We start from the raw sequence: 115,343 nt of genomic DNA, 5'->3' as shown, positions 1-115,343 counted from the left end.
TTATTATCATAAAAATCTGTTGGTGTTTGTTTGTATCAATAATCCATAATATTTAAATTTGGTTTATCTTTATCTGATTCAGTCTGACACCCAGAACTAGCAGCACCTCACCAAAAATCTTTTTTAAATTTAAACATATAAATCCTTTTTATATAAAAGATAAGCTCCATAAATATTAGCATCATTAAAAAACATCGCTGGTTTAATCTTTATATTTAAATTAATATTAGATATAATCATATATTTTTTAAACTTCTTATTTAATAGGTTGATAAATAATTGATTTTGACTAACAGCTCCACCAATTACAAACACTTCTGGATCAATAATAGCTGTGATGTTAATCATTAGTTTACAAAGACCATTAATTGTTTTATTTATAACTTTTTTAGCAACTTTATCTTCTTTATATTTATTAAAAATTTCTTTAGCTGTTATTTTTTTATTTGTTAAAGTAAAATAGTTAGTTTCAATAGCTTTTGCTGAATAACTTTCTGAAACATTAATATACTGATTATTTTGAATTTTAACTAGACTACATCCAAATTCTCCAGCAAATAAATTACTTCCTTTATATAACATTTTATTTATAATAATTGCTCCACCAATTCCAGTTCCAATCACTAAAAAAACAGCGTTTTTATTATTTTTAACAACTCCCATTTCAGATTCACAAATAGCAGCGCAATTAGCATCATTTTCAATAAAAATAGGTATGTTAAATTCTTTTAAATCTTTTTTATAATTTATTAAATAATAATCTTTAATAGCTGAAGAACCTGAAATCTCTCCACTAATTGAATTAATAATTCCACAACTAGAAATACAAATTGCTTTTAGATTATTATTTTTAAATTGATTGATCTTTTTTTTAATTTCAAATAATAGAGATTGACCATTTATAAAATTAGAATAAATTATTTGATCTTTTATTATAAATTGATCTGTTTTACTATCAATTAAAGCAATTTTAGTAGACATTCCACCAACATCAAAAACTAATACCATACTAAATAATCTCAACTTTACTAATTAATTGATATAACTGATCAACATTATTAGCTTTATTTAAGTCTTTTCTAAAATCATCATCAACTAATTTTCTAGCAATACTACTTAAAATTTTTAAATGATCATTTGCACTATCATTTTCTTGAATAGCTAAAGCAATAGCAATTGTAACTAAACTATTATCAATAGAATCCCATTCAACACCATTTTTAAATTTAAAAACAAATATTCCAGGTTTTGTAATTTCTTTAATTTTTGCATGAGGAATAGCAATTCCATCATTAAATCCTGTTGAACCTTCTTTCTCTCTTTTTTTTAAACCTTTAAGAGCTTTATTTTTATCTGTTGTAAAACCTAGTAGATAAAATTTTAAAGCAATAATTTCAAAAGCTTGTTTTTTAGAATTAACATCAACATCAATAAAAACATGATTTATGTTAAATATTTCTTTATTCATATTTTTTATCCTTTATTCAAATAATTTAAATGAATAAGTACCTATTTCATATGGTCTTAATCAATCAGTTTTAAGATCTTTATTTTTTATTTCTTCTAACATATTTAACTTATTAAAACTTACTAATTGATTATTTATTAATAAACTGAATTGTTGGTTTGTTTTTGAATTGTTAAAACATCTAATGATAACAAAGTCATCATTTTCAGCAAGTTTTATTGTTTTAATAATGATATTTTTATTTAAGTTTTTAATAAGTGAGTAAATTGGTATTTTATTAGTATTTATTTTGTCATTTATAAATAAAAATCTGTCAAAACGTTTTTTTAAATTATTAAATTTTTGATTTTGATAATAACAAGTTGGAGTTATTAAATTATTTGCTAATTGAGCTATATTAGTAGAGCTATTTATATCAAATCAATATAAATTAAATTCAAGATTTTTATACAATAATCTAGCATCATCAGTTTTTATACTAAACTCACTAGTACCACTAGCTCTATTTGGTCTTCATAATAAATTATTTCTTCCTAATACATCAATACTTCTAAATAAAGTTAAATGAATTTCTTTTTTATTAATAATTTCATACTCATTAGTACCAAGTGTAACAAATCCTGTTTTTGATCTATTAGATTTTAAATAAACATAACTTTCATTAGTTTCAATTCCAACAGGTTTTTCTACTCAATTTTCTTTTTTTCAAACTAATAAGTCTTTAGTTAGTTCTACTGGTCTTTTTATTTCACAATAGCATTGATCAGCATAAGAATAATTATTTATTTGATCACAATTTGAAATTATTCTTCATCTTATTTGTGTTGATTTATTTAAAGTATTAATTTTTATTTTAATAATTGAATCATTTGTAAATAATAAACTAATATCAAATTCTTGATTTATATATTTTGTTTTTGTTGTATCATATGGTATTTGATAAGTATTTTTTAATTGAATTAAAACATTGTTATTAGAACTGTATTCTACTTTAACAATTTTTACATCTATTAGTTTTGAAATTATTTGATTTGTTTCAGTTAGTGGTGAATAATCATAAGAATCCCCAAAATCATGTTGAGCATAAATCATAAATTGATTATGATATTTTTTATTAGTAATTTTATCTAAAAAAGCAATAGTATTATCATCATTAATTCATATATCAAATCTATTAGTTTTTATATTATTAAAACTAGAATTTATTGGTTTTTTATCAGATTGAACTATATCTAAAATCTCAAATTTGAAAGGGTCTATTTTTAAATTATTGACAACAATTTTTGAACTATAAAAGCCTTTAGTTTTACTACTTATTTCTCCTTGTTTTTCTAAATTAACAATCATTCCATCATTATGATATTGTTGATCTAATAAAATAAAATCAACAGCTTTTTTATTATGATAAATTTTAAAATTATTAAATGAAGTAAAAATATTTAGTTCTTTAAAAATATTGTTTTTATAAAATGAATTAGAGTTAAATACTAAAACTTGATTTTCTTTTAAATTAATATTTAAAGATAAATTTTTAATAAGTTTAGTAATTTGAGATTCAATTAAATAATTAGCTTGTAGTAATCTATTATAAATATTTAAATTAGTTTCATCTGAATTACAACACCCTATTGAATCATGAGCTTGACTAGTTAAAATTAGTTTTAATGCATTATTAATGATTTGTTTTTCGTATTTGTTAGTTAGATATTTGTAATATATAGCTAATGGTTCTAAAACGTTATATAAATTATGTTCAACTGTTTTTAATAATTGTTTAATATCATATCTTTGTGAAGCTATTGTTTTATGAATTCTTGCTTTAGATGGTGATTTTAATTCACCTTTTATAGTTTTTAAATTGCTATTATCTATATTTTTAAAATAAGTATCATAATCAGTTAATATTCAATTATCATTAGATAATTTGTTAACTTGTTTAAAAAATTCTGGAGTTAGTTCTACAATCGGAGCTTGATCTCCACCAAGTGGTAATAATAAATTATTATTCGAATTTTTAGTTACTTTTTTTAATTGATTTAAGATTGGAGTGATATTTTTTAAAAACTCTACAGCTTCTTTTTTTAAATTATCTTTTGTTAATTTAGTATAAGCAAATTTGGAACCAAGTACTCAATAACCATAATAAAAATTATAAGATGTGATTTTAGTTTTATCTATTCCTTGTCAATAATGTAAAGTTCCAGCTTTTTTTAATTGACTATTTTTTATACCCCTTCAATAAATAAAATTATTTAAATTAAAGCTTTTATAAATTTGAGGCATTTGGTTATTATGTCCAAAAGAATCGGGAACATAAGCTGTTTTTAAATAATCTGCATTATATTTTTTAGATAAATTAATACCAATTAATAAATTTCTAATTATTGATTCAGAAGTTGTGTTAAAAAAATCTGGTTGTGTATATCATGGTCCAACTATAAGCTTTTTTTGTTCACACAGTTTTTTAATTTGTGCTTCATTTTCTGGATAATATATTAAATAATCATCAATAATTGAAACTTGACCATCATAAGTAAATGACTTATATTCATCATTTGAACTTAATATTTTAGTTATTTGATTTAAATTTGAACATAATAATACATCACTATCTTGTTTTGTAAAATATCATTCTTTATCTCAGTGTGTGTGACAAACAACATATATGTTTCATGACATAATAAAGTTTCCTATTTTTTCTTACTAAACATTTGTTTTAATCTGTTAAAGAAATTTTTAGTATTCATTCATTTTAAAATAAAGTATTTTTTAATTTGTTTTCAAGCATTTGAATAAAATTCTTTAACTTCATTTATATAATTAGTTCATCATTTTTTAACTACTTTTTTAATTAAAGCAAACATCATTTTAGGACTTTTAATTGCTTGTTTAAAGTTTTTATGTGCTTGAATACGTTTTATTTTTTTATCTTTTAATTCTTTTTCTAATTGTTCTAATTCTTCTCCTTTAATTTTTGGTTTTGTAAACCCTATGATTAAAGCAGTTGTTAAAATACCTAGTAAAATAGGAATAATTCATCCCATTGGTCAACCTAGTATTCCATCTAATTGAATATATCCTAAAAATACACCTATAGGTGAGCCTAAACCAGCTGCAAATTTAGCATTAGTTAAAGTTACACCAACTCCAGCAACAGCAGCACCAATTACATTTGCAAAAATTACTCTAATTGGATCTGTTGCAGCAAATGGTATTGCTCCTTCTGTAATACCAACAATACCTTGAGCAAAAGCTGCTTTTCCCATAACGCGTTCATTTTGTGTAAATTTCTTTTTAAATAATAAAGTTGCTAAAAACATTCCTAAAGGTGGAACTGAAATAGCTGCTTGAGCTGCTGTTCCAGGAACAAAGTTTGCATCTCAAAAAGTTTGTCCATTTGATAACACTTGAGCTAGTGATTGATAAAACACAACAGTACCAAATACTAATGCAGTTTTATTAAATGGTCCTCCTAAATCAAAAGCAATCATCATTGAAACAACTAAAGCAATCACAAATGAAGTTCCAGCAAATTTATCTTGTAAAGCAGATAAACCATTAAATAATCCTAAAACTAAATTAGCAATAGGTGCTCCAATAACAAATTTAACAAAAGTACTAATTATAAATACTGAAATAATAGGAATAATCATTAATGGAACAACAGGTTTTAAAATTTTTCATCAACGTAAAGACTTTAACAATTTAACAAGATATCCAGCTAATAATCCAACAATAATTGCTCCTAAAAAACCAGCACCTGGCTCAATAGAAGAATTTTCTGAAACTGGAACATTTATTCCTAACATTTTATTATCATTAATAATTCAACCACCAATTAAAGCAGGAGCTATACCTGGTTTATCAGCAATCGAATATGCAATAAATGCAGAAAATAATGGTATTACTAGTTTAAATCCTAAAGAACCTACATTCATTAAAAATTGTGGAAAAGGTCTCTCATATAATACTCAAGCTTGAGTATAGTCTCCAACCTGATCTGAATAAATAGTTTGAAATGCAGATAAATTAGCTATAGCCATTAATATTCCTGCTGCAATAATTAATGGTAATACTCATGAAATACCTGTCATTAAATGGTTTAATATACCTTTTTTCTTAGTAGCTCCAATTGTAAAAACACCAACTTTGGTTCCTTTTTTACCTTGTTCTACTGCTTGCTGTCAAGCTGTTCTAATTAATAATTCAGGATTTTTAATCGCATCATTAACACCTGTTATATAAATTTTTTTACCATTAAATCTATAAGTATCAATCTTAACATCAGCTGCAATTATAACAAGATCAGCTTGTTGTAGTTGTTGATCTGATATAACATTTTCAGCACCAATTGTTCCTTGTGTTTCAACATGAACATTAATATTAAGTGCTTTTGCAGCTTTACTAATACTATCAGCTGCCATATAAGTATGAGCAACACCAGCAGCACAAGCAGTAATAGCGACTATATTTTTTAATCCTTCTAATTGATCTTTTTCATTAAAATCAATAATTTTTTGATCAGTTGACATACTAATTCTCCTTTCTAGTTATTTAAATCGTGTTCAATATAAAAAGCTACGTTTTTTGCATCTTTAAAACTTAAAATATTAGCATTAAATGATACTAAATAAACAATTTTATTTATTTTTAAATTTGTATCAGTTTTTGAAGATAACATAGAGTCTAATTTTAGTGAATCTATAATAGATACTTTGTTTATACTAGTATCAAATCATTTAGGTTTATTTGTTTTATTAATAGAAATAGATTTATCTTTATTTCTAAAAGTAACAGTTTGTAAACCATTTAATTTAGATAATCATTGATCTTTATTTTTAGAAACTAAAGAATTGAAATTAATATCAGCTAAACTAATAGTAAGATAATATGGTTTTCATTTTTCTTTAATAAAATCTTTTGTTATTTGTTTTGAAAAAATATCGTCTTTTAGATTAGTTTTATCAGAACTAATAGTTTCAAAATTAATTATTTTATTTGAAACAACAGATGATATTTTTTCTGTTAATTTATCTATAATAAGTTTTGAATTTTCTTCAATTTTCTTATTTAATTTATTTTCTCTGTTTTCTTTGATTTTTTGTAAAGAGTTTATGTCTATATTAGAAAGACCACTGGCTTTAATTACTACAACATTATCAGAATTTGTTTGTTTTAAAGATTCATTTTTATAAATATCTAAAACATCTGAAATTTGTTTAACTGTCATTGGTGCTGTTCTTCATGATGAACAAGAAACTGTTATTGTTATAGGTATAGTTATCATACTTAAAACACTTAATGTAGTTAAGACTTTTTTCACTTAAAGCACAACCTTTCTTTATTTTTTTTTATTTATTACCAATACGCTTGGTTAATCCAATATTATCAACTCGCAATACTTTTTTTTTTTTTTTTTACAAGCAATTTAGTACAAACTTGTAATAAGATAATAAAAAAGGTTCTTAAATATTTAAGAACCTTACTAATTATTATCTGGTTGATATAAAGCTATGTATGGTAGGTTTCTATAATCTTCATTACAATCAAAACTATACCCAACAATATAATAATCATCAATATTAAAACAATTTCAATCAGGAGTAAAATCAACAGTATGAAAATCTTTTTTATCAAAAACCTATGGCAGTGTCAAATAAATACCTAAGATAAACACTAGTGATAAGGAATCTATAATAGTTTTAAAAACTCTTCTTCAAAATCCAGCTATTTTCATTTTTATCCTTCTATTTTTTTATTTTTTACTATTACATTAATAAGTATTTTTTTTAAATATTAATAAAAAGTATTTAAGTAAAAATTAAAATATTTTAAATAAATTTAAGGATTCAAGCTAACAGTTGTAAGTTTATCTTCTTTTAGTTTTTCTATTAATCCATCAATTATTCTAGGTTCTTTATTATTTTTAGTTAAATAATCATTACTTAAAGAATTAAATAAAATAACTCCATTAGTTTGAACACGTACTGGTAAACTAACTTTTTGTCCTTGATATTCAAATAAGGGAATTGAAATATATCTACTTCCTAAGACATCTTCAACTTCTGTATTTAAAATTCCAATAACATTAAAAGAAGAATCAATAACCATAGAACCAGACACACCTTGTTTTAAGGTAATTTGACCAAAAGGAACATTTGTATATAATGTTGAAAATTGATCAGCAATAGTTAAATTCATACTATGCTCATTATCAATAAATGGCTTTTCATATTTTTTATAGTTTTCATTTAGAGAATTATATTCTTTATTTTTTTGTTCATTATATTTTAGTCAAATATCTTCTAAAACTTTTCTTTGTGTTGAAATTATTCCACCTTCTAATTTAAGACCTCTAAATTGAGTTTTTCTAATAAATGGATTTCAATGCTTAGGATAACCTGCATAAAATTGAGTTTGTAAAGGACTAAATTTAGAATTTTTAAACTTAATATATCAATCTTTTTCTTGATCTTTTTCAATAACTTTAGCTAAACTCGGCAAAAGTTTTTCTAATTTATTTTTTTGAATTTTTAAGCGTAAAGTTACAAAGTCAGCACCAGAATTATTTGTTTTTGATAAATAGTCATTATCATTAAAATACTTATTTTTTTTATTTATATCTTTAAAGAAAATGTGATCAGTACTATATCTAGGTATATAATAAGGAGCTTTTAAGTATTGTGAATAAATTTCAAATGCTTCAATAGATTTATCTTTATCAATATCACTTTCAATTAAGCCGTTTTTATTATCTATTTTTTCTGTTCTATTAGCTTTTAAATAAATTTTCATTTTTCTATTATCTTCACTACTTGTTGTATCTTTTCCATCATAAAATCCAACAGGAAATTGTTTTCATTTATTATCTTCTAACTTATTATTAAAAATACTTTTATCAAAAGTTTTTCTTAAACTAAATACATGAATATTTGTAGCTAATAAAAGTTCATAGTTATTTTTATCTTTTTTATTATCAATTCTATCTATTATTCAAGCAGTTCCTGAAGCATTAGCAAAGTTTAATCTTTCAATTTCTTGTAAAGTTTTTTCATCTTGATCAATAACTCATTGTTTTACATTAATTTCTAATTGAAAACTACGTTTGTGAATGTATTTAAAATAATCTTCATTAGTTTTTAAAAAGTTATTTTTATCTTTAGTAGTTTTATAATAGTATTTTTTATTTTTTGTTTTGATCAATAGCTCAAAACTTCCTTTAATATCATCGTGCTTAGATTTTAAATTAATAATATCTTTTATTTTAAAAAGTTTTTCTAATGAATTAAAACTTGCATAAGATAATAATTGACTTAAATTAGATGGTAAAGACCCAAAAGGATTTGTTTTAACTAGAGTTTTAAAATCAAAATCTGTAGCAGTTAAACCTTTAATTTCTTCATCTTTTAATTGTTCTAGTTTTTGTTGTTTTATTGAATAAGAAAGTGGAATGTGTGGATTATAAAATTTAGTTCTACTAATTTTATCTTCTCCAATGTTTCCATATTTTCCTAATTTTGAAGTAAGTTCTCAGTAGTTTTTTGATATTCTTTATGATCATAAAGAGTAAAATCAATATTATTATTTTTTACAAAGTTATTAAATTCTTTTTGACCAGTTATATAATCTTTAGTTTGCTTATGAATTTGATATGGTGTTAGGTCTTTTAATTTATTAATATCTAAAAAATGTGAATTAAATAGTTGAATTTCATCATTTTTATCTATTTTATTATTTGAATCACTTTGATTCTGATTTTGATTTGTTTGATCATTTTGATTTTGATCATTATTTGAATTATCATTGTTATTAGGTTTTTGATCAATTTTATTTGAATCGTTTTATAGCAAGAAATAGTAAGAACGCTTGGTATAAGAATGATATTTGATACAAAAAGAAATTTAAGTTTATTTGTTAGTTTATTCATATAAGAATTCTCCAACATAATTTTAGTATTAGTCTATAGGAATTCTTTTTTAAAAGATGAATTAAATTTAATAAAATAAAAACCTTAATAAAACTATTAAGGTTAATTACAATTTAATATCATAAGTTATAGTAGAATTTGCTAATTTATTAGTCATTCTTTTTTAAGTACTCTAAAAGATCACTAACATGTTCAATATGATCAACATTTCTAAATTCTTTTAATAAATTTAATTGGTTATCTAAAACAAATGTTGAACGTTCATATTTAACAAATGGTTCATCATCTAAAACAATTGTTTCACTTGTTAAGTTAAATTCATTTACTAAATCTTTGTTTAAATCAGAAAGTAATAAAAAGCTTAAATTTTGTTCACAACAAAATTCATCATTTTTATTAGGTTCATCTTGACTAACTCCAACTACATTAAATCCTAATTGCTTAAATTCATCTAAATGTTTTTGATATTCTATAACTTCTAAAGTGCACAAAGAGGTTTTAGCTTTAGGATAAAAAAATAGCACTAAACCTTTAGATCCTACCAAGCTGTTTAATTCTACTAAGTTATTTTTATGATCTTTTAATTGATAATTTTTCATAACTTCCTCCTTGAAATCATATGAATATTGTAGACCTTTTTTAAAAAAGCTAATCTAAAGTTTTTTGTCATCATTTATTAATTTTTTAATATTTTAAATTATGAATTATAAATTAATAAATGAACTACACTAAATTTACTTTAAATTTTTTATAATTATGTTATTAAGAAACCTAGAACCCCTTATTCTGCACTAAAATTGAGAAAATAGGGTTTGTGAGAGAATAAATTTTATTTAAATATTTGTTAAATTAAAAATCCATTTTATTCAAGCAAGAACTGAATTAGATCTTCTCTCCACTAGATTTTTACTACACACGTTATTTTCCAGCATAATGCTAATAATTTTTTCCTTGGTTGGGAATTGTTGGTTAGTATAAGTTTGGATAAACAATTCGTTAAATATCTTATGTTCTAGAATTAAACTTACCAATTTTAATTGACGTTGTTTGTAATTAAGTTTTATTATCTTTTTAGCTATATTAGTCAAAAACACTTGTTTGGTATTTTTATTCTTATCTCACAATTTTAAATATTTACCAGCATTAAAATAATAGTCAGCTTGCCTATCTGTAAAATTCATAATTTGCGCAATTTGCTTTTTAGTTTTAGTTTTTCTTGATAAAAATTCTAATATATCTATAATTCTTCAAAAAGAATCTGCCTGAATAAAAACAGTATCCGATTCATATTGGTTATCTGTGTAAATAACTTTAGTTTCTAAAAACTTTATAAATATCATCAAGTGTTATTTTAGTATTGTATAAAGAGTAGCTTTTTTGTTTAATTAGTTTAATCAAAGATAAATTATTAATATCTTCAAATTTATATTCAAATAATCTAAAAATTTGATTAAAGTAATTTATAAAGACTAATCTAATAGGTTTTTCAACTTTATTAGATCATAGTCTAAATGGATAGTACAATTGTCTAATATTAAAGTCTGGATCACTTGATAATTTTGCTTCTAAAATAACAAGTGATTTTTTGTTTTCTAAACCGGCATCTATTTCGCATTGAGAATTATTAACTTCAATTTTCATACTTTTGTTATCTATTTTATCTATAAAAAAATCAAAGTTTTTTGTTCACATTCTACCAAAGAATGTCATTGTATTATCGTTTTCGACTAAAAAATTATCTAATGTTCTAGTTAGAATTAAGCTCATAATAGCACTTGATTCAGAAGAAATATTATTAATGTTAATTGACTGATAATTATGTTCAATTATGATTTTTTCTATATTATTTTTATTATTTTCACCAAGCTGACCAATATATTCATATAGTTTAAAACTAGATAGTATATATTTCTTTTTACTAATAGGTAAAATATTAATATTGTGTTGTTTGAAAATTTCAGGTAGTTTTAAAGAACTATCGAATTTAGCCATTAATCTTGGTTCATTAAATTCCTTAATAGTTTCAGTTTTTATTATATAAAAACCTTTTTTATTTATTTCATCTAGAATTTTGTATTTATCAAAAAGTTTGTTTCAAGCTTCATTTATATTCATACTAATAATTTCTTACTAATATTTCGTTAATTTCTCCTCTTTTATCAGATTTGCTATTAATTACTCTTTTAGCCTTGATAATAGTAATTGTATAATTCTTATATAAATCTTTTATAAATGGATGATCTGAATTAGACAATAAAAACTTAACACCCTTTTTATTCAATGCATCACAGATTTGCTTTAATTTGATTTGTTGATTTTCATCAAAACCGCTTTGTGTATAACCTGTAAATGAAGAAGAGCTACTTAAAGGCATATAAGGAGGATCTAAATAAACAAAATCCCCCTTTTTAAGATTTTTAAGAACTTCTTCGTAACTTTTGTTAATAATTTGAATATTATTATCATTGAAATATCTTGACATTTCTAATATATTGTTCAAATCAAATATATTAGGCTTTTTGTATCTACCATATGGGGTATTAAATTGACCTGCTTTGTTTAATCTAAACAATCCGTTATAGCAAGTCTTGTTTAGGTAAATTATTCTTGCTGCTCTAAAAACGTTATCTAATTGATGAAAATCATTATTTCTATCTAATGATCTTAAGTCATAAAAATACTTTTCTGAATTTAGTGATTTTAATTCTCTTAATTTAGATATTAATTCCTTAGAGTTATTTTTAATAGTGTTATAAACATTAATCAATTCTTTATTTAAATCGTTTACTATAGCTTTTTTTGGCTGAACAAAAAATAATACAGCTCCGCCACCTAGAAAAGGTTCAACATACGTATTGATTTTCTCTGGTATTAGAGAAATAATTTCATTCAATAATTGTCTTTTTCCTCCAACTCATTTTAATATTGGAGTTAAATTGTATTTTGCTTTTTTAATTATTCGACCCCACAGTTTAGTATTTTTTCAACTTATATTTTATATTTATTTTCTTTAAATAGTTAATAATAAAAACATAAGCTTAAATTTGGTTTTGTTGAGTTACAAGTAACTGCTTATCATTTTTTATAATATGTATAAAAAGGTAAGATTAGACATCTAATTTATTTTATCTTTCTAGAAAATGTAGAAAATAAAATAATATAAGGATTCAATAGATTTTATATATTTGGAATGTCTTTAATAGTTTTTGTTACTATCTTATTCAATAGTTTATTATTTTAGTTAATTAAAGAAATAAAAGCAAGAGATTAGGAGGATAAGACAAAGTTAGTAATTAAGTCAAAAAATAAAAACATAATGTCTTACTTTCGGTAATCCCTTTCTTAAAAATTCTCCACTTTTTAAAATTTTTGCGCTATCTTTAATCGTAATTTTGATTCCTTTTAAATTTAAGTAAATACTATAAAAACCGACACATAATAGTTTTAAAAATTTTTTGTTAAAATTAACTTATTGTATTAGATAATTTATAGCACTATGTTATTATAGTTTTAAGAAAGAGTGAAATATATGTTCAGAAAAATATTTAAAATACTAATTTCTTTAGTTTTAGCAGCTATTGTAATCTTAATTGGAATCATTATTTTAGGTTTTGCAGCAGATAAAACAGATCTAAATTTCTTACAAAGAGCAACCAATGTTTTAAAAACTCATACAGCAGTACAGTTATTAAAACTAGAACTTCCAAATCTTCAACAAAAAATTGGAGTATTACTTGTTATTTACATAGGACCACTAATTTTTATAACTGGTTTTATTTGAAACTTTTTTAAATTATTATTTGGTATATTTAAAAAATAAATAAGATAGAATAATTTAATGAGTAACAAAAAAATAATTATTAATTGAATTTCTTATTTTAAAAGTATTAAATATATTGTTTTAACAGCTGTTTTGTCAAGCTTATTAACAGTTATAGCCTTAACTACTTCTATGATTCAAATCGCAGGAACTGGTTTGTTTCAAGTTGCAGATGGGTTGTTTTTAAGTTTGACTTTTTTTATTCCTGGTCCTATGATGCTAGTTGTTGGTTGTGTTTATGCAATGATTTTTGATTTAGTTTCAGGAGCAGCTTTTTATGTTCCTATTTCAATTATTATTCATATTTTAATGTTTGTTTCAATTAAATTACTAATTTATAAATTACCATTTTATTTAAATATAATGATTGCTGAACTCTTTATATTTTTATATGTTTTATATGCTTATGTAATTAATTATTATTCTAATTCTAGTGATACTAGTCAAGCTAATGTTAAAGCATTAATATCTTTAATAACTGATTTTATTCAATATTTAGTATCAGTAATTTCTGCAATAGTTTTATATAATGTGTTTAATACTCAAAGTTTTTTAAACTTATTTAAAAAATTAGATATTGATATTTATAAAAATAAATAAGCTTTTTGCAATTTTATATTTGATTTATATGTAGTGATAAAATAAAACCGTAAATGCCAATCATAAATAGTATGACATTTTATTATATATATTTGTTTGATTAAGGAGAATAATATGAAAATAGGATTACCTAAAGAAATTAAACAAAATGAAAATCGTGTTGGTATTACTCCTGTGGGAGTTGTTGAATTAGTTAGAAATAATCATGAAGTTTTAGTTGAATCAGGAGCTGGATTAGGTAGTGGTTTTAGTGATCTTGAATATGAAAAAGCAGGAGCGAAAATCACTAAAAATGTAGAAGATGTTTGAAAACAAGAAATGATTGTTAAAGTTAAAGAACCTTTAAAATCAGAATACAAATATTTTTATGAAAACCAAATTATTTTTACTTATTTTCACTTAGCTGGTTTAAAAGATTTAACAGAAGAATTAATCAAAAATAAAGTCATTGCTATTGCTTATGAAACTGTTCAAACACCAGACAAAGCCTTACCTTTATTACGTCCAATGAGTGAAGTTGCTGGAAGAATGGCAGTTATTATTGCTTCAAATTTATTATTAAAAAATACAGATAAAGATGCTTTAGGAGTACTTGTTAGTGGAACTCCTGGAACTCCAAAAGCTAATATTACTATTATTGGTGGAGGAGTTGCTGGGTCTTCAGCTCTTAGATTAGCAATAGCTATGGAAGCTAATGTTACTATAATTGAATTTAATGAAAATAGAATTAGACAACTATATGAAACATATGGACACAAAGCAAACATATTAAAATCAAATTATGCAAATATTGCAAAAGCTGTTAAAGAAAGTGATGTAGTTATTTCAACTGTATTAATTCCTGGTAAGTTAGCACCCAAATTAGTAACAACAGAAATGGTAAAAACAATGAAACCAAATAGTGTTATTATTGATGTTGCTATTGATCAAGGTGGAAGTGTTGAAACTGTTAATCATATAAGTTCACATGCTGATCCTACTTTTATAAGACACAATGTTATTCATTACTCAGTTCCAAACATTCCTGGAGCAGTTCCAAGAACTTCAACAATTGCTTTGACTAATGCTACACTTACTTATGTAGTAGAAATTGCATCAAAAGGGTGAAAAAAAGCTATTCAAGACAATAGTGCATTAAAATTAGGTGTACAAACTGTTAATGGTAAATTAGTTTATAAAAATGTTGCTGATTCATTAAATATTCAATATACAGAAATAGATAATGCAATATAATAAAAAGATAAAAATCTAGCAACCCCCCTCGCTAGATTTTTTATATCTATTTTTAAATCTTAATTAAATTCATTAAAAATTATAAATATATTATTTTTTTAATTTAAAAAATAGATTTTTAGAGTTTGATTTTTTTATTATAGATTCTATTATGTTATTAGTGTATTGTATTTATGTAATGCTTTTATCAATTAATAAATTAGATATTTATATTTACTATATACTTTATTAAAAAAATGTTAAAATAAATGTTTCCTAGGTTATAATATTATGAAAACTAAAAAGGAGATAAGAATGAAAAAATATTTTTGCAATTTAAAAACAAGTATTAGTCAAAACAAAAAACAATACTTAATTAGGTTAGGTTGTTTACTAATTGGATTGTATTTGTTTTCATTGTCAATTGCTTTATATGTGCCAACAGCAGTAGGAGCAAGTCAAGTAGATTTTACAAACTTTAGTATATTAGCATTGTTTAAAGATTGAGCAAAAGTTAATGAAAAAACTGTTGAAGGATTAGTTGCTGCAACTAATTACAAACTAGCTTTAATGTCATTATATGGATTTTTATTACTAGTTTCAGTTGTGTTTCTAGTGTTATCAATTATTAGAGAATACAAAATAACAAAAGATAAAAAGCTATGATTACAATTAATACCACTAATTGTTTTAGATGTAATTATTAATGTTGGATTATCATATGTAATTGATGGTCAAATTGAAATGTTAAAAGTAATTGGATATTTAGATTGATTGTTTAATCAATCAACTGCTTACCAATTTAGAACAATATTTTTCACAATTGCATTTGTTTTATATATTGTTGGACTAACATTTTGAATTCACTCAGGTTGATTATTAGGATCATATAACTCAATCAACACAAACTTTATGAGATTAACTAAATTACCATTTAATGTTTCAAGAGTGTTAATGGATGTATTAATTATTATTCCTGGAGTTATTATGCTTTTAGTAAATCCTATATCTTGAGATATTAAAGCTAAATTCTTACTAAACTATGTAAATATTGGTACTATAGGATTCTTATTCTTAGCAGGACCAATGTTAGGAAAAACATTAGGATTACTTAATAAAATTACAAAAATATATCAATAATATCAAAACAAGCCACGGCTTGTTTTTTGTTTTAAGAATTACTTATAATATAATTAATTTTAATAAAAGGAGTTTTTTGTAATGCTAGACATTAATTATATTGAACAGAATTTAGATGAAGTAATTCAAAGATTAAATAAACGTAATCAGCAAGATTATAGTGAAGATTTAAAATATGCAGTAGAAAAAAATCTTAAAAGAAAACAAATATTAGTTAAATTTGAAGCATTAAAATCTAGAAAAAATCAGTTATCAAAAGAAATTGGAATATTAATTAAAGATAAAAAAAATGAACAAGCTGACAAAGCAAAAGCTGAAGTTGTTAGTTTAAATGAACAAATTATCAAAATAGATGATGAGTTAAGAACTGTTAATGATCAAATCTTAGAAAAACTATCATATATTCCTAATTTGCCACACAAAGATATTTATTTTGGTAAAAGCGATGAAGATAATGTTGAAATTAGAAAATCAAACCATTCCAATTTATTAAAACATTCTACTCCACATTGACAAATAGCTACAAAATTAGGTCTAGTAGATTTTGAAAAGGGAGTTAAATTGAGTGGGTCAAGATTTTTAATTTATACTGGATTAGGTTCAAAATTAGTTAGATCCATTGCTGATGTTTTATTAAAAAGACATGAAAAACATGGCTATAAGGAAATTTTTTGTCCTTTAATTGTAAATAAAAGTGTTATGTTAGGAACAGGTCAATTACCAAAATTTAGTGAAGATATGTATCAAGTTGGAGAACAATATTTAATTCCAACAAGTGAAGTTCCTTTAACTAATTTGCATGCTAATGAAATTTTGACTTATGATGTTTTACCTTTAAAATATACTTCTTTTACTCAATGTTTTAGACAAGAAGCAGGAAGCGCTGGAAGAGATACTAAAGGAATGATTAGATTACATCAATTTAATAAAGTTGAGTTAGTAAAGATTGTTCATCCAGAAGAATCAATGAATGAATTAGAAATGCTAATTAAGGATGCTGAAGATGTTTTAAATATGTTTGATTTACCTTATAGAGTTGTTGAATTATGTAGTGGAGATATTGGTTTTAGTTCTGCTAAAACCTATGATTTAGAAGTTTGATTTCCAGAACAAAATAAATATCGTGAAATATCTTCATGTTCAAATTGTACTGATTTTCAAGCTAGAAATATGCAAACAAGATTTAAAGATAAAGATTCAAAAATTAAATTAGTTCACACATTAAATGGAAGTGGAGTTGCAGTTGATAGACTGATTGCAGCTATTTTAGAAAATTATTGAGATGGTGAAAAATTAATTTTACCAACATTATTAAGACCGTATTTTAATAACCAAGAATTTATTAAATAATTATTTGGTTAATTAGTTTATAAAATTTATTATTTTTTGATTTACTATAATTATTTATTTTGTAATTAAAATTACATAGAAAAAGAGAAATTTATTATGCCAATCATTAAGTTTAGTGGTTTAGAAAAAGATCAAGTTAAACAATTCTCAAAAAATATTGAAAAAATTGCAGATTTAGTAAAAGCAGATTCAAAAAATATTTTTGTTATTTGAGAAAATTCTGAAATTTTTATAACAGAATCAAATACTAATCCAATTTATGTAACAGTTGAGTGAATGTCAAGACCAGATAAAGAACAACTTCTAGCTGATTTTATTATTGATTATTTTAAAAATTATTCTCAAAAAGTATGAGTGTTTTTTACTGATGTAAATTCTAAGTTATATGCACACGGAAAAAGATTGGGTTAAAATGAAAATTGGTAATGTAGAAATTCAAGGTAAAGTAGTTCAAGGACCAATGGCTGGAGTTAGTAATGAAGCTTTTAGAATAATTTCAAAACAACATGGAGCTAGTTTAGTTTATGCTGAAATGGTTTCAGTTGCAGGAATGGTTCATGATAATAAAAAAACACTTGATATGTTAAATGTTAATAAAATTGAACATCCAATAAGTATGCAAATTTTTGGAAATAATGTTGAAGAATTTATAACAGCTACTAAGTGAATTGAAAATAATGTAAATTGCGACATTATTGATTTAAATTTAGGTTGTCCAGCTCCTAAAGTTGCTATACGTTCTCAAAGTGGATCAGCTTTATTAAAAACCCCTGAATTAATTTATGAGATTGTAAAAAATGTTGTTAAAAATACTACTAAGCCAGTTACTGCAAAAATTAGGTTAGGATGAGATAAAAATAGTGTTAATGCTGTTGAAGTTGCTAAACTAATTCAAAAAGCAGGAGCAAGTGCAATTGCAGTCCACGCTAGAACTAGAAGTGATTTTTATACTGGTCATGCCGATTGAGAAAAAATCAAAGAAGTAAAACAAGCTGTTAGTATTCCAGTAATTGGAAATGGTGATGTTATCGATGCTAAATCTGCTAAAAAAATGTTAGATGAAACTGGTTGTGATGCTGTAATGATATCAAGAGCTTGTCAAGGAAATCCTTGAATTTTTGAACAAATTAATCATTATTTAAAAACAGGAAAAGAATTGGAAAAGCCTAATTTTGATGAATGAAAAACAACAGTTTTAGAACATTTAAAATTGTTAGTAGATCTTAAAACTGAGCCAATTGCTATTAAAGAATTTAGAAAACATTTAACTTGATATTTAGATGTTTTAAATAATAAACAACTAACTAAGATTCTAAAAGAAAAAGCGAATAAGATAGAAACCGTTAAGGATGTAGAAAATATTATTAAGGAGTATAGAGAAGAATAAATATGTTAGATGATAGAAAATTTAGTGAACAAGAATTAGTTAGAAGAAATAAATATAAAAATTTAGTTGATCAAAATAAAGATCCTTATAAAATAACAAACTGAAAAAGAAACACTACATTATTAAAGTTAAATGAAAAATATAAAGATTATAGTAAAGAAGAGTTATTAAATTTAACTCAAGAACTAGTTATTGTAGCTGGAAGAATTAAGTTATATAGAGAAGCTGGAAAAAAAGCTGCATTTGTTAATATTGATGATCAAGATTCAAGTATTCAATTATATGTAAGATTAGATGAAATAGGTCAAGAAGCTTTTGAAGATTTTAGGGATTTAGATCTTGGAGATATTATTGGAGTAAAAGGGATCATGATGAGAACAGATCATGGTGAATTATCAATTAGATGTAAAGAGGTTGTCTTACTATCTAAAGCTTTAAGACCTTTACCTGATAAACATGCTGGAATTCAAGATATAGAAGAAAAATATCGTAGAAGATATGTTGACCTAATTATGAATCATGACGTTAGAAAAACATTTCAAGCTAGAACTAAAATTATAAGAACAATGCAAAATTTTTTAGATAATAGAGGTTATATGGAAGTTGAGACTCCTATTTTGCATTCATTAAAAGGTGGAGCTTCTGCTAAACCGTTTGTTACTCATTATAATGTTTTAAATACTGATGTTTATTTAAGAATAGCAACAGAATTACATTTAAAACGTTTAATTGTTGGTGGTTTTGAAGGAGTTTATGAAATAGGACGTATTTTTAGAAATGAAGGTATGAGCACAAGACACAACCCTGAATTTACAAGTATTGAGTTATATGTTGCTTATGAAGATATGTTCTTTTTAATGGACTTAACTGAAGAAATTTTTAGAGTATGTAATTCAGCGGTAAATTCAAGTAGTGTAATAGAATATAACAACGTTAAAATTGATTTATCAAAACCTTTTAAAAGATTACATATGGTTGATGGAATTAAACAAGTTACGGGTGTTGATTTTTGACAAGAAATGACTGTGGAACAAGCCTTAGAACTAGCTAAAAAACATAATGTTTATGTTGAAAAACACCAAGAATCTGTTGGACATATAATTAACTTATTTTATGAAGAATTTGTTGAATCAACTATTATTGAACCCACATTCGTTTATGGGCATCCAAAAGAAATTTCTCCATTAGCAAAATCAAATCCAAATGATCCAAGATTTACTGATAGATTTGAATTATTTATTATTGGTAGAGAATATGCTAATGCTTTTAGTGAATTAAATGATCCAATTGATCAGTATGAGAGATTTAAGGCTCAACTAGAAGAAGAATCTAAAGGAAATGACGAAGCAAATGATATGGATATTGATTTTGTTGAAGCTTTAGAACATGCGATGCCACCAACTGCGGGTATTGGTATTGGAATTGATAGATTAGTTATGCTTTTAACTAATTCTGACTCTATTAAAGACGTTTTGTTATTTCCACAAATGAAACCAAAAGAATAAAAAAAGTAGAACTAAGAAAAGAAAAGTTCTACTTTTTTATTAAAAATTAAACAAAACTAATAAGCTCTTTATAATAAAAACCAACCTAAGAACTAAAAAAGGTTGGTTTTATATTAGTCAATTAAATTTTTTAATTGGTCAGGAGTAGCAAAACCTATATGTTTGTTTTTCTGATTTCCATTCTCAAAAGTTATTAGTGTAGGAATTGACATTATTTTAAATTCTTCAGCAACTTGACGATTTAAATCAACATCTACATCTAAAAATTTAACACCGTCTACCTTTTTAGCAAAATCATGAAGAATTGGTGCTAACATTTTACAAGGTCCACATCAAGTAGCGTTAAAGTCTACTAAAACTTTTCCTTCTTTAATTTCTTTGTCAAATTGTTCTTTTGAAGTGATTTTAATTATATCTGCCATTATAAACTCTCCTAGTCTACATTTAAAATTTTATCACAAATATATCTAGCAACACCATCTTTATCATTTGAATAATCTGTGATATCGTCTGCTATTTCTTTTAATTCAATAATTCCATTTTTCATTGCAACTCCAGTTGTACAAGCTTTTAGCAATGAAAAATCGTTTGGTCCATCACCAAATCCGTATGAGTGAGTAGTTGTTTCATCTAAATTTAGATATTGCATTACTTTATTAACCCCACAACCTTTGTCAACACCTTTAACTGAAATATCAAACACTCTATTGTTATAACTATCTACTTTATAATCATCTGAATAATGATTCATTAAGTATTTATATTCATTAAGATTTTCTTCTGGTGTAGCTTTACTATTTGTAACAATATAAAAATGAGTTATAGGTTCATCAATTTGATCTGGTGAATCTACTGAAATGTATTTTAATCCCATGACTTGATGAGCTCAATATTTACTATTTCTACCTTCTGCAAAAACATAACAACAATTTGGAGAATAAAAAATTAATTTAGCAAAAAACTTATTATGATATCTATTAAATATTTCTTTGATGAATTCTTTTGGTAATGTTTGATCAAAAATAAGCTTATCAGTTTTATAATCATAAATTTGAGCACCATTACTTGCTACTATAATTCCTTTAAATTTATCAATTCCTAATAAATTAGCCTTTTGCTTTAAGTCTTTAATTGTTCTAGCAGTTATTGGGATTAAGTATATTCCTTTTTTGTATAATTTTTCAACAACTTCAATAGTTTTTGGTGAAAATATGTAATCATCATACAATAATGTACCATCTAAGTCTGAAAAAATAATAATATTTTTTTTATTCATCATATTCCTTTCATATTTTTTATAATTATACCTATAAAATGCTAAATTAATATTCTATAGTATTTTAGCTTTAATTCAAGTATATATTAAAAAAGAACCACTAGGGTTCTTATAAACTGGCAGCTTGCTATTTTCTCACATAAGTAATATCTTCACCGTAATAGAGCTTAACTTCTGTGTTCGGCATGGGAACAGGTGTGACCTCTATGCTATAACCACCAGATTATTTTTTGATTGTTCTTTGAAAACTGATTATTAGTTTGAAATGTAAGTTAAAATTGCTTTTTTCTAAAATTCTCTCGATCTATTAGTAATGGTTAGCTTAATGCCTCACAGCACTTACACATCCATCCTATCAACCATGTGGTCTACATGGGATCTTACATCTTATGAATGGGAAAATTCATCTTAAAGGAGGCTTCTCGCTTAGATGCCTTCAGCGATTATCCTTTCTGCACATAGCTACCCTGCTATGCCACTGGCGTGACAACAGGAGCACCAGAGGTGCATCCATTCCGGTCCTCTCGTACTAGGAACAGCTCTTTTCAATTTTCCAACGCCCACAACAGATAGGGACCAAACTGTCTCACGACGTTCTGAACCCAGCTCGCGTACCGCTTTAATGGGCGAACAGCCCAACCCTTGGAACCGACTACAGCTCCAGGATGCGATGAGCCGACATCGAGGTGCCAAACCTCCCCGTCGATGTGAACTCTTGGGGGAGATAAGCCTGTTATCCCCGGGGTAACTTTTATCCGTTGAGCGACGGCCCTTCCACACGGGACCGCCGGATCACTAAGTCCTACTTTCGTATCTGTTCGACTTGTAAGTCTCGCAGTTAAGCATCCTTCTACCTTTGCGCTCTATGTATGATTTCCAACCATACTGAGGATACCTTTGAGCGCCTCCGTTACTTTTTGGGAGGCGACCGCCCCAGTCAAACTACCCACCAGACACTGTCCTTAATCCAGATAATGGATTCAAGTTAGAAATCCAATATAACGAGGGTGGTATTCCAAGGTTGACTCCACTAGAACTAGCGTCCTAGTCTCACAGTCTCCCACCTATCCTCTACACGTTATACCAAATTTCAATATCAAGTTATAGTAAAGCTCCACGGGGTCTTTCCGTCTAGTTGCGGGTAACCGGCATCTTCACCGGTACTAAAATTTCACCGAGTCTGCAGCCGAGACAGCGAAGGGATCATTACACCTTTCGTGCGGGTCAGAATTTACCTGACAAGGAATTTCGCTACCTTAGGACCGTTATAGTTACGGCCGCCGTTCACCGGGGCTTCAATTCAAAGCTTTGCTTGCGCTGACTTCTCCTTTTAACCTTCCGGCACTGGGCAGGTGTCACCCCCTATACATCGTCTTGCGACTTAGCAGAGAGCTGTGTTTTTGTTAAACAGTTGCCCCTCCCTCTTTACTGCGGCTCATCATAAATGAGCACTCCTTCTTCCGAAGTTACGGAGTTATTTTGCAGAGTTCCTTAGCTACAGTTATCTCGCTTGCCTTAGGATTTTCTCCTTGACCACGTGTGTTCGTTCTAGGTACAGGCAGTTAATTATTAAGTTAGAAGCTTTTCTTGGAAGCGTGGAGTCATATACTTCGTTACTAGGCGAACCGTTCACTCCCCTATTTTCACACTTCAATGTTAACACAATGCGGATTTGCCAACATTGCCATCTTTGTGCTTAGCCCGGGATATCCAGCACCCGGGATATATTATCCTTCTTCGTCACTCCATCACTAATTAACTGGTACAGGAATATCAACCTGTTGTCCATCGACTACGCTTGTCAGCCTCGCCTTAGGTCCTGACTAACCCTGGGTGGACGAACCTTGCCCAGGAAACCTTGGTCAAACGGCATGGAAGATTCTCACTTCCAAACGTTACTCATGCCGGCATAATCACTTCTAAACACTCCACCAGTCTTCACAGTCTGACTTCATCATATTTAGAACGCTCCCCTACCACTGTATTTACATACAATCCGTAGCTTCGGTGGTAAACTTAAGCCCCGGTACATTTTCGGCGCAGAATCACTCGACTAGTGAGCTGTTACGCACTCTTTAAATGATGGCTGCTTCTAAGCCAACATCCTAGCTGTCTGTGCAGTTCCACATCCTTACACACTTAGTTTACACTTAGGGACCTTAGCTGACGATCTGGGCTGTTTCCCTCACGAGCATGGACCTTATCACCCATGTTCTGACTGCTGTGCACAAATTATGGCATTCGGAGTTTAATTCTAATCAGTACCGCTAGGTGCAGCCATCATAGATTCAGTGCTCTACCTCCATAACAATTCACACAACGCTATCCTTAAAGATATATCGGGGAGAACTAGCTATCTCCAGGTTCGATTGGAATTTCACCGCTAGCCACAAGTCATCCAAAGTCTTTTCAACGAATACTGGTTCGGTCCTCCATTAGGTTTTACCCTAACTTCAACCTGCTCATGGCTAGATCACCTGGTTTCGTGTCTACTACTACATACTAAACGCCCTATTAAGGCTCGCTTTCACTACGGCTCCGTTTATATCAACTTAACCTTGCATGCAATAGTAACTCGCCGGCTCTTTCTACAAAAAGCACAGTATTACCCATTAACGGGCTCTACCTTCTTGTAAGCATATGGTTTCAGGGACTATTTCACTCCCCTTTCGGGGTGCTTTTCACCTTTCCCTCACGGTACTGGTTCACTATCGGTAAAATGGTAGTATTTAGGCTTACCAAGTGGTCTTGGCAGATTCCGACAAAATTTCACGTGTTTCGCCGTACTCAGGATACTTTATTGAGATCATTATATTTCATATACGGGGCTATCACCCTCTATGGCGCTACTTCCCAGTAGCTTCTATTATACAATGATTTTCTAACTCGAACAAAAGTCCTACAACCCCACCCCATAGGATGGTTTGGCCTGTTCCGTTTTCGCTCGCCGCTACTAGCAGAATCATTATTATTTTCTTTTCCTCTAGGTACTAAGATGTTTCAGTTCCCTAGGTTCCCATCATATAAGCTATGTATTCACTTATAGATAACATGAGATAAATCATGTTAGGTTTCCCCATTCGGAAATTCCGGGATCAAAGCTTACTTCCAGCTCCCCCAGACTTATCGCAGGTAGTCACGTCCTTCTTCGGCTCCATTTTCCAAGGCATTCACCATATGCTCTTACTATTTTTTAGAAAATCTTTCTAGCAATTTGTAACTCAATTAATTTTAGTTAATTGTTTTTGATGTCATTACGAATTTAATTTCGTAATAATTATCTAATTATAAATATTGTTATAATCAGAAAATTGCATTTCATCTAATATTCAGTTTTCAAAGAACAATCTGTATTTTCAGAGATGTTTTACGATCTCTGAAAACTAAATAGAATTAAATAGTCAGTAATATAAATATCTCCATAGAAAGGAGGTGATCCATCCGCACGTTCCCGTACGGATACCTTGTTACGACTTCACCCCAATCGCTAGTCCTACCTTGGGAAGCGCTCTCCAAATGGTTAATCTACCTACTTCTGGTATTACCAACTCTCATGGTGTGACGGGCGGTGTGTACAAGACCCGAGAACGTATTCACCGCGACATAGCTGATTCGCGATTACTAGTGATTCCGGCTTCATGAAGTCGAGTTGCAGACTTCAATCCGAACTGAGACTGGTTTTTTGAGATTAGCTCCCCTTCACAGGATTGCAACTCTTTGTACCAGCCATTGTAGCACGTGTGTAGCCCAGGACATAAGGGGCATGATGATTTGACGTCATCCCCACCTTCCTCTAGCTTACACTAGCAGTCTCGTTAGAGTTCTCAACTTAATGTTAGTAACTAACGACAAGGGTTGCGTTCGTTGCGGGACTTAACCCAACACCTCACGGCACGAACTGACGACAACCATGCACCACCTGTCTCAATGTTAACCTCTACTATATCTCTATAGCTTTGCACTGGATGTCAAGCCCTGGTAAGGTTCTTCGTGTTGCTTCGAATTAAACCACATGCTCCACCACTTGTGCGGGTCCCCGTCAATTCCTTTGAGTTTCACTCTTGCGAGCATACTACTCAGGCGGAGTACTTAATGCGTTAGCTGCAGCGCTGAGTTACCCCAACACTTAGTACTCATCGTTTACGGCGTGGACTACTAGGGTATCTAATCCTATTTGCTCCCCACGCTTTCGTGCCTCAGCGTCAATAACAAGCCAGTAAGCCGCTTTCGCCACAGGTGTTCTTCCATATATCTACGCATTTCACCGCTACACATGGAATTCCGCTTACCTCTCTTGCATTCTAGTAAAACAGTTTTCAAGGCGAACCGGAGTTGAGCTCCGGACTTTAACCTCAAACTTGCAAAACCGCCTACGCACCCTATACGCCCAATAAATCCGGATAACGCTTGCCACCTATGTATTACCGCGGCTGCTGGCACATAGTTAGCCGTGGCTTTCTGGTAAGGTACTGTCAAGATAAAGTCATTTCCTACTTTATTTTTTCTTCCCTTACAACAGAGCTTTACAACCCGAAGGCCGTCATCACTCACGCGGCATTGCTTCATCAGACTTTCGTCCATTGTGAAAAATTCCCTACTGCTGCCTCCCGTAGGAGTCTGGGCCGTATCTCAGTCCCAATGTGGCCGATCAACCTCTCAGTTCGGCTACGTATCATCGCCTAGGTGGGCTATTATCTCACCTACTAGCTAATACGCCGCATCCCCATCTCATAGTGAACCAAACGGTTCTTTTGATCTTTTCTCATGCGATAATAAGATCTACATGCGGTATTATCTTTCGTTTCCAAAAGTTATCCCCCGCTATAAGGTAGGTTAGATACGTGTTACTCACCCGTTCGCCACTGAGGTGCAAGCACCCCCGTTCGACTTGCATGTATTAGGCATGCCGCCAGCGTTTATCCTGAGCCAGGATCAAACTCTCATTTTAAAATTTTAAATAAAAGTGATTCTGACTATTTTTATTGTTATAAGTTTTTTATTACTCAAATAAATCTTTTGACAAGATTTGTACAATAATTATTCTATTTAGTTTTCAAAGATCGTGATTGCTAAGATATTTATATCTTAGTCATACAATATAGAGTATATAATTATTTAAATTTTTTTTCAATATATTAATTACTCTTTTTTTAACTTTTTTATTTCTTAAAATAACATTTTAAAATTTCAAATAAAAAACCAGAAAAATCTGGTTAAATTCAAAATTGGTGGGGGATAAGGGACTTGAACCCTTACGTCAAAGACGCTAGATCCTAAGTCTAGTGCGTCTGCCAATTCCGCCAATCCCCCATGGTGACTCGTCGGGGATTCGAACCCCGGACCCACTGGTTAAAAGCCAGTTGCTCTACCGGCTGAGCTAACGAGTCACAATTGCCTATATAATAATAGCATTCTTAATTTTTAATTTCAATTAAACTAATTAATAATTTTTTTATTTATATTTTTAAAAAACGTCTTTTAAATATATAAATATTTTAATTTTAATAATAATAAGAAATTTTTAAAAAATCTAACTTTTTTATTTTGTATTTTTCTAAAACACTAATGAGGAAAAGAAAATGAAAAATATTAAGATATTTATGATTGATTTTTATAACTTTTTAATATTAAAGCACTATTTTTTGTTATTTTTATTGTTAAGTATTTGTATGAGTGTTAATTTTATTTTAACTTTAAGCCCTAATTATTTAATTCTAGCAATTTTCTTTTTAAGTTTAACTATTATTTAAATTATAAAAATATTTTGAAAATACTTTTAATTTTTATTTCTATTAATTTAGTGTTTTTAGTATATATGTTTTGGTTTAAACAAACTGATTTAACCTATTTAAATAACAAAACTATTACAAGTGGTGTTATTGATAAAAAAACCAATTATGCTATTTTAATATATAAAAATATTAAGTTTTATATTAATGACTATAACAATAAGTTTTTATTAGATCAAATAATAGAAATATCTGGTGTGTTTAACAAATTAGAAAGTAACACTAGTTTTTATCAATTTGACTTTTTTAATTATTTAAATAAACAGTTTATCAATTTTGAAATGATTAATTATAAAGTAGAAAAAATTAGTAATGGAATTAGAAGTAATTTCTTTTTAACTAATTATTTTTACACAAATAAACTAGCTAGTATGTTTTTATTTGAATCAATAGATAAATCCACTAAGTTTGGTGAGTTAATAAAAGATTTAAACTTAGGTTTTTTAATAGTTATTAGTAGTTATAACATTCATTTTTTTACTAAGTTTTTTTATAAACTAAACACTAAATTTAAATGAACAGCAATAATTACTTACTTATTTTATTTAATAGTTTTTTTGTTATCTTATTTAGCAAATTTTTCTTATGCTAGTTTAAGAATAGTTATTTTTTTTATTATTAGTTTGTATTTTAAAATAACTAGAAAACCTACTTCATTAATTTTTAAAAGATTTTTAACTCTTTTAATTTGTTTTGTTTTAACTCCTAGTTTTTTAACTTCAAATAGTGTTATTTTTGTAATTATTAGTTTCATGTTTTATTATGAAAAAATTTTTAGAAATAATTTTTTAGATTTATTGTTAAGATCTTTACTTTTTACTTTTTATTTCATACCTTTACAAATCTTTTATTTTTATAGTTTTAGTGTCGTTATTCAAAGTTTATTAATCATTTTAAGACCGTTGTTTAGTTTTTTATATTTTAGTATTTTTATTTGAATTTGGTTTGATCATAATTTTTTAACTAATATATTAATTAAGATTTTTGAGTTTATTAAAAAGATTAATATTAATTTTAATATAGGGTATGTTAATGTTATTTTTTTGATTTTAGCTTATTTAAGTATTTTAATAATAATTAAATATAACTTTAAATCAATATGAAGTTGAATAAGTTTAATTTTTATTTTGTTATTAAGTTATTTAATTAGTTGGTTAATTAAACCAAGTGTGTTTTTAGTAATGTTAAATGTTGGTAATGGTAATTGTTTTGTTTTTCATGATAAATTTAAAAATACAACTATTATAAATGATTGTGGAGTTGGAAAAGGTTTTTCTAAAAATATTGGTTATGAGTTTTTAAAATATTTTGGTATTAATCATGTTGATTTAATTATAATTTCACACAATCATGCTGATCATTATAATGCAATTGAAGCTATTAGAAAAAATATTAAAGTTTATGAAACAATTACTTATAATAACTTTTTACCTTTTAAAAGTATTAAAAATGTAAATATGTACTTTTTTTGAAATAACTTAAAAAATGAAAACGATAAATCTTTAGTTTATTTGTTTGAATATAGAAATATTAGAATTTTATTTACAGGAGATGTTGAAAAAGAAGCTGAAAAACTGTTAGTTGATAATGATTATTTTAAATACGTAATTAATTTAAAACCAATAGATATTTTACAAGTACCACACCATGGTTCTAACACTAGCTCAACTGATCAATTTATCAGTTTAATAAAACCAAAATATGGATTAATATCAGGTAATAAAAGAACTTATAATTTTCCAAGAATTCAAACACTAGAAACTTTATATAAACACAATGTTAAATATTTTATAAGTCAAATTAATAATAATGCTTTTTATAATTTTTTAACTAATAGTTTTTGGTTTAAAAAATAAAAAACCTGAATAATCAGGTTTTTATTAATAATCTAAATTTCAAAGTTTGATAGTTTTAGTTTGTTTAGTAAATAAAACAGTTTTTTTATACTCTCTTTTTAGTGATTTTTTTAAGTCTTTAATGCTTGTTAATTTAGTTTTTTGATCTTGTAATTTTTGATTTAGTGTTTTAGATTTTTGATTACTATCTTTAGTTTTTTGTTTTAAATTACTTATAATTTGTCTTTGGTCTTGTAGTTTTTTTTCTAATTCTAGTTTTGAGTTTAAATAATTAGTTTTAGCTATTTTTAAATAGTTTTGAGCTCGACTATTAATTTGATTAACTAATATTTTTCTATTATCTTTAAATTCTTTTATGTATTTTTTATGCAAACTAATTACTTCTTTATATTTTTGATTAACTAAAATTTTATTATTATAATCAATATTAATTTTTAAATTTTTTAAAAAGATAACTTTTTTAGAAATATATTTATCAGGTATTTTATCTAAACTTATTTTACTTTTAACATAACTATTAAAAGCATTAGCTTGTCAATAATTCATATTTAAATCTTTTTTAAAAAGTTTTAAAGTAGCTTTGTAAGTTGCAAAACAACAATGTTGGCACTTATTAATCAATAAATCAATTCATTTAGGATTTTTATTTTCTAAAAATTTTACTCTTAATGTATTTGAAATACTTTCAACAATTAAAGTAAAAATAATTAAACCAAACACTAAAGCACCAAATTCTGAATATAATGCTTCTTCAAAATATCCTTTTAATAATTTACCTAAACTTCCAGCTCCAACAATTCCTAAAGTAGCTACTTCTTTAAAGTTAATTTCAAAACGATAAATGATATATGAAATTATTTCATTTTGAGTTTGAGCAAATACACCATATCTAAACACTTGAAATTTGTTTAATCCTAAAGCTTTTAATTGGTTAACGATTTTAAAATTTATTGTTTCATAAATTTCTCTATTATATTTTGTTAGCATTCCAATTGTTCCAATAGATAAAGCTAGTGATCCAGCAAAAGAACCTATACCTACTGCAAAAACAAAAATATATGCATACATATAAGTTGGAATTGCTCTAATTAAAGTAGTTAAACATAAAATTGGTTTTGCAATAACTGGATGAACTATTTTTGATGAACTTAACAATCCTAATATGTAAGCAAAAACAGCCCCAATTACAGTACCTAAAATGGCAATTGTTAATGTTTCTCAAAGAATATGTATAACTGAATATGATTGTGCAGTTTTGTTTGTTACACTAAGAGGGTTAGCATAGTATAATGATTCTCAATTAATATTTAAAATATCTAAAATTCTTTGATTTGTATTTTTTATTGATGAACTACTTGATAGTGAAAAATTAATATCTTTAATTAAAAAAATAAATAAGAATAAAATAATTGTAAAAAACATAGTTCTTTTAATATATGTTTTTGGCATTTTTTTTAACACTAATTCAGGTGTTAAAGTTTCTTTAAATTTTTCAGTCTCTGTTTTTATTGTATTTTCAACTTGTTTTTTTATTTGCTCTTTATGAATTAAACATTCATTTGCAAGTTTAGTTTGACTAATTTTATCAATTCTAACTAAATGATCTACAAAATCAACTTTTACAAATAAGTTCTTTTTATTTTCTTTAAATAATTTTTTATATTTTTCTTTATCGTTTGTTACACTAAGTCTATATTGTTTTTTAAACTCAGAAATTAGTTCTTTTTTTTGTTGTTTTAAATCTTGAATTTCTTTTTCATCAGAGGTTTTAGCTATTTTTTCATTGATTTGCTTTGTAAGAATGTAAGCAATATAAAATTGAATATCACTTAACTTATCAATGTTTTTATATGGTTTTTTAATTTTATTTATTAGTTTTCTTTCTAATAAAAAGTCTTTTTCTTCAATTATGTAGTTTCTAATTAAAAATATGAATAATTCAATTAGTAAAATAGTTATTGCAAATATTGTTAATAAGAAACCAGCCTTATTATATTCTGAAGAATCAAGTGTTGCTCTAATTAAATCTCCATAACTATCTAACCCTGTTACAATTGCAATAACTGAAAAATAACGAATATTAGTTTCTAAAGTATATAGAGAAATTGATAATAAATTAGTTGAAATTTGTGGAATTACAGCTTTTTTAAATGATTGAAATTTATTTGCTCCAGTAGCTTGCATTGTAGTGAATACTTTTGTATCAATTTGTTCTATTTTTTCATAAAATAATTTACCAGCTACTGAAAACGAAAAGAATATAATACCAATTACAGATGATCCATAACCAGTTAAAAAATAACCAGTTATAATCATAGCCATCGCAAAACTTGGTATAGTTCTAAATATTGCTAAAAACCCTCTAGAAATGTTATTAACATATCTATTTGAAATAATACTTCTTGAAGCTAATACTGAAAAAGGCAAGCATAAAATTATTCCTAAAAAAGTACCAATAAATGACAGTTTAATAGTTTGTCATAAATTATAAAAACTAGTTTCTAAAAAGGTGTTTGGTAATCCATGTTTTTGATTTCAATTATTAAGATCTCATTTAAAAAAATCTTTAAAAAGATTAATTAACTTATCAAAATTATCAAAAAACTCACTTCATCTTTCATCAGCTAAAACAAACCCTAAAACTACAAATATTATTACTCCAATAGTAAAACAAGTTGTAAAAATTCGTTTTGGTGGTTTTGTATATTGGTTTTCTATTTTAAATAAATTTCTATCCTTAATTATCTTTTTATTAAACATTATCTATTCTCCATAGATTTTTTTCATTGCCTGAGCATTCAATTTACTTGGAACATCATCAAAAACAATTTCTCCATTATTTAATCCAATAACTCTTGTTGCATATTTTTTAGCAAGATCAACATGATGAATATTGATTATTACAGTAATTCCATCTTTTTTATTAATGTTTTTAAAATCTTTCATTACTTGATTTGCAAGAATTGGATCTAAAGCAGAAACTGGCTCATCTGCAATTATTAAAAAAGGTTGTTGAGCTAAAGTTCTAGCTAATGCCACACGTTGTTGTTGGCCACCACTTAAATTATCAGCTCTTATGTATGCATAATCTAATAGATTTAACTTATTTAAAGAATTTAAAGCAATTAGTTTATCTTCTCTTTTAAAAAAACCAATAATCTTGTTAATTCCCTTTTGACTACTTACTCTAGCATTTAAGACATTTTGTAAAACCGTTTTATTTGCAATATTGTTATATTCTTGAGACATTAAACCAATTTTTTGTCTAAGCTTTTGGAGTTTTTTTCCTCTAGTTTTAGTTATTTCATAATGATCTTTTGTCTTATCAAAATCAATGATAATTTCACCTGAAGAAATATCGTTTATTTTATTAATAGTTTTTAAAAGTGTTGTCTTTCCAGCTCCAGATAATCCAATAACTGCAACTAATTCACCTTTATTAATTTCTAAATTTATATTTTTTAAAACTTGTTTTCCATTAGGTCAAACTTTATTTACATTATTAAATAGTATCATTATTTACCAATTTCTATCAACTAATATTTTTTACCATTTTCTTTATAGAATCAATTTTTTCATTAAATTTTGAAATTTCTTTATCTATTGTTTTTTCAGGACGAACGTATGTTACATGATTGTAAATTTTAAATATTTTTTTAGCTTCTTCATTTTTGTTAATTAGATCAACGAATGATTCTCTTACATCTTCTAAAAGTTTTTCATCTCTAAGAACAGATTTTTTTGATTTAGAATAAGAAATACCATCATTATAAATTGACTGAGAAGCACCTATAACCATTGAGTTTTTAAATAAACTCATTTCATTTTTACGTTCTTCTTTTACTTCATTTTCGGTTTTACCATCTGTTTGGCGATCTCTAAAACGAATATCAGAAAAACCAAAAGTAATTGCATATGGACTATTTTCTGGTTTTGCTTCTTTATTTCCAATAGTTGTAGCAGATTCAGTATATGATAAAGCTTTTACAATTCTTCTTTCAGTATCTTTTTTAGTCAACATTTGAAGTATTTCAGATTCAGTTAGGTCAACAAATTCTTTAAGTCATAAAATTGGGTATAAAAATCCAGAACTTGAAGTCTTAGATTTTCCAATACCAATTTTAACTTTAGGATCAAGTATAAGCATTTTAAGAACTTTTTTATATTTTTTAACATTATCAGCTTGGTTATTGGCTTGGTTATTGGCTTGGTTATTATTTTTTAAAAGTTCGTCAATAACATCGTGGTATGATTTTCCTTTTCATTGACTATTTGAATCGGTTTCATTCAATTTTAGATTTTTTAAAATTGGAATATTTGCAAAAACATATGATCTATAATAAATTGTTGGATTTTGAGAGTCATACATTTTTTTTGAATATCCATCCTTTTCATCACTAGGTTTGGCTTTTGAAACTTCCTCTTTATAATTTTTAATTAGCTTAAAAGATACCTCATCATTTATATGTGCTGTAGCTTTATTATTATCAAATTTGTTATTGCCCTTGAAATCATAAAGTGTAGTTTCTGGAGTTACTCCTAATCTTCCAGCGGTTAGTAAAACTCCTAGCTTATCATATGTTTCATCAGATTGTTTGTCACCTCTATAAGCTGAATAAGTATTTACAGGCAGAAACGCAATATCTTCATTTCCATTAGCTAAAGATTGACCAGCGATTTCATAATTTTGACTAGTTGTTATTTTAACTCTTTTATCAAATTTAGTTCCTCTTTTTTCAGCTTTTTTCTTTAACTCTTCAGCTAATAATTTTCCTAGTGGTGCTATTGTTGCTTCAACTTCAGTTTGGTTTTGCGAAGGAATAAATACAACTCTTAATTCATTTTCTCTTTTACCACAAGCAACCGTAACTACAGTAGCACTAGAAGCTATTAAGCTAACTCCCATTAATGATAGTAATTTTTTCATAATTTATTATTCTCTTTCCATTTTTATTTTTACAAACTAAATATAAATATTTAGAAAGTTAGATATTTATTATATAACTTAATTATATAAGAAATCAAATAAGCAATATAGTTAATAAAAACCTTTTATAAAACCTATTAAAAATATAAAAAATATTTCACAATTTAAAAACTATTTCATAAGTAAATAAGTAAAAAAGCACTATTTTTTCATATTTTGTGCTTAAACTTTTGAGAATAAAAACAAACGCAATTATAAAATTGCATTTGTTTTTTTAATTAGAATAATAAGTTTTTTGGAGTTCTTGGGAATGGAATAACATCTCTAATGTTTGATGCTCCAGTAATATACATAACTAATCTTTCAAATCCTAAACCAAATCCAGCTGATTTATAATATCCATATAATCTTAAATTGTTATATCATTCTAATTGGTCAATATCAATATTTACTTCTTTACATCTTTTGATTAGTTTTTCATAATTATCTTCACGTTGACTTCCACCAACTAATTCACCAATTCCAGGAACTAACAAATCAACAGCGGCAACAGTTTTATTATCATCATTTTGTTTCATGTAAAACGCTTTAATTTCTTTTGGATAATTAGTTACAAAAGTTGGAGCTTTATTTACTTGTTCACAAATATATCTTTCATGCTCAGTTCCTAAATCTAATCCAAATTCAATATCTGAAACTTCGAATTTGTGACCATTAGCAACTGCTTGTTTTAAAATTTCAATTGCTTCAGTATAAGTTGTAACTTTAAATTCTGAATTTCTAACACTATTTAATTTGTCAATTAACCCATTTTCTAAGTGTTCATTACAAAATTCTAATTCTCTTCTATTGTGTTTAAAAATGTAATTAATGATATATTTAACCATATCTTGAATTAGTTGAATATTATCTTTTAAATCAGCAAAAGCAACTTCTGGTTCAATCATTCAAAATTCAGCAGCATGTTTTACAGTATTTGAGTTTTCAGCTCTAAAAGTAGGACCAAATGTATAAACTTTTTTAAAAGCTTGAGCAAACGCTTCTGCATGTAATTGGCCTGAAACTGTTAAACTTGCTTTTTTAGCAAAAAAGTCTTTTTCATAATCTGCATCTTCTCTAGTTGTTACTAAAAAAGCTTCCCCAGCTCCTTCAGCATCATTTGAAGTAATAATTGGAGAATGTATGTAAACAAAACCTTTGTTATTAAAAAACTTATGAATAGCATAAGCAGCAGCAGATCTTATTTTAAAAATAGCATTAAAAGTTTTTGTTTTTGCTCTTAAGTGAGCTATTTCTCTTAAATATTCAGTTGTGTGTTCTTTTTTTTGTAGTGGATAATCTTCAATTGCTTGATCAATAAGTTCGATAACATCAGCTTGTAGTTCGAATTTTTGTTGTTTTTCTGGGGTTAAAACAACTCTTCCAACAACTTTAACAATTGAACTAACTCTTGCTTGAAGTGCTTGTTCATATCCTTTAGTTTTAGTTTTATAAACTACTTGTAAATCAGTAAAAGTTGTTCCGTCATTTAAAATCATAAATGAAACAAATTTACCTTGTCTATTAGATCTAACCCTACCAATTATTTCAACTTCTTTATCAAGTAATTCAGAGTGTTGTTCAAATATTTGTCTGATTTCCATAATATCTCCTAATTTAAAATATATTTTTCTATAAATTTACCTACACCACCATTTATATTTGTATCAGTGATATATTTTGCTTTTTGTTTAATTTGATCAACTGCATTTTCTACAGCTACACAATTTGGGATTTCTTCAAACATTGTCATATCATTCATATTATCACCAAATACTACAACATCATTAATATCAATATTTAAGATTTCAGCCATTTTTTTAATAGCTTTTCCTTTAGTTGCTGTAATATTTGTAAATTCATAAATCGGAATAGTTTCAATATGATTTCTCATACTTGTTAAATGATCATCTAATTTTTCAGCTTTAAATCAATCTTCTAGAATTTTGTTTTTTTCTAGTGGAACAAAAATCATAATCTGAACTGGATCAATAAAATCAAAATTACCATCAGTAGAACATATTGTTTTATTAAATCTATCAAATCAATTTCTTTTATTCATACTTTCAACTTCAAAAGGAATGTTGTTTCAATAAACATCACTAGCTGTTGCTGTAAATATAACTGTACAAATATTTAATTCAGTTAATTTTTTAACCATTTTATTAACAATAGCATTATCAATTTTATTTACATAAACTGGTTCAAAACTACTGATTTTTGAAATTAAAGCTCCATTAGCTAAAACAGCTAAATCAACATGTTGACCTATATTAAATAAATCTGCTCTAGGTTTTGCTGATTTATAAGGTTGACCTGTTGCAATTGTTACATGAATATTGTTTTTAATAGCTTTTTCTAATACTGGTTTATCAATATCATTTGCTAATTTTCCATGATGTAAAACAGTTCCATCTAGATCTGTAACAATCAGCTTAATATTTTTTAACATTTACTACTCCTTAATATTTATAAAAAAATGTTGAAATTTCTTTTTTTTCATTAAAATTATTTAGAATGATTTTATCAGTAATTCCCATTTTTTCTAAAGCTCTATTTGTTTTATTATTATCTTTTATAATCTTGTTTTCAAATTGTAAAATTCTATAAATAGTTTGATAATAATGCTCTTTTAAACTTAAGCAATGTTTAGAAGTTTCATAAATTAAAATTTCATCATTTAAGTTAAATTTTTTTCTATTTATAAACATTCTTATTGAATCATTATGACTAGTAATTTTATCTTCAATTGAATGAATAAATAAAATTGGAATTTTAGCTGGACTAATATTTTGCTTTTCAAATTTATTAAATAAATTCATTTCATTTCAATCAGATAAAGTTAAATCTTTTTGTTTTTTTAAAATTCGTTTAATTAAGTAAATATCATATTTTTTTAAAAAAAATCTTTTAATTGTTAATTTTTGTAATTTACTTATTAAAGAACTAATAGTTGCATAACTACTATCACTAATAATAAATTTAACTTTACTTTCTTCTAAGAATTTTTGTTTTGTTAAAGTTAGATAATTAATTACAAAAGCACCCATACTTAAACCAACTAAACCAATAATTTGTATATTTTCAGTTTTATTTAAAAAATTAATAGCAGCAACTAAATCTTTACTTTCTAATAATCCCATTGTTACAAATTGGGTCTCTTCTGAATCACCATGATTTCTAAAATCATAAACTAACACATTATATCCAAGTTCTATAAATTCTTTTGATCAGTATAAACTTCAATATTTATCACCAGAAAATCAATGGCTTACAATAATTCATTTTTTAGAATTATGATCAGTAATATATTTAAGTGCTGAAATTGTTATATTATCACTAGTTTTAAATTTAACTGGAATTAGATTATCATTGATTTTAAACTCTAATTCTTTGTGTTTAAAAAATAATCTCATTACTTTATTTCTTTTATTAATTTCAGGATTCATATAAATATGTTTTTTAGAATGAGATCTTTTAAAATCTACTGAAGTTTCTAATAATTTATGAAATTTAAGAAATGAAATATTTATCGATCGAAATATTTTATTACCCGTTTTTTTAATAAGAGCTCTTTTTTGTTTATGTGTCATAATAATCTTTCTTTTTAAAGTTATTATAATTTGTTTTTTAAAAGAATTTTTTCATATGCTAATTTAGCAATCATAGCTGCATTATCAGTACAATAACTCATTTTAGGAACAAATGTATTTTTAATATTATATTTTTGACCTAATTTTAAAACTATTTTTCTAATTTCACTATTAGCACTTACTCCACCAGCAACAGTTAGAGTTTTTGGGTAAAATTCTTTTATTGCTTTTTCTAGTTTTTTTTCAATGATATTTGTTGCTGTATATTGAAAACTAGCTGCAAAATCTTCTAAATTAATTTCTTGATTTTTTTGTTTTAGATTATGAATTAAATTTATACAAGCAGTTTTTAATCCAGAATAAGAAAAATCATAACTATTATCATCTTTTAAAACAGGTAATGAATAAAAATCTTTATTTCCTTTTAAAGCTAATTTATCTAAAATAGATCCTCCTGGATAAGAAAGCCCTAAAACTCTAGCAACTTTGTCATAGCACTCACCAATAGCATCATCTCTAGTTGATCCAATAATTTTAAAATCATTTGCAGAATTAATAATTTCAATTTGAGTATGACCACCAGATACTACCATTGCTAAAACTGGATATATAAATTCATTTTCAATACTAGCTCCAAAAATATGTCCTTGAATATGATCTAAAGCTAAAATTGGTTTGTTTATATATAAACTAATAGTTTCAGCTACAAGTTTTCCAACAATCAAAGATCCAATTAATCCTGGGGATTTTGTATAAGCTATATAATCAATTTCTTGAATATCTAAATTAGCTTGACTTAAAGCTGCTTTTAGAACTCAATTAAAATTTTGAACATGTAATCTAGCTGCTAATTCAGGAACAACTCCACCAAATATTTGATGATCTTTTATTTGTGAAGAAATTATATTAGTTAGAATTTTGTTATTATCAATAATTGAAATAGAAAATTCATCACAACTTGATTCAATAGCTAAGATTTTCATTTCTCTCCTTTAGTTTATTAAAACTACTTAAAATATATAAGAATAAATAATAAAAAAAAGAATACCCATATTAGTATTAAAAATGGTTGAGTAGTCTTATAAAGTTATATTATTTTTTCTTTACTTTGTTATTAATACTGTCTCTAACTTGACCAGTAGTTCTATGAATAATTACTGATCCCTGACGTTTTTTAGTTAGTTCATTAGCATAAGCAATGGCTTCTTTTTGTGTGTCAAATAATTTAGTAGGGCGTGTGTTTCCAACACCCTTTACTTGTCATTTACCATCATATGGTGTGATATGATAAACTGTTGCTTGTTGTTTTTCAGCCATAGTTCTCCTTTGTTAATAAATTATTAAATATATATATTTTATTTTACTATACAGTTTTTTTAAATGGCTCAATTTTAAATGCAAATTATATGACAATAATTATAAAATTAAAGATATTCATTTTAATGATTATTAAATACAAGTTTTTAAGCAGTAAACTTGTGAATTTAAATAATATAATTTAATTGAGAAAAGAGATGATTTTATGTTAATAAATGATACAGTAGTTGCCCCTGCTACAAATATTTCAACTCAAGCTATTGCTTTAATTAGAGTTAGTGGTTCTGAAGCTTTTTTAATAGTTAACAAACTAATTAAAGATAAAAAGCTAGAAGAGAAAAGAGGACTATTTTTAAGAAAATTGTATTTTGAAGACGAATTAATTGATGAAGTAGTTTTATCTTGTTTTGTTGCTCCTAACTCTTTTACTGGTGAAAATGTTGTTGAAATTGCTTGTCATGGTGGAATTTTAAATACTAATAAAATCATCAATATTTTAATTCAATCAGGAGCTAGAATGGCTTTAAGAGGAGAATTTAGTCAACGCTCTTTTTTAAATGGAAAAATTGATTTAATTCAAGCTGAGGGTATTAATAATTTAATTCATGCAAAAAACGATTTAGCTTTAAAAATTGGTGTTGCTAATATGAGTGGATCTAATAATAAAGCAATTATTGAATTAAAAGATAATTTATTAGATATTATTAGTCGTATTCAAGTTTCAATTGATTATCCTGATTATGATGATGTTGAAGGCTCAAGTATAGAAGATTTAACTAATTTATTAGAAATTATTAATGATCAAATTAATAAACTTTTAATGAGATCTAAAATGGCTTTCAAAAACTCTGAAGGAATCAAAACTGCTATTGTTGGTCAAACTAATGTTGGCAAATCATCAATTTTAAATGCTTTAATTAATGAAGACAAAGCAATTGTTACAGATATCCCAGGAACTACTAGAGATATAGTTGAAGGACAAATTAATTTAGAAAATGTTAGTTTAAATTTAATTGATACTGCTGGAATTAGAAAAACTAGTGATGTTGTTGAAAATTTAGGAATTTTAAAATCTAAAAACTTAATTAATGAAGCTGATTTAGTTTTATTTGTTGTTAATAAAGAAAATATCAATGATTTAGATAATCAAGAAATTTTTGAACTTTTAAAAAACAAAACTTATATTTTAATTGTAAATAAAGCTGAAAAGCTAAGCAAAACTGAAAAACAAAACTTAGAAAAAAAATATGAAAATATTGTATTTACTAGCGCTATAAATCACAATATAGACCAGTTAGTTTTAAGAATCAATCAAATGTATTTAAATGAAGAAATTAATAAAAACGATGAATTAATTTTAATTGGATTAAATCAAATTACTTTAGTTGAACAAATCAAAAATAAACTTTCAACTGCTTTGAGCGTAATTAAATCAGGAATGCCAATTGATATAGTTAATGTTGATTTATATGATGCTTGAAACTTGTTAAACGAACTAATTGGTGTTGAGTATGAAGACGAAATTATTGACAATATTTTTAGAAAATATTGTTTAGGAAAATAAAAAAAATCAACCTATTTAGGTTGATTAATATTATTTTATGGATTGAAAAATTAAGCACTCATTAAGCGTGACTTTTCTCTAGCAGCTTTATTATCTTTAAAAATTCCCTTTTTTAAACCTTTATCTACTAAACTTACTGCATGATTAACTAATTCAGCTTTATTTGCTTCATCATTAGATTTTGCATTTAAAGCTTTTTTAATAGCTGTTTTAATTTCTGATTTAAAAGCTTTATTTGCTAATCTAGATTTTTCATTAGTTAAAACACGTTTTTTTTGAGATTTAATATTTGCCATTTTTTTCAACTCCTTTTATAAAAAATAATTATAATACAAAAATAAGTATAACAAAATTTACCTAAATTTAAAAAAAATATTAATGGTTCTTTTTATTTTTTTTAATAACTTATTAATTTTATTATTACATATAATATAAAAAAAATGAACTTATAAAAATTCATTTTATAGTTAAAACTATTAATCAAATTGATTAGATTACAAATATTTAAGATTAATTATATTTAATATTTATATAGTTTTTATTTAAGCTTAAATATAATACTAATTTGTATTTTAAAAAATAGTAAGCTAATTTAATTTTCTATACTTTATGTTTTTATAAAATTTAATCTTTAAAATAATATAATTTTATTAATGTAAAAGGAGAATTATGTATAAATCAAAGCTAACTATTAAACAAACTCAACAAGCTATTCAAGATATTAAATTTAGTTTAACTAAACAATTAAAACAAAATTTAAATTTAACAAGAGTTTCAGCTCCACTTTTTGTAACTTCAGAATCTAAAATTAATGATGGTTTAAATGGTGAAATTCCAGTTGGATTTACTCCAAAGCAATGAACTGAAGATTTAGAAATAGTTCACTCACTTGCAAAATGAAAAAGATATGCATTAGATAAATATAATTTTAATATTGGTGAAGGAATTTGAGCTGATATGAATGCTATTAGAAAAGATGATATTGTAGATTATAAGCATTCTTTATATGTTGATCAGTGAGATTGAGAACTAATTATAAGTAATGATCAAAGAAATTTTGAGTTTTTAAAACAAGTAGTTATTAAAATTTATGATTCAATTAGATATGTTGAACATAAAATAAATTTTAAATACCCAGAATTAGTAGACAAATTACCAAAACAACTAACATTTATAGATTCACTAGATTTATATAATAAATATCCTCATTTAACTGCTGAACAAAGAGAAGATGAAATTGTAAAAGAATTTAAAGCAGTATTTATTTATAAAATTGGACATAATTTACCAGATAATTTTCCACATTCTAAAAGAGCTTTTGATTATGATGACTGAAATTTAAACGGTGATTTAATTTTTTATGATAAAGTTAATGACAAAGCTTTAGAAATTAGTTCAATGGGAATTAGAGTTAATGCTAAAAGCTTAAGTGAACAAATTAAAATATTAAATAAAACAAATTTGGATTTAGGTTTATATCACAATCAAGTACTTAATAATAAATTACCTTTAACTATTGGTGGAGGAATTGGTCAAAGTAGGTTAAGTATGTTTTTATTAGAAAAAGCACATATTGGTGAAGTACAAGTAAGTGTGTGAGAAAAACAATATAAAGAAGACTTAAAAAAACAAGGAATAACTTTATTGTAAAAAGTTATAAAACTTGTTTTTTTGTTATGTATTAATAAAAGAAAGGAGAATTAAAAAATGTCAATATCTTTGATAAAAAAGAACTATGAAAATGAAATCAAAAAATTAGTTAAGTATTTAGATCCAATTTGAAATGTAGAAACAGTTTGTCAAAAACTTAAGTTTTTAGAAAACAATATGTTTAAAACAACGCCATTTTTTAACCCTAATCAATTAAAAATACTATTTAAATTAATGTTAATAAATAATGATTTTAAAGATAAAATTACAAGTGAAATTCTTAACATTATTCTTAGTAAAGAAGTTTTAGAATGAAAGTTTTTAGACGATTTAATTAAGTTTTACACTTTAGTTTTAACTTATGATGATGTTTGACAAGAAGATAAAATTTCACAATTTGCTATAGAAAATAATATTATTGATATAGAACAATTTTTCACAGATTATTTAACTAAAAATAATTTAAAGAGCATAGATTATCAACAAAAATATATTAAACAAAATTTAAATGATTTAAAAAAACAAAAACAATTTTTAAAAGAACTTGAAAATATAGACGACTCTGATTATATAAATATTGATCTTAATACACTAACTATAATTAGCAAAGTGAATGCTTCAGATATTAATTTTATGTATAAGGACTATGTTATAAAGGAGTTTATAAATATATTAAAAAATTAGTAGTTAATTTATTTGTATATAGATTTTACAAACAACTTAGTTTATTAAAAAATGAGTTGTTTTTTATTATTTAAAAAGTTACTTGAATAAACTAGTTATTAATAAAATAAAATATTTATGAGTTAAATTTATAAATTTTAAAAAACGTATTTAGAAAGGAGAAAAAAGTGAAAAACAATTTTAAGTTATTTATCATTACATTTGTGTGCATAACGTTTTTTATCTGATATTATGTCAATATTGATGACATAGTTTTATATAGTATAACAACAAACAAAAATGATGAACCAATAAGAATTACTATGGGTTCATCTAATTGGGTTGAAGAATGAAATAAAATTTTAAGTACTAATTTTTATTCAACAACTCCTATAAATGTTTGAAAAGAAAGAATCAATATAACTGGTCTAAAATTTTACGGTTTTATTGAACATAACTCAATTTCAAGTTATTTAATAACTCTGTCAAAAGTTGGGCTTGGATCTTTATGTTTTTTCTTATTAACATTTTTTTGTAAAAGAACTATTTTCAATCCTTTTAGAAGCGTTTTTAGATATTTAAAAAATAGAAACAACTACATTACTTTAGAAATGAATCAAACATTAAATTTTCTTAATAAATTATTAGATAAAAATGTAAAAAAGCGTAAAAAGAAAAAAGTATTGAAGTCTATTAATGATTTTAAAAGAATTTCTTACAAGCCAGTTTATTTAACAAGATTAATAGACGATCTTAGAAATTCCTTTTTAACAGACAAATTAAAAGATGAATGATCTTATTATGAAAAATTAATTTCTTTAGTTATTGGATATATAAAAGAAATTAAAAAAAAAGAAATAGAAGCAATAAAAAATCATAATAAACCAGATGAACTATTTCCTGTAGTTAGAAGAGCTATAGAATATTATTCAACAAAATCATCTTATTATAATTATTATCGTATAAACGCAAGTCAAAAAAATCGAGATTCTATAGAAATAATAATTACTTGTAACACTAATTTTTATATAACTTCACTTTTTGCTATTAATTTTTCATTTTTTATAATTTCATTTTTTATAATTGGGTTTGCTATTAATTTTATATGATTTAAAAAAATAGATTTTCAAATATTTTCTAGTTTAAGAATTATTTTACCATTTATTTTGACTGCCTTTTTACTTTCTATAATCATAACCTCTTTATATGTTTCAAAACAAACTAAAAGTTCTAATAATAGTATTGAAAATAAGAAGTATAAAAAAAACGAATCTAACTTTGATCGAAAGAACTATTTATATATAATTCTATATTTTCTAATTTTACTTATATTTTTGGGTCTAATTTTTTCTTATGGAAAATTATTATCTGCCGTCAATCCAGATTTTACAAAACAAAATGATCCATTATTAACAAGACAAATAGATATGATTATGTATAATATCCTTTTTTTATGCCTAATGATATATTGATTTTGTTCATTTGATGATCTACTTAGAAAAGAAAATAAAATAACTATTTTACTATGTATTAAAAATGTAATACCACAGTTTTTTTGTTTTATTTTCTTTATGATAATTAGTCTTTGTTTTAAATATAGTTGACAAAAAGGGTTGATAAGTAACTATAGTAGATTGCTTTTATTAATACTTATTCTTGAATGAGTATTTTTAATTTTGTTTGAACCAGTAATATATAATATATTTTATTTTTCCTATTATAAATGTTGTGTAGGATTTAAATTTATAAAGGAAAAAATAAAAAAATAAAATTATTTATAGTAAAACGAAGTGTTTATTGTAAAACCATAACCAAAAAATGGTATAAATCTTTCAAAATAAAAGTCTTTATTTAGATTCTAAAAAAGCAACTAAATAAGTTGTTTTTTTATTTTGCTATGTATTTATGCTACTTTTTATATAAAAATATCTATTAAATTATTAAAAATAATTTAATTTAGTTTTTGTGTTAGATTCTAAGTCTTTAAATATTGTAAAATACAAGAGAAAGCAGAAAAAGATCAATTTTGAAAGGGCGTATATGAAAACTGTAGAAAAATGATCGCAAAATAATAGAATGCTTTATGGAACCATTCTATGAGCTTTTATTGGTTTTGGTTATTTATTATTTATTGCTAACTGAGCTTTTGCAATTGGTTTAGCTGGTGGAGGAATTAAAGATGGTGTTCATTCACCAGGGTTTTTATCTTATTTTCAAATTGAAAATACAGCTTCATTTCAATTAATAGATAAAGCTGCTAACTGAGCAATTACTTTTGGTAGAGGTATTGGTTCAGTTGTTGTTGCCTTTTTGTTAGTAAAATTTGCACATAAAAAAGCAACTCTAATTGCTTGTATAATGACCTTATTTGGTTTACCAGCAATTTTTATGCCAGGTGCAAAATATGGTTATGTATTGTTTTTAATTTTAAGAACAGTTATGGCTATTGGTGGAACAATGTTAACTATATTATTTCAACCAGTTGCTGCTAACTTCTTTACTAAAAAAACAAAGCCTATTTATTCTCAAATAGCAATCGCATTTTTCCCACTAGGTTCAATTATTTCTCTTGTACCATTTGTTATTGCTGGAAATAGTGCAAGTGTTGATATGTTAAGAAGTAACTGAAGAACAATCTTTTTAGTTATGTCATTACTTTATCTAATTCCACTAATTGCAGTATTTTTATTAGGAACTAATTTTGATGTTAAAAAAGATTCAAATGAACCTAAAGTTAATGGATTTAAAGTATTAAAAGATTATTTAAAAACCAAAGCTACTTATGCTTGATTATTAGTTTTTGGTGGTTGATTAATTGTTGCTGTGTTTCCAACTTCACTAAGTTTAGTGTTATTTCCTTGAATTTCTGGTTTACAAAATGAGTCAATGGGAACTCAAATAAGAATTTGACAAATATTATTTTTATTTGCAGGAACTATTGGTCCAGTGGTAATTGGGTTATGATCAAGATTTAATTTAAAAAGAAGATGATATATAGCAACACTTATAGGATTTGGAATTATATTATTTATAATCTCAATTGTTGTTTATAAATATGGATTATCTCCTAGTTATAATAAAGAAACTAAATCTTTAGAAGGTAATTATAAAGGTTGACTAGTATTATTTTATATTTTAGGATTTTTAACTGGATTTTGTACTTGAGGAATAGAGGCAGTTATTTTAAACTTACCTCATGAATATAAAGATGCAGATCCTAAAACTATTGGTTGAATGTTTAGTTTAATTTGAGGATTTGGATACATGTTCTTTACATTATCTCTAATCATCATTACTTCAATTCCTTTAATTAAATCAATTAACCAATCCACAACAGCAATTATTCAATTAGTACTAATAGTTATATTAGGGTTAATGTCATTTATTGGATTATTGATGTTAAAAGAACCAAAAGATGATGCAAAAACTTTTCCAAGTTTTAAATCTAAAGAAAAGCAAGTAAAATAGTTAAAAAATTCCTTTGATCTTATGATCTTAGGAATTTTTTATTTTCTTTATTTTTTTCTTTAATTTTATTAACAAAATAAATTGTAATATCTTTAATAATTTATAAAAAAAGTAATCCAGTTACTTTTTTATATTTTATTTAGTTTAACAATTAGTAAATATTTTTTATAAAAGCTTAATGTTTCAAAAATAGCTTTATTTATTAAAAAAAGACTCTTATTTTATCAAAATTTAAGCCTATATTACAAAATTTTGTTTGCTAAATAAATTCATAAATTAATAAAATATATAATTATTTATAGGTAATAATTATTTAAAAAATTTTTTAAAAGCCTATTTATATATGTATTGATTAGCTATTTTAAATAGCAATCTATAATCAATAGAAAGAAATAAAGAGATATGAAAATATCAAAAAAACCATCAAGTAAATATCTACTTGTAGCTAGAATACTTTTAGGACTATTTTTCGTTGCTTTTATTACTATTTTTGTTTTAAAACTAATTAATGTAAATAAGACAAACGGAAAAATTGGTGCTGATTTTATGACAGTTTTAACTGGTTTTGGAGTAACATTAGCTAAACCAGTTAAATGAGGAGCTGGGTTAGATGAGTTTTGTAATATTGCTTTAATTACTTGAATACCATTAATACTAATAGTTTCTCTGATTTTTTACATTTTGTATTACAAGAACTTAGTAAAAACTATTCAAGTTGAAGATTCAACAACTAAATTAGATATCACAATTCAAACTGAAGGTGATGTTATTGTTGAAACAGAAACTGAAAAACCTGATAAAAAAGAAGAAATTATGGTTGTTGAATCAGAACCAATAGCTGAATCTAAAACAATGTTTGAATCAAAAACAATCCTTGAACCAGAACCAATAGCTGAATCTAAAACAATGTTTGAATCAAAAACAATCCTTGAACCAGAACCAATGGATGAATCAAAACCAATGTTTGAATCAGAACAAATGGATGAAACAAAGCCAATGATTGAATCAGAACAAATGGATGAAACAAAGCCAATGATTGAATCAGAACCAATAGCTGAATCAAAACCGGTTGCTGAAGCAAAACCAGTAATTGAAACTAAATTAGTTATGCTTCCTACTCCTGTTGAAATTAAAAAAACAACAGAAAAATCAAAACCTAATAAAAAACGTAAAAAGAAAAAAACTTATCCACAAGTTACAAAAGGTATGTTACTAGAAGAACTTTATGAAGATCTTGAGTTTGTAGAGATGACTAAAGTTTCAATTAAAACAATTTTTGATAAAGCTTTTATTGTAGCAAGTAAAAACTTAGCTGCAGGAGATCATATTGTTCTTGCTAAATTTGGTAAATTTGAAACAATAGAAAAAGAAGCTGAAATGAAAATTAATCCTTTAACTCAAGAACAAATTGAAGTTCCTGCACATAAAATTGTTAAATTTAAATTATCTAAATCTATTAAAGAAAAAATGAATAAATAAGGACAAAATGGCAAGTATATAACTGCCATTTTTTGTTTGTTTTTATTTTGATATATAATTATTGTATTGAAAGGTATTTATGTTTAACAAAAAACAAGATAATTTTAAAAAATCTTTAGATTATAAAAAACAAGATTATGTAATTAAAATAGCTAATACAAATCTTAATGAGTTAAATAGTTTTTTAGATACAAAAATAGGTTTAAATAGTAAAACTAGAAAAGATAATATTTCAAAATTTGGAACTAACCAAATTGTTGTTCAAAAATTTTCAATATTTAAAAAAATATTAGAGAGTTTAGTTGAACCTTTTAATTTGTTGTTGTGATTTATTGGAATTTTAGAATTTATTATTTATTTTTTATTTCAAAAAAACTGAATTACTTTAATCTCTGCTTTAATAATAATTTTTATGATTTTTTTAGCTTCTATTGTGGATTTTATTCAAGAATATAAAGCTTATAAACTTAATTTAAAACTAACTAAAATAATAGAAAATGATGTTTTTATAGTTAATCATGAAATAAATGATTTTAATTCATTAAATTATCAAAGTATTAAAGCTGATATTATAAAAGAAAAACAATCACAACTAACAATAGGAGATGTTGTTTATTTAACAAAAGGAGATATTGTTCCTAGTGATTGTAAAGTAATTTGAGCTGAAAATCTTTATTTAGATGAATCAACTTTAACTGGTGAATCTAAAGCTATTAAAAAGCAAATTAATAACAATAATATTTCTTTTTTAGAATTACAAAATATTTTATATAAAGAAACTTTAGTAGTTTCTGGAAATTGTTTAGCTGTTGTAATTAATATTAATAAAGATAATTATTCTAATTCATTATTAGATTTAATAAAAGCTGATTTTATTACTGATTATGAAAAAGGAATTAATAAAGTTACTAAGATTTTAATTTATTTAATCTCTATTCTAGTATTTATTATTACTTTTATTTCTTTATTAAAAAGTGGAATTAGTAATTGAACTTCAAGTTTAGTATTTGGTTTGTCAATAGCTGTTTCACTAACTCCTGAAGCTTTACCTGCTATTATTTCATCTAATTTAAAACTAGCTTCAAAAAGATTATCTAAAAATAAAGTTGTTATTAAAAAACTATCGGTTATGCAAAATATTGGATCAGTTAATGTTTTAACAACTGATAAAACTGGAACTTTAACATTAGATAAAATTAATATTTGCACTTATTTAGATATTAATAATCATAAAAATAAATTATTAAAAGATTACTTTTTTTATAATGCTTATTTTCAAAATAACTTATTTGATAGTATTGATAAAGCTATTGTTGATGAATTTAAAACCAATTTAAATAATGTCAATTTTATTGATCAATTAAGTTTTGATCATAACTTTAGAATATCTTCAGCTTTAATTAAACTTAATCAATCTAATTTATTAATTACTAAAGGTAGTTTAGAAGAAATTTTAGAAATTACTAGTTTTATTAATATAAACAATCAAATTATTAGTTTAGATGAACAATATAAAAACAAAATTACAAATCAAGTTAATAGTTATACTAAAAAAGGTTATAAAGTTTTAATTTTAAGTTATAAACACTCTGATGTTATTGATAATAAAGATTTAATTTATTTAGGAATGATAGTGTTTAATGATCTTATTAGAGATAATGTTAGACAAGTTATTAAAACTTTTAAAGATTACAATATTGATATTAAAGTACTAAGTGGAGATAGTTTATATACTTGTAAAAATGTATGTAAACAAGTTGGAATTGATACTAATAGTAGTTTAATAGGAAAAGATCTTAATAAATTAAATGAAAATAAACTAAAAAATATTAGTCAGTCAGTAAATATATTTTATAAATTATCTCCTCTAGATAAAGCTAAAATAATAGATAGTTTGATGAACAATAACGTTGTAGCTTTTTTAGGTGATGGAGTTAATGATGCTATTGGTTTAAAAAAAGCTGATGTAGGAATTTCAGTAAATAATGCTTCTAGTTTAGCAAAACAATCTGCTGATGTTATTTTATTAGAAAAAGATTTAAATGCTTTAGAACATGCTTTTATTATTGGAAGAAAAACTTTTAGTAATGCGATTAAATACATTAAAATCACAGTTGCTTCTAATTTTGGAATTTTGTTAACTTTACTATTATCTACAATTTTTTTTAAATTTGAAGTAATGTCACCAATCCAGTTACTTATTCAAAATTTAATTTTTGATTTTGCAAATTTAATTTTTGTATTTGATAATGTTGATGAATCAACTATTAAAAAGCCACAAAAATGAAATATTAAATCAATTGTTCCTTTTGCTATATTTAATGGATTAACTCAAACTATAATTAGTTTTATTAACTTTATAATTTTATATTTTAGTTTTAAAATAAATGGATCAGATAAACATTCAATAGAGTTATTTCAAACTTGTTATTTTATTGAGTGTATATTAACTCATATTATGATTATTTTAGTTTTAAGAACACAAAAAGTATCGTTTTTTAAATCACTAGCTTCTAGTCAAATGCTAATTGGTATGTTATTTTTTAGTACTGTTCCATTTTTAATCGCTTTTATTAGTAGTAACTTTTCTAATAGCTTAGGCTTTAGTGTAATGGTTGGTAATTTAAATAATACTAATTTATCTTGATGGTTTTTAGTTTTATTATCTTTAGAAATACTAGCTTGAATTATTGGTGAATTAATTAAAAAATTATATTTAAAGATTTTTAAAAATTGATTATAATAGCTATTATATTTTTTAATTTTATGATATTTTTAAAGTTAAAAGAAAGGTTTAATATATGAAAAACAAGTCTAGATTTTTTGAGTTTCTAACTTTGTTTATGATGTCTGTTGGGACGATTGTTGGATCTGGTATTTATGTTAAAAATAGAGATATTTTAATTGAAACACATAATCCAATCATTGCTATTGTATTATGAACTGCAGTTGGAATTTCTTGTATAGCTGTAGTTTATTTATTTTTAGAAATATCTTCTTCTACAGAAAATGGAACTATTGGTTCTTGATCAAGAGCTTTTTTTGGACATAAAGTTGGTTCTTTTTTTGCTAATTTTCAAACAATGTTTTATGCTCCGGTTAACCAAGCAATTTTTACTTCAGCTTTATTAGCTTATTTTTTAAATATTTTTGATCTTAAGTTATATGGCTATCAATATTTATTAATTTTTTTATTAGTTGGTGCTGTTATTATCTTATTAACTAATATATTAAATGTATTTAGTATTAAAGGTTCTAAGGCGATTCAAATTTTTGGAACAGGGTTTAAATTTTTTCCACTAATTATTGCACTTATTGCTGGATTTATTTTAGCTGATCATTTTGGTGCTTTGCAAAATAATGGGGTTAATGTTAGAGGAATAACTGATTCATCAAAGCAATGATCTCGTACTGATTTTGATCCATTGCTATTTTTTAGAGGTTTTGGTGGAATTTTATTTGCTTTTGATGGTTTTATTTATATTTGTAATTCCAAAAAAAGAGCAAAACACGCTGATGTTGTACCAATTGCTTTAGTTTCAGCTATGGCATTTGCTGCAGTGTTTTATTTAATAATGTCACTTTCTTTAATTTTAGGATCTCCAGATGGTTCTATTGAACAATTATTAGAAAGAGTATTTAATAATGGTCAACCATTAAAAAATCAAGTAAATCACACTGTTAAAGTGATAGTTGCAATTATTTCAATGATTATTTGTTTTTTAGGTTTAAATGCTTATTCTTATATTGGAATGGCTGGTTTAGAATCAGATGTTATTGATAAGTTAAGTTATGTAAAATCTGTTGATGATAAACACCGTTTTAAAAAAATTGGTTTAATTCAAGGTGTAATTTCATATGCAATTTTTGCAATTTTTATTATTGTTGGTGCAAGTTCAAGTATTAGTTTAAATAAACAAATTAATGTTATTGAAGCAACTGATTCAGCTTCAGGAATGTTGTATTTAATTCAAATTATGTCTTCAACTTGTTCTTGTTTATCATTTGCTATGATGGCTAGTTTGATAGTAGCTGCTCTCATTAATAGAAAAACTAACAAAGTTGAAGTTAAAAAAATTAAAGGATTTGTACCATTAGCAATTTTTGGATTGATTACTTTTATTTTCTTTTCATTAATGGGATTGTTTACTTTTATAGTTCCTTTAGATGTTATTAGAAGTGGGCATAGCTGATGAAAAGCTCAACATTCTCAAGGACCATTATTCTTATTGCTAATGGTTTTGGGTCTAATATTTGTTGCTATTCTTTGATATAATCAGAACAAAAGACTTATAGGAGGTCTTTGTTTAAAAAATGATAGCTTACAACAAAAAACAAGAACAAGATAATAATTTTGAACTAGAAAAACAAACAAAATATAGTAAAGTTCAAATGCTAAGACAATATTTTTTACTATCTACTAACAAAATCGCACTTTTAGCAACATTACTTGCTTTACAAATATTACTAACTTTATTTTCTAAATATGCAATGGGTGCTTTAGTACTTTTTGCAAGTGCACCTTATTTAAAATTAGAAATTAATTATTGAGTATCAGCTATTGTTTTAATATCAACTAATTTATTTTGAGGCTTAATATTTACAGTTGCTTCTGTTTGAATGAGATTATTATTAGGAAGCGAACCTGTTGGATTATTATCATTAATGTTAGTTGATGGATCAGCAATTATAGGCTTTGCAACAGTTTTTTTTATTGTTAAAAAAGTGTTTATTCATTCAAATAAATTAGAAGTTTTTATAAAATTTGAGATATTATTTGTTATTTTATCTTCAATATTTGCAACACTATTTGGTAGTTTGGTTGCATATGTAAGCAATGCTACATTTATATTTGAATTATATGGACAAAAACCAAATCCTGCTATATTGGGTATAACCTTTTTATTTACTATTATAAAGTTAGTAATTAATCATGCAATATTTTGTTTGATATATAAAAGAGTAAAAGTGTTAGTAAAAAAATTAGCTAGAGCCTAGTGGCTCTTTTTTATTTATTAACAAAATATTTAGTTGTAATAACTGCTTATAATGTGTTATTATTTCTATTAATAGACTTGAACTTATAAGTATATATAAAAATAAAGAAAGGGAAATATGAAAAATAAAGGAAAATTATTAGAATTTTTAACTTTATTTGCAATGACAATAGGTTCTGTTGTTGGTGCTGGAGTTTATTTTAAAAATAAAGAAATTCTACTTGATACAAGAAACCCTATAATTGCCATTATTTTATGAATTATAGTTGGAACTGTTTGTGTATCAATGGTTTATTTGTTTTTAGAAATAGCATCATCTACTAGAAATGGTGGAAGTGGAACTATTGGAGTTTGAACTAAACTTTTTATTAATAGAAAAGTTGGATCATTTTTTGCAATTTTAAACGCCTTTTTTTATTTACCAGTAATGCAATCAATGTTTGTTTCATTTTTTATAACATTCATTTTGATGATGTTTAGTACTGCACAATTAAAAGGGATTCACTTTTTATTAATATTTTTATCAACTGGAATCGTAATTATAATTATTAATGCCTTAATTAATATTTTTAACTTATCAATATCTAGAAAATATCAAGCATTTGGAACTATTTTCAAATTTATACCTTTAGTTATAGCTCTTATTGCTGGTGTAGTTTTATTTGATAAAAATGGTGCTTTTTTAAGTGGTGGATTTGATACAACTACTCCAACTGGAGAAATAAAAAGAGAAGAATGATCAACAACCAACTTTAATCCATTGCTATTTTTTAGAGGTTTTGGTGGAATTTTATTTGCTTTTGATGGTTTTATTTTTATATGTAATTCACAAAGAAAAGCAAAACACAAAGATGTAGTTCCTAAAGCTTTAATTTTAGGAATGATTTTTGTTTCAGTATTTTATACTTTAATAGCAATTTCTTTATTAATGGGTTCACCAGATGGATCAATTGTTAAACTTTTAGAAAGATTGTTTAATGGTGGAAAAGTTGTTAAAGCCACTGATAGTAGTGTTGTTTCAAGAATTGCTAATATTTTAACATCAGTAATTATTATAGTAATATGTTCAATTGGATCTAATAATTTATCTTATGTATCATTTGTTGTTATTGAATCAGATATTATTGATGAATTATATTTACCATCACAAAAAGATATTTCATTGAAAAAAATAGGAATTATTCAAGCGTGTCTTGCTATTACTGTTTTTTCAACATTTATTCTTGTTGGAACTTTAGCTACAGTTGGATTAACAAATACAGCAACAGTTGAACAAGCAATTAGTTCAACTAATGGAGTAATTTATCCAATTCAAATAGTTGCAACTTCTAATGCTTGTTTATCATTTGTAATGATTGTTACATTAATTATTGGGGCGTTATTTAATAGAAAAACTAATAAAGTTGAAGTTGAAAAGAAAAAAGGATTTATAGTTTTAGGATTAATTGCAGCATCATGTCTAGTTTTATTTGTAACAATGAGCTTCTTTACTATTGTTGTTCCACTAGAAGTGCTAACTAAAAATACTAGTTGATTTAAAGCTAATTTCTATCAAGGTCCATTATTTGTTCTTTTAACTTTATTAGAACTTGTCTCAGTTTCTGTTTTTTGATTCATTCAAGAAAAAAGAAGAAAAAAATATGACTTAGAGAACTCAGAAGTACAAGTTAGTAAAAAACCTACAGCTTAATGTAGGTTTTATTTTTGTAAAATTTAGGTTTTATAATATATTTAGTGCAAAATATAATCTATTTTTTTAAAATTTATATGTATATTAAAAAAGGTGATATTATGAAACAAAAAACAATTAATCTTCCAAATATTTTAACAACAATTAGAATTGCTTTAGTACCAGTTATTATAATTTTATTATTAGTTAATCATTATATAAATGGGAGTGTATTTAATAATTTTAGTAAATTTGCTTGATTTTTTTCAGGAGCTATTTTCATCATCGCTTCTTTGACTGATTTTTTAGATGGATGAATTGCTAGAAAGTATAATTTAGTAACTAATTTTGGTAAGTTTTTTGATCCAATTGCAGATAAACTATTAGTAAATGCTACTTTAATTTTATTTTCTAGTTTAGGAGTTTTGCCAATTTGAATGACAGTAGTCTTAATTTTAAGAGATACTTTTATTGACTTTATTAGAATGATTTTAAGTTCAAAAGGAATTACTCTAGCTGCTGGAATTGGTGGTAAATTAAAAACCACTTTTCAAATGATTGGATTATCATTATTATTTTTTGTTAATTTAAAAGTATTTAGTTGAGTTGAGTTAGATTGACAAAATCAATTAGTTTTACTTCCAATGTATGTTGCAACATTTTTTAGTATTTATAGTGGAGTTATTTACTTTTTAAGTGCAAAGCATAATTTATTTTAATGTTTAGTAATTGAGATATATTTTTAAATTATAAGAACTTTACTATAAATCAAGAAATAAAAAATAAGCTTAATCTTTATTATCAAATTTTAATAGAAGAAAACCAAAAATATAACTTAACAAGAATTACTGAACTAAATGAAGTTTTTGAAAAGCATTTTTTAGATTCTTTATTATTTGTTGAGCAATTTCAAATAATAGATCAAAAAATAGCTGATATCGGAACTGGTCCTGGATTTCCTGGGGTTGTTTTAAAAATCTTTTTTCCAAATATTAAATTAACTTTAATTGAATCTAATAATAAAAAGGTTAATTTTTTAAAATACTTAGTTAAAAGACTAAATTTAAATAATGTTGAGATTTTGAATAAAAGAGCTGAAGAATTAACAAATGATTATAAAGAACAATTTGATATAGTAATTTCTCGAGCTGTTGCCTATTTAGATATTATTTTAGAATTAGGTGTGCAATTAGTTAAAGTTAATGGCTCATTTATTTTATTAAAAGGACCTAAAGCTTATCAAGAAATTAAAGATTTAAAAAATAAAGATCAAAAAATGAACTTAAAATTAATTAATATTCAAGAATTAGAAGATACTGGGTTTGGAACTAGAATTAATTTGTTTTATAAAAAAATAGATCACACCAATAATTTATATCCAAGAAAATATCAACAAATTTTAAAAGAGAGTAAATAATATGAACTATGAAGAGCTTGAAATTGGAGATATTATAGAACTAAAAAAATCACATCCAAGTAAAACAATAAGATGAGAGTTAATTAGAATTGGAGCTAAATATAAATTTAGAAGTTGTGATCAATTTGATTTGTTCATTGAGCTAAGCCGACAAACTTTAAAGATACAATTAAAAAAAATTATTAAAAAAAACTGTTAAATAAATTAAATCATTATTAAAAAATAGAAAGGTAAATAATATGGGATTACAAGTTGGGATTGTAGGCTTACCAAATGTTGGAAAATCTACATTATTTAATGCAATTACTAAATCAAAAGCTGAAGCTGCAAATTATCCTTTTGCAACTATTGAGCCAAATGTAGGGATTGTTGAAGTTCCAGATTATAGATTAGATGAACTATTTAAAATCTTTAATTCTAAAAAAAGAGTAGCTACAACTATTGAATTTGTTGATATTGCAGGACTTATTGCTGGAGCTAGTCAAGGAGAAGGATTAGGCAATGCTTTTTTGGCAAATATTAGACAAACTGATGCTATTTGCCAAGTTATTAGATGTTTTGACGATAAAGAGATTATGCATGTAGAAAATAGTGTTGACCCAATTAGAGATATTGAAATTATTAATTTAGAATTAATGTTAGCAGATCAAACAGCAGTTAAAAAGCGCTTAGATAAAATTTTACCTAAATTTAAATCAGGTGATAAATTAGCTAAAATTGAATATGATTTTTTAAATTATTTATTAGATACTTTAAATAAAGGATCTTTATTAAATAGTTTAGATTTAGGTGAAGAACAAGCAGATCTTTTAAAAAGTTATCAATTACTAACTTCTAAACCAATTATTTATATATGTAATGTTAGTGATACTGAATTATTAGAAGATAATGATTATGTTAAAAAAGTTAAACAATTTGCTAGTAAATCAAATTCTCAAGTAGTTAAGATTTGTGCAAAAATAGAGGAAGATCTATCTGAGGCTTCAAAAGAAGAAAAAAGTGAATTTTTAAAAGAATTAGGAATTAAAGAATCTGGTTTAGATCAATTAATTAGAGCTGCTTATGATACTTTGGGATTACAAACATTTTTTACAGCAGGAGTTCAAGAAGTAAGAAGTTGACAATTTAAAAAAGGTTGAACTGCTCCTAAATGTGCTGGAGTGATTCATACTGACTTTTTTAAAGGATTTATTAAAGCAGATATTTATTCAATTAATGACTTGTTGTTATTAGGTAGTGAAAAAGCAATTAAAGAAGCTGGGAAAATGCGCTTAGAAGGAAAGACATACATAATGCAAGACGGAGATGTATGCTTTTTTAAATTTAATGTCTAGAAAAGAAAAACATCAATTAAGTTATCAAGGTAATCTGATAACTTATTATATATATTTTAAAAATCAAAAAAATACAATTTTAAGATTAATTGATAATCAAATAGTAATTAGTGCTCCAATTAATACACCTGTATATTTAATAGAACAATTTATTTATAAACATATATCTAGACTTGTAAAAATTCAAAATAATTATGAATTTTTAAGAGTTTATGATTTTTATACCAATAAGCCTTGAATTAAGATTTTTGAAAAATCGGTTGATATAGAGTTAGTTGATCAAAATATTCATACTAAAAAGATCAATAATAAAATCATTATTAAAAATTATTATGATAATGAAATTCAGTTAGAAAAAATTTATAATTTTTTAGCTAAAGAATATAAAAATTGATTTATTAATCAGACTTTAATATGAGCTGAAAAAATGAATCTTAGTTTTGAAAACATTAGTGTTAAAGTGATGAAAGCAAAATGAGGGTTGTGCTATTCAAAAAAAAGACATATAATTTATAATACTAAGCTCTTACATTTTAATTCTGAAATTATTGACTATGTAATAGTTCACGAATTAACTCATATTTTATATCCTAATCATTCAAAAGATTTTTGAAGACATATGGCTAATTATTTACCAAATTATAGAGAACTACAAAAAAGTTTAAATTCTAAGGGAATTTAATTATTTGATGTATATTATTAACATTTTTTAAATACATATTAAAACTAAAAAATAGAAAGAGTTATTATGCATATTAAAGTTGAAAATACAGAAGTTAATAATCTTAATAGTAATATTAAAAGAAAAAAAAGATTAAAGATGATTTCTTCTTTTAGTATTCTTCTTTTAATTATGCTTATTTTAATGCTAGTTTCTTGAATATTATATTGATCAAAAACTAAAACAGAGTTAGTTAAAACAATTAGTTTTGATGATTGAAAATATGATTCTGTCTTAAAACCAATATATGATAGTTGAACTAGTAAACATGCTGACTTAGATGCAGGTAATTCTCAAACTTGAATTGATTTTATGAATTCAAATTTATCACTTGGCTGAATTTATAATAATCAAGGTTGAGCAAAAGAAGATTATCTTATTCAACATAGCGGAGATGCTGTTTTTAAAGGATTAGCAACAATTCAACCAATTGGTTTAATTGATGTAATTTATGCTCCAATTAAAGGATTTGTTTTAAAATCAAATATTATAATTTTTACAATTTCAATTGGTGCTTTTTTATACATTTTGGTTTCAACAAAAGCTTTAGAAGGCTTTTCACAAGCTATTATTGCTAAATTAAAAGGAAAAGAAGCTTTTGCTATAATTCCTTTAATGTTGTTCTTTTCAATTTTTGGTTCAGTTGAAGGATTTGCTGAAGAAACATTAGGATTTTATATGATTTTTATTCCTATTATGTTAATGGCAGGATTTGATGTTTTTACAGGTGTTTTAATTTTAATGGTTGGTGCTGGAACCGGAGTAATTGGATCAACAGTTAATCCATTTGCAATACCAATTGCAGTTTCTGCTATTAATAGTGGTATTGATAGCTCTACAGTTAAATTAACAATTGGAGATGGATTAATTTGAAGAATAATTTGTTGATTATTATTAACTAGCTTTTCTACTACTTTTACGCTTTTATATGCTTTAAAAGTTAAAAAAAATCCTTCTAAATCTGTGACTTTTTCAACGCTAGAAGGAGATAAAGAATTTTTCTTAGCACATGTAAGCAAAACTATTAAATTAGATTGAAAAAAGAAAGTTTCTTTAGTTATTTTTGCAATTAGTTTTTTAGTAATGATTTTTTATTTAGTTGGATGAGATTCAATTTTTAATAGTACTAAAATGGCAGAACAAGCTGTTTGAATTAAAAGAAATATTCCTTATTTAACTGCTTTTATTCCAGGGTGAGGAAATGGTGATCTAGATAATGTTGCTGCATTTTTCTTGTTATCTTCAATTATATTAGCTATTGTTAATTCAATTGGTGAAGCTGCATTTATTAAAAAATGATTTGAGGGAGCTTCAGATATTTTATCAGTAGCATTTATAATAGCAACAGCTGCTGGAGTTGGTTATATTTTAGTTCAAACTAATCTACAATCTTTATTTGTTAAAGGCATTTTGAGTTCAATTGGTGAAATTAATAATCAAATAGCTAAGGTTATTATTTTGTTTATAGTATTTATTCCATTAGCATTTTTAATTCCATCTTCATCTGGATTTGCAACAACTATTTTTCCACTTTTAGCTAAATCTTTAGTTGATAGCAAAACTAATCAATTACAAGCTTATGCTTCTTCTGGATCGATTATGGCATTTACTTTTGCGATAGGTTTAGTTAATTTGATTACTCCAACTTCAGGAGTTGTAATGGGAGCTTGTTCATTATCTAGAATGAGCTATGCTAAATATTTAAAAGCAATGTTACCAATAATTTCATACTTATTTATTTTATGTTTTATTCTTTTATTGATTGGTGGAGCACTACCAAACTCAATATCTTAAAAAAGACTTACAAAAAAATGTAAGTCTTTTTTATTGTTAAATTGAATTTGTTATAATTTTTATTTATAATTTTTATAAATAAGAACTTTAAATTTAGAAAGATATTTTATGAAACTGAATGCTTTTAAATACTCACAATTTGCTTTTTATACTATTTTGAAGAAAAAAAGTTCAACACTTTTACCTGCTTTTACTTTAATTAGTTCATTAATTATTGGAATTATTTTAAAGTTTGTAGTTAATAATAAATACGTAGAGTTATTAAGTTTTTTATATGTTTTTATTTTAATTACTTTAACTGTTGTTTTTAGTTGTATTAAAGCTTTAAATATTTTTAAAGATTTTGAACAAGAAGGATTAGAAATAATTAGTTTATCAAAACCATTAACTAGAGAATCTTTAATTATTGGTAAATTATTATGCTTGACTTTTTTTGGATTAATTTGATCTTTAACTTTATTAATTAGTGGTTTTTTATCTTTATATGCAGTTTATTCATTTTTATATTTATTTTTAATTAGTTTATTATTAGGATTTGTTGGGTTAATTACTTATTTATTATTTAGTTTATTTACAGTCTTATTAAGTTATAAATTAGCTCAAAAAATATCTATGATTATTCCATTTGTTTTATTTATTCCTTTAAGTTTAACTGGGATGATTTTATCTATTAATGTTAAATCTAATGTTGATCAAGCTAGTTTTTATATTAACAAAGAATATAAAAATCATCATTCAGGAAACGAAGCAAATGTTGAACCTTATTATTTAAACAATCATAAAGATGAATTATTTTTAATACCAAATGGAGTTAATAATAAAGAGTTTAGTATAGAACAAGTTAAATACTTAGAAGATGTAGTTGATTATTCAAATAGTTCTTCAAATATTTGACAAATTTATTCTTGATTATCAATTCCATATCAATTAGTTGATGTGTTTAATTTTAAAAATAAAAATTTATTTGCTTCATTATCAGATAAAAGTAATTCTAATTTAGATAAATATATTTATTATAATAATTTAGATGATATTTCTTATAAATATAAATTAGAAAAAAAACCTAATCTTAAAAAATACAAAACAAGTAAAAACAGCACTTATAAATATATAGTTCCAGGAATTTTAAAATCTCATTCTATTCATAGTCAAAAAAATGATAATACTTCAGGTCATGAAGAAATAGTTGATTTTGATATTATTTATGCAGCTGAAGGTGCTGATAATAAAGATAAAGAATTTTTAGAAGATAAAAATCAATTACATACTGATAATAAAACTAATTTAGTTGGAAGATTAAGATGAATTTATGTTTATGAAGCTTTAAGTGATCCTGTATTTAATCAAATAGCAAAAGAATTTGTTACTAGCTTTAATAAACAAATTAAAAAAACTAGTGATCTAAAACAAATTCATAAACAATTAATGGAATATTTATCTAAATACTTAAATAATAAAGAATCTAAAATTTATAGTTATAATAACAATAACATTACTATTTTTGATGAGTATGCTATTAAAAGACATAATAAATTACAATCACAAAATGAACGAATTTTATATTTTGCAATTAGTCTTTTAAACTATATTTACTTTAATCATACTGACTCATTAATTTATCAAGGGATGTTAAAAAACCCTGATGGTGATAATTTTGGAGATTTTCAAGTTAAATTAGATATTAATAGTTATAAATATAATATTGGTGGATATAGTAGCTATCAAACTCAATATGAAAAAAAGGATAAAGATACTAAAACTGTTTTAAGATTTAATCTGACTAAAAGTAATAATAACTACTTATTTGAATCAGCAAATGAATTATTTAGTATTAGTAGATCAAAAAGAGTAGTTAATAAGAATGTGTTATTTGTTTTATGAGTTATAGTTATTGGAATTGAATTATTAGTTGTGCTTGAGTTATATAGAAAAAAAGATTATAAGTAGAATTTAAAAAGGAGTTGTATGAAAAAGTTATTAATTGGTTTTTCAAGCATATTTACTTTTTTAACAGTTTCTTGTTCTACTAGTAAGCACACTAAAGTTGATGCAACTGTAAACAAGAATGAAAATAAGTTATATAAAAATAAATATATTAATGAATTATTGAATTTGTATTTCACTGATTCCAAATTAAAAAATTCTTATATTAACGATCAAGAGAATATTTCTGATTCTAAATTTAGTGAATTAAAGTATGGGTTAACTTTTTATCCAATATTTATTCATAGAAGTTTAGATTATCATGTTGGTCAACATTATCGAGTAGTAATTCAAAAGGCAAAAAATTCACTAGAACAAACTTTAAAAAATGATTGATATTGGGTTTTAGATAACATTACTCAATTTAAATACAATTTTAATCCCTATGGAGATTTATATAATAAATTTAATAAGGATGAACAACTTTTTAATCAAGTTGAAAAGGATTTGGGTTCACTAATCTCTGGTGTTAAAAATAAAAATGTTCAAAAAATTATAAAACTTTCCTTAAATAAATCTGTTAACGAAAGCATAAAAGATATTTATTCAAAAAAAGAAGCTTTGTACTTAGTATTTGATAATAATAAAGCTATTAAAATATGAAAGTATGAAAATAACAATAAAACTGAGTTTTTAATAACAACTGATTTATTTATTTTTAAAGATTCCATTGATTTAGAAAAGCAAATTAAAGAGTTAGAAGCCACTATTTTTGATAAAAGAAAAACTGAATATGATAATGCTTTAAAAAATAAAAAAGATAAAGAAGAAGTCAAAAAAGTTAATGATAACAGTAATGATGCTAAGTTCATTGAATTTCATGCAACTAACCAATATAATGAGCGTTTAAAAGAGTCATTAGATGAAGTTAATAAAAATGGTTGAAAAATAGCTAGATTTAGTATGAGAGGTATTTATGAGCAGGAATAAAAAAACTCTTATTAAGATCTCGATTGGATTCACAATCTTACCTTTTTTGATTTTACCCGCTTTGTTTTTTATAAATAATAATCCTAAGAATTTAAATCTAGTTATACCATCTGGATTTGATGTTTATGATAATTTGAATAATGATAAAGAAACTAAAACTAAGAAATTATTAATGGCACTTATTGATGAAACTTTTAAGAATTCTAAGATTGAACAACAGGAATTTGTAAAAAAACAACAAGAACATAAAGAAATACTAGCATCTAAAGCTAAAGAGTTAACTTCTAAATATTTAAAAAATCAAAATTCAGAAAACTTAAAAGAAATAAAAGATTTTTATTCTGAAAATTGGTTATTTGTTTTTAAAAATCTTGATAAATTTGAAGTAAAATTTGTTGATTTTTGAAAATTAGAAGCCAACAACAAAAAGCAACTTCATTCTAAAGAATTTTTAAAAGCCATTGATAAAAAAGAAAAACCAAAGACTAACTATCTTTTTTCTGATAGTAATTTAGATTTAGTACAAACGGGAAAAGAAAATGAAGACTTGACAAATCTTAGTGTTATTTATTTAAAAAAAGATAAATTTATTATTAGAACTCTCGTTAAAAATGATAGTAAAAAATTAGAGATTGACAAGTTCATTTTGTTTTATGAGTCTCCAGTTACTAGAATTAATATAGATACAATTTCAGATGCAATACACCTTGGAGTTTTTCACAATCAACAAGATGCTTTCATTTCAATTTTTGAAAAGCATATAGTTAATGAGTATGGATATCCTTGAGATGGTATTTTATTGTGAAAGGAAAAATAATATGTTAAGGTTTAAAAAAACTTTGTCGTTAATTTTACTATCCATTTTTTCAACTTTTAGCTTAACCACCATTTCTTGCTCTAATAATAAAAGTCAAAGTATTAATAGATTTTCTATTAAAAAAGACGAAAAAAAAGATAGTTGAGATCGTTTTGTTCAACGTGAATATGTTAATCAAATTTTAGATGTTATATTTGATAGTGATAAAGAAAAAATTAAAGAATATAAAGAGAACCAATTTAATATAAATGAAAAAGAAATGTTAAATAATTTAGATAAATATCTAACCTATGCTAACAATATAAACTCAGGATATGGTAGTGATGGTGGTTCATTTAACGATAATGAACCATATCCTGTTAGAAATTTTGCTACTAACTTAAACTCTATTTTTAGTCAAAATTGATTATGAACTTTATTTAACTTAGATAAGTTTAATTTCGTCTTACATAATATTTTTAATGGATTTAAAGCAAATGTAACTAGACTAGGAGAAGAAGCAGAAAAGAATGCAGTAGACTTTGGACTATTTAGAAAAATATATTCGAATAATATTTCTCAATTTGTTTTAGAAAAAAGAAAATCTTCTTATCTAGAACTTGTTTATTATAATTTTTATTTATTAACAGAAGATTGGCATATTTTAGAAATAAAACTAGAAAAAACACCTAAAAAACCTACTGTTGTAGAGCTTCTTGCTTATATAAATATCTATCCTAAGTTAACTAAGAGCAAATTAGATAGAGATGTATTTATTTTAGATGAATATGTTAATGCAGTAATTAGTGTTTCTAGAGATAGAACTTCTCCAGCATTGAACAAATTTAATGCTAAATTTGGTGGTTCACCATTAAGATATGTAATGTTTGAAGTAAATAGTAAATACCTAAACAAATAGCTAGATAAGAGGCTATTTTTTATTATTTATTGTTATTTTATTTATAATTTTTATAATTAATAATATACAAATTTAACAAAAGGACACTGCCATAGGTTTATATGAAAATATCAATATTTAAACACTCTCAATTTGCTTTTTTTTACAATTTTATATAAAAAAAGTTCATATCTTTTACTTATATTTACTCTAGTATTTTCAATTATTATAGGATTGATATTTAAATTTGCTATTGATGAAAAATATTTAAGATTATCAAGTTATTTATATATATTTTTATTACTAATTATTACTGTTATTTTTAGTGCAATTAAATCGTTAAATATCTTTAAGGATTTAGATCAAAAAGGATTAGAAATTATTAGTTTTTCAAAACCAATTTCAAGAAATAGTTTAATATTAGGAAAATTATTGTGCTTAAGTTTTTATGGATTAATTTGATCAAGTATTTTATTAATTAGTTTTTTAGTTAGTTTATATGCTAATTATTCATTTATAAATTTAATACTAACTAGTTTATTATTATGATTTGTAGGATTAATTACTTATTTATTAATTAGTTTAATAACAACTATTTTAAGTTATAAGTTAACACAAAAAATAGCATTAACTATTCCTCTAGTTTTATTTATATTTTTATCAATTATAGGAATGGTTTTATCAAGTAATACAACTTCAAATTTAAATAAAGTAGGATATTATTTAAATCAAAAATATCCATATCATCATTCAAATAATCGGAAGCTTGTTTTATTAATAATGAAGATGAATTATTAGTGATTCCAAATGGTAGTGAAGATAAAGAGTTTAATGATGAACAAGTCAAATATTTAAAAAAAGCTTTAGAATTTTCGAATAACTCTTCAACTTTATGAACAACTTATTCTTGATTTTCTATACCTTATCAATTGATTAATGTCTTTAATTTTAGAAATAGAAATATCTTTAATCAGTTTAGTAATTCTAGTTCTAATTTAAATAATTTTATTTATAATGATTTAGATGATATTTCTTATAAATATAAATTAGTTAAAAATTCTAATTACAACAAATATAGTGTTTTAAAAAATGATAAGTTAGTTCAAATGTATGTAATACCTGGGTTATTACAATCTCGTACAATACTTTCAAGCAATAATATTAATAATAAAAAGATTAACTCTAGATCTAGAGATATTATTTATGTTAGAAAAATGCTAATGACATTAACACTAATTTTATTGAAGATGAAAACGATTTTTCAAGAGAAAATAATTTAGCTGGAATTTTAAAATGAAATAATGTTTATCAAGTTTTAAACGATAAAACATTTAATCAAATTGTCAAAAGATTTGTTGATAATTTTATTAAACAACATATTAATTTAAAAGAATATCAAACTATTAAAGATAAGAATAACTATTTCAATAACTTACATAATAAATTAGTTGATGAAATTTCTAAATATTTAAATGATGATAAATTTGAAATTAATAATTATTTAAATTCTAATTTAATTATTTTTGATTCAAGAGCAATTATTGATAAAAAACTAGAGTCAATTTATGAAAAACAATTATATTTAGCTACAAGCTTAATGAATTATATTTATTTTAATTATCAGAATTCAGTTTTACTACAAGCTCTATTAAAAGATGTTAATAAAAAGGATAGTTATTTAGATTCTTAAATTAAAATTAAAATCTTTGATCATGATTATTATATTGCTGGATATGATAAATATGAAAAAGAAAAAAATTAAAATTCGATATGAATTAACAGAAAGCAAAACAAACTTTTTGCTTGACTCTTCACCTAGTTTATTTGCAATAACTAGAGATAAACAAATTTTTAATAAAAATATTTTATTTGGAATATGAATTATTGTAGTTAGTTTATTATTTTATTTAGTGTTTTATATGTATGTTAGAAAGGATTATAAATAGTATGAATGACATTTTAAAGATCAATCATTTGACTAAAATATTTACTGATACTAATAGAGGTGTTAATGATATTAATGTGAGTGTTAAAAGTGGAAGTTTTCATGCTTTTATTGGAGAAAATGGAGCAGGTAAAACTACAACTATTAAAACAATAATTGGAGCTTTTAGTAAATATGAAGGAGAAGTTTTAATTAATAATATTAATATTAAAAAAGCACAAGCTAAATCATATATTGGTTATGTTCCTGAAGTTGCGATTTTTCCAAAAGAATTAACAACAATTCAATATTTAACTTATTTAGGGTTTTTATCAATGCTAGATAAAAAAGAAGTTGAGTATAAGATTAATAAGTTTTTAGAAATGTTTAATATTAGTAATTTAATTAATGAAAAACCTTATAATTTTTCTTCAGGACAAAAGAAAAAAATTTTATTAATTCAAGCCTTATTACATAATCCTAAACTTTTAATTTTAGATGAACCTGCTGCTAATTTAGATCCAACAGCAAGATATGAACTATTTTCTTTTTTAAAAAAAATTAATCAAGAAGAAAATATTTCTATTTTAATTAGTTCACACAATTTATCTGAAATTGATAAATATGTTGATTCGTTAACTTTAATTCATAAAGGAAAAATTTTATATTCAGGAGTTAAAACTAAGAATTTAGAGGACATCTTTTATGAAAAAGTGATTGCCAATTAGTTTAGTAGTTTTTCTAATTCTAACTACTAGTTGTAGTTTAAAAAATAACAATAGAGAAAAAATTATTAATAAAAAAGAACTTAAGTTTTATGATAATAAAAATATTAAAAAATTATTAAATTTATATTTAAAAGATCATCAACAAAAACAACTTTATACTTTAAAACAAGAAAATATTAGCAATGCTATGATTAATGATTTAAAATTTGTTTTAACTTTTTATATACCTTTTATTAGTAATAGAAGTATTGAATCAGTAACAACTCACTATCAACAAGTAGCTTTAAAAGCAAAACACACTTTATCAAAAACTCTAATTAATGATTGGTATTGAGTATTAAAACATATTAATCAGTTTGATTTTAACTTTAATCCTTATGATGATAAGTATAAACATTAGAACAAGACTTAATTGATTATGTATATAAAACTAACAATAATTTATTAACTAAAATTAATGATAAATACCCAAGTGAAGTAATTGTTTTTAACATTAATGATATTAAAGATCTAGATAGTTTTAAAAATAAGCAAGCTATTTACTTAGTTTATGATAAGTCTAAAGCTTTAAAGATCTTAAAATATGAAATTAATGATAAAACCTATTTTCAAATATTTACTGATCTTTTGTGATTTAAAGATTATAAAAATCTAAAAGAACAATTAGAACAAATTGAAAATAAAATTTTTGAAAAAAGAAATAATAAGTTTAATGAAGCTTTAAAAGAATATATTGAAGATTTAAATGAAGATTCTAATGATCAATTAAGTGAAAAATTAGAAAATATTTGAGAAGAATTCTTAGATAAAATAGATGAAATCTTTGAAGAACTATCACCAGACATTTATTCTATAAGAGAAATTAAAACATATAAACAATCAATAATTAAAACCAACAACTTATTTATTAAAAATTTTAAAAATAAAACTGAATCAATTAATAAATGAAAAAAAGAACAAGTAGAAAATATTGAACACTTTTTTAAAAAAAATTCTAATACTATTATGGTTAATGAAGAAGTTAAAAAAACTTTAAAGGAATTTGTTGAACAAATTAGTCAAAAATTAGAGAAGATAGATTTTGCAAATATTAATAGAAATACTGATGATAAAGACAAGGTTAGAAAAGAATTTTTAAAAAAATATAAAAGTAAAAATGATGATATTTCATTTTATGAACTTCATGCAAAACGTCAATATAATGATATTTTAATAGAAGTTTTAGATGAAATTAATAATATAAAAAGAAGTCAAGAAAATAATAATAGCAATATAGATTTAAAAGTAATTAGATATAGCATGAGAAATATTTATGAAAAAAAATAATAAAAAAGTACTTACTTATATTTCAATACTTTTTGCAATTATTCCTTTTGTTGTTCTACCTTTTTTTACTTATAACAAATAAAACTAAACAAAATAATTATATTTTTAAACCCGTAGATGGTTTTAATATAAATATTAGTGTTGATGATATTAAAATTAGTCAAACTAAAGAAATGATAGATGTGTTACTAGCTAATACATTTAAAAATAATATTGCTAAATTAGATAATTTTTTTAAATCACAAACTCAAAAATCACAAATTCAAATATTATTTAAAAAGATTAAAGAATTATCAGAAGCATATAAAAAAAATCAAGACTCAATTCACCTTCAAAGACTATTTGACTTTTATTCAGAAAACTGATTATTTTTATTAAGTAATATTTCTAAGTTTGAATACAAACCTTTAGATTTTTGAAAATTAAAACAAGAAAATAAACATAATCAAAGCTTTTTAAACAAAACTAAAAAAGAAAATTTACCAAAGAAAACCTTTATTTTTAAAGATAATTATTTTAACAAATATTTCCTTGGTGAAGAATCAAAACACGGAAATAGCAATGTTTATTATTTGAGAAAAGATAAATTAATATTTAGATTATTAATTTCAAAAAATGATCAAAAAGTGGTTATAGATAAAATTATTTTATTTAATCAATCAGAACATAATATTATAAGTTTAGAAGTAATTTCAAACATACTGAATGCTGTTATTCATAAAGATGAAATACATTCAATGTTTGAAAAAGAAATAGTTGATGAGTATAATTTGCCACTACTTGGAATATTTCTTTTAGGAGAGCAAAATGAAAAAGTGTAAAAAATACATTTACATATTTATATCATTAATTACAGTTTTACTAACTAGTTTAGTTACTTATTTTTTGTTTTCTAGTAAAAAAGAAAGTGTAAACAAAATCGAATTAAAACTAGAAGATAAAAAAGCTAAGTGAGATTTATTTTTAAATTATGATTATGTAGATATGTTATTAAATTTAGTTTATAAAGATCAAAAAGAAAAACAAGATTATATTGAACAACAAAAATCTATTAGCACGAATAAAGCTTTGACTGAATTGAAAGATTATTTGTCTTATGCAAATGGTGTTGTAGCGAACTATAGTTATGATGATCTGTTTGATAAAAATAATGAACCTATACTAAGAAAAGAAAATAGTAAAAACTAGATGATTTTTTTTAAAAATAATTGATTATGAACACTTTTTAATATAGATAAATTTGAATATGTACTATTTGATATTTCAGATCAATTTATTAATCAAAGAGATCAAGCTTCAATTAATTCTCAAAAAGATAGTTTAAATTACAATGCATTTAAGAAGATAAAATCTAATCATATGCAACAAGTGGTTTTAGAACAAAAAGATGAAGATAATCATAAAATGTATTTGCTTTCAACTGATTGAAATATTTTAACTATAGATATTAATAAAAAAGAGGAAAAATTTATAGTAGAAATTAATACTTATATTCATATTCACCCAGATTTTTATAAAAACTTATTTGATCCATTTTTACATTTTGACTTAAAGAAATATGTTAAAGGAGAAATATTACATTTAAAAAGTGCAAAAGATCAAACTCATACTAAATATAATGAACAGTTTGGGGGTAAACCTTTAAGACTAGTTATGATAAATATTGATAATGAAATTGAAAAATTATAAGTATTATAAAAAAACAGCCCATCTAAATTTGAGCTGTTTTTTCTGTGTTTTTATAGAGTTGTCTTGTTAATAATAAAATTACTAACAATATTGTGTGAATATACAACCTACCATTATATAATAGCACAATTTTAGAATTTATTCAATATTGCATTTACAGTTGATATTATTAATAATAATTAGGTTTTCTAGTCATAAAAAAAGCAAATAGTTACCTATTTGCTTTTTTTGATATTAAAAATTGTCTTATTCGTCTAGAATTGTCTAAAATTTTAAATAGATTAAGTAGAGAATATAATTAAAAATAAAAAACTTGAAAAATTAAGAATAAATAAAAATCTATTTTGCAGATGTGTTATTAAAATATAAATAAACACGCATGAAAAATGATTAAGTTTATATTTATTATTTCTTATAATTAAAATTTCATCAAATAGATTATTCTATTTGAAGTTGTTCAAAACATAATGAATTACTGACAAAAGTTAAGAAAGGATTAAATAAATTCATATGTTGCTAATAAAATTAGCAATTGAACAGATATAAATAATAAATTTCAAGCATAACTATTAAATTTCAAACAATTCTACACAGCTGTTTTAATAATAAAGGCTTAATGAGCAGTAAGCCTAAATTATTGCATTGTCATTCGAACAAATTATCAAAAAAACTTATCGTCTAGAACATTTATACAAGCATAACATATCTTGTTTTTTTTGAGTGTAAATTTTTTTCAAAATTTACATTATTACAATACCAAATAAAACTATTTATGACAAGATAAATTTTATAAAATATTTAAATTATTCTTTATTTTCTTTTTTAGTGTTATCATCAATGTTTTTTTCTTCTTTAATATATTCTTTTCAAGTACCGTCAGGTTGTTCATATTCTCTGTAACCACATTTAGTTATAGTAAAGTTTGAACATCCCCTACCTCTATTAAATCTTGATTTAATATACACTAAATTAGCACCACATCTAGGACAAATTGCTTCAGTTTTAGCTTCACCAATTTCTTTTTTAACTTTAAAATTTAAAGCATTATAAATATTTTTTAATCAATTAACATAGTCAAAATCACCTCTTGTAATTTCATCTAGTTTTTCTTCCATTTCAGCAGTGTAATTTAAGTTAAAAAAGTCTAAATAATGATCATATAAATATTCATTGGCTGAATATCCTTTATTTGTAACAACAATTGGTTTTGATTTAGGATATTCAACATACTCACGATCTTTTAACTTAGTTAAAATTGGGTTATAAGTAGATGGTCTACCAATACCTAAATTTTTTAGCTCTTTAATTAAACTAGCTTGATTAAACATTTTAGGTGGATTAGTTTTAGCACTTTCAATTTTAATAAATTTTTTAGAAATACTGATTTCAAAATCATCATTAAATTGATATTCTGGTTTATCATTTTTAGATTGAACAATTTCTTCACCATCATCAGTTAGCTCAATATTTTCATCACTTGATGAGTGTTTAATTGCTTGATAACCTAAATCTTTAACTTCTTGTCATGATTGTTTAAATTCATAACCGTTATTATTAAAAGTTCATCTATGATTAAATCCAGACGGACCTTTCATTAGAGATTTAATTGAGTTTCATCAAATTAAGTTATAAACTCTTTTTAATAAATTATCTTCAATTTCTAAACTAGCTTTTTCAGGAGTTAGTCAAATGTTTGTTGGTCTAATTGATTCGTGAGCTTCTTGACTATTTTGATCTTTTTTACCAACAATTGGATCTTTAAATAAATCAGAAGAATAATTTTTTGAAATATAATCTTTTACTTCACCTATAAATTGAGAAGAATATTTAACTGAATCTGTACGTATATAAGTAATATAACCCAATTCATATAGTTTTTGAGCTGTTAAAGTTATTTGACTAGTACTTAATTTTAATTTAGTAAATCCATCTTGTAATAAACCAGCTGTTGAATAAGGTTTAAAACTTCTTGTTTCATAAGCAGTTGATTTATAATCAGTACATCTATAAATTTCACCTAATTCATCAACAATTGCTTTTGCTTGATTTTCATCAATATAATATGTTTTTTCAGTATTAACTAAAACATTATTTTTGTCTTTATTTAAGTTTAAATTAATAGCTCTTTTTGATTCGATTACAAAAATCTTTTTATAAAGCACTTCTTTAAAGTTTTTAATTAAAGTATCTCTTGTTGTTAGAATATTTAAAGCGGGGGTTTGTACTCTTCCAGCACTCATTAATCCAGTAGATTTTTGAAGTGATTTAGAAACTAAATAACCAATAATTTTATCTAGAATTTGTCTTGAAATTTGTGCATTTACTAAGTTCATATCAATATCTCTTAAATTATTAAATGCATTAGTTATTGCTTCACTAGTAATTTCATTAAATGTAATTCTTTTAATATTAGTATGATCTTTAAATAAATTAGCTAAATGATAAGCAATAGCTTCTCCTTCTCTATCTGGGTCTGAAGCTAAAATAATTAGATCAGCAGTTTTGCCCTCTTTTTTAATTTGACTAATTATTTTTTTTCTAGAACTTTCAATGACAAAATTAGTTTGCATAGTTTCTAAATCAATACCAAGTCCTCAAGTTCCTTTATCAGCAATACTATTAATATGGCCACCACTAGCTAAAACAACAAATTCATTTTCTGGAAAATTTTCTTCTAAATAATGTTTTATTTTTTCTATTTTTGATGGTGACTCTAATAATACTAAAACTTTCATTTTTTCTCCTTATTCAACTTATTTAGATAACTCAAAAATTATATATTATCTATAAGAAATTAGACAAAGTAATTAAATTTTTTATTTTTTTATATTATTTAAATTTTAGTGGTTTTTATTTGTATTTGAATAAATCTTTAGTTATTAATAAAAGTTATAATTAATTTATTAATAATAATTTAGGATTTAGATTATGAATATTATTGAAAAGATTAAGCAAAATAAAATTAATTTATCTCCACAAGAATTAAAAGTGTGTGACTATATTCTAACTAATATTTCTGACTATCATAACTTTTCTGTAAAATCAATTTGTAAAAAATTAAATGTTCAACCTTCAGTGATTACTAAAACATTAGTTAAACTTGAAATTGGTGGTTTAAAGCAATTAATTTCTTATCTAGAAAATAATTCTAATTTTTTTAAAGATGAAACAAAGTCATCCTTTGATAATATCATAGATGAATTTGAAAATAGATTAGAAGATTCGTTAAAACAATTAAAAATTAATTTAGATATTAATTATTTAAAAGAAGTTGTTTGTAAACTTTTATCTAGTAAGAAAATTATTTTATTTTGTACTGGGAAGACTAAAATTTTAGCTAATTTTTTATTTTTTCAATTATTAGAATTAAATTTATCAGTTGAATTATTTTCTAATTTGTTTGATTCAAGAGCTTATAATGTTGAACAAGCTGCTATTGTTGTTATTTCAACTTCTGGAAATAATAGCAAAATTAATCGCTATTTAAACTTTATTAATAAAAGAAATGCTAATGTAATTATTGCTATTACTTCTTCACCACTGTTAAAAACTGATATAAAAGTTGATTATCATATTCATGATAGTGAAAATAACTTTTTTATAAATGATAATAGATCTAATCCAATGATTGAAAAATATAAAATTCAATATATTTTAGATTTAATCTTTTTACTAATTATTAACCAAATAGATTTAAATAATTTAAAATTTCAAGAAAAAGTAAAAACAACTAATTTAGTTTAGCTGTTTACATTAAAAAAGGATAATATTATCCTTTTTTACTAATTATTTTCTATTCTGAATAATTTATCATTTTCAGATAACTCAATAATTATATTAGCAGAATCTAATATTTTCTGTGGAATTTTATCTTTTAGTATTGGAACAATCAGTTGAATGTTATTTTTGTTAACTAAATCAGGTAATTTAAGTAATTGATTATTATGCATTAATTCTTTTTTATCTGTTAGTAAAAATCTAGGACATTTAATATTTTTTTGATCAGCATAAATAATATAAGAAATGTCAAAACAAACAATCTCACCTTGTTTTTTACCTGAACTATTACTTGTTTGGTTCATTTGAAATTCATAAAAATCAATGTTTTGTTTTTTATCTTTCTTTTTATCAAATTCTAAAACAAAACCATCATTATAAAAGTTAGATGTTACTTTATAAAAAATATCATTAAATTGTTTTATTTGACTATCTATTTGATTCTTGATTTCATCAGAATAAAAAGTTTTTTCAAATTCTTCAACTTTTTGTCGAACTTGATTTAGTTTATTTTCAATTTCTAACACTTGTTCAAGTTGCTGTTCTTTTCTGCCTTTTAGTTCTGATTCTTTTGAGATTGTATTAACAATTGATTCTATTGTTTTAAAAGATTCTTGTTTATGAACAATAATAGACAAATCTTCTTCTTTTTTTAATAACTTATTTAGTTTTTCTTTTTCACGTATTATTTGCTCATGTAAGCTAGGTAATTGTTGAGTAATGAATTTGATTTTCTCATCAGTCATACTATTATGAAAATTTAGTAACTGTTCAAATTCAATTTGCATATTATCATTAAATCTTTTTTGCTCTTGATAAATTTCTTTTAGTTCATCAAGATTTACGTTAAATTTCTGATTTTCTAGTTCTTTTTTAGATTCTAAGATTAAATTTTGTCTAAGTTCTAAATTACTGATTTTTGAACTAAGTTGATTTATTTTAAATTTAATTTGATTAAATTCATCTAGTTTCTTTTCAAAATTTTCATCTACACCAAGTAGTTTTTTTCTAGTTTTTAATTCTGAAATATGATTATCAAGTACATTAATAGTGTCTTTAATATTCTTAATGGTTTGTGTATTTAATAACTTAGATTCACTTCTTTTAAGATCGCTTAGTGATTTTAAAAGACTTTCCTTTTTATCAAAACCTTTTAAATCAAAACCAAATAAGAATAAATTTAAAGATTCATTAACAGTCTTATTAGCAAGTTTAATAGTGTTAAGTGTATTATTAATACTTTCTTCTTTATATCTCATATTACGTGAGATAAGTTGTAAAAAACTTAGATTATAATAACATTCTCTTTGAAAAAATAATCAAAATAATTTATTTTTTAATTCAAATTCACTTATTTGAGTATTATTGAACTTTAAAATAGCCTCGCTCTTTTTTAAAAAATTTCTCTCAATAACAATATCTTTTTCATTACTTTTAAAATCATTAGTTAATGTTAGTGTTATTAAAATCTTATTATCTATTAGAAAATTTTGTACTAAGGTATCTACTTTTTTTCTGTTTTCTTGATCTTTATAGATTTGTTCTGCCTTACCACCTAAACAGTAGTTGATTAATTTTAAAATAGTTGTTTTTCCTACATTATTACCAGTTGTTTTATCATCTTTTAAAGGAGTATTATCAACTATTAAATTAACACCTTTTGTAAAATTCAACTCTCTTATTAATTTTGTTGGAGTTGAAATTTTTAATTGTTTAATGAACATAATCTTACACAACCTTTATTATCCATTTTTATACATTCTATTATAAATAACCAATCTAAACATAATGTGTATAATGCCAAAGAAATCACATTTTCTTGATTGATATTAATAAACAATTCCATCATATGTATTTTGCTATGCTTTTTTAATTCCTTTAACACTATGTAAGCATTATAATAAACACTTGTCTTAGGATGGATATTTTTAGGTAATAACATTTTTATTCTCCTGGTTTTTTATATATTTTACATTTCATAAAAGCATCTACAACAATAACAGATAAAGAACTACGAATATTTTCTACACTAATATTTTTTATATCTAAATTAGAACTATTTTTTACAATATTTTCTAAATTCCAAATTATTTCTCAAAATATTTTTATTGGATCATCGTATTTACTTAACAATTCATAATATGTTCTACTTATTTGACTTATAACATTTTTACTAATATTTTTCCCTTGTTTTTCAAACTCTTCATAAACTTTAATTACTTTAGATATAGAACTAGCATTATTATAAATATAATTTCTGATTGAAAATAGATTATTATATACAATTTTTTCTTCTATGTTAAAAACTTTATTATTATTGTCTTCATATTGGTTATCCATTTTAGTTGACAAAATGTTAATAATTGTAGCAATATCAGATGAAAGAGTTTTAAAGTTAATTATATCTAGAGTTTCTTGGTTAAGATAGGTTAATAATTTTTCTAGTTTAATAATGTCTACTTCATATAAATGTTGTATTAAAAAAGAAACATCTCAAATATCTTTTTTTGGTTCAAAAAGTAATGTATTTGGTATTTGAAATTTTAATTTTTTAACATTTTTAATTTCTTGGTTAGAAATGCACAAAAATTTAAAATTATAGTTTTGATATTCATTTATATTTATTTTAGATAATGAATTTTGGATCTTATTTTTACTACAGGTTGCTGAAACTTGAATTAGTATCTTATTTTTCTTATCTATTAAATCAAAACCTGGATTATTAAAAATTACTGAGTTGTAATTAGATAATTCTAAATTAAAGATTGTATTTATAACATCAGTATATATTCTTTCTGCATTTAGATTTTCATCAGTTTTACCGATTTTTGATAAATTGGTAATATATGTTTGATATGTAGATAATCTTAATGCAATTCTTTCAATTAAAGAATTTTTACTTTCGCTCATAAATAAACCTCTTTTATTGATAATGATTAGACATAATGTTAAATTTACATAAAAAATTTTATTATATTAGCATGTTTATTTCATTATATTTTTAAATTAAAAATTGCGTTTCTCTAAGTTTAATTATCTAATGTTTTTACTATTTATTCTAGTATCACTTAAATTACCAATTATTTTTTTATCTTTTAGTTTTGAAATATCTCTTTGAATTGCTAATTTTGTTGTATTTAAAATTGACATTAATTCATTATGATAAATATCAGATTGTTTAGTTAATAATTCTAAAATCAATTTAGTTCTTTATTTAAAAATTATTATATTAAACTTTTTTGTATATTATCATTTTTAAAATCGAATTTTTATTTTATAAAATGACTTTTATAAAACTAGGTTCTAAAAAAACTCAGGTTGTTTTTTAAAACCTTTATAGTCATCAAAAATTCTTCTTATTTCTAAGGCATAATTTTTTATAAACTTAAGCTTATATAAAACATTACATATAGAAAAATTTCTTTTATATGATTAACTATTTTTAGTTGTTTGTGAAGTTAAATTATAATGAAATGATCCTTGTGAATAAATTTGAACTTTTATTTTTTCAGCGGATAAATAATATACTATAACAAAAACAATTTAATATAACTTCTTTTAAAAATGATTTAGGATAATTTTTAATTTTAATCCTTTTAGCCTGACTTGTAGTAATAGTTTTTGCTTCACTTTTTAGGGTTTTTAAAAATTTTAAATTTTTAATCCAAAATGGTTAGAGACTATTATTTTTTTACATATTTTGTAAAAAATATAAAAATAATAATTTGTCATTTTTTATCACTATTATTTATCAAAAATAAGATATAAGTAAGGAGGAAAAAATAATATGGATTTTAAATCAAAATTTTCAAAAGACAGTATGAAATCTTGATTATCTTCATTTAGAGCTGGTTTAGAACAATTTGGTCGTGCTATTTTAGTTCCTGTTACTGTAATTCCTTTACTAGCTTTAATTGGCGCTATTGGATATACTGGACAAGCAATTCTAGCACAAGTTTATCCTAAAGGAATAGCAAAACCGCCAGTTGGATTAGCACTAGCTATTGATGCTATTAAAGATCTAGGGATGATAGCTATTACAAATATTGACTTTTTAGTTGCTATTGGATTAGCTGCTGGATTAGCAAAATCAGAAAAAGTTTCAGCAGCTTTATCTGGATTAATGGCATATGCTGCTATGCATTTAGCAACTGCTTTAATTTTAAAAATTGTTTATGGTGATCCTTCAAAAACAGAAATTGTCTTTGAAGGTGTTAAAAAAACTGTTAAAGATGTTTTTGGTTTAAAAATACGTTTTGGAGTATTGTCATTTCAATATAGCGCATTTGGTGGTATGTTAGCTGGACTATTAGGTTATACTATTCACAAATACACTTACAAATTAAAATTCCCTGAAGTACTTTCATTTTTTGGAGGACCTAAATTTTCTCCAGTTGCATCAACTTTGGCTGGTTGAGTTTTTGGTCTAGGTTTAGGTTATATTTGAGTTTATATTAATAAAGGTTTATATGCTAGTGGAGAAGGATTAAGAAAATTAGATGCATTTTCACCATTCTTATATGCTTCAGCTGAACGTGCCTTGCTTCCATTTGGAATTCATCACGTATTAAACTTCTTTGTATATTACACTCCAATTGGAGCTAGATGAGTTGGACCAGATGGTAAAGCTATTGAAGGAGCTATTAATGTTGCTTTAGCAAAATTAGCAGCCGGTGAACAAATTTCAGCTAAAAATGATACTTGAGTTGTCAATGGTACTTATGTAACTAAAATTTTTAGCTTAACTGGTGCTACTTTAGCGATGTTTTTTGTAATTCCAAAAGCTAATAGAAAAGTTTATGGTTCAGCTATTATTTCAGCTTGTGCAGTTTCTATGCTATCTGGAGTTACTGAACCTATTGAATTTACATTCTTATTTGTTGCTCCTGTTTTATATCTAATTCACATTTTCTTATCAGGATTCCAAAACATGATTATGTATTTATTTAACTTTGGATCTGTAACAACTAGAGGTAGTGGAATTATTACTTGATTAATTGTTAACCCTGCTAACTTTAGATTAATTCAAAATGTTTGAGGAACTTGAGTTGTTGGACCTATTATGGGTGGAATTTATTTTGCTGTATTCTACTTTATGATTAAAAAGTTTGATTACAAAACTCCAGGACGTCAAGAAGGTGGGTTAACTCACTTAGTAAGTAAAAAAGAATTTAAAGAATTACAAAAAGAAAAAAGAGAAATTGAAAAATTAGAAGCAGAATCAGATAAAAAAGAATCTAATAAAAAAGATGAAATCAATGATGAGTTTATCAATAATATTATCAAAGGTTGTGGTGGAGCTGAAAATATTAAAATCATGGCAAATTGTGTAACTAGATTAAGAGTTACAATGCATGATATTAGTAAGTTTGATAAATCAATTGTTGATAAAACTAAACCTTATGGATATAAAGAAATTGGAAACCAAGTTCAAATTATTTATGGACCTAAGGTAACTAATATAGCTACTTTAGTTAGAGAGAAATTAGGGGTTGAGTCTTAATTAAGAATCTAAATAATATACAAAATTCTTAGCAATACTTGATTAGAAAATAATAAAAAATAATGGAGAATATCAAATTGGAGAATAACTTAAAAACAAAAAACCAGTCTAAATGAAAATATTTATTTATAAACATTAGATCAAATTTAGAGACTTTTGGGCGTGCTATTTTAGTTCCTGTTACTGTAATTCCTTTATTAGCTTTGATTGGTGCTATTGGATATACTGGACAAGCGATTTTAGCACAAGTTTATCCTAAAGGTGGTTCTAAACCACCAGTTGAATTAGAACTAGCTATTAATGCTATTAAAGATCTGGGGATGATTGCAATTACAAATATCGACTTTTTAGTTGCAATTGGATTAGCTGCTGGATTAGCAAAATCAGAAAAAGTTTCAGCTGCCTTATCTGGATTAATGGCATATGCTGCTATGCATTTAGCAACAGCTTTAATTTTAAAAATCATTTATGGTGATCCTTCAAAAACAGAAATTGTCTTTGAAGGTGTTAAAAAGACTGTTAAAGATGTTTTTGGTTTAAAAATACGTTTTGGAGTATTGTCATTTCAATATAGTGCATTTGGTGGTATGTTAGCTGGACTATTAGGTTATACAATTCATAAATATACATATAAATTAAAATTTCCTGAAGTACTTTCATTTTTTGGAGGACCTAAATTCTCTCCAGTTGCATCAACTTTGGCTGGTTGAGTATTTGGTTTAGGGTTAGGTTATGTTTGAATTTATATAAGTAAAGGTTTAACTTATAGTGGTAATAGTTTACAAAAGCTAGGTGCATTTTCTCCATTCTTATACTATTCACTTAATCGTGCTTTAATTCCATTCGGTCTGCATCAAGTTTTAAATTTCTTTATTTATTACACACAAGTTGGTGCGCAATGAATTGATCCTAATGGTAATCAAATTACTGGTATTTTAAATGTTTCTTTAGCTAAACTAGCATTTCAACAAAAAATAACAGCTCAAGATACTTGAGCAACAAATGGTGTATTTGTTAATAATATGTTTAGTTTAACTGGTGCTGCGCTTGCAATGTTTTTTGTAATACCAAAAGCTAATAGAAAAATATATGGATCTTCAATTATTTCAGCAGCAATAGTTTCATTTTTATCTGGAGTTACTGAACCTATTGAATTTACATTCTTATTTATAGCTCCACTATTATATGTATTTCACGCTTTATTTGCAGGATTACAAAATATGTTAATGTATTTATTTAACTTTGGATCTGTAACAACTAGAGGTAGTGGAATTATTACTTGATTAATAGTAAATCCAATTAACTATAAATTAATTTCTAATGTATGAGGTACATTAGTTCTAGGACCAATAGTAGGAGTAATTTATTTTGTTGTATTTTACTTTATGATTAAAAAATTCAACTATAAAACTCCAGGTCGTGAAGAAAATGGATTAACTCACTTAGTAAGTAAAAAAGAATATAAAGAATTACAAAAAGAAAAAAAGAAATTGAAAAACTAGAAGCTGAATCTAAAAAATATGAAATCAATGATGAGTTTATCAATAACATTATTAAAGGTTGTGGTGGAGCTGAAAATATTAAAATCATGGCAAACTGTGTAACTAGGTTAAGAGTGACAATGCATGATATTAGTAAATTTGATAAATCAATTGTTGATAAAACTAAACCTTATGGATATAAAGAGATTTCAAACCAAGTTCAAATTATTTATGTACCTAAAGTAACTAATATAGCTACTTTAGTTAGAGAAAAATTAGGAGTTGAGTCTTAATGCCTTGTGAAAATATTATTGACAAAATTTATTTAGGTGATCAATTTTCAAAAAGATTAGTTAATCCTGATAAAGAATTAAAAATTAGTAATGTTTTTTACAATATTCTAAAAAAAGATACAAGTAAAATATTGTATAAAACTAAAAATTTTGTTTTAACTAAAAATAAACTTGCAATTAATTTATTAGATTCTCATGATGTTAGAGACTTTAGTGATGATTTATTTATCCCTGCAATTAAGTTTTTAATAGAAAATCCAAATGATAAGAGTTTATATACTCATTGTCAGTTAGGTATTAGTAGAAGTGCTTCAACAATATTTATGTTTTTAGTAATTAAAGGAGTTATTGATAATAATCTAAATTTTGAACAAGCATTAGAAAAGTATGTAAAAGATATTTATCCTTTTATGAAAGTAAATTTAGGAGTTTATACTTATTTAAAAAATAATTACCCATTTTACAACATCAAATCTAAGTTAAATACAGATTGAAAGGATCTTAAATAATGATTTATATTGACTTTGATTGAAATATAGTAAATATTTGAGATGAAGATAAACTAATTAAATCTGAAAAAGCTTTAATATTAAGAGATCTTTTAACTAAAAACATTATTGCAATTGGTAATAATACTGATGAAGAGATGAGAAAACCTAAAAACTTTTTATCAATTAATTGTACAGAAAATAGAAAAATTGGATCATTTCAAGATCTTGAGATCAGAATTAAAAAACTACTTGAAGATAACAATATTAAAGAATATAAATTAGTAAATAGATATAGTGAATACATACCTAATTTAAATACAATTAGTGAAATTAAGTTTTTAAAAAAAATTAGTAAAGATTATGATTATTATGTTGAATTTAGAAATGATGAAACTATAGTTTTTAATAATCTAACTAATGAAATTAAAAGCATAAAAAAAGGAAGAGCATATTTACAACATTATATCCAAAGTATTTTTTATTTAAGCTATGATGCTACTTTAAATACTAAAAAGAGCTGAGATTTAATTAAGTTGATTAACCAAAAACAAAATATTAATACTGTTGTATGTAGATCTTTAGCAACTGGAACTGATGTTGATATTCAAATTCTAAATAAAGAATTTTTAACTAATGTTTTTCAACAAATTAATGTTGAAGTTAATAGTTTATTAGATTTAACTAAAAAAATTAAATACGACCAAAAATATATGGAGAATTTTAACTGTGTTAGGTAAATATATACCCTTAATAGTTAGTATAATATTAGGATTAATTTTATTAATAATTGGAATAATTATTTATTTTGTAACTAAAAAGAAAAAAGAACAAAATTTACAAATTTATAAAAGCAAAAGTTCATTTGTTTCTATAATAGCAACAGCTTTTATAGTAGCTGGTGTTTTAGTGATTTTGTTTGGAGTAATTAGTCCTTTATTAAATAATCTGCATAGTTAAAGTTAGGCCCAATTCTTTTTTAGAGTTGGGCTTTTATTTTATAGAAAGGAAAAAAGAAGATAAATTTTAAATCAAAATTCACTAGTATTATAGCTAGTTTAGAAAATTTTGGATGAGCAATTTTAGTACCAGTAACAGTAATTCCTATTTTAGCTTTAATTGCAAGTATTGGATATTCTGGGCAAGCAATTTTAACTTCAATCTATAAAAATGCAAAACCTCCAACTGAAGTTAGTATTATAGTTAATGCTATTAAAGATCTAGGGATGATAGCTATTTCAAATATTGACTTTTTAGTTGATATTGGATTAGCTGCTGGATTAGCAAAATTAGAAAAAGTTTCAGCAGCTTTATCTGGGTTAATGGCATATGCTGCTATACATTTAGCAACTAATTTAATATTAAAAATTGTTAATCCAGCTATGTTAGAAGAACCTAATTTATATGGATTAAAAATACGTTTTGGAGTGATGTCATTTCAATATAGTGCGTTTGGTGGAATGATTGCTGGAATTATTGGTTATTTAGTTCATAAACATACTTATAAACTAAAATTTCCTGAAGTACTTTCATTTTTTGGTGGATCTAAATTTTCTCCAGTTGCATCAACTTTAGCTGGTTGAGTTTTTGGTTTAGGTTTAGGATTTATTTTAACTTATATAAATACAGGGTTAAAAGAAATTGGTAATGTTTGATCAAAACTAAATGCATTTGCTCCGTTTTTATATGGAACAACTAATAGAGCTTTAAATCCCTTTGGATTACATCATGTTGTAAATTACTTTTTACTATACAGAAGTTGGAACTAGTTGAACTGATAAGGATGGGGAATTAGTTACAGGTATTTATGCTGTAGCTATTGCTAAACTTGGTGAAAATATTAAATTAACTGCTCAAGATACTTGAATTATTAATGGTACTTTTCCAACTAATATTTTTAGTTTAACAGGTGCTGCTTTAGCTATGTATTTTGCAATACCTAAAGAAAATAGAAAAATTTATGGTACTGGAATTATTTCAGCTTTATTACCTTCGGCTTTATCTGGAGCTACTGAATCTATTGAATTTACATTTTTATTTACCGATCCTTTATTATTTGTTATTCATATTTTTTATACTGGATTTACTTATATGTTTATGTATTTATGTGATTTTGCACAAGTTTCAACTAGAGGTAGTGGAATTATTACATGAGCAATTGTTAATTTAATTAATGCTAGAAATATTCAAGGATTTTGAGGATTATTTGTAATTGGTCCTTTAATGATGGGAATTTATTTTGTTACATTTTATTTTATGATTATTAAATTAAATTTTAAAACTCCAGGAAGAGATAAAAATACTGCAAAACCAATTAGTAAAAAAGAATATAAACAAGCAAAACAATTAGAAAAACAAAAACTAGAAACAAAACAAAAAGATATTAAAGAAGATGAATTTGATAATGAATTCATTAACAACATTATTATTGGTTGTGGTGGAGCTGAAAATATTAAAATCATGGCAAATTGTGTAACTAGATTAAGAGTGACAATGCATGATATTAGTAAGTTTGATAAATCAATTGTTGATAAAACTAAACCTTATGGATATAAAGAAATTTCAAATCAAGTACAAATTATTTATGGTCCAAAAGTTACAACTATAGCCACTTTAGTTAAAGAAAAACTAGGTATTGAAGGGTAGATAATTTTTAAAAGGCTAGATAAAAACAGAAATTTGTGGTATACTTATTATTGTACAAATATATGAAAGATGCTAATATGAAGAAATTATTAACAATTTTGGGTTCAACTTCTTTATTAGTTTTACCTACATTTTCTGTTTTAAGTTGTACAAATTCATACTGAACTAAAGCAGAAGAATATACTCCCGATTTCTTTTACGGTCAAGAAGTAAAGTACTTACAAAAAGCTATGTATAATAATGATGAATGTGTGCAAATTGGGTTTTTTGAAAATAGTGATGGAAAAATCCAAATTGTTCCATTCAAACCAACTACAACAAAAGTACCATCAACTTTACCTAGCCAAATTACTAGTTTAAAAGAAGCATTTAAAGGATTAAAAACTTCTTCAGTTGATGGAATTGAAAAGTGAGATACATCAAAAATAACTGATATGACTAGTGTTTTTGATACAACTGATGAATTTAATCAAGATATTTCAAAATGAAATACTTCAGAAGTTACAAATATGAGTTTTATGTTTACAAGAGCTAAAAAGTTTGACCAAAACTTAAATGATTGAAAGACTAATAAAGTAACTTCAATGATTAACACTTTTCAAAATGCGAAAGAATTTAATGGAAATATTGGAAATTGAAAAACTGATAGTGTAACAAGTATGAAAAATATGTTTACTCAAGCAGTATTATTTAATCAAAATATTTCAAATTGAAACACTTCTAAAGTAATTGATATGGCTTATATGTTTGAGGGTGCTGAAAAGTTTAATCAAGATATTTCAAAATGAAATATACAAGCTGTTGAAAACTTTAATGGAATGCTAAGACGAGCTAAAGAATTTGATCAAGATTTAAGCAAATGAAAATTTAAAAAGGAAATTGAATCTAATAAGAAATATGAATTTGCTAAAGATACAAAAATAGAAAAAGAAGAAAACAAAAAACTTCCAACTTGAAAACAAATTGTATCTAAATAGCTAATTTAAATTAGCTATATTAATAACAAAGAGTGATTATAAGAGCCACTCTTTTTTTATTTGTATATTAGTAAAAAGTTAAAATAATGTAAATACTATTAGCTGTTACACATAAAAAAACTCATATAGTTAATTATTGGAAAATAAGTTATTTTTTCATTATTTTTTATCTTATTTTGTCAAAAAACTATTGATTTTAAATAAATTCAACACTTTTGTATAGTTAATTTTGTTAGAAAAATTAATTAACAGTAATTTAATAATAGAAAAAGAAGTATTTGAAAATACTTCTTTTTAAATAAAAATAAAATATTAAAAAAACCCAGTTTTAATTGGCTAAAAAACTGGGTTTACCATTACATTAACTCCTTTAGAATTAAATCAATTTTTATTTCATCAGAAGCAATTTTATAATAACATATATTAAAAAAGTTACAAGTATTTTTTTAAAAAAAGAAAAAATATTAAAATTTATGATAATTTTTCAATGTTTTTAAATAAGCTACTAATCCCAGATTTAGTAATTTCATAGCCCATTTTTTGCATTTCTTCAACTAGCTCATTGTATGAATAATCTGGAAAATTTAAACGTAAATTAGCTAAAACTTGCGCTTTTTTACTTAATAAATGAAATTGATTAGTTTGTTTTAAATAATTAATAATTTCAATTTGTTTTTTACCAGTAATTAATGTTTTAGTTTGATTAGAAATATCAAAATTATTTACTCTATTTATACTATTATAAACATCTCTAGAAATACGTTCATTTTCAAATTGCATTACTGAATTAGAAGCATCAATTAATTTTAAAAAATCTGAAACCATAATAGATTTTTTAATATAACAAATATATCTATTAATAGTTCTTTCTAATAATTTAAATTTAAACCCTAAATCATTAGTTAATTCAATAAAATATATCGCATCAATTTTAGTTTTAAATTGTAAATCTAAATGATAATTACTAGTTTTTGGAGAATTAACAGAACCAATAGCAGTAAAAATTCCAGCAATATAAGCTCTTAGAATAGAAGTTTTATCTTTAATTTCTTTTTTAACTTTAAAAACATAAATCTTTTGATTATTTTGATCATAAATACGTAATTTTTGTAAAAACTTATTAATATTACCAATTAGAGTTAAAACAAAATTTTTATTCTTTTTTAATACTTGAGATTGAATAATAGAAATTTCAACTTGACCATCAAAAAGTTGTCTACAAAAACTTAATAAAGTTCTTGCTATTTTATTACTAATTGTTGAAAATCTAATTTTAGAAGTATTATTTGAAAAGATTATGTCAGAGCTATATCTAATAAAACCTGAAAGATATGCCAGTTTTTGTTCTTCATTAAAACTATGCATTACAATTTCTTCTTTTACTTCTAAGGCAAATGACATAATATCACCTTCTAATTTATTTTTCTAATTTTAAAATATTCAACTTCGTATAATCAACCTGGTTTTCTAAAAACAGATGGTAAAAGATGTTGGCTTAAAATCATACCAATCAATCCCACTATAGCTGATAATCCAATAACAAATAATGAAAAATTCTTATAGTGCATAATAAATAAATGATCATTTGGGCGTTGGGCTTCTAAAGCATATCTAACAATGTTTCATACTAAAAAGTAAGAAAACATTTGCACTCCAGCTTTTGTAATTGGATAATTATTTTTATTATTTAATTTATTTAGAACATAATTTTTAATTAGTTTTTTTTCTAAATAATCTTTTGAATCTATATTATTAGTTAAATTTATATAAGTTTGTGATGCATTATCATAAATATTTTCATTCAAAGCTTTTTTTCAAGCATCTTTGCTGCTTAATTTAGTTTCAGTTGACTTTAATCAAGGATTAAAGAATTGATAAAAACTAAATTTATGATTAATTTTATAAACATTATTATTTTTATCAATTGGTTTAACAAATAATTTTCAAACATTTGGAATAATAAACATAATTACAAATCAACCTAATAATAAAGCAATTGATTCATAGAAAAAAATTGGTGATAATAAAACAACATTTCCATTTTCTAAAGAAATATTATTAATAATTTGATTTTCTCCTGAATAAATAGACAAACAATTTTTTAAAATAAAATCAGGTAAAAATAAAGGTCTTGAATGAGTTTGTAAATAAGTTGAAAAAATTTGATCAATAGCTTTATCAGAATGAGATGGAATACTGTTTGCAATTTTTGCAACTGGAGTTCCTAAAACTTCATGATTAAAGAAGTTTCCTCATCTTCCAATAGCTTGTCCTAATAAAATATTTGGAATAATACAATCAGCATAAACTAATAATGAAACTTTAGTTTTTCTACCAATTATATAAAAAATTAATAGTCCAACTATACTTCCAACATAAACTCCACCATGAATTGCCATCCCACCTTCTCAAAATGCAAATAGTCCTCAAAAAGTTGAACCATTAGCATGTCTTCCGATTCCATCAGCATTTAATTTACCAAAAAAAGAAGCTCCAAATAGTGAGCATGGAATAATAAAAATTACTCCAATTGCTAATTCACTTACAGATAAATCTTTTTTATTGAAGTTATATAGACTAAAACCAATAGCAACAATCATTCCAAGTGTCATTGTTAAAGCATAAACTCTAATTCCACCAGTTCCATTAGATTTTGTTAAATAAACATCTTTAACATTTCCATATTCTAAAACAGTATCAAAACCTCTATTTTGTACTCAATCGATTCTAAAATATTTAGATGATAAAACTATTAGACTAATTATTAGAGCTGATAAAATTATTCATAAACTAGTATAAATTATTACTCTTTTATCAACTTTTAATTTTAATTTTGACTTCATTTTACCTCCTATTTTATTTCTTGAACATATTCAACTGCCATTTGTCCAGCAATAGCACCATCTCCACATGCAATAGCAATTTGACGTAACGGAACATCTCTAACATCACCAGCAACAAACAATCCTTTAATTTCTGTTTGCATTCTATCATTTGTTGGAATATAACCTTTTTCATTTTCAATACATAAATGTTTTACTGAATCAATTAAAGGAGTTGAACCAATATATGGAAAAATCGCACTAACTTCTAATTTTTTTTCTCCATTTGGAGTAGTTATTGTAAGTGATTCAACTTTTTCAGTTCCATGAATTTCTTTTACTTGTGATTTTAATAAGAATTCAACATTTGGTTGAGCTTTTAATTTAGCAACTTTATTAGCATCAGCTCTAAAAACATCTCTTCTAACAATCAAATAAACTTTATCTACTAACTGAGATAAATACATAGCTTCTTGAACTGCTGAATAACCCCCACCAACTACTGCAACTGGTTTGTTTTTATAAAAAGCTCCATCACAAACTGCACAATAACTAACACCTTTACCATACAATTCATCTTCGCCTTTAATTCCTAATTTATTTTCTTGAGTTCCTGTTGCTAAAATCACTGAATAAGCTTTTTTGATTTCACCATTTGTTAAACTTATTTCAAAAATATCATCAGCATTTTTAAATATACTATCTACTCCAACAAACTCAACACTTGCATTTAAACTTAAAGCTTGAAGATACATTTTAGAAGCTAAATCTGGTCCTTGAATTGTTTCAAAGCCAGGGTAGTTTTCAATTAAATCGGTTTTAATTAATTTTCCACCTGGAGCAGATTGTTCATAAATAACAGTTTTTAATCCAGCTCTTGCAGTATAAATCGCACTAGTTAAACCAGCAGGACCACTACCAACTATAATAACATCATAAATTTCATTAGTAAGATTTTTCATACAACCATCCTATCTGTCTTCACTTATATGGAGAAATAAATTGCGTTAATAATATTATAAAGATTCCACTTATTAAAATTACACTTAAAATTATAAAATTAATTGCTTTATGATTTTGAATAAATAATTCATGATTTTGCCTAAAAGTTTCTAAAATAATTCTAATAATTAAATATCCTAAAATATAACAACCAGTTAAAACACCACTTCTAATTACTTTAAATTGGTTTGGATTATTTATTTTTTCAATTTCTTTACTAAAAACATTTATATTAAAAAATAAATTTCAAAATCCATATTTTTGATAATAATTATTTTTATTAATCATTAATAGTTCTTTATTTTTTTTAATTTCTTCACTTTTTAGATTAATGATTTTTTGATATTCTAAAGAATTTTTATTTAAATTATCTAATTTAAATTTATATTTTTTATTAATTAAATCTAATTGATGCTTACAATTAGATTTTGTGTTTTTAAAGTTTAATCTATCTTTTTGTTTAACTTTGATATACTCTTCAATTTTAGTTTCTAACTGACTAATTTTTTTATGATCAGGTTCATAATAATAAAATGCTTTATTTCATGCTTGATAAAATGAAAGTTTTAAAACAACATTTTGTTTATTATCTATATTAACTATTACTTTTTTATACTTAATTGGAACAATGCTATTAAAGTTAATAATTTGTTCTTCATTTAAATATTTATATTGTTTATTAAATCAACCAGGATAAGCTTTAGGACATAATTCTCAAGGCTGAGGGTGATTAATTCATCTAGTTAAATTATTAATAACAAACATAATAATTAATCATAAAAATAAATTAGCTATTGATTCATATAAAAATAAAGGTTGATGATAAGTGATTTTTTGATTTAAAACATCTTTAATTGTTTGATTGTTATGATTAACAAAATTTTGTACTTCAGATCAAGTATTAGAATTAAAATCTCATCAATTATAATGATTAACTAATAGATCTGTTGGATTATTTAAATGGTGAAACTCAACAAAATTAGGAAAATAAAATAAGTTATTTTTAATAGATTCAGGTAATCAGTACAAACTATTATAATCAACTACTTGTCCTAAAATTTCATGATTATAAAAATTACCTCATCTTCCAATTACTTGTCCTAATAAAATATTTGGAATAATACAATCAGCATAAACTCATAAAGAAATCATTGTAGTTTTTGAACGTTTTAAAAATCAAGCAATACCTGCTAAAATTCCAAATAATAAAGACCCAAACAAAGACATTCCTGGTTCTCAGAAAAAAAAGATTCTATATCAAGTATTTGAATATTGATAAAAAGGTAGAAAAACTTTTCCAAAAATAGTAGCACCTAATATTCCAAATGGAACAATAATAAAAATAGAAATTTCAAATTCTTTTAAAGGTATAGCTTTTAATTTTAAACAAATAATACTAGCTATAATTACACTTGAAATTCCTAAAAACATAAAAATTGGATAAGCTGGAATTAATTGAAAAAATGATCTAGCTAAAGATGGATCTCCGTGTTTTTCTATTCACTCAAAATAAGTAGTTGACATTTTATTCTTTCTATTTTTTAGAACTTAAAAATTCTTTTGTTCTTTTATGAATTACATCAAAAACATTTTCAAATTGTTTTGATTTATTAATTTTAAATTGAGCAACAGCTGATTCAATAATATTAACTAAACTTCTTCCAGCACTAACTGGAATTTGAATATGCTCTATTTCAACACCAAGAATTTTAAATTTACTTCAATCATTTCCTAATCTGTCACTATTATCAATGTTTTGTTCTTTATATTCAACTAGTTCAACAACTAATTCAACAGGACTTTCATTCATAATTACTTGATACCCATTTGATTTAACAATATCAAAAATTCCAATTCCTCTAATTTCAATTAAGTTTTTTAAAATTGGATGTACTCTTCCAATAATTTTATTTGACTTATTAGTTAGAATGATGCGGTCATCACCAATAAATAAATGATTATGTTTAATTAAATCTAAACATAATTCTGATTTTCCTATTCCAGATTTACCTTTAATTAAAACCCCAGTTCCAAATATATTCATTAAAGCAGCATGTTCTTCAGCAGTTGGTGAAAAATAAATATCATAAATATCTTGAACCTTTTGAACTAATTGTATTGTAATTGGATAATCGCTTCTTAATAAAGGAAAATTTAGTCTTTTTGCAACTTTAATTAAAGTTTTATCTTTAAATTTATTAGTAATTATTAAAACAGGAATTCCACATTTCATTAATTGAGTATATTTTTTAATTTTAGTTTCTTCATCAAATTGCAACATATATCCACTTTCTTTAGTAGACATTAAAGTTGCTCGTCATTCGCTTTGGTCTTTAAAAGGTTTAAAATAGTCAGCTAATTCTAAACCAGCTCTATTAATTCCATAACTTTTAATTTCTGTATCTAGTTTATCTTGTCCTGAAATAATTTCAAATTTTAAATTATCAGTAAGATCTTTTATGGTGAATTTTTCCATACAACTCCTTTGAGCGCTACTATAATTTTACTATATTAATTTTTAAACATAAAAAAAGCGCTAATAAGCACTTTTTGTATTAGAATATTACAGCATCATTTCTTAAAATTCATTGTTTATTTTTTGAGTTTAAATCTTTTTTTACTAGAATATAAATTACTCTAATAGAAGTATAAGTTAATAGTGGATATAATACTAATTCTATTGGATAAACTATAAATTTAGTTAGACTATAAGCAATAGCCAAACTAGGTCCTCCAACTGTTGCAAAACTAATTGGATGGACTACAAAGATTACTAAAAATAATCCTATTGCATATGATCAAACCATTAGTCATACTCAATGTTTATTATTTTTAAAAACAAAGACTATTGAACCTAAAAATCCTAACATTGATTTTGCAAAAACAAATCCAATATGTCATTGAGCAGCACCAACAATCATAGTTCCAATTAGATCTGTTGCAATTCCTGCTAAAATTCCAGCAAGTGGTCCAAAAACCATCCCAATTAAAAAGTTAACAAAATAACCTAAAGTAATTCTTGTACCTAAAATTTGTAAAAAGTTTCTATTAACTACATATGATAAAATAACACTTAATGCTACTAAAGTACCTATTATAGTAATATTTTTAATTGTAAAAGTTTTTAATTTAAAACCTTCTATTCATAACCCTAAAACTCACATGCTAATTAGTAAAAGACCAAATATAGCAGTAGTTATTCAATAAACTGAAAGACTGTTAAATTCCATTTTAACACCTTCTTTTTATATTAATATTTAATTATTTTTTAAAAAAGTATACACAAGTGGTATAAAGTATAAACTTCCACATATAATTATATTTTTTGAATTATTTTTTAAAAAAATTTTTCAATCTTTTATTTTATTTTTGTAATTTATATGTTTAATAGATCAAGATTTAAGATAGTCAAATTCACAAATATAAACCTCTTTAAAGTTCTTATCTAATAGTTCTAAAGATTTTAGATATTCTTTTGTAGTAATACTTGCATATAAAACTATAAATTCTTTATTTAATGATTTAACTGATTGGATTAATTTTTTTATTCCATCAACATTATGAGCTCCATCAATAATAATTTGATTTGGAAAAGTTTGTAATGTTGTAAATCTACCTAAAGGCGGTTCAAGTTCAAAAATATCTAGATCAAAAATATCTAGTTCTTCTAATACTTTTTTAACTAATCCTTTATTTGCTTTTTGATAAATAATTTTATCTTCATATAAATCTGTATAAATTAGTTCAACATTTTTATTAATTATTTGCTTATCAATTATCTTTTTATATTTTAAATTATCATGACTTATAAATAGTTTAGTATTTGGTTTTGCAATATTAATTTTATTATAAATAATTTGATCAATACTATTTCCTAAAACATCCATATGATCATATGAAATAGAAGTGCATAAACTAAATAATTGGTTAGTTAAAAAACTAGTAGTATCTCTTATTCCACCAATTCCAGCTTCACAAACAACAATATCAACTTTTTGATCTTTAAAATATAAAATCATAATTAAAGTTCAAATTTCAAAAAAATATAATTGATATTTTTTAATTAAATAATCAATTTTATGTAAATAACTTTTTAAATCATTATCACTAATTGGTATGTTATTAATTTGAATTCTTTCATTTTGATATAAAAAAGCTGGAGAAATAAATAAACCTACTTTTTGATATTTTTTTAATAAACCTTTTGATAAATAAAATGAAGTAGATCCTTTACCATTAGTTCCAACTACATTAATAACTTTTAAAAACTTTTCTGGATGATTTAATTCATCTAAGACTTTATCAAAAACAACTTCTTTATTTAATCTTTGAATGATTGGAAATAATTCTTGATCAACACTAATCATTAATTATATAATCCTTTAAATATTTAGCTGTATAAGAAGTTTGATGATGAATTACTTGTTCTGGAGTTCCAGTTACTATAACTTGACCACCATACTCTCCACCATCAGGACCAAGATCAATAATATGATCTGAAACTTTAATAAAATCTAGATTATGTTCAATACATAAAACTGTATTTCCTAAATCAACTAATTTATTTAAAACACCAATTAATCTTTTAACATCATCAACATGCAAACCAGTTGTTGGTTCATCTAATAAAAACATAGTATTGCCAGTTTGTTTTTTTAATAAGTAAGTAGATAATTTAATTCTTTGAGATTCTCCACCACTTAAAGTTGTAGCATTTTGTCCTAGTTTAATATAACCTAAACCAACTTCTAAAATAGTTTCTAGCTTTTGTTTAATTTGAGGAATATTTTCAAAAAAGACATAAGCTTCACTAACACTCATATTTAAAACATCAGCAATTGATTTGTTTTTATATTTAACTGTTAAAGTTTCATCATTATATCTTTTACCATCACAAATTTCGCAAACCACTTCAACACTTGGCATAAATTGCATAGAAATTGTAATTACTCCATCACCTTGACAATGTTCACATCTACCACCATGAACATTAAATGAAAATCTACCTTTTTTATAACCTCTAATTTTTGCTTCTGGAAGATTAGTAAATAAATCTCTAATATCATCAAAAACTGAAGTATAAGTTGCTGGGTTTGATCTAGGAGTTTTTCCGATTGGTTCTTGAGAAATATAAATAGCTTTATTGATATTTTCTATACCTTTAATTTCTTTAACCTTTCCAATTGGTAAATACTCTTTTGATAAATTATTATGAATTCCCTTATAAACAATATCTTCTAGTAAAGTTGATTTTCCAGATCCACTAACACCTGTAATAGTTATAAATTTATTTAAAGGAATAGTTACATTAATATTTTTTAAATTGTTTTCACTAGCTCCAATAATTTCAATTTTTTTACCATTACCACCACGTCTAGTTTTAGGAACTACTATACCTTCTTTTCTTGATAAATATCTACCAGTAATAGTATCTGATTTTAAAATATCTTGATATGTTCCACTAAAAGTAATTTCTCCACCATACTCTCCAGCTCTAGGGCCAATATCAACAATTCAATCACTACTTTTCATTGTATCTTCATCATGCTCAACAACAATTAAAGTATTTCCTAGATCTCTTAAATGTTTTAAAGTTTTAATTAATTTATCATTATCTTTTTGATGTAATCCAATTGATGGTTCATCTAAAACGTATAAAATTCCAGTTAATTGAGATCCAATTTGTTTAGCTAATCTAATTCTTTGAGATTCTCCACCACTTAAAGTTGTAGCTGTTCTTGATAGATTTAAATACCCTAACCCAACTTCATTTAAAAAGTTAGTTCTTGAAATAATTTCATCTAAAACTAATTTTGCAATCATAGCTTGAGTTGGAGTTAAATCAATGTTTAATAAAAAATCTAATTGTTCAGAAATACTCATATTAGTATAGTCAAATATAGATTTTTCATTAATTTTTACAGATAAAGCAATATCGTTTAATCTACTTCCTTTACATTGTTTGCATATTTTAGAAGACATAAATTTTGCATATCACTTTCTAGCTTCTTCTGATTTAGATTCAAAATATCTTCTTTTGATTAAAGCAGCATTACCTTCAATAAAATCATATTTTTCATATTTATTATTATTTTCAGTAACAATTTTAATATCAATTTCTCGATCACTTCCTCATAAAATTATATCTCTTTGTTTTTGAGTCAAATCTTTTAAAGGAGTGTTTAGATCAATATAGTAATAATCACACAAAATTCTAAATTTTTGTCATTCTATATTCTTTGTATGCATAAAATTTTTATAATAAACAACTCCACCTTGATTAATTGATAATTTTAAATCAGGAAGAATTAAATTTATATCTGGTTCTAAACTAACACCTAATCCATTACATAATCCACAAGCACCAAGTGGAGCATTAAATGAAAATAATCTAGGCTCAAGTTCTGGAACTACAAAATCACAAACCTTACATGAAAAAGAAGTTGAAAATAATTTTTCTTGTTTATTAGAATTTGGAAATGCAATTTTAATTAAGTTATTTGAATATTTTAATCCCATTTCAACAGCTGTAAATATTCTTGAATTAATTTCATCATCATTATGATAAATAATTCTATCAACAACTATATCTATATTATGTCTTTGATTTTTTTCTAAATTAATTTGATCATCTAGCATTCTTAATTGATCATCAACAATAACTCTAATAAACCCATCATTTCTTAGTTTTTCTAAAATATCAATATGAGTTCCTTTTTTATCTCTAATTACTGGAGATAAAATATGAATTTGTTCACCATCACTAGTTGATTGTTTAATATTTTCAACAATTTCTTTAATACTTACTGCTTTAATTTGACCATGATTATTAATACAATAAGGTTGACCAATTCTTGCATATAATAAACGTAAATAATCATAAATTTCAGTAACAGTCCCAACAGTTGATCTAGGATTGTGACTTGTGGTTTTTTGATCAATAGAAATTGCAGGAGATAAACCTTCAATAGAATCAACATCAGGTTTTTCATTACCACCTAAAAATTGTCTAGCATAAGCAGAAAGTGATTCAATATATCTTCTTCTTCCTTCTTGATAAATTGTTGAAAAAGCTAATGAAGATTTTCCAGAACCACTTAAACCTGTAAAAACAATTAATTTATTTTTAGGAAGTTCTAAATCAATATTTTTTAAATTATGCTCTCTAGCACCTTTTATAATAATTTTATCTGTTGACATGTTTTCTCCTAATTTGTATTTTTTTCATTTTCTAATTCAATAATTGTATCTCTTAAAATTGCCGCTCTTTCAAAATCAAGCTCTTTTGCTGCTTGTAACATTTCTTGGCGCAAATTATCAATAGTTTGTTGGATAGTTTGAAGTTTTTGTTTTTTATCTTTAATTTTTTTAGCTTTAGCTAATGCTTTTTTAGTTTGTTCACTTAAAATAGATTCACTAATAGCTTTTGAAATAGTTTTTGGAACAATATTGTGTTTTTTATTAAATTCTTCTTGGATTTTTCTTCTTCTATTAGTTTCTTTAATTGCTTCATCCATTGCCTGACTAATAGTATCAGCATACATAATAGCTTTACCATTAACATTTCTAGCAACACGACCAATAGTTTGAATTAAAGAACGGTAATTTCTTAAAAAACCTTGTTTATCTGCATCTAAAATACATACTAAACTCACTTCAGGTAGATCTAATCCTTCTCTTAATAAGTTAACTCCAACAACAACATCATAAACCCCTTTTCTTAGATCATTTAAAATTTCACTACGTTCTAGAGTTTTTAATTCTGAGTGTAAATAAGCAACTTTAATGTTTTTTTCTTGTAAAAAAGCAGTTAAATCTTCACTCATTCTAATAGTTAAAGTAGTAATAAATACACGCTCATTTTGTAATTTTCTTAAATGAATTTCATTAATAATATCATCAATTTGATTGGTTGTTTTTCTTATTTCAATTTGTGGATCTAATAATCCAGTTGGACGAATAATTTGTTGAACTACTTGATGATTAACTAAATCTAGTTCATAATCTCCAGGTGTTGCTGAAGTATAAATTACTTGTTTAATTAAACTATTAAATTCATCAAAATTTAAAGGTCTGTTATCTAGAGCTGATGGTAGTCTAAAACCATATTCAACTAGAGTTAGTTTTCTTGATCTATCAGTATTATACATTCCTCTAATTTGAGGAAGTGTGATATGAGATTCATCAACTATAGTTATAAAATCATTATTAAAATAATCTAATAAAACATATGGTCTTTGACCCTTAGATCTAAAATCTAAATGCGAAGAATAATTTTCAATTCCACTACAAAAGCCAAATTCTTCAAGTGACTCAAGATCATATTTAGTTCTTTGTTCTAGTCTTTGAGCTTCTAAAAGTTTGTTTTCTGATTGTAATTCAGCTAATCTTTGAACTAATTCATTTCTAATATTATTACAAATTGTTTTTAATTTATCTTGTGGAGTTATATATGATTGAGCAGGATGAATAGTAACAGTTGTAATATTGTCTAAAATAGAATTTGTAATTGTATTTAAAGTATTAATACTTTCTATTTCATCATCAAATAATGAAATTCTAAACATAATATTATTTACTCAACCAGGAACAATTTTAACAACATCACCTTTTGCTGAAAAGCTTCCTAATTGATTTTCAATATCATTTCTAGTATATCCAGATCTTACTAGTCAAGTTAATAATTCATTTCTTTTAATTTTTTGACCAACTTTTAATTCAATAAAAGCTGAAGAATACTCTAAAGGATTTTGTAAAGCAAATAAAGCAGCAACACTAGCTACTACTATAGTATCATTTCTTGTTAATAAAGCATTACAAGCACTTAAACGCATCATATCTAATTCCATATTTTGTCTAGAATCTTTATCAATATATAAATCTTTTGAAGGAATATAAGCTTCTGGTTGGAAAAAATCAAAGTTTGAAACAAAATATTCAACTCTATTTTCTGGAAACATTTCTTTTAATTCATAATAAAGCTGCATTGCTAAAGTTTTATTATGTGCAATTACTAAAGCTTGTTTATTATGTTTTGCAATAATATTTGCTATTGTAAAAGTTTTTCCAGTACCTGTTGCTCCTAATAACACTTGGTGTTTTTTGTTTTCTATAATTGCTTTATTTAATTTTTCTATAGCTTGATTTTGATCACCTGAAGGTTTATATTTAGTTACTAGTTTGTACTTATTATTTGCTATAAACATTACTTTCTCCCATAACAAAAACCCAGAATTTTCTTCTGGTTTTTAATATCATCTACTTTTTTATTTTATCACTATACTTACTTTTTATTTTAGCTATATCATTTTGATTAAATATTAAACTTATATTTTTAAAAGATTATAAAAATAAGAGTATCTTAACTAAATTAAGAATTAAAAAATTTTATTAAACTAAACAATTAATATTAAGTAAAATTAATGTTTTTAATAGTTTAAAATATAACTATAGATAGAAGTGATTTTAATGTACTTTTTTTATTCTGAAGATATATTTTTATTAAATAATCAAATTAAAAAAACTATTAAAGAGTTACAACAAAAAGATCAATATGATGTTTTAAGTTTTTCTTTAATTGAAGATGATTTTAATACTATTTATGATAATGTTACTAATTTAAATTTTTTTAGTTCTAAATCAATTATTGTAATTAGTGATGCTTATTTTGTAACTGAAATAAAAACTAATTTTAATAAAAACTATAGTTTAAATAAGTTAGAAATAATGTTAAAAAACTTTAATCCTAATAACATAATCATTTTTGTTTTGAATTCTAATAAATTTTCTAAAAAACTAAAAATAGCAAAGTACATTGAATCTAGTTTTAATGTTAAATACTTATCATTATGAGATGAAAAACAAACTATTAAATATATAATCAACTATTTAAAGTCTAAAAATAAAATTATTGATATAAATTTAGCTAGTCAAATATATAATTTATTACCAAATGATCTACAAATAATTACTAATGAAATTAATAAATTAGCTAATTTAAAATCTGAACTTAATATAGATATTATTAAGACTAATTTAAATAAGTATCATAATGAAGATATTTTCAAATTAGTTGATGCTTTTATTAATAATAATATTGATAAATTTATTAAATTTTATCATGATTATATTTTATTAAATGATGATATTATTGGTCTTATAAGTTTAATTGATATTAATTTAAGTTTTTATAGAGATGTAGTTATTTTAAAAAAACAATTTAAAAGTGAAGAGCAAATTTCAACTATTTTAAAATCTCATATTTATAGAGTAAAATTAGCTGTTAATAATTCTTATGATATTAACACATTAAATGATAAAATTAAGATAGTTTATAAAATTTATAAAGGAATTATTAATTGAAATATTAATAAAAAAACACTTGTTGAATATATGCTTATAAAAAACATGAAAGGATAAAAATGAAAGAATTGTATTTAAAATTGCTTAATTTAAGTTTAAATATTTTAAAAACAAATAAACTTAAATATTTTATTTTAAAAAATGAAGAGTTTAAGTTAAAGTATTTAAATTTAATTAATGATATTTTAACTTTAGAAACTAATCATAATCAAAGCTTAGATGATAAAGTATTTGCTAAAACTTTTGCAAAGGCTTTTATTTTAATTACAAAACCAACTACTAAACAACGTTTTGAAGTAAATGATGAGATTACTATAGAACAAATTGAAAATAATTATAAACAATTAGTTTCATATATAGTTAAAGAATTTAAAGTTGTTAAAAGTAAATTAGTTAGTGAAAATGAACAAATTAGTGAAGAAATCATTAATCAAAATGCTATTTTAACTGATCAAGTAATTAGTAGAATTGAAGCAAGATTATCAAAACAAGAACAATCAAAAGAACAAAAAATTAGTGAGAATTCTTCAAAAACAACAACTGTTGTAACTGAAACACAAACTCAACAACAAGTTGAAAACAAACAAGCTCAAACTAGTCAACAAACTGATTTTTTAAATTCTTTTAATTCTAATATGTTTTCTAATTTAAATAATGCAGACTTACCAGTTTTACCAAGTCAAGATCCAAGATTTTATCCTTATAAAGGTAAACCTAAATTTATGCCTTATTTAAAAATTGCTTTATGTGTTTTAGCAGTAATTTCAACAATTTTATTAGTTTCAAGTTTATTATTTTTATCATATACAACAATTGATATTAGTAGTAGTAATTATGCAAATATAATAGAGTCAAATAAAAATTGATCTGATCTTATAAAAGTTGGTGACAAAGAACTTTTAAAAGCTTGACCAATAGGTATTTCTCAAATAGTTTTAATGTTTAAAAGAGCGTTTGGACTACCTATTTTAATTTATATGATTCCAACTATTTTAATTTGTAATTATACTAAAAAAACTTTTTCTAGTCCTAGAGAAAAATATCGTATTCCTTTATTTCCTGTTATTTTCTTTATTATGTTTTTTATTGGTCTAACAGTTAATTTATATGAATTTACTTCACTTGAAAAATTTAAAGAAGCTTGAAAATTATTTTTAAGCGGAATGACAAGTAAAGTTGATATTGATATTAATAAATTTTTTGAATTAGTTTTAAAAGATCATGCCTTAAAATTTCAATTAGGAAGTGCTTTAGTTATTAGCTCATTAATTGTTACTATTTTAACTTTGCTTTTAGCTATTGTTTTAATTTTTGTTAACCCTAAAATAGATAGACAAAAAATTGTAAAAGCTACACTAGAACATCAAAAAGCAGTAATGGCTATTATGCAAGGTCAAAAATATGAAATTGATCCTAGCTTATATGAAGAAGATGAAATTGAAATTAAACATCCTTCAAAATTAAAATCATTCTTTTTAAAACTTAAAAACAAAAAGAAAAAAGAAGATAGTGAAGATACAAATAATTAATAAAAAATCCTAACTCAACATTAGCTAATAAGTTAAATAAGAGTTAGAATTTTTATTTATCTTTAATAGAAACTATAAATAATTTAAAGAATTATTTTTTGTTTTTAGTTGCTAGTTGTCCAACTTTAGGTCAGTATTCCTTATTTGTTCATTTTTTTTCCTTGTTATGATAAGCAGAATACACTTTCACGTTTTTAACGTCTCATTTTGAAATATCTTGGTTAAATTTTTCAGCTTCTAAAAATAGTGCTTCTATGTTATTTAAGCTTGAAGTTTTTCAATTTGAAATGTCTTGATTAAACTCTTTAGTTCGCATAAACATATTTCCCATATCTTCAACTTTTGAAACATCTCATTTATTTAAAGGAGATATTAAAAAGCAGTTAGCTAGCAAATTAAAAGTTAATGAATCTGATTTACAAGAATTAAAAGCTGATTCGACAAATGGAATTGGTGCTGGTTCAGTAAGATCTAAAACCTTTGTTGGAACTCTAGAATTTAAATTTGAAATAGAAGAAAATAAATAGAAATATATTAAAGTCTCTAGTGATTATGTTTTTATAAATCCTAGAGATTTTTTATTAGCAGTCCCTATCATATATATTTACTTAATAGTAATTTATTATAATGCTTTAAGCAGGCCTCAACTAGAATACACTTGACATTATATATATATATATATAATGTGTCTTATAAAAAGATAAACAACCAATTGTAAAGGACATTATATGAAAAAATTATTAACATTACTAGGTTCAATATCAGTAGTTGCTAGTGGGGGAGCTGTTGCGGTTGCATGTGGTAACGCACCAACTAATGATAAAATAGATAGAGCAGAAGGTGAACAGGCTGATCAAGCTCAAAAAGATGGAAAAGCACCTAACTCAGGTGGACAAGCCGATCAAGCTCAAGGAGATAAAGCAAAAGATAACACAAAAGATGAAGAATCAAGTAAACCTGGTGGTTCAAATGGAGAACAAAACGGTAAACAATTAAGCAAGACTGCATCTTATAATTTAACTCAAGAACAGATTCTAGATAATTTAAATAAAAGAGAAAGAGAAATAAAACTGAGAAATTACAAATGAGAATGAAGATGAGACAATTCAAAAAAGAAAATGGTTTTATTTCTATTAAAATAGGACAAAATATTTGGACAAATAATTATGTTTGTTCAAATATTTTTTTATGTAGAAGGGTTATTTTATTATGGCTAGACAACTAAAAGTTAATGAATGAATAGAATTAATAAATTTATATTATACTTTTCTAAATGATTTAATTTCAAAAAGTACTTTTATTTGAAAAATGAAGAAGTTAAAAAATGTTGATTATATTTCTTGTCATATGATCAGACTACTCAGAAAAAAGCACAGACTATATAATTTAGGTATGAAATTAGAAGAATCAAAAACAGGTACAGCACCTAAAAAAGGTAAGGGTTCAGGTAGATCTAAAAAGAGTCAAGATATATGAAGAAAGCTCAAATGACACTTTAAAACATTTTAAAAAAGAAGTTTTAGAGATGATTATTTCTTATCTATTTAATGAAAAATTGTCAAAACAAAATAAGCAAAATTATTGGATCTAATTGTAAATAAAGTCCAATATAATTCATCTAAGAAATTGTCTTTAAAGGAATTATTGAAAATTCTACAAATTCCTAAATCTACTTTTTATTATCAATTTAAAAAAAACATAATCAAAAAGATGTACAAAAACAACATAAATATGAAGAAATAATTAAGAAAAGGTAGATATGGAAGAGAAAGACTATCCTTTTACATCTCAAAAAACGAGGAAATCACGATAAATCCTAGAACTTTAGGCAGAATTATGAATAAATTAGGGTTATTTTGTCATGTCCGAATTAAGAGCAAAGAGTACAAGAGTACAAGAATACAAAAGCAAAATATAATAACATTGCTATCAGAGACTATAACGGAATTAATAATGATATTTATGCAGCAGATATAACATATATTCCAGCCCTAATTGATGTGCCTGATAACCATATTTTTATGTCAGCTATTATTCATCATAAAACCAAGAAAATTGTAAGTTACAATATTTCAAAATATAATGATACTAATCTTGTAATGACACATCTAAAGAAAACAGAGTTTCCAAATAATTTCATTATTCACTCAGATCATAGAATTTTATACTCATCAAAAGAATACACACAGTTCATTCAATCAAAAAATGGAACTATATCAATGTCAAGAATTGATGATTCTTTAGATAATAGAGAAATTGAATACTTCTTGACACTGCCATAGGTTTTTGAGAAAAAATTAATATACTTTGTAAAAGACAAATAATCTAATATTATTTAACATAAAAATTAATAAAGAAGGATTTTTAAAAGAATTTAAATGAAAAAAACCTCAGCAATTGTGAGGTTCTTATATAGAAAACAAACTTGAATATCGAGTCCAATAATTTTGTCCAAGTTTAAATAAAAATTTTTAATATTAAATTTAAAACCCCCATTTATACTAGCTAAACTAGGACAAAATATTCAAACAAGCACAATTATTTTTCTAAATATTTTGTTCTAGTTTAAATTCTATAAAACAATACTTTTATGTTTTTAAATCCTTAAAAGTAAAAAGTTAGAAAATATCTTATTTTTCAAAAAAAAGAATTATTCTTTATTTATAATACTTATATTCATTTGTTTTCTTGAAATTTTCCAATTTTTCTTTTCTTTTTTCTCGTAATTCTTTATTTTTCTTTTCTTCTTTTATTAAATTATCTCGAATTTCTTCTTGAGTTAAATTATGAGATGTAGTCTTGCTTAATTGTTTACCGTTTTGTTCTCCATTTGAACCACCAAGTTTACTTGATTCTTCATCTTTTATGTTAGCTTTTGCTTTATCTCCTTGAGCTTGATCGGCTTGTCCACCTGAGTTAGGTGCTTTTCCATCTTTTTGAGCTTGATCAGCCTGTTCACCTTCTGCTCTATCTATTTTATCATTAGTTGACGCGTTACCACATGCAACCGCAACAGCTCCCCCACTAGCAACTACTGATATTGAACCTAGTAATGTTAATAATTTTTTCATATAATGTCCTTTACAATTGGTTGTTTATCTTTTGATAAGACAGATTATATATATATATATATATATAGTGTCAAATAAAATGCAGTAAAATTAAAAAACAAATCTTAGTATTAAGTGAATATGAGTAGTATAAGTTGTAATAAATACACCTTTATAATAATAAAAACTATTAATATATAGTTTTTTTTAATATAATTAAATAAGTATTATTTATGGCAACATGGCCAAGCGGCTAAGGCGTGGGTCTGCAACACCCTGATCATCGGTTCGAATCCGATTGTTGCCTCCATTTGAAAAAATAAAAATAGTCGATAGACTATTTTTTTATTTTATTAAGTTATTAAAATGTATAAATATTAAAATTGCCTTTATCTTTTATATTTGAAAATTAAACTACAAGAAATTATTTTAAAATTATTTAATAAGAATATAGTTAGGAGGTAGTTAATATGATTGATAACAATAAAATATTTGATAATCACATACATTTTAATGATGATTTAAAATACAAAGATGCTAATATAGAACAACTAATTAAAGAAGCACAAAAAGAATATGTTACTGCTTGGTTATGTTCTAGTTTTGATTTAACTTCTTCAAAAAAAGCTATTGAGTTTTCTGAACAATTTGAAAATGTTTTTGCAAGTATTGCTATTCATCCAAATGAAGTACAAAATTTTAACGATTCAGTATTTGATGAATTAGAACAACTAATTACAAATAAAAAAGTAGTTTGCATTGGTGAAACTGGTTTAGATTATTTTTATTCAAAAGAAGATATTAAAAAACAAAAAGAGTTTTTTAAAAAACATATTGATTTAGCAATTAAATATAATAAAGTTTTACAAATGCATATTAGAGATCAAAAAGATCAATTTCAAGCTTATGATGATGTTATAGAAATTATAAAAGATATAAATCAAGTCACAAAAGTCATACATTGTTTTTCAGCTAATGATGTTTATGCTCAAAAGTTTTTAGATTTAGATTGCTATATTAACATTGGTGGGGCTGTTACTTTTAAAAATGCTAAAGATCTTCAAAAAGCAGTTAAAATTATTCCGCTTGAAAAAATGTTATTAGAAACAGATGCTCCTTACTTAACTCCTGATCCTTACAGAGGACAAGTGAACCATCCTAAATACATTTACTTAACTGCTTTAAAAATAGCTGAATTAAAAAATATCGATGTTAAAGAAGTAATTAGAATTACAACTCAAAATAGTAAAAAAATTTTTAATTTAAATTAATATAGTTTTTAATTAGTATTTGTTAATTTATCATATATAAAATATGTCTAAAATTTTATTTACATACACATTGTTAATAATATTTTCGTAGTACACTCTTTAAATAGATGAAGTGTACTTTTTTATTTAGTTAAATCTTTTTAATTAGTTAGAATGATTAATGATTTAAAAATTTTAATTTTTTACAAATTTTATTGGAATAAAAGCTAAATAATAATATAACGAATTTTTTAAGACTCTAATAATTTATTAGATATTTTAAAAATGTTCTTAAGGAGAAGTTATGAAAAACAACTATAAGTCATTAGTTATTGTAGGAAATCAATGAGGAGATGAAGGTAAAGGAAAGATTACAGATTATTTTAGCCAAAAAGCAGATGCTGTTGTAAGATTTGCTGGTGGAGATAGTGCTGGACATATGATTGAGTTTAATAATAAAAGACATAAAGTAACGATTAAAACTCTAATTATTTTTTTGTTTATCAAATTGATTGATCTTTTCAGCAATTTGTTTAGCACATTGGATTGGATCATCATTATTAGCATCAATAACTCAAAATGGAACAATCTCTTTATATGCTTCATATCATAAATCATATGAACTTGCTAAGTTATATCAAAATTCTTTATTAGTAGAAAATTCAGGAACACGTCCACGCTTAACAACGCGTTCAATTGCTTTTTTAGGACTAACTCTTAAATAAATAGCAATATCAAAGTTTTTGTTATGAAAATCTTTATCAAATAAATTAGGTAATACACAAGTCATAAAATAATCTTTAAAAACTTCATAATCAACATCGTTTAAACGCCCATATGAATGATCTGTTTGAGCAAATACCATAGAATCTAATACACTTCTATCATAAATTACATAATCATTATTTGCATAATTTTTAAAAGACCTCATTCTATCAGCCAACATTCATAAATCTAATTTATAATTTAAGTCTTGAAGATTAGGACTGTTATCATTATATGCTTGTTCATAATAAGGACATTCTAAACTTGTTTCTGCAACATAAACATAAGATTCATTTAATAGCTTTTTTAGATTTTTAAGTAATGTAGTTTTTCCGGCTCCAGTTGTACCAAAAATGGTTATCCTCATAATGCCTCCAGTATTGTAAATTACTAAAATTTTAACAAATAGAATTTTATATTTTAATATTTTGAATTAAGAATAATTATTTTGAATAATTCTAATATTAGAGAAAAATTTTAAAATATTTGATAAAAAAATTTCAATGATTTTTTATTTTTTAGTGTTTTAAATTAAAGAAGTTAATTAAAAATTAAACTTCTTAATAAATAAACTGAAATTTTAGTTAAAAAACGAAAAATTATATATTTTTATTTTCATTTATTTATAATTTTTATAAATAAGATAAATAAATTAATTATTTAGCTTTTTTAATTTAAATAAATTGGAAGGATTTTTATGAACAACACACTATTAAGATATGCTTTTTTTGCATTCAATATTACTTTTAAAAAGAAAAGTTCTATTTTTATGCCAGGAGTTATAACTGTAATTTCATTTATTATAGGTTTAGTTTTTAAATTTGTTGTTAGTGATAAATATTTAGAATTATCAGGTTTTTTATATACAATCGCTCTAATTTTAACAACTGTTGTATTTAGTTCTATTAAATCTTTAAATATTTTTAAAGATTTAGAAAACGAAGGAATTGAGATTATTACTTTATCAAAACCTATTTCAAGAAAAAATATTGTTTTAGGAAAACTAGCTAGTTTAACTTTCTTTGGATTATTATGATCTTTTGTGTTATTTATTTGCGGATTAATTTCTTTATATGCAATTCACTCATTTAAAGATTTGATCTTATATTCACTATTATTAATGTTTGTTTCATTAGTAACTTATTTAATGGTTGGATTATTAGTTGCTTTATTATCTAATAAATTAAATCAAAAAATATCAATGACAGTTCCATTAATTCTTTTTGTACCTTTAATATTAACTGGATCTATAATTTCAGCTAATGTATCAAGTAATGTTAATATTGCTAGTTCTTATATTAATAGAAAATTCCCATACCATCATTCTGGAAATGAATTAAATGTTGAGCCATTTTATTTAAATAATAATAAAGATGAACTATTATTAATTTCTAATGGACCAGAATATAAAGGTTTTGGTGATGAACAAGAAGAATATTTAACATCAGTCGTCAAATATTCTAATAATTCATCAAGTAGCTGACAAATTTATTCATTAATTTCAGTGCCATATCAATTAGTTAATATTTTTAATATTAGAAATAAGAATATTTTTAGTCCTATTAACAATAATGCATCTAACTTGTCAGATTATGTTTATTACAACAACCTAGATGATATCTCATATAAATATAAACTAGAAAAAAAAGCAAAACAAAAAAAATATTTAGTTATTGATGAAAATAAAGAAAAACAAAAATATATTGTTCCAGGATTACTAAAAGCTAACTCAGTAATTAAGACAGATAGTGTTAATAGAGATATTATTTATGCTCGTGAGGGTGCAGATACTAATAAAACAGACTTTCCAGAAGATGAACAACAATTTTCAAATGATAATAGTTTAGCTGGAAGAATAAAATGAGAATTTGTTCATCAAGCATTAAAGGATAAAAAATTTAATGAAATTGCTAAAAAATTTGTTAACAATTCAATTAATAAAAACTTAAAAAATGATTTAATTGAAAATCATCATAAAATAATTGAAAGTATTTCAAAATATGTAAACAATAAACAAAGTGATATTAATACATACAACAATCATAATGTAACTATTTTTAATCCAAGAGCAATTAAAGAACAAATTTTACAAACTGAAATTGAAAGAAAAATTTATCTTGTTGTTAGTTTATTAAATTATATTTACTTTAATTACCAAGATACAGTTTTATTTGATTCACTTATTAAAAATCCTGAAAATAAAGGATTTGGTAATTTCCAAGTAAATATAAAAATAAATGAATTTAATTACAAAATAGGTGGATATGAAAAGTATGAACCAACTATATTTGTTAAAGATAGAAATTCAATTAATAGTGTTACAAACAAAAAAGAATACAATGTTAAAAAAAGATTTAAACTAAGAAAAAGTAAAGATAACTTTTTATTTCAATCTAATGATGAGTTATTCTCAATAGTTAGATCAAAAAGGGTTGTAAATAATAACATTTTAGTTTTTGTATGAATATTAATAATTATTGGTTTGTTTGGAATAGTATTTAAGATTTATCTAAGAAAGGAATATAAATAAGTATGAAAAAAATTTTAGAAATAATAAATTTAACTAAAATATATAGCAAAACAAATCGTGGTGTTTTTAATATATCAATGAATTTATTTGATGGTGATTTTCATGCTTTTATTGGTGAAAACGGTGCTGGTAAAACAACAACTATTAAAACCATTATTGGTGCTCATACTGAATACAAAGGTCATATATTAATTAATAACATTAATATTAAAAAAGCAGAAGCTAAATCTTTTGTTGGTTATGTTCCTGAAATTGCACTATTTCCAAAAGAATTAACATCATTTGAATATTTATATAATTTAGCAATTCTATCTAATATTTCAAAAAAAGAAGCTAAACAAAAAATTTATGATTTTTTAAAGATGTTTAATATTTTAAATTTAATGAATGAAAAACCTTATAACTTCTCATCTGGTCAAAAGAAAAAAATTTTATTAATTCAAGCCTTACTTCATGATCCAAAAGTATTAATTTTAGATGAACCAGCAGCTAATTTAGATCCAACCGCTAGATTTGAGCTATTTAACTTTTTACAAAAAATTAATAAAGAAAAAAATATAACTATTTTAATTAGTTCGCACATATTATCTGAAATTGATAAATATGTTAATTCAGTTACTTTAATTCATCACGGAAATATTCTTTATTCAGGAATTAAAAACAAAAATTTAGAGGAACTATTTTATGAAAAAGTTATTAATAACTAGCTTGTCGTTATTTATGTTAGCTATACCAGTTACAAGTTGTGTAGTAAAGAATAATAATATAAATCAAATTAAACAAGAAGATAGTGAATTTAAATTATACACTAACAAATCAATAAAAAAGATGTTAGAGGTATATACAAAAAAAGATAAATCCTATGATCTTTATATAGACCAGCAAGAAAATAAGCCATATAGCAAATATGATGAATTAAGATTTGCATTAACTTTTTATCCTATATTTAATTCCATAAATGTAAGACATAATTCTCAATATGAAGGGATTAATTTAACTGCAAAAAGCGTTATTGAAAATACACTTTCAAATGATTGATATTGAGTAATTAATAATATTGATAAATTCCAATATACATTTAACCCTTATGGTGATTATTATAAAAAAATTGATGACATAAAAATAAATGGTATTACATATAATGATGAATTTCTTTTTAATAAAACAAAAGAACTTTTCAAATCATCAGTTCAAAAAATTAAAAATAAAGCACCAATAGAATTAATAACATTTGATATAAAAGATATAACTGACAAAGATCTTAAAGAATTAAAAACCCAAACAATAAGCGATAAATTAGATTATTCATATGTAAAATTTGAAGAAAAAAGTATTTATAAAAAAAAGCAAGCATGATACCTAGTGTTTGACAATTATAAGGTACTTAAAATTTGAAAATATGAGTTTAATAATAAAGTTTATCTTAAAATATTACCCGATCTATTAATTTTAAAAAATTCAAATAATATAAAACAGCTAAAGCAACAATTGGAAAACTTAGAAAAAATGATTCATAAAAAAAGAGTTGATGAATTGAACAGAAAAATAAAAATTGAAAAAGAAAATTTTGATCCTGAGGATTATGATATTGAAAATGGTTCTGATTTTAAATTTTCCATACAACAATATTTAGATAAAAGATATAAAGATAATGATGAATCATTTATGAAATTTCAAGAAACTCACCAATACAATGACATTTTAATGCAATCAATAAATGAAATTAATAAAGAAGCGCTACAAAGAAAGGAAAATACTAAACACGAATTAGATATATTTAGATTTAGTATGAGATACATATATGGATAAAAAGAGAAAAAAAATTATCATTGGATTTTCACTATTCTTAACAGCCATTCAAATTATCATTTTTCCAGTAGCTTTGTTTTATAGTATGAAGGGCAATCCAAATGAATTGCTTTTAAAAATACCTACCGGTTTTGAAGTTTCAGGAGTTGATTATAATTCTAAAGCAGAAAAAACCAAATCTATAATAAACAATATAAAAAATTTAGTATTTGGTAATAATAAAAATGAAGAACTAATTTTTGTAGAATCTCAAAAAAAAGAGAAAGAATTATTAAAAGAAGCTAAAACATTAAGTGAAAAGTATTTACATAGTAAGTCTACTGAAGATTATTCTAATTTAATAAATTTTTTTAATAAAAATTGACTGTTTGCACTCTCAAATATTGAAAAATTTAATTTGAATTTTCATAAATATTGATATTTTGAACAAGATGCAAAATCAGACGCCGAACACACAGCAGATTTTTTAAATAAAGTTAGAAATAAAACACCAAATGAAACAAATTTTTCAATAAAAAGTAAGTATTTTAATCATTTTCAAATCGGTGAAGAATCAAAACATAGTGATAATAACTTTTTATATATAAGACAATCTAAAATCATCTTTAGATTTGTTGTTTCTAAGTTAAAAGAAAACAAACAAAATTATGAATTAAAATTTGATAAGATAATTTTCTTTCCAGATTCTAATACAGAAAGAATTAGTGTCCAAACCATTTCTGATACCATTCATGTTGCTTTGTATCACCACAATGAAGAAGGTTATAAAAAATTTGAAAGAGATATAGTTGGTGAATATGGATTAGCGTGAGATTCTATTTTAACTTTTAAAGGAGAAAAGGAAAATGAAAAATAAAAAATATACATTTTCTTTAATAATATTTTTAATAATTTTAGTCTCTTTTCTTGCAATTTTATCACCATATTTAAAAATTAAACAAACAACTCAAATATCAAATAATCAAATTGTTTTAAAAAAAGAAAAATCTCGATCTCGATGAGATACTTTCACAAAATTTGAATATATAGATTATATTTTAAATACTATTTATCCTACAAAAAATGATGCTAACGCAAAACAAAAATATATTGAAGAACAAAGAAAATTAGATGAAAATAATTATTTTAATACAGCAAAAGAAGCATTATTTTATGTAAATAACATATTTTCTAGTTATCGCCATGATGCAGATTTTGACCCACAAAAAGAACCATATGCATGAAAATATCACAAACAAGTAATACATGATTTATTTTCCAAAAATTGATTATGAACATTATTTAATATTGATAGATTTATATATGCTATATACAATGAAAATGATCATATTCAAAATAATATCACAGGTGATCAAACACAAAAAAATAGTTTAGAATTTGGTGCTTTTAGAAAATTGAAATCAAATGAGTTTTCACAATATACAATCCAAGAAGATTCAGATAATAAAATAGTAGTACACCTTTTAAGTTCAAATAATATTATTTTTAAAGTTAATATTGATAAAGGCACTAAAACTGTAGATGTTTATAATTATATTTATATATATCCTGAACTAGCTAAAAATACAACAGAAAGTAAAAGTTTTGATTTTGATAAATACATTGAAACCTCTATAATAACATATAAAGATAATCTTAAATCTGATAAAGCAAAATTTGATGAATTATATGGTGGTAAACCTTTAAGTTTAACTGTTGTTGATATTGAATAAAATAATACTAAAAAAAACAAATATAAGTAAGTAAATATGTAATAAAGTATGAAAAATAGATCTATACACTTTTAATAAAAATAAATAAACTAAAATAGAATTGTTAATAAATTGGTTAAAATAACTTTAAAAGGGAGTTAAGTTAGATGTTTATTTCAATACAAGAAGCAAGTAAAAAGTGAAAAATTAGTGAAAATGAAATATTAAGATTAATTGAAGAAAATAAAATACTTGATTATACAAAAGAAAATAATGAGTATAAAATACCTTTAGATTTAGATAATCCTTTAGATTTACTAGATGTTGATTTATTAGAGTTGGTTGATAAAAGAAAAAAAATAGTTGATTCTTATAAACCTTTAACAGAAGAAGAAACTAGAAGATTGTATGAAGATTTTTTAATAGAATATACATATAATACAAATGCCATTGAGGGTAGTACACTAACACAAATAGAAACTTATCTAGTCTTAAAAAGAGGTCTTACAATTGATCAAAAACCACTTCAATATCATTTAGATGCAATTAATCATAAAGAAGCATTTTGATTTATGGTAGACTTAGCTAGTAAAAATATTAAAATTAATCAAAAAAACATTAAAAATATTCATAATTTAGTTTTAATGAACAACAGAGTAAATGCCGGTGTTTATAGAAATATTCCTGTTTTTATTTCAGGGGCTAAACATGATGTTTCTCAGCCTTATATGATAGAATCGAAGCTTGAACAATTATTAGATTGATATCGCAATTCAAATGAACATATCATTAAAAAAATTGCTAAATTCCATTTAGATTTTGAAACAATTCATCCTTTTATTGATGGAAATGGTAGAACAGGTAGACTTATAATTAATTTAGAATTAATGAAAAATGGATTTTATCCTATTGATATTAAGTATATAAATAGAAATTTATATTATAAAGCTTTTGATGATTATCATTTAAATAATGATATGTCTACAATGATTAATCTAATTGCTACTTATGAATTAATGAGATTAAACTTTTTTATAAGAGTTTTTAAAGAAAGAGAAATGACTTTTAAAAATAATAATAAAAAAACAAAATAAAAATGATGCATAAAACATTGAAAAGCTTTTTGTTACTAATAGAGTTAAAAACAAAAAAGAAGTTGATAAAAAAGTTTAAAAAAATGTATTCTTATTTGTCTTCTTTATTTCTATTTAATTTATATATTAATGCTAACTGTTCCTTAGTTTTTTCATACGATATGTTATCAATTTCTAAAAGATGATTCTTTAAAAATTTATTTGATACTTGTAGTCTTCCGGAATTAAAATCAACTGCTTCTGATCAAGATCTTTTATCTTGATGTCATTCACTAAAATTAATTTCTTCTAAAAAATAAGATTCTGTGCTATTAATAATTATTTTAATATTTTCATTATCACTCGATAACCCTATATTGTAGTTGATTTTAAAAATTAAAAAATGTAATGGAAATACACCATTATATTCTACATAGTCATCATAAAGTTTTTTAATTGCAGCTATTGCATTATTGTTTTTTTGATAGGTTTTTAAATTTATATAGAAAAGATGATTTTTATAAACTATAGCAAAATCATAACTATTTTGATTAGAAACTTTTTTTACATTCATTTTAATTTCTTTTTTATTTTGTTGAGAATTAAAATAATTTAAAAGTTTTACAATAACATATTCTTCTATTAAATAACCTATTGCAGTTGATGAGTTAATAGAATTATTATTTCTTTGTAGAACATTTAATTCTTCTACTTTTATTTCTAATTCATTTTTTTTAGAACCAAATAACTCCTATTATTTCAGTTACGATATCCTGCAACTCTAAAGCTATTTTATAATAGTTATTCATTAAAAAAAATCTCCTTAACTATTTTAGCTATTTCAAAAGACAACTTAACAGGGACAGCATTTCCTATTTGTTTTAATACACTTGATTTAGTTCCTAAAAAAATAAAATCTTCTGGAAATGATTGTAAATTTGCTAATTCTCTTGGAGTTAAAACTCTTGGCAAAACAGGATGTACATGCACACCTCCATGATTTTCTTTTACTGTTGGAGACGGCTTATCATATGAAATTCTTTTAAAGGCATCAGAAAAATTTTTAGATAAACTTTGCCCTTCTTTAAGATTTGATAATCTTTTTTTCATATCTTCTGAATGCTTTGAAAAAATATGATTTGCAATGATATTCTCGTCTTTAATTTCTTCTAAGTGACCTATTGCTTGTTTTACAGTAACAATTGGTGCATTAAATGACCTTAGTTTATTAATGACCTCATCAACTTTTTGTCTATCTTTGCACCCTATAAAAATTACTCTCTCTCTCTTTTGAGGAACACCAAATTTAGAGCTATCTACCAAAATAAATTCTGTGTAGTAATTAAGTTTATTTAACATTTCTTTGATTTTATTAATTACAAGTATACCATCATCTTCTCTAAATGATAAAATACCCTTTACATTTTCTAGCACAAATCCATATGGTTGCAAACGTGCAATTACATCTATAGTATATTTGTATAGTTGATTTCTTTCGTCTGTTTTACTTCTTCTACCAGCCATTGAAAAACCTTGGCAAGGAAAACCACCAATCACTAAGTCAGTTTTGCTCTTATAATTATCTTGTAGACATTGTCTAACATTCAAATTAGTAATGTCCTTAACTGTTATATTTTTTTTAAAGTTGTAATTGTATGTATCAACAGCAGGTTGCCAAAATTCTACAGTATCAAGTATTTCAAAATTATTTTGTGTAAAACCAAGTGTTAATCCACCTGCTCCAGCAAACAAATCTATGATTGTATTCTTTTTGTTTGAACTCATATGATAACACTCCATTTACATTTTTTTATTCTATAAATAGCCTATTTATTTTATATTAATTTTATATCTTTGATTTAAATTGACAATAATTTTTGATAGTTTAGCTTTTATTAAATTTATAATAGGTTTTCATAAAGTTTCTTAATTTTTAAAATTTAATTTTTTTTAAAATGTTTTTTATAGACAGTAAAATATTACATTTATAATTTATAGATTTTACTTTTCTGCTTTCATCTAATTGTTTTTAATAAAGTCAATTCTAACTTAATTATTT

At 24.1% G+C, this 115,343-nt stretch carries 90 protein-coding genes, 3 tRNA genes, 3 rRNA genes and 9 pseudogenes (1 of these 105 running past the window's edge); 58 read left to right on the top strand and 47 right to left on the bottom strand.

The window, feature by feature from the left end:
- The 12 genes and pseudogenes from MSB_RS04375 to MSB_RS04325 form a co-directional block, all read right to left on the bottom strand.
- Positions 1-137: the 5' portion of a glycoside hydrolase family 1 protein gene (locus MSB_RS04375; RefSeq protein WP_013448126.1), read on the bottom strand. 1,252 nt of this gene lie to the left of the window's left edge; 137 of the gene's 1,389 nt are visible here — the first part of the coding sequence; it begins with the start codon at positions 135-137; its stop codon lies beyond the left edge, outside the window.
- Positions 130-1,008: an ROK family protein gene (locus tag MSB_RS04370; RefSeq protein WP_013448125.1), complete on the bottom strand. Its 879-nt coding sequence runs from the start codon at positions 1,006-1,008 to the stop codon at positions 130-132. The genes MSB_RS04375 and MSB_RS04370 overlap by 8 nt, the downstream gene beginning before the upstream one ends.
- Before the next feature lies 1 nt (position 1,009).
- Entirely contained in the window at positions 1,010-1,468 is a 459-nt protein-coding gene (locus MSB_RS04365) for a PTS sugar transporter subunit IIA (protein WP_013448124.1), read from the bottom strand.
- Between the two features lie 12 nt (positions 1,469-1,480).
- Positions 1,481-4,147 carry a glycoside hydrolase family 38 N-terminal domain-containing protein gene (locus tag MSB_RS04360; protein ID WP_013448123.1) on the bottom strand — a complete coding sequence of 889 codons (2,667 nt, stop codon included), beginning with the start codon at positions 4,145-4,147 and terminating at the stop codon, positions 1,481-1,483.
- An 11-nt stretch (positions 4,148-4,158) separates the two neighbouring features.
- Entirely contained in the window at positions 4,159-6,000 is a 1,842-nt protein-coding gene (locus MSB_RS04355; RefSeq protein ID WP_013448122.1) for a PTS fructose transporter subunit IIC, read from the bottom strand.
- A gap of 14 nt (positions 6,001-6,014) precedes the next feature.
- Positions 6,015-6,791, bottom strand: a complete 777-nt coding sequence (locus tag MSB_RS04350; protein WP_013448121.1) for a hypothetical protein — start codon at positions 6,789-6,791, stop codon at positions 6,015-6,017.
- Between the two features lie 162 nt (positions 6,792-6,953).
- A pseudogene (locus MSB_RS05415) lies at positions 6,954-7,103 on the bottom strand (hypoxanthine phosphoribosyltransferase); the annotation flags it as partial.
- Between the two features lie 206 nt (positions 7,104-7,309).
- Positions 7,310-9,395 (bottom strand): annotated as a pseudogene (locus MSB_RS04345) (MAG2960 family serine endopeptidase lipoprotein).
- A 149-nt stretch (positions 9,396-9,544) separates the two neighbouring features.
- Complete coding sequence (locus MSB_RS04335) at positions 9,545-9,994, bottom strand: peroxiredoxin (RefSeq protein WP_011166264.1); 450 nt, start codon at positions 9,992-9,994, stop codon at positions 9,545-9,547.
- A 234-nt stretch (positions 9,995-10,228) separates the two neighbouring features.
- Positions 10,229-10,735, bottom strand: coding sequence for a DUF7226 domain-containing protein (locus MSB_RS05315; protein WP_013448119.1), 507 nt, complete (start codon positions 10,733-10,735; stop codon positions 10,229-10,231).
- Complete coding sequence (locus MSB_RS05310; RefSeq protein WP_013448118.1) at positions 10,707-11,510, bottom strand: type II restriction enzyme; 804 nt, start codon at positions 11,508-11,510, stop codon at positions 10,707-10,709. Before MSB_RS05310 ends, MSB_RS05315 begins: the two co-directional genes overlap by 29 nt.
- Position 11,511: 1 nt before the next feature.
- Positions 11,512-12,318 (bottom strand): DNA adenine methylase, encoded by an 807-nt coding sequence (locus tag MSB_RS04325; RefSeq protein WP_274376981.1) that lies wholly within the window; start codon positions 12,316-12,318, stop codon positions 11,512-11,514.
- Between the two features lie 606 nt (positions 12,319-12,924).
- Between MSB_RS04325 and MSB_RS04320 the strand changes: the two genes are divergently transcribed.
- From MSB_RS04320 to lysS, 8 genes are all read left to right on the top strand, one after another.
- A complete protein-coding gene (locus tag MSB_RS04320) occupies positions 12,925-13,215 on the top strand; it encodes a hypothetical protein (protein WP_013448116.1) in 291 nt (96 codons plus the stop codon).
- 18 nt (positions 13,216-13,233) lie between these two features.
- Entirely contained in the window at positions 13,234-13,815 is a 582-nt protein-coding gene (locus tag MSB_RS04315) for an ECF transporter S component family protein (RefSeq protein ID WP_013448115.1), read from the top strand.
- Between the two features lie 114 nt (positions 13,816-13,929).
- A complete protein-coding gene (ald, locus tag MSB_RS04310; RefSeq protein ID WP_013448114.1) occupies positions 13,930-15,048 on the top strand; it encodes an alanine dehydrogenase in 1,119 nt (372 codons plus the stop codon).
- A gap of 294 nt (positions 15,049-15,342) precedes the next feature.
- A complete protein-coding gene (locus MSB_RS04305; protein ID WP_013448113.1) occupies positions 15,343-16,167 on the top strand; it encodes an SPE_1075/MLC_0560 family membrane protein in 825 nt (274 codons plus the stop codon).
- 81 nt (positions 16,168-16,248) lie between these two features.
- On the top strand, positions 16,249-17,517 hold the full coding sequence (gene serS, locus MSB_RS04300; RefSeq protein ID WP_013448112.1) for a serine--tRNA ligase: 1,269 nt from the start codon (positions 16,249-16,251) through the stop codon (positions 17,515-17,517).
- 96 nt (positions 17,518-17,613) lie between these two features.
- Entirely contained in the window at positions 17,614-17,928 is a 315-nt protein-coding gene (locus tag MSB_RS04295) for a DUF1904 family protein (RefSeq protein ID WP_013448111.1), read from the top strand.
- A gap of 1 nt (position 17,929) precedes the next feature.
- On the top strand, positions 17,930-18,904 hold the full coding sequence (gene dusB, locus MSB_RS04290) for a tRNA dihydrouridine synthase DusB (protein WP_013448110.1): 975 nt from the start codon (positions 17,930-17,932) through the stop codon (positions 18,902-18,904).
- Positions 18,905-18,906: 2 nt separating this feature from the next.
- Positions 18,907-20,409: a lysine--tRNA ligase gene (lysS, locus tag MSB_RS04285; protein ID WP_013448109.1), complete on the top strand. Its 1,503-nt coding sequence runs from the start codon at positions 18,907-18,909 to the stop codon at positions 20,407-20,409.
- Positions 20,410-20,522: 113 nt separating this feature from the next.
- Here lysS and trxA read toward each other — a convergent pair whose 3' ends face one another.
- From trxA to MSB_RS04250, 7 genes are all read right to left on the bottom strand, one after another.
- Positions 20,523-20,831 carry a thioredoxin gene (gene trxA / locus MSB_RS04280; protein WP_011387661.1) on the bottom strand — a complete coding sequence of 103 codons (309 nt, stop codon included), beginning with the start codon at positions 20,829-20,831 and terminating at the stop codon, positions 20,523-20,525.
- A gap of 11 nt (positions 20,832-20,842) precedes the next feature.
- Positions 20,843-21,685 (bottom strand): Cof-type HAD-IIB family hydrolase, encoded by an 843-nt coding sequence (locus tag MSB_RS04275; RefSeq protein ID WP_013448108.1) that lies wholly within the window; start codon positions 21,683-21,685, stop codon positions 20,843-20,845.
- Positions 21,686-21,799: 114 nt separating this feature from the next.
- Positions 21,800-21,908 (bottom strand): 5S ribosomal RNA (gene rrf, locus MSB_RS04270).
- A 63-nt stretch (positions 21,909-21,971) separates the two neighbouring features.
- Positions 21,972-24,882 (bottom strand): 23S ribosomal RNA (locus MSB_RS04265).
- Between the two features lie 228 nt (positions 24,883-25,110).
- Positions 25,111-26,633 (bottom strand): 16S ribosomal RNA (locus MSB_RS04260).
- The 16S, 23S and 5S rRNA genes sit together here with 2 tRNA genes alongside, the layout of an rRNA operon.
- Before the next feature lie 278 nt (positions 26,634-26,911).
- Positions 26,912-26,995: transfer RNA gene (locus tag MSB_RS04255), tRNA-Leu, on the bottom strand.
- A gap of 1 nt (position 26,996) precedes the next feature.
- Positions 26,997-27,072 (bottom strand) — tRNA-Lys (locus tag MSB_RS04250).
- A gap of 192 nt (positions 27,073-27,264) precedes the next feature.
- Here MSB_RS04250 and MSB_RS04955 point away from each other — a divergent pair.
- A pseudogene (locus MSB_RS04955) lies at positions 27,265-29,330 on the top strand (ComEC/Rec2 family competence protein).
- Positions 29,331-29,354: 24 nt separating this feature from the next.
- Here the strand turns inward: MSB_RS04955 and MSB_RS04240 are convergent.
- From MSB_RS04240 to MSB_RS04205, 8 genes are all read right to left on the bottom strand, one after another.
- A complete protein-coding gene (locus tag MSB_RS04240; RefSeq protein ID WP_013448105.1) occupies positions 29,355-32,090 on the bottom strand; it encodes a PhnE/PtxC family ABC transporter permease in 2,736 nt (911 codons plus the stop codon).
- Between the two features lie 3 nt (positions 32,091-32,093).
- The gene (gene phnC, locus MSB_RS04235) at positions 32,094-32,846 is read right to left on the bottom strand and encodes a phosphonate ABC transporter ATP-binding protein (protein WP_013448104.1); all 753 of its coding nucleotides are present in this window, start codon (positions 32,844-32,846) and stop codon (positions 32,094-32,096) included.
- A gap of 13 nt (positions 32,847-32,859) precedes the next feature.
- Complete coding sequence (locus MSB_RS04230) at positions 32,860-34,257, bottom strand: Vmc-like lipoprotein signal peptide domain-containing protein (RefSeq protein ID WP_013448103.1); 1,398 nt, start codon at positions 34,255-34,257, stop codon at positions 32,860-32,862.
- A gap of 278 nt (positions 34,258-34,535) precedes the next feature.
- Complete coding sequence (asnS, locus tag MSB_RS04225; RefSeq protein WP_013448102.1) at positions 34,536-35,900, bottom strand: asparagine--tRNA ligase; 1,365 nt, start codon at positions 35,898-35,900, stop codon at positions 34,536-34,538.
- 8 nt (positions 35,901-35,908) lie between these two features.
- On the bottom strand, positions 35,909-36,748 hold the full coding sequence (locus MSB_RS04220; RefSeq protein WP_013448101.1) for an HAD family hydrolase: 840 nt from the start codon (positions 36,746-36,748) through the stop codon (positions 35,909-35,911).
- Between the two features lie 10 nt (positions 36,749-36,758).
- Positions 36,759-37,889, bottom strand: coding sequence for an alpha/beta hydrolase (locus tag MSB_RS04215; RefSeq protein WP_041362282.1), 1,131 nt, complete (start codon positions 37,887-37,889; stop codon positions 36,759-36,761).
- Positions 37,890-37,912: 23 nt separating this feature from the next.
- The gene (gene tsaD, locus MSB_RS04210; protein WP_013448099.1) at positions 37,913-38,872 is read right to left on the bottom strand and encodes a tRNA (adenosine(37)-N6)-threonylcarbamoyltransferase complex transferase subunit TsaD; all 960 of its coding nucleotides are present in this window, start codon (positions 38,870-38,872) and stop codon (positions 37,913-37,915) included.
- 109 nt (positions 38,873-38,981) lie between these two features.
- Positions 38,982-39,206: a DUF2188 domain-containing protein gene (locus MSB_RS04205; protein WP_013448098.1), complete on the bottom strand. Its 225-nt coding sequence runs from the start codon at positions 39,204-39,206 to the stop codon at positions 38,982-38,984.
- Positions 39,207-39,411: 205 nt separating this feature from the next.
- Here MSB_RS04205 and mnmE point away from each other — a divergent pair, with 205 nt between their 5' ends.
- Positions 39,412-40,770, top strand: a complete 1,359-nt coding sequence (gene mnmE / locus MSB_RS04200; protein WP_013448097.1) for a tRNA uridine-5-carboxymethylaminomethyl(34) synthesis GTPase MnmE — start codon at positions 39,412-39,414, stop codon at positions 40,768-40,770.
- Between the two features lie 50 nt (positions 40,771-40,820).
- On the opposite strand, the gene rpsT is transcribed toward mnmE, so the two are convergent.
- Positions 40,821-41,066, bottom strand: coding sequence for a 30S ribosomal protein S20 (gene rpsT, locus MSB_RS04195; protein ID WP_013448096.1), 246 nt, complete (start codon positions 41,064-41,066; stop codon positions 40,821-40,823).
- A gap of 373 nt (positions 41,067-41,439) precedes the next feature.
- On the opposite strand from rpsT, the gene MSB_RS04190 reads away from it, so the two are divergent.
- The 25 genes and pseudogenes from MSB_RS04190 to MSB_RS04060 all read left to right on the top strand — a co-directional run bounded on the left by MSB_RS04190 (position 41,440) and on the right by MSB_RS04060 (position 70,236).
- A complete protein-coding gene (locus MSB_RS04190; protein ID WP_013448095.1) occupies positions 41,440-42,420 on the top strand; it encodes an aspartate--ammonia ligase in 981 nt (326 codons plus the stop codon).
- A 57-nt stretch (positions 42,421-42,477) separates the two neighbouring features.
- Complete coding sequence (locus tag MSB_RS04185; protein WP_013448094.1) at positions 42,478-43,104, top strand: hypothetical protein; 627 nt, start codon at positions 42,478-42,480, stop codon at positions 43,102-43,104.
- A gap of 167 nt (positions 43,105-43,271) precedes the next feature.
- A complete protein-coding gene (locus MSB_RS04180; RefSeq protein WP_013448093.1) occupies positions 43,272-44,852 on the top strand; it encodes a hypothetical protein in 1,581 nt (526 codons plus the stop codon).
- A gap of 271 nt (positions 44,853-45,123) precedes the next feature.
- Positions 45,124-46,551: a hexose phosphate transporter gene (locus MSB_RS04175; RefSeq protein WP_013448092.1), complete on the top strand. Its 1,428-nt coding sequence runs from the start codon at positions 45,124-45,126 to the stop codon at positions 46,549-46,551.
- Between the two features lie 402 nt (positions 46,552-46,953).
- Positions 46,954-48,030 (top strand): HU family DNA-binding protein, encoded by a 1,077-nt coding sequence (locus MSB_RS04170; protein ID WP_013448091.1) that lies wholly within the window; start codon positions 46,954-46,956, stop codon positions 48,028-48,030.
- 79 nt (positions 48,031-48,109) lie between these two features.
- Positions 48,110-50,773 carry an HAD-IC family P-type ATPase gene (locus MSB_RS04165; protein WP_013448090.1) on the top strand — a complete coding sequence of 888 codons (2,664 nt, stop codon included), beginning with the start codon at positions 48,110-48,112 and terminating at the stop codon, positions 50,771-50,773.
- Between the two features lie 58 nt (positions 50,774-50,831).
- On the top strand, positions 50,832-52,379 hold the full coding sequence (locus tag MSB_RS04160; RefSeq protein WP_013448089.1) for an APC family permease: 1,548 nt from the start codon (positions 50,832-50,834) through the stop codon (positions 52,377-52,379).
- Positions 52,345-53,028 carry an ECF transporter S component gene (locus tag MSB_RS04155; protein WP_013448088.1) on the top strand — a complete coding sequence of 228 codons (684 nt, stop codon included), beginning with the start codon at positions 52,345-52,347 and terminating at the stop codon, positions 53,026-53,028. Before MSB_RS04160 ends, MSB_RS04155 begins: the two co-directional genes overlap by 35 nt.
- A gap of 117 nt (positions 53,029-53,145) precedes the next feature.
- Entirely contained in the window at positions 53,146-54,717 is a 1,572-nt protein-coding gene (locus MSB_RS04150) for an APC family permease (RefSeq protein WP_013448087.1), read from the top strand.
- A gap of 101 nt (positions 54,718-54,818) precedes the next feature.
- Complete coding sequence (gene pgsA / locus MSB_RS04145) at positions 54,819-55,415, top strand: CDP-diacylglycerol--glycerol-3-phosphate 3-phosphatidyltransferase (RefSeq protein ID WP_013448086.1); 597 nt, start codon at positions 54,819-54,821, stop codon at positions 55,413-55,415.
- The gene (gene rsmG, locus MSB_RS04140; protein ID WP_013448085.1) at positions 55,415-56,113 is read left to right on the top strand and encodes a 16S rRNA (guanine(527)-N(7))-methyltransferase RsmG; all 699 of its coding nucleotides are present in this window, start codon (positions 55,415-55,417) and stop codon (positions 56,111-56,113) included. Before pgsA ends, rsmG begins: the two co-directional genes overlap by 1 nt.
- Position 56,114: 1 nt before the next feature.
- The gene (locus tag MSB_RS04135; RefSeq protein WP_013448084.1) at positions 56,115-56,312 is read left to right on the top strand and encodes a DUF951 domain-containing protein; all 198 of its coding nucleotides are present in this window, start codon (positions 56,115-56,117) and stop codon (positions 56,310-56,312) included.
- A 40-nt stretch (positions 56,313-56,352) separates the two neighbouring features.
- Positions 56,353-57,447: a redox-regulated ATPase YchF gene (gene ychF, locus MSB_RS04130; protein ID WP_013448083.1), complete on the top strand. Its 1,095-nt coding sequence runs from the start codon at positions 56,353-56,355 to the stop codon at positions 57,445-57,447.
- Entirely contained in the window at positions 57,419-58,129 is a 711-nt protein-coding gene (locus MSB_RS04125) for a YgjP family zinc-dependent metalloprotease (RefSeq protein ID WP_013448082.1), read from the top strand. The genes ychF and MSB_RS04125 overlap by 29 nt, the downstream gene beginning before the upstream one ends.
- 66 nt (positions 58,130-58,195) lie before the next feature.
- Positions 58,196-59,962, top strand: a complete 1,767-nt coding sequence (locus tag MSB_RS04120; protein ID WP_013448081.1) for a YfcC family protein — start codon at positions 58,196-58,198, stop codon at positions 59,960-59,962.
- 108 nt (positions 59,963-60,070) lie between these two features.
- A complete protein-coding gene (locus MSB_RS04115; protein WP_013448080.1) occupies positions 60,071-61,909 on the top strand; it encodes an ABC transporter permease in 1,839 nt (612 codons plus the stop codon).
- Positions 61,910-61,927: 18 nt separating this feature from the next.
- A complete protein-coding gene (locus tag MSB_RS04110) occupies positions 61,928-62,875 on the top strand; it encodes an aromatic motif membrane protein (RefSeq protein ID WP_013448079.1) in 948 nt (315 codons plus the stop codon).
- On the top strand, positions 62,862-63,692 hold the full coding sequence (locus tag MSB_RS04105) for an aromatic motif membrane protein (protein ID WP_041362278.1): 831 nt from the start codon (positions 62,862-62,864) through the stop codon (positions 63,690-63,692). Before MSB_RS04110 ends, MSB_RS04105 begins: the two co-directional genes overlap by 14 nt.
- Position 63,693: 1 nt before the next feature.
- Positions 63,694-64,590, top strand: a complete 897-nt coding sequence (locus MSB_RS04100; protein WP_013448077.1) for an aromatic motif membrane protein — start codon at positions 63,694-63,696, stop codon at positions 64,588-64,590.
- Between the two features lie 101 nt (positions 64,591-64,691).
- A pseudogene (locus MSB_RS05010) lies at positions 64,692-66,515 on the top strand (ABC transporter permease).
- A 1-nt stretch (position 66,516) separates the two neighbouring features.
- Positions 66,517-67,221 carry an ABC transporter ATP-binding protein gene (locus MSB_RS04080; RefSeq protein ID WP_013448073.1) on the top strand — a complete coding sequence of 235 codons (705 nt, stop codon included), beginning with the start codon at positions 66,517-66,519 and terminating at the stop codon, positions 67,219-67,221.
- Positions 67,199-67,621 (top strand): aromatic motif membrane protein, encoded by a 423-nt coding sequence (locus MSB_RS05305; RefSeq protein ID WP_013448072.1) that lies wholly within the window; start codon positions 67,199-67,201, stop codon positions 67,619-67,621. The genes MSB_RS04080 and MSB_RS05305 overlap by 23 nt, the downstream gene beginning before the upstream one ends.
- A 227-nt stretch (positions 67,622-67,848) precedes the next feature.
- Positions 67,849-68,547: a hypothetical protein gene (locus tag MSB_RS05300; protein ID WP_013448071.1), complete on the top strand. Its 699-nt coding sequence runs from the start codon at positions 67,849-67,851 to the stop codon at positions 68,545-68,547.
- A 50-nt stretch (positions 68,548-68,597) separates the two neighbouring features.
- The gene (locus tag MSB_RS04065; RefSeq protein ID WP_014584533.1) at positions 68,598-69,368 is read left to right on the top strand and encodes an aromatic motif membrane protein; all 771 of its coding nucleotides are present in this window, start codon (positions 68,598-68,600) and stop codon (positions 69,366-69,368) included.
- Positions 69,355-70,236, top strand: a pseudogene (locus tag MSB_RS04060) (aromatic motif membrane protein). Before MSB_RS04065 ends, MSB_RS04060 begins: the two are co-directional and overlap by 14 nt.
- A gap of 803 nt (positions 70,237-71,039) precedes the next feature.
- Here the strand turns inward: MSB_RS04060 and MSB_RS04055 are convergent.
- Positions 71,040-72,971: a type IA DNA topoisomerase gene (locus MSB_RS04055; RefSeq protein WP_013448067.1), complete on the bottom strand. Its 1,932-nt coding sequence runs from the start codon at positions 72,969-72,971 to the stop codon at positions 71,040-71,042.
- Between the two features lie 193 nt (positions 72,972-73,164).
- On the opposite strand from MSB_RS04055, the gene MSB_RS04050 reads away from it, so the two are divergent.
- Entirely contained in the window at positions 73,165-73,980 is an 816-nt protein-coding gene (locus MSB_RS04050; protein ID WP_013448066.1) for a MurR/RpiR family transcriptional regulator, read from the top strand.
- Between the two features lie 38 nt (positions 73,981-74,018).
- On the opposite strand, the gene MSB_RS04045 is transcribed toward MSB_RS04050, so the two are convergent.
- The 4 genes from MSB_RS04045 to MSB_RS04030 all read right to left on the bottom strand — a co-directional run bounded on the left by MSB_RS04045 (position 74,019) and on the right by MSB_RS04030 (position 77,214).
- Positions 74,019-75,737 (bottom strand): DUF2326 domain-containing protein, encoded by a 1,719-nt coding sequence (locus MSB_RS04045; protein WP_013448065.1) that lies wholly within the window; start codon positions 75,735-75,737, stop codon positions 74,019-74,021.
- Positions 75,719-75,955, bottom strand: coding sequence for an ABC-three component system middle component 6 (locus tag MSB_RS05445; RefSeq protein WP_041159750.1), 237 nt, complete (start codon positions 75,953-75,955; stop codon positions 75,719-75,721). The genes MSB_RS04045 and MSB_RS05445 overlap by 19 nt, the downstream gene beginning before the upstream one ends.
- A 2-nt stretch (positions 75,956-75,957) precedes the next feature.
- The gene (locus MSB_RS04035; RefSeq protein WP_013448064.1) at positions 75,958-76,923 is read right to left on the bottom strand and encodes an ABC-three component system protein; all 966 of its coding nucleotides are present in this window, start codon (positions 76,921-76,923) and stop codon (positions 75,958-75,960) included.
- Between the two features lie 123 nt (positions 76,924-77,046).
- Positions 77,047-77,214 carry a helix-turn-helix domain-containing protein gene (locus MSB_RS04030; protein ID WP_013448063.1) on the bottom strand — a complete coding sequence of 56 codons (168 nt, stop codon included), beginning with the start codon at positions 77,212-77,214 and terminating at the stop codon, positions 77,047-77,049.
- Between the two features lie 586 nt (positions 77,215-77,800).
- Between MSB_RS04030 and MSB_RS04025 the strand changes: the two genes are divergently transcribed.
- The 7 genes and pseudogenes from MSB_RS04025 to MSB_RS03990 all read left to right on the top strand — a co-directional run bounded on the left by MSB_RS04025 (position 77,801) and on the right by MSB_RS03990 (position 85,401).
- Positions 77,801-79,516, top strand: coding sequence for a PTS transporter subunit EIIC (locus MSB_RS04025; RefSeq protein ID WP_013448062.1), 1,716 nt, complete (start codon positions 77,801-77,803; stop codon positions 79,514-79,516).
- Between the two features lie 62 nt (positions 79,517-79,578).
- Positions 79,579-81,290: pseudogene (locus MSB_RS05075) on the top strand (PTS transporter subunit EIIC).
- Positions 81,290-81,799 carry a protein-tyrosine phosphatase family protein gene (locus tag MSB_RS04015; RefSeq protein ID WP_013448059.1) on the top strand — a complete coding sequence of 170 codons (510 nt, stop codon included), beginning with the start codon at positions 81,290-81,292 and terminating at the stop codon, positions 81,797-81,799. Before MSB_RS05075 ends, MSB_RS04015 begins: the two are co-directional and overlap by 1 nt.
- Positions 81,799-82,518, top strand: a complete 720-nt coding sequence (locus MSB_RS04010) for a hypothetical protein (RefSeq protein ID WP_013448058.1) — start codon at positions 81,799-81,801, stop codon at positions 82,516-82,518. The genes MSB_RS04015 and MSB_RS04010 overlap by 1 nt, the downstream gene beginning before the upstream one ends.
- A complete protein-coding gene (locus MSB_RS04005; RefSeq protein ID WP_013448057.1) occupies positions 82,508-82,738 on the top strand; it encodes a hypothetical protein in 231 nt (76 codons plus the stop codon). The genes MSB_RS04010 and MSB_RS04005 overlap by 11 nt, the downstream gene beginning before the upstream one ends.
- A gap of 59 nt (positions 82,739-82,797) precedes the next feature.
- Positions 82,798-84,424: pseudogene (locus tag MSB_RS05295) on the top strand (PTS transporter subunit EIIC).
- Between the two features lie 77 nt (positions 84,425-84,501).
- Positions 84,502-85,401 carry a BspA family leucine-rich repeat surface protein gene (locus tag MSB_RS03990; RefSeq protein WP_238523223.1) on the top strand — a complete coding sequence of 300 codons (900 nt, stop codon included), beginning with the start codon at positions 84,502-84,504 and terminating at the stop codon, positions 85,399-85,401.
- A 471-nt stretch (positions 85,402-85,872) separates the two neighbouring features.
- Here the strand turns inward: MSB_RS03990 and whiA are convergent, their stop codons facing one another.
- The 9 genes from whiA to uvrB all read right to left on the bottom strand — a co-directional run bounded on the left by whiA (position 85,873) and on the right by uvrB (position 98,431).
- Complete coding sequence (gene whiA / locus MSB_RS03985; RefSeq protein WP_013448053.1) at positions 85,873-86,802, bottom strand: DNA-binding protein WhiA; 930 nt, start codon at positions 86,800-86,802, stop codon at positions 85,873-85,875.
- Positions 86,803-86,813: 11 nt separating this feature from the next.
- The gene (locus MSB_RS03980) at positions 86,814-88,244 is read right to left on the bottom strand and encodes a prolipoprotein diacylglyceryl transferase (RefSeq protein ID WP_013448052.1); all 1,431 of its coding nucleotides are present in this window, start codon (positions 88,242-88,244) and stop codon (positions 86,814-86,816) included.
- Between the two features lie 8 nt (positions 88,245-88,252).
- Complete coding sequence (trxB, locus tag MSB_RS03975) at positions 88,253-89,185, bottom strand: thioredoxin-disulfide reductase (protein WP_013448051.1); 933 nt, start codon at positions 89,183-89,185, stop codon at positions 88,253-88,255.
- Positions 89,169-90,749: a prolipoprotein diacylglyceryl transferase family protein gene (locus tag MSB_RS03970; RefSeq protein WP_013448050.1), complete on the bottom strand. Its 1,581-nt coding sequence runs from the start codon at positions 90,747-90,749 to the stop codon at positions 89,169-89,171. The genes trxB and MSB_RS03970 overlap by 17 nt, the downstream gene beginning before the upstream one ends.
- Before the next feature lie 10 nt (positions 90,750-90,759).
- Complete coding sequence (hprK, locus tag MSB_RS03965; RefSeq protein WP_013448049.1) at positions 90,760-91,701, bottom strand: HPr(Ser) kinase/phosphatase; 942 nt, start codon at positions 91,699-91,701, stop codon at positions 90,760-90,762.
- Positions 91,702-91,780: 79 nt separating this feature from the next.
- Positions 91,781-92,455, bottom strand: a complete 675-nt coding sequence (locus tag MSB_RS03960; protein ID WP_013448048.1) for a folate family ECF transporter S component — start codon at positions 92,453-92,455, stop codon at positions 91,781-91,783.
- A 27-nt stretch (positions 92,456-92,482) separates the two neighbouring features.
- The gene (locus MSB_RS03955; protein ID WP_013448047.1) at positions 92,483-93,592 is read right to left on the bottom strand and encodes a Mur ligase family protein; all 1,110 of its coding nucleotides are present in this window, start codon (positions 93,590-93,592) and stop codon (positions 92,483-92,485) included.
- Complete coding sequence (gene uvrA, locus MSB_RS03950) at positions 93,585-96,425, bottom strand: excinuclease ABC subunit UvrA (RefSeq protein WP_013448046.1); 2,841 nt, start codon at positions 96,423-96,425, stop codon at positions 93,585-93,587. Before uvrA ends, MSB_RS03955 begins: the two co-directional genes overlap by 8 nt.
- A gap of 8 nt (positions 96,426-96,433) precedes the next feature.
- Positions 96,434-98,431 carry an excinuclease ABC subunit UvrB gene (gene uvrB, locus MSB_RS03945; protein ID WP_013448045.1) on the bottom strand — a complete coding sequence of 666 codons (1,998 nt, stop codon included), beginning with the start codon at positions 98,429-98,431 and terminating at the stop codon, positions 96,434-96,436.
- A gap of 262 nt (positions 98,432-98,693) precedes the next feature.
- On the opposite strand from uvrB, the gene holA reads away from it, so the two are divergent.
- The gene (holA, locus tag MSB_RS03940) at positions 98,694-99,644 is read left to right on the top strand and encodes a DNA polymerase III subunit delta (protein WP_013448044.1); all 951 of its coding nucleotides are present in this window, start codon (positions 98,694-98,696) and stop codon (positions 99,642-99,644) included.
- A gap of 2 nt (positions 99,645-99,646) precedes the next feature.
- Positions 99,647-101,116, top strand: a complete 1,470-nt coding sequence (locus MSB_RS03935; RefSeq protein WP_013448043.1) for a hypothetical protein — start codon at positions 99,647-99,649, stop codon at positions 101,114-101,116.
- A gap of 91 nt (positions 101,117-101,207) precedes the next feature.
- Here the strand turns inward: MSB_RS03935 and MSB_RS05095 are convergent, their stop codons facing one another.
- Positions 101,208-101,432, bottom strand: coding sequence for a DUF285 domain-containing protein (locus MSB_RS05095; protein WP_231833541.1), 225 nt, complete (start codon positions 101,430-101,432; stop codon positions 101,208-101,210).
- On the opposite strand from MSB_RS05095, the gene MSB_RS05290 reads away from it, so the two are divergent.
- The 4 genes from MSB_RS05290 to MSB_RS04815 all read left to right on the top strand — a co-directional run bounded on the left by MSB_RS05290 (position 101,371) and on the right by MSB_RS04815 (position 103,398).
- The gene (locus MSB_RS05290) at positions 101,371-101,643 is read left to right on the top strand and encodes a hypothetical protein (RefSeq protein ID WP_041362274.1); all 273 of its coding nucleotides are present in this window, start codon (positions 101,371-101,373) and stop codon (positions 101,641-101,643) included. The genes MSB_RS05095 and MSB_RS05290 overlap by 62 nt on opposite strands.
- 201 nt (positions 101,644-101,844) lie before the next feature.
- Positions 101,845-102,258: a lipoprotein gene (locus tag MSB_RS03925; protein ID WP_013448041.1), complete on the top strand. Its 414-nt coding sequence runs from the start codon at positions 101,845-101,847 to the stop codon at positions 102,256-102,258.
- A 67-nt stretch (positions 102,259-102,325) separates the two neighbouring features.
- Positions 102,326-102,625, top strand: a complete 300-nt coding sequence (locus MSB_RS04820) for a hypothetical protein (RefSeq protein WP_049765571.1) — start codon at positions 102,326-102,328, stop codon at positions 102,623-102,625.
- A 512-nt stretch (positions 102,626-103,137) separates the two neighbouring features.
- Positions 103,138-103,398: a hypothetical protein gene (locus MSB_RS04815; protein WP_129619799.1), complete on the top strand. Its 261-nt coding sequence runs from the start codon at positions 103,138-103,140 to the stop codon at positions 103,396-103,398.
- Between the two features lie 375 nt (positions 103,399-103,773).
- Here MSB_RS04815 and MSB_RS03915 read toward each other — a convergent pair whose 3' ends face one another.
- On the bottom strand, positions 103,774-104,187 hold the full coding sequence (locus MSB_RS03915) for a lipoprotein (protein ID WP_013448039.1): 414 nt from the start codon (positions 104,185-104,187) through the stop codon (positions 103,774-103,776).
- Positions 104,188-104,401: 214 nt separating this feature from the next.
- On the opposite strand from MSB_RS03915, the gene MSB_RS03910 reads away from it, so the two are divergent.
- From MSB_RS03910 to MSB_RS04630, 3 genes and pseudogenes are all read left to right on the top strand, one after another.
- Positions 104,402-104,476, top strand: a tRNA-Cys gene (locus MSB_RS03910).
- Positions 104,477-104,636: 160 nt separating this feature from the next.
- On the top strand, positions 104,637-105,437 hold the full coding sequence (locus MSB_RS03905) for a TatD family hydrolase (RefSeq protein ID WP_013448038.1): 801 nt from the start codon (positions 104,637-104,639) through the stop codon (positions 105,435-105,437).
- Positions 105,438-105,720: 283 nt separating this feature from the next.
- Positions 105,721-105,894: pseudogene (locus MSB_RS04630) on the top strand (adenylosuccinate synthetase); the annotation flags it as partial.
- Between the two features lie 6 nt (positions 105,895-105,900).
- Here MSB_RS04630 and MSB_RS03900 read toward each other — a convergent pair.
- Positions 105,901-106,548, bottom strand: coding sequence for a deoxynucleoside kinase (locus tag MSB_RS03900; protein ID WP_013448037.1), 648 nt, complete (start codon positions 106,546-106,548; stop codon positions 105,901-105,903).
- Between the two features lie 330 nt (positions 106,549-106,878).
- Between MSB_RS03900 and MSB_RS03895 the strand changes: the two genes are divergently transcribed.
- From MSB_RS03895 to MSB_RS03870, 6 genes are all read left to right on the top strand, one after another.
- A complete protein-coding gene (locus tag MSB_RS03895; protein ID WP_013448036.1) occupies positions 106,879-108,711 on the top strand; it encodes an ABC transporter permease in 1,833 nt (610 codons plus the stop codon).
- A gap of 2 nt (positions 108,712-108,713) precedes the next feature.
- Positions 108,714-109,418 (top strand): ABC transporter ATP-binding protein, encoded by a 705-nt coding sequence (locus tag MSB_RS03890; protein ID WP_013448035.1) that lies wholly within the window; start codon positions 108,714-108,716, stop codon positions 109,416-109,418.
- Entirely contained in the window at positions 109,396-110,520 is a 1,125-nt protein-coding gene (locus tag MSB_RS03885) for an aromatic motif membrane protein (protein ID WP_013448034.1), read from the top strand. The genes MSB_RS03890 and MSB_RS03885 overlap by 23 nt, the downstream gene beginning before the upstream one ends.
- Entirely contained in the window at positions 110,513-111,376 is an 864-nt protein-coding gene (locus tag MSB_RS03880; protein ID WP_013448033.1) for an aromatic motif membrane protein, read from the top strand. The genes MSB_RS03885 and MSB_RS03880 overlap by 8 nt, the downstream gene beginning before the upstream one ends.
- Positions 111,366-112,232 (top strand): aromatic motif membrane protein, encoded by an 867-nt coding sequence (locus MSB_RS03875; RefSeq protein ID WP_013448032.1) that lies wholly within the window; start codon positions 111,366-111,368, stop codon positions 112,230-112,232. Before MSB_RS03880 ends, MSB_RS03875 begins: the two co-directional genes overlap by 11 nt.
- 146 nt (positions 112,233-112,378) lie before the next feature.
- Positions 112,379-113,305, top strand: coding sequence for a Fic family protein (locus MSB_RS03870; protein ID WP_013448031.1), 927 nt, complete (start codon positions 112,379-112,381; stop codon positions 113,303-113,305).
- Positions 113,306-113,396: 91 nt separating this feature from the next.
- Here the strand turns inward: MSB_RS03870 and MSB_RS03865 are convergent.
- Together MSB_RS03865 and MSB_RS03860 are read right to left on the bottom strand one after the other, a co-directional pair.
- Positions 113,397-114,093 (bottom strand): annotated as a pseudogene (locus MSB_RS03865) (UpaP162 family type II restriction enzyme).
- Positions 114,086-115,069 carry a DNA cytosine methyltransferase gene (locus MSB_RS03860; protein WP_013448029.1) on the bottom strand — a complete coding sequence of 328 codons (984 nt, stop codon included), beginning with the start codon at positions 115,067-115,069 and terminating at the stop codon, positions 114,086-114,088. Before MSB_RS03860 ends, MSB_RS03865 begins: the two are co-directional and overlap by 8 nt.
- Between the last annotated feature and the right edge of the window lie 274 nt (positions 115,070-115,343).

Origin of the sequence: Mycoplasma leachii PG50 (genome assembly GCF_000183365.1) — a bacterium.
Lineage (GTDB): Bacteria > Bacillota_I > Bacilli_A > Mycoplasmatales > Mycoplasmataceae > Mycoplasma > Mycoplasma leachii.
Note: the sequence above shows the minus strand (reverse complement) of the source record. Positions and strands in the feature narration are given on the sequence as shown.